This is a genomic window from Salmonella sp. 741265055_HSA (genome assembly GCF_046569525.1).
GTDB classification, from domain to species: domain Bacteria; phylum Pseudomonadota; class Gammaproteobacteria; order Enterobacterales; family Enterobacteriaceae; genus Salmonella; species Salmonella enterica.
In genome coordinates, this window is sequence record NZ_JBKFSQ010000020.1 from 1 (window position 1) to 90,320 (window position 90,320).

A 90,320-nucleotide genomic window follows, 5' to 3' on the forward strand; every position below is an offset into this window, starting at 1 on the left:
CGATGGTAGTGTGGGGTCTCCCCATGCGAGAGTAGGGAACTGCCAGGCATCAAATAAAACGAAGGGCCCTGTCGGAAGACAGGGCCTTTTGTTTTATCTGTAGTCTGTCGGTGAGCACTCGTTGCGCAGCAACGGCCCGTAGGGTGGCGGGCAGGACGCCCGCCATAAACTGCCAGGCATCATACAAGTGAAAAAGCCCGTCCGTCAGGACGGGCTTTTTTGCGTGTGTTGACCCGTCCTGAATAGCGTTGACACGTTCCAGACTTAAATCCGGAGAACGTGATGATGACTGAGTTCAAACGCACCCAACGCGATTATCCTCTATCCTTTAAAATAGCCGTCGTTGAGCAGGTCGAAAAAGGCGAGATGACCTATAAACAGGCCCAGCAGCGATATGGCATTCAGGGGCGCTCCACCGTACTTGTCTGGCTGCGTAAATATGGCCGGCTTGACTGGAGACCCGGACTTCCTGACCTGGTGAAGAGGAAACTGCCTGTGGCTCAGACAACTATCCCGCTGACACCCGAGCAAAGAATCAGGGAACTTGAAGAACAGCTTGAGCTGGCAAACCAGAAAGCTGAGTTTTTTGAGTCCGTTATCAACGTCCTGAAAAATGATTACGGGGTAAGTGTTGTAAAAAAGCGGCCCGGCAAGTCCTCACGCAAAGTCAGGCCCCCAAAATAACAGTTACGCGTGCATGTCAGTTCCTGGGGCACAGCAGACAGGCGTGGTACCAGTACAATACAAGATGTAATAAACGGCAGGAGCATCATGCTCAGGTTCTTGATTTTGTTGCCCGTACCCGGTGCCGTCAGCCGCGAATCGGTACGCGTAAACTGCACTATCTGCTGAACGTGCAGGCCGATAAAACGCTGAATATCGGACGGGACCGTCTGTTTAATCTGCTGGGTGAATACCGGCTCCTGGTACCCGTGAAACGGGCATATCACAAAACCACCAACAGCCATCATCGCTTTTACCGGCATCCTAATCTGCTGAAACCCGGCCCTGAACAGGTTACCGCCCTTGAGCCAGAGCAGGTCTGGGTTGCCGATATTACTTACCTTCCACTACGCAGCGGCACGGCCTATCTGAGTCTGGTCACCGATGCCTGCTCCAGAAAAATCGTGGGTTACCATGTCGGGGAAAACCTGCAGACAGAAAATGTGGTAAAGGCGTTCAGGCAGGCTCTGAGGCGGAGAAAAACGACAGGTCCGCTGGTACATCACTCTGACAGAGGACTGCAATACTGTTCGGTACTTTATCAGTCAGTTCATGAGCGAAACGGAATAACCTGTTCAATGACCGATGGTTACGACTGCTACCAGAATGCGCTGGCTGAGAGAATAAACGGGATACTGAAAAATGAGTTTTTACTCTCGCGTCCTGCAGACCTGGCGCAAGCGCGGGAAATAGTAAAAGAGTCCGTGGCAATTTATAACCATGAACGGCCACACCTGGCCCTGAAATACAAAACGCCCGATGATGTTCATCAGGCGTTTTACAGACAAAAAACTGTCAACCTATATCAGGACTAGTCATGTGGTAACTGTAAAAATGTAGGCCTGATAAGCGCAGCGCCATCAGGCAACCTGCACCGCCGGATGGCAGCTTCGCCTTATCCGGCCGGCATGCACTTATCAGACAGCGCTGCTACTCACGGATAAATTAAATTCAACAATGGATACGGTTTCCCAAGATCGTCGACCTCCGAACGTCCCGTCACCTTAAATCCCATTTTCTTATAAAATCCAACAGCTTGTGTATTCTGCTCGTTAACATTGGTTGTCAACCCCGGCGCCAGTGTTAACGCATGTTCAACCAGCATCTTACCGATACCCTGACCACGCACGTCCGGATCGACAAACAGCGCATCCATATGTTCGCCGGTAAGCAGCATAAATCCTACCGGCTCATCCTGATCGGTCACGGCAACCCATAGTGGCGCTTCTGGCAGAAAATCGCTCACCAGCTCTTCCAGTTCGGCCCGATAAGCGTTTGACAGAAAATCGTGCGTGGCATCGACTGAGCGACGCCAGATCGCAATCAGTTTTTCCCCTTCCTCATGCCTTGAACGGCGAATGTTAATCATCATCTTCACTCCTTTTTTGCTTACTTCTATTCTAATGCAAATGCTGTCGTGAAACTTTCTCACCTTGAACTTGCAGACTCGACATTCGCCTGATTTCTGAGTATATTCAGCTATCTGGATGTCTAAACGTTTAAACGTATGTCGTGAGGTTATCAGGTTATGCCGATTCGCGTGCTGGACGAGCTACCCGCCGTCAATTTTTTACGTGAGGAGAATGTCTTCGTCATGACGACTTCTCGCGCATCAGGTCAGGAAATTCGCCCGCTAAAGGTTCTTATCCTTAACCTGATGCCGAAGAAGATTGAAACGGAAAATCAGTTTCTGCGTTTGCTATCGAACTCGCCATTGCAGGTCGATATTCAACTACTGCGGATAGATGCCCGCGAGTCGAGGAACACGCCAGCCGAGCATCTGAACAACTTTTACTGTAACTTCGACGATATCTGCGATCAGAACTTTGATGGGCTTATCGTGACCGGAGCGCCGCTGGGTCTGGTGGAATTTAATGACGTGGCTTACTGGCCGCAGATTAGGCAGGTGCTGGAATGGGCGAAAGATCACGTTACTTCGACGCTATTTGTCTGTTGGGCCGTTCAGGCCGCACTCAATATTCTTTATGGTATCCCTAAGCAGACCCGTACAGATAAACTTTCCGGCGTCTATGAACATCACATCCTTCATCCTCATGCTCTGTTGACACGTGGTTTTGATGATTCGTTTCTGGCGCCACACTCACGCTATGCCGATTTCCCGGCGGCGCTGATACGGGATTATACGGATCTTGAAATTCTGGCCGAAACAGAAGAGGGGGATGCGTACCTGTTTGCCAGCAAAGATAAACGTATTGCGTTTGTCACCGGTCATCCTGAATATGACGCTCATACGTTAGCGGGTGAATATTTTCGTGACGTTGAGGCCGGGTTAAATCCGGAGATTCCGTACAACTATTTCCCGAAAAACGATCCGCAAAACATTCCGCGCGCAACCTGGCGCAGCCACGGTAATTTACTGTTTACTAACTGGCTCAACTATTATGTCTACCAGATTACGCCATATGATCTGCGTCACATGAATCCAACTCTGGATTAATCTTCTGCTCCTGACGATCCTAAAGCGTTTCAGCATGTTGAATCAGGCACCTTCGGGTGCTTTTTTTATTTCCGAAACGCACCTCATCATGTGATTAAATTTAATTTATATTGTTATCAATAAGTTAATTCACAATTAAATTAAAAATGGAAATTGTTTTTGATTTTGAAATTTAATTGAGTAGTCTTAGTTGTGTTGAACGAAAAGCGCACAGTGATCCTTCGTTCGCATTGGGGATGTATCTGGATCAACAACGAGGAGCTGCATGATGAATCCACAGGCAACCACAACTGATGAGTTAACCTTTACCAGGCCGCAAGGCGAGCTGGAAAAGCAAGTCCTGACCGCTGAGGCAGTCGAGTTTTTGACGGAGTTAGTCACCCGTTTTACGCCAAAACGCAATAAACTCCTGGCTGCACGTATCCAGCAACAGCAGGATATTGATAACGGTAAGTTGCCTGATTTTATTTCGGAAACCACTTCCATTAGAGAAAGTAATTGGCAGATTCGTGGTATTCCGGCGGATTTACAGGATCGCCGAGTAGAAATTACCGGGCCGGTTGAACGTAAAATGGTGATTAATGCCCTGAACGCAAATGTGAAAGTGTTTATGGCGGATTTTGAAGACTCGCTGGCGCCGGACTGGAATAAAGTTATTGATGGTCAAATCAACCTGCGTGATGCGGTGAACGGCACCATTAGCTATACCAACGAAGCCGGAAAAATCTATCAGCTCAAGCCCGATCCGGCCGTATTGATTTGTCGTGTACGTGGTCTACATCTGCCAGAAAAACATGTTACCTGGCGGGGGGAAGCCATTCCCGGCAGCCTGTTTGATTTTGCTCTGTACTTTTTCCACAACTATAAAGCGCTGCTCGCTAAAGGTAGCGGCCCGTATTTTTACCTGCCGAAAACGCAAGCCTGGCAGGAGGCAGCCTGGTGGAGTGAAGTTTTCAGCTACGCCGAAGACCGCTTTAACCTGCCGCGCGGAACGATCAAAGCGACCCTGTTGATTGAAACGCTGCCGGCTGTTTTCCAGATGGATGAGATTCTTCATGCGCTGCGTGATCATATCGTCGGTCTCAACTGTGGTCGCTGGGATTATATTTTCAGCTATATCAAAACGTTGAAAAATCACCCGGATCGCGTCTTGCCGGACAGGCAGGTGGTAACGATGGACAAACCGTTTCTGAGCGCCTACTCGCGCCTGCTGATCAAAACCTGTCACAAGCGCGGCGCGTTCGCGATGGGTGGTATGGCGGCGTTTATCCCGAGCAAAGACGTTGAACGCAACAATCAGGTCCTTGCCAAAGTGAAAGCGGATAAAGCGCTGGAAGCGAACAACGGCCACGACGGCACGTGGATTGCGCATCCTGGGTTGGCGGATACCGCAATGGCCGTCTTTAACGAGGTACTGGGCGAGCACAAAAATCAGCTGTTCATTACCCGTGATGAAGATGCGCCGATTACCGCTGAACAGTTACTGGAGCCATGTGAAGGCGAACGCACAGAAGCGGGAATGCGCGCCAATATTCGCGTGGCAGTGCAGTACATTGAAGCGTGGATCTCCGGCAATGGCTGTGTACCGATTTACGGTCTGATGGAGGATGCCGCGACGGCGGAAATCTCACGAACCTCTATCTGGCAGTGGATTCACCATGAGAAAACGCTGAGCAATGGAAAACCCGTAACGAAAGCGCTTTTCCGCGAAATGTTGGCGGAAGAGATGCGGGTAATCCAGGACGAACTGGGCGAGCACCGCTACAGCAGCGGGCGCTTCGACGATGCCGCACGTCTGATGGAGCAAATCACCACCTCAGATGACTTAATCGACTTCCTCACCCTGCCGGGCTATCGCTTACTGGCTTAATTCACCACATAACAATATGGAGCATCTGCACATGAAAACCCGTACTCAACAAATCGAAGAATTACAGAAAGAGTGGACACAACCGCGCTGGGAAGGCATCACCCGCCCGTACAGCGCGGAGGAGGTGGTGAAATTACGCGGCTCGGTTAACCCGGAATGCACGCTGGCGCAGCTCGGCGCCGCGAAAATGTGGCGGTTGTTGCACGGTGAAGCGAAAAAAGGCTATATCAACAGCCTTGGCGCGCTGACCGGCGGTCAGGCGTTGCAGCAGGCGAAAGCCGGTATTGAGGCGATTTATCTTTCAGGCTGGCAGGTGGCGGCAGATGCCAACCTGGCATCCAGCATGTATCCGGATCAATCGTTGTACCCGGCAAACTCTGTTCCGGCGGTGGTGGATCGGATCAACAACACTTTCCGTCGTGCAGATCAGATCCAGTGGGCATCCGGTATTGAACCCAACGATCCGCGCTATGTGGATTACTTCCTGCCGATCGTTGCTGATGCGGAAGCCGGTTTTGGCGGCGTTCTGAATGCCTTCGAACTGATGAAATCGATGATTGAAGCCGGTGCAGCGGCCGTTCACTTCGAAGATCAACTGGCGTCGGTGAAGAAATGCGGCCATATGGGCGGCAAGGTGCTGGTCCCCACGCAGGAGGCGATTCAGAAACTGGTTGCTGCGCGTCTGGCCGCTGATGTGATGGGCGTCCCGACGCTGGTGATTGCGCGTACCGATGCGGATGCGGCAGATCTGATCACCTCCGACTGCGATCCCTATGACAGCGGTTTTATTACCGGCGAACGCACCAGCGAAGGTTTTTACCGCACCCATGCGGGCATTGAGCAGGCGATCAGCCGCGGTCTGGCGTATGCCCCGTATGCCGATCTGGTATGGTGCGAAACCTCTACGCCGGATCTCGAACTGGCGCGTCGTTTTGCCGATGCTATCCACGCGAAGTATCCGGGCAAACTGCTGGCCTATAACTGTTCGCCGTCCTTCAACTGGCAGAAGAATCTGGACGACAAGACCATTGCCAGCTTCCAGCAGCAGTTGTCGGACATGGGTTACAAATACCAGTTTATTACCCTGGCGGGCATCCACAGCATGTGGTTCAACATGTTCGACCTGGCGCATGCATACGCTCAGGGCGAGGGCATGAAGCACTATGTTGAGAAGGTTCAACAACCCGAGTTCGCCGCGGCGAAAGATGGCTACACCTTTGTTTCCCACCAGCAGGAAGTGGGCACAGGTTACTTCGACAAAGTCACCACCATTATTCAGGGCGGCGCGTCATCCGTTACCGCGTTAACGGGTTCCACCGAAGAATCGCAGTTTTGATTGATGCCCGGTGGCGCTGTGCTTACCGGGCCTACAGATAGCGTAGGCCGGATAAGCGAACGCGCCATCCGGCATGACGTGGTGCCGGATGAGGGAAAAAAATGCCGCGTGGCCTGGAATTACTGATTGCTCAAACCATCCTGCAAGGCTTTGACGCGCAGTATGGTCGATTTCTGGAAGTGACTTCCGGCGCGCAGCAGCGTTTTGAACAGGCCGACTGGCACGCCGTCCAGCAGGCGATGAAAAGCCGTATCCACCTCTATGATCATCATGTGGGTCTGGTGGTGGAGCAACTGCGCTGTATTACCGATGGCAAAAGTACCGACGCGGATTTCCTTTTACGCGTTAAAGAGCATTACACCCGGCTGTTGCCGGATTACCCGCGCTTCGAGATTGCGGAGAGCTTTTTCAACTCCGTTTATTGCCGGTTATTTGACCACCGCTCGTTAACACCCGAGCGGTTGTTTATTTTCAGTTCGCAACCGGAGCGTCGCTTCCGTACTATCCCGCGCCCGCTGGCCAAAGACTTCTTTCCCGATCACGGTTGGGAGCCGCTGTTGATGCGCATACTCAGTGACTTACCGCTGCGTCTGCCCTGGCAGAATAAAAGCCGGGATATCCGCTATATTATCGCGCACCTGACTGAAACACTGGGCGAGGACGCGCTACCTCGCTGCCATGTCCAGGTGGCGAATGAGTTGTTTTACCGTAATAAAGCGGCCTGGCTGGTAGGTAAATTAACCACACCTGACGGTACGCTGCCGTTTTTATTGCCGATTCATCGCACTGATGAGGGGGAACTGTTTGTCGATACCTGCCTGACCACCACGGCAGAAGCGAGCATTGTGTTTGGTTTTGCCCGCTCTTATTTTATGGTGTATGCGCCGCTGCCTGCCGCGCTGGTTGAGTGGTTGCGTGAAATCCTGCCGGGTAAAACCACTGCCGAACTGTATATGGCGATTGGCTGCCAGAAACATGCGAAAACCGAAAGCTACCGCGAATATTTATGTTATCTGGCTGAAAGTGATGAGAAATTCATTGAGGCGCCTGGTATCCGCGGCATGGTGATGCTGGTGTTTACCCTGCCAGGTTTCGACCGGGTATTTAAAATCATTAAAGACAAATTCGCCCCGCAGAAAGAGATGTCTGCCGCCCATGTGCGTGCCTGTTATCAACTGGTAAAAGAGCATGATCGCGTCGGTCGTATGGCGGATACCCAGGAGTTTGAGAATTTCGTACTGGATAAACGGCAAATTGATCCGGCGCTGATGGCGCTGTTACGGCAAGAAGTGCCAGAGAAGATTACCGATCTTGGGGAACATATCGTCATTCGCCATCTCTACATTGAACGGCGCATGGTGCCGCTGAATATCTGGCTGGAACAGGTAGAAGGCCAGCAGTTGCGCGATGCGATAGAAGAATATGGTAATGCGATTCGCCAGCTTGCCGCCGCTAATATTTTCCCCGGCGATATGTTGTTTAAAAACTTTGGCGTTACCCGTCATGGCCGCGTGGTGTTCTACGACTACGATGAAATTTGCTACATGACGGAAGTGAATTTCCGCGATATTCCGCCAGCGCGTTATCCGGAAGACGAACTGGCCAGCGAACCCTGGTATAGCGTCTCGCCGGGTGATGTTTTCCCGGAGGAGTTTCGCCACTGGCTGTGTGCCGATCCGCGTATCGGGCCATTGTTTGAAGAGATGCATGCCGACCTGTTTCGCGCCGATTACTGGCGCGCGCTACAGACGCGTATTAAAGAAGGGCATGTAGAAGATGTGTATGCCTATCGTCGTCGCCAGCGCTTTAGCGTGCGTTATGAAACCGACCGTAGGCCGGATAAGGCCTTTGCGCCGCCATCCGGCAATGTACGCCGTGCCTGATGGCGCTGCGCTGATCAGGCCTACAAATCAGTCCCAACCCTTGCTTATCTAAACCCACCATAGGCCAGCGTCACCTCTTTCGCCGCTTTAATCACCATGGCGCCAAGTTCGGTGACGCGATCGTCAGTAATGCGTGAGCAGGGGCCGGAAATAGAGAGGGCCGCAAACGGTTCGCGGTGTTCGTCATAAATACACGAGGCCACGCAGCGCAGACCGAGCGCATGTTCTTCGTCGTCAAAGGAATAGCCGCGCTTGCGTGTTTGGGCGAGGTCATCTTTCAGATGCAGCGGCGACACCAGCGTCGCATGGGTATAAGCGTGCAACCCCTTGCGGTGCAGCAGACTGGTAACCTGTTCCTCACTGAGCTGTGATAAAAACGCCTTGCCCGCGCCAGAGGCGTGCATGGGCAGCTTGCCGCCAATAGGGGCGGACATGCGCATCAGCTGCGTACACTGCACCTGGTCGATAATAATGGCCTGATGGTCGCTCTGGTCGAGTACGGCAAGGTTTACCGTTTCGCCGGAGTCCTCCATCAGCTTGCGCAAAATCGGATGGACAATCGCCAGCAGATTACGGCTCTGTAAGAAGCTGCTGCCGACGATAAACGCGTGTGCGCCTACGGCCCAGTGGCCCAGCTCACCAACCTGGCGAACAAAACCCTGCTGCTGCATGGTGGTGAGTAGACGGTGAGTCGTGGAATTAGGCAAACCCGCCTGTTGCGCCAGTTCGGTCAGCGCGACGCTGCCGTTGGACTCGGCAATCCACTCCAGCAGCTTCAGACCGCGAGTTAAAGACTGAACCTGCCCGGTTACGGGTGCAGTGGTAGCGGCAGGTTTTCTCCCGCGTTTCGCGGGAACAGGGGCAACCATGGCAGACTCCTTTTTCTGTATCGTGGAAATCATTTTCGTTTTATTCAATTATAATGCAAGAGTTCCTGAACTGATCGGATGAGTGACATGACAGGATGCCCGATGGCGCTTCGCTTATCAGGCCTACGCTTTGGGAGCCGCCAAAGTAATTTGTAGGCTGGATAAGGCGCTTGCGCCGCCATCCGGCAAAGCGACAGAAGTGGGTGGCAAGCTGAACATGTCTCATGTTGCCCGTTGTTCTCTTTTCCGCCAGCACGCTTTGTGCCAGTATGGCTCGTTACGTGGAGCGTTGTCGGGAGCGAGTGTGAGCAGCAAAGTTGAACAACTGCGTGCGCAGTTAAATGAACGTATTCTGGTGCTGGACGGCGGTATGGGCACCATGATCCAGAGCTATCGTCTACATGAAGAAGATTTCCGCGGGGAGCGCTTTGCCGACTGGCCCTGCGACCTGAAAGGCAACAATGACCTGCTGGTCCTCAGCAAGCCGGAGGTGATCGCCGCTATCCACAACGCCTACTTTGAGACTGGCGCGGATATCATCGAAACCAACACCTTTAACTCGACAACCATTGCGATGGCGGATTACCGGATGGAATCCCTGTCGGCGGAAATTAACTATGCGGCGGCCAAACTGGCGCGTGCCTGCGCCGATGAATGGACGGCGCGAACACCAGAAAAACCACGCTTTGTTGCGGGCGTGCTTGGTCCAACTAACCGCACGGCCTCCATTTCGCCGGACGTCAACGACCCGGCGTTTCGTAATATCACCTTCGATCAGCTGGTGGCGGCCTACCGTGAATCCACTAAAGCGCTAGTGGAAGGTGGCGCAGATCTGATTCTGATTGAGACCGTCTTTGACACCCTGAATGCGAAAGCGGCGGTGTTTGCGGTGAAAGAAGAGTTTGAAGCGCTGGGCGTTGATCTGCCGATCATGATTTCCGGCACCATCACCGACGCCTCTGGCCGTACGCTTTCCGGCCAGACGACCGAAGCCTTTTATAACTCGCTGCGCCACGCCGAGGCGCTCACTTTTGGCCTTAACTGCGCGCTGGGGCCAGATGAACTGCGCCAGTACGTCCAGGAACTGTCGCGGATTGCCGAATGCTACGTCACCGCGCACCCGAACGCCGGCCTGCCGAACGCTTTCGGCGAGTACGACCTTGACGCCGACACCATGGCGAAACAGATTCGCGAATGGGCGGAAGCGGGCTTCCTGAATATCGTTGGCGGCTGCTGCGGCACCACGCCGGAGCATATTGCGGCGATGAGCCGCGCCGTTGCCGGTTTGCCGCCGCGCCAGCTGCCGGATATCCCGGTTGCCTGCCGCCTTTCCGGCCTGGAGCCGCTGAACATTGGCGACGACAGCCTGTTTGTCAACGTCGGCGAACGTACTAACGTCACCGGCTCGGCCAAATTTAAACGGCTGATCAAAGAAGAGAAATACAGCGAAGCGCTGGATGTCGCCCGTCAGCAGGTAGAAAGCGGCGCGCAGATTATCGATATCAACATGGATGAGGGGATGCTCGACGCTGAAGCGGCGATGGTGCGTTTCCTCAGCCTGATTGCCGGTGAGCCGGATATTGCCCGTGTACCAATCATGATCGACTCCTCCAAATGGGAGGTTATCGAAAAAGGGCTGAAGTGCATTCAGGGTAAAGGCATCGTCAACTCTATTTCGATGAAAGAGGGCGTGGAAGCTTTTATTCATCATGCGAAGTTGCTACGTCGCTATGGCGCGGCAGTGGTGGTGATGGCTTTTGATGAGCAGGGGCAGGCCGACACCCGCGAGCGTAAAATCGAAATTTGCCGCCGAGCCTACAAAATTCTCACCGAAGAGGTGGGCTTCCCGCCGGAAGACATCATCTTCGACCCGAATATTTTCGCCGTGGCGACCGGTATTGAAGAGCATAACAACTACGCGCAGGACTTTATCGGCGCTTGCGAAGATATTAAACGCGAGTTGCCCCATGCGCTGATCTCCGGCGGCGTCTCTAACGTGTCCTTCTCGTTCCGCGGCAACGACCCGGTACGTGAGGCTATCCACGCGGTATTCCTCTACTACGCCATCCGCAACGGCATGGACATGGGCATCGTCAACGCCGGGCAACTGGCGATTTATGACGATCTGCCTGCCGAACTGCGCGATGCGGTTGAAGATGTCATTCTTAACCGTCGCGATGACGGCACTGAGCGTTTGCTGGATTTGGCGGAGAAATACCGCGGCAGCAAAACCGACGAAGCTGCCAACGCCCAGCAAGCGGAATGGCGCTCCTGGGATGTCAAAAAACGCCTTGAATACTCGCTGGTGAAAGGCATTACCGAGTTTATCGAGCAGGATACCGAAGAAGCCCGTCAGCAGGCCGCCCGCCCGATTGAGGTGATCGAAGGGCCGCTGATGGACGGCATGAATGTGGTCGGCGACCTGTTTGGCGAAGGGAAAATGTTCCTGCCGCAGGTGGTGAAATCCGCTCGCGTGATGAAACAAGCGGTGGCCTACCTGGAGCCGTTTATTGAAGCCAGCAAAGAAAAAGGCTCCAGCAACGGCAAGATGGTGATTGCCACCGTGAAGGGCGATGTGCACGACATTGGCAAGAACATTGTTGGCGTGGTGCTGCAATGTAACAACTACGAAATCGTCGATCTTGGCGTGATGGTGCCTGCGGAGAAAATCCTCAGAACGGCGCGTGAAGTGAATGCCGATCTGATTGGCCTTTCCGGGCTGATTACCCCGTCGCTGGACGAAATGGTCAACGTGGCGAAAGAGATGGAGCGACAGGGCTTTACTATCCCGCTACTGATTGGCGGCGCAACCACTTCGAAAGCGCATACGGCGGTGAAAATCGAGCAGAACTACAGCGGTCCGACGGTCTACGTGCAGAATGCTTCGCGTACCGTGGGCGTGGTGGCGGCGCTACTCTCCGACAACCAGCGCGATGACTTTGTCGCCCGTACCCGCAAAGAGTACGAAACCGTGCGTATTCAGCACGCCCGCAAAAAACCGCGCACGCCGCCGGTCACGCTGGAAGCGGCGCGCGATAACGATCTGGCATTCGATTGGGAACGCTACACCCCGCCGGTAGCCCACCGTCTGGGCGTGCAGGAGGTGGAAGCCAGCATCGAAACTCTGCGCAACTACATCGACTGGACGCCGTTCTTTATGACCTGGTCGCTGGCCGGCAAATACCCGCGCATTCTGGAAGATGAGGTGGTGGGCGTTGAGGCGCAGCGTCTGTTTAAAGACGCCAATGATATGCTGGATAAACTCAGCGCCGAGAAACTGTTGAATCCGCGTGGCGTGGTGGGCCTGTTCCCGGCTAACCGTGTGGGTGACGACATCGAAATCTATCGTGACGAAACCCGTACTCATGTTCTGACGGTCAGCCACCACCTGCGCCAGCAGACCGAGAAAGTCGGTTTTGCCAACTACTGTCTGGCGGATTTTGTCGCGCCGAAACTGTCCGGAAAAGCGGACTACATCGGCGCGTTTGCCGTCACCGGCGGTCTTGAAGAAGACGCCCTGGCTGATGCTTACGAAGCGCAACACGACGACTATAACAAGATCATGGTGAAAGCGATTGCCGACCGTCTGGCGGAAGCGTTTGCCGAGTACCTGCATGAGCGTGTACGTAAGGTTTACTGGGGATATGCGCCGAACGAGAGCCTGAGTAACGACGAATTAATCCGCGAAAACTACCAAGGGATTCGCCCGGCGCCGGGTTATCCTGCCTGCCCGGAACATACCGAAAAAGGCACTATCTGGCAGCTACTGGATGTCGAAAAACACACCGGGATGAAGCTTACCGAATCTTTCGCCATGTGGCCTGGCGCGTCGGTTTCAGGCTGGTACTTCAGCCATCCTGAGAGCAAATACTTCGCGGTAGCGCAGATCCAACGCGATCAGGTGACAGATTATGCTTTCCGTAAAGGAATGAGCGTTGAGGACGTTGAGCGGTGGCTGGCGCCGAACCTGGGTTACGATGCGGACTGATTCATAAAATCGTCACTTTTCCTTACAACATACAAGGCGCTCATTGGGTGCCTTGTCTCTTTCTTACAATTAAACCCTTATACTGAAGGAAGGCTCTACGCTGAATTTGCCGGATGGCGGCGTAAACGCCTTATCCAGCATACCGTATTACGTATGGTAAGCCCGGTGGCGTGCAACGCCAGCAGGCCTTAACGCTGTGCGCCATCAGGCAATTTATCGCAAGTGAGCTTCAGGAAAACGTATAACGATAAGGAGAACCTGACGCCGTGTTAACTTTGCTCCATCTACTTTCTGCCGTTGCGCTGTTGGTATGGGGAACACATATCGTTCGTACTGGCGTAATGCGCGTGTTTGGCGCGCGTCTACGCACTGTCCTCAGCCGCAGCGTGGAAAAGAAACCGCTCGCCTTTTGTGCGGGTATCGGTGTTACCGCGCTGGTACAAAGCAGTAACGCCACCACTTTATTGGTAACGTCGTTTGTCGCCCAGGATCTTGTCGCCCTGACGCCAGCTCTGGTGATTGTGCTGGGCGCCGACGTGGGGACCGCGCTAATGGCGCGTATCCTGACCTTCGATCTCTCGTGGCTGTCGCCGCTGCTGATTTTTATCGGCGTGATTTTCTTTTTGGGACGTAAGCAGTCCCGCGCCGGGCAGCTGGGTCGCGTCGGTATCGGGCTTGGCCTGATTCTACTGGCGCTGGAGCTGATTGTGCAGGCGGTGACGCCGATCACTCAGGCTAATGGCGTGCAGGTCATTTTCGCGTCGCTGACGGGCGACATTATGCTGGATGCGCTGATTGGCGCGATGTTCGCTATCATCAGTTATTCCAGCCTGGCGGCGGTGTTGCTGACGGCAACCCTGACGGCGGCGGGGATTATATCGTTCCCGGTGGCGTTGTGCCTGGTCATCGGCGCCAATCTGGGATCGGGGCTGCTGGCGATGCTCAATAACAGCGCCGCCAATGCTGCCGCGCGTCGCGTAGCGCTCGGCAGCCTATTGTTCAAATTGATCGGCAGCCTGGTCATCCTGCCGTTTGTCCATCCGCTGGCGAATCTGATGGATGAGCTATCGCTACCGAAGTCAGAGCTGGTGATCTATTTCCACGTTTTCTATAACCTGGTGCGCTGCCTGGCGATGGTGCCATTTGCCGAGCTGATGGCGCGTTTTTGTAAACGAATTATTCGTGATGAGCCTGAACTGGATACCCATCTGAAGCCGAAACATCTGGATGTCAGCGCGCTGGATACGCCAACGCTGGCGCTGGCTAATGCTGCCCGCGAGGTGTTGCGCATTGGCGATGCGATGGAACAGATGATGGAAGGGCTAAAAAAGGTCATGCACGGAGAACCGCGTGAAGAGAAAGCGCTACGCAAGCTGGCGGATGACGTTAACGTGCTCTACACCGCGATTAAGCTTTATCTGGCGCGAATGCCAAAAGACGAGCTGGCGGCGGAGGAGTCCCGCCGGTGGGCGGAGATTATCGAAATGGCCCTGAACCTCGAACAGGCGTCGGATATTATCGAGCGAATGGGCAGTGAGATTGCCGACAAGTCGCTGGCGGCGCGTCGGGCATTTTCAGAAGAAGGATTGAAAGAGCTGGATGCGCTTTACGATCAACTGCTCAGTAATCTGCAACTGGCGATGTCGGTCTTTTTCTCCGGTGATGTCACCAGCGCCCGTCGGTTGCGCCGCAGTAAACATCGCTTCCGTATACTTAATCGCCGATACTCACATGCGCATGTCGACCGCCTGCACCAGCAGAACGTGCAAAGCATTGAAACCAGCTCGCTCCATTTAGGGCTGCTGGGCGATATGAAGCGTCTTAACTCACTGTTCTGTTCGGTCGCCTATAGCGTACTGGAACAGCCGGATCAGGACGAGGAACGGGGCGAGTATTAAGTGAAATGCCGGATGGTGGGGCCTACGGAGAACATGCGCGTAGGCCCGCCATTCGGCATTCAATGTGCCAGGGATTAAAAGCGATGACCCGCTTCCAGCGCCACGGCCTCTTCGCCCGCTTTAAACACCCAGGTGGTATTCGGGCCGCCGAGAACCGCCTGGCCGTTGCTCACCTGAATCCAGTTACCTTCCGGCAAACCAATCACTGTCAGTTCCGGCGCGACCACCAGCAGTTCGCGAATACGCTGCTCGCGGGTCTCGCCCTTATGACCTTCCGGCAAGGCGTTAGTGAAGTGAGGATTAATTTGCAGCGGGAACAGATCCAGCGCGTCGAAACCGTTTGGATCGACGATCGGCATATCGTTGGTCGTGCGGATAGTCGGGCAGGCAAGGTTAGCGCCCGCGCTCCAGCCGATATACAGTGCGCCGCGTTTTACCCTGTCCGCCATCGGCGCCAGCAGCCCGCGTTCACGCGATTCTTTCAGTAGCTGGAAGGTATTTCCGCCGCCGACAATAATGATTTCCGCTTTCTCAATCGCTGCAAGCGGATCGGCGACACGATGAATCCCTGTGACGTTTATCCCTAATGGCGCAAGTACCTCTGCGGTTTTATCCGTGTACTCGTCCCATGTTTGCGTGACGCCGGCAAACGGAATAAACACGGCTGAGCGTCGACCGTTCAATTGATTCGCTATCAGCGGCAGAGCGTGTTCCAGCCAGGCTTTACCCGGCAGCGTCGAGTTACTTAATAAAAGCAGTTCCATTACTTCTCCACCTCATCAGGAAATGTCAAAACGTAATAATGCTACCATTATCCATTTAATGTCTTGCTGATATGGCTCATGATGTTATGCGTGTCACAGGCAAAGCGCGGTCGCTAAAAGTGACGCCAGGCCAGATCTGCTATCTGGTATCGCCTGAAAAATTACAGGTATAATCCGCAAAATTATTTAACACGTTTAGAGACGAAAATGGCAAAACTGACCTTACAAGAGCAACTGCTACAAGCGGGATTAGTGACCAGCAAAAAAATGGCCAAAGTCCAGCGCACGGCTAAAAAATCACGCGTTCAGGCTCGTGAGGCCAGAGAGGCGGTGGAAGAAAATAAAAAGGCGCAACTTGAGCGTGATAAACAACTCAGTGAACAGCAAAAACAAGCGGTTTTAGCGAAAGAGTTTAAAGCTCAGGTTAAGCAACTTATTGAAATGAATAGAATCAATGTCTCTAAAGGCGATATTGGTTTTAACTTCACCGATAATAACGTCATCAAAAAAATAGACGTGGATAAGCTCACTCAGACGCAACTGATTAATGGGCGTCTCGCGATTGCGCGTCTGGCTATCAATAACAGCGGTGAATGTGAATATGCGATTATTCCCGCGAGCGTCGCCGATAAAATCGCACAACGAGATGCGGACAGTATTGTCGTAAACAGTGCGCTGAGTCAGGAAGAGCAGGACGAAGATGATCCGTATGCCGATTTTAAAGTTCCTGACGATTTGATGTGGTAAGTCACATTCCCGACGTTTATGTAGAAAAATTTCTCAGAGAGTAAATATGCTGACCGACACATCTACCCGGCTTAATAAATATATTAGTGAAAGCGGCATCTGTTCGCGTCGCGAGGCGGACCGTTTTATCGAACAGGGCAATGTTTTTATCAACGGCAAACGCGCCGCCATTGGCGATCAGGTGGTCGCCGGGGATGTTGTTAAAGTAAATGGTCGGTTGATTGAGCCGCGAGAAGCGGATGATTTAGTGCTGATTGCGCTGAATAAACCGGTTGGCATTGTGAGTACCACTGAAGACGGCGAACGCGACAATATTGTCGATTTTGTGAACCACAGCAAACGTATCTTCCCGATTGGTCGTCTTGATAAAGACTCACAGGGGCTGATATTTCTGACTAACCACGGCGATCTGGTCAATAAGATTCTGCGTGCCGGTAACGATCACGAAAAAGAGTATCTGGTGACGGTGGATAAACCGATTACCGACGAGTTTATTCGCGGTATGGGCGCTGGCGTGCCGATTCTGGGTACCGTCACCAAAAAATGTAAGGTGAAAAAAGAGGCGCCGTTTGTCTTTCGCATCACCCTGGTGCAGGGATTAAACCGTCAGATCCGCCGTATGTGTGAATACTTTGGTTATGAAGTGACGAAACTGGAGCGTACGCGCATTATGAACGTCAGCCTGAGCGGGATTCCGCTGGGCGAGTGGCGCGATCTGACGGACGATGAGCTGATCGATCTGTTTAAATTGATTGAGCGTTCCTCTTCCGAAGCCAAACCAAAGGCCAAAGCGAAGCCGAAGACCACGGGTATTAAGCGACCGGTCGTTGCGATCGAAAAAAGCAATGAGAAAGCGCGCCCGACATCAAGCGGTAAGCGCTTTACCTCGCCGGGACGAAAGAAGAAAGGACGTTAACGTCTGCCGCGCGTCGGCGTATTCGCCGACCAGGAGAATGACGCTTCCGTATCGGGTTTATACGCCTGCTTTTTCTTCAACTGGCGGGCTTTTTTCGCTTCAGCCTCACGCAGCGCCATCAGCTTATCGATGTACTCCTTTTTTACGCTGTTGGTCTCAGAATTGGTCAGCGGACGCCCGTGCGCAATACGGGCGCGGTCCAGCAACGTTTTCAGTTCGCGCTGTTCGCGCTCGGTCATCTCTTTTTGGGTAATGCGGGGGAGTGCCATACGGGTGCCCTCAGTTAGCCGATGCATTTAGAGCCTATCCCATTAGGGCTATTTTACTTGCCATTTTAGACCTGGGCAGTGCTCAAAATCCTCACGTACTACGTGTACGCTCCGGTTTTTGCGCGCTGTCCGTGTCCAAACTGGCTGCGCCAATAACGCCTGGTGGGATAGGCTCTTAGTCTACGGCAATACGCAACGGGCGGATAGCGCTCAGTCAGCAATCCGCAGCTTTCCGGCGAAATCCTGTGGCGTATAACCCGTTGACGTAAATCCTTTATCCGTGATGATGTTATCGATTTCTTTTACGCTTGCGATGCACATCACACCGTCCTGACCAAATTTGGTATGGTCGGCAAGAATCACTGATTTTTTGCTCATCGCAATCATGGCTTTGGCAACGTAGGCTTCTTCAAAGCTCTTCACCAACACGCCATGCTGGGGAGAAATGCCGCCAGCGCCAATAAAACAGATATCCGCGTGAATCGCGTTAATCTGCTGACACACCGAGACGCCGAGGTTGGCGCGAAAATGGTAATCATATTCGCCGCCTAATACATACACGCGGGCCTGCAGGTTATGCTCTTTAATTTTATCGGCAATCAGGGCTGAATTGGTAATCACGGAAAAAGCGAGAGGCGGTAATTGCTCGGCCAGAATAAGGTTAGTTGTGCAGGAATCAATAAACAATGTATCCCGTTCACTGACCATTTCGGCGGCAAGTTTGCCAATCGCTATTTTCTCTTCGCGATGCGCCTCTATTCTTGCGCTAAACGCATCCTCCTGGACAACTTGCTTTTTGACTGCGCCCCCATGAATCTTAGTGATTTTGCCTTCAGATTCCAGTAAGGAGAGATCGCGACGAATGGTTTCCGAGGTGACGTTGAGCATTTCCGATAATTTAATAACGGTGACTTCACCGAATTTGTTTAATTCATCAAGAATATGTTTTCGTCTTTTAATTGGATTCATTATCTTTCGCCGTCGTCAACCTTTGGCGCATGGTAACTGGATGCGTCAGGCAACGCAACCACTCCAATGCATGGACGATACCCTCCTCATCATTCGTGGCAGTCACATAGCCGGCCTGCCGCTTTACTGCATCCGGCGCGTTGCCCATTGCGATGCTGATTCCGGCGGCGGCAAACATGCTGACATCATTCTGCTGATCGCCAATCGCGACCACCTTGTCAGAAGATATATTTAAATAATGAATTAATTGTTCTATTATGCACCCTTTATTTATATCGGATCTTTGAATATCAATATAATTCTCTCCCGTGACAACCGCATAATATCCACAAGGCAGGTGATTATTCACTTCTGTACACAGATTATCTATCTCCGGAGATGCGGCAACAAGTGTAATTTTATATATGTTGCGACGATTAAAGATATTTTCTGCAGTTTCAGTTATAAGCGGTAATCCAAATAAGCGAGCCTCATATGTTGTCCAGTGCGCAATCAGTCTATCGTCACGATGGTGAATTGCTTCGGCACTAAAAAAATGGTGGTGATAGCGGGAAAGAGAAATATGCTGGTCAATATTCCACAGGTCTGTGGCGGTCAGAGGGGCAGCATGAATAATGCGCGGCCCCGCCATCTCCAACAGGTGTCCGCAGTTAAAACCGGCGCACCAGCTAAACAACCTATCAACCTGTTGTTGGCGTAGCAGGCGTACCATTGAGGAGACTGGTCTGGCGGAACATGCCGCCAGCAGACCACCGTCCTGGCGGAACGCAATCAGCGCCTGACGCGTGCGCGGGCTGATTGTTTTCTGCGAGGTGAGTAATGTTCCATCCAGATCGGTGATCAACAACATCTCTCGTTCCCTGATATCAATGAACAATAAACGGCGTAACGGCTTCTTTGGCGGCGTTGCACACCATGTTGTCGATAGCCGTACCGACCACCAGAATATTGACTCCGGTATCTTTAAACGCTTTCGCGTTGGCGAGGTTAATCCCGCCTTCCGCCAGCGTCGGAACATCCACCGCGCCGACCAACGCCCGCAGGCGATCTTTAATCATCTGCGGGATATCGCCTGCCGCTACGCCTTCATAGCTCATGCCTGTCATCAGACCAATCATATCCACGCCGATATCCTGCATTCGCTTCGCCACGCTGGCGACTTCTTCCGGCGTGCGTGCAGGAATACCGAAAGTATGCAGATCGTCAGGATGGCCAATGTAGGCATCGACAGTCAGACCATACTGATGGGCGAGATTAACGATGTCCTGCAGATCGTCCCAGTCGGATTTATGCGTATGTAAACCGTCGGCCCCAGCGCGGGCAATCTCCAGAATTTCCGTTTCGCTGAGCGGCACCGGTAAGGTTTCGGTAAAACCGCCGGCGATACCAACGGTGATAAAAATATCGTCCGGGACCACATTACGCACACCGTGTACGGCCTCAGCCATCTGGCTATTGGTGATTTCGTGACGAATCTGCTCCGCCGCGTGCATGTTGCTCACGCCTTTGTGTCCACGCGCCAGCGCCAACGCAGGGTGGTTCGGCTCCAGTAGCTTAACGCCAGCCTCACACACGGCTTTCGCCAGGCGCGCATCGTCGCCGGTTATTCCTGTGCTGAGGATGGTTTGCCCGCCGTGAAGCGTGATGGCTTCTTTCACTTTCTGTAACGCTTTGGCGCGTTTTTTATTCATATCGCCTTTAAACATGGTGTACCTCTGGTGTTGGTGCATTAATTAACGGCTGTCGTTGTTGATTCGCTCTGTACGACAGGTTTGAAACGGTTAGCAATAATGGTGGTAAGGCAGGTCATCGCCATTGTGGCAATCATTACGATGGCCATCTGGAGCGCATTGCTGGATAAGAACGGTGAGGCGAAAGCCGGAACATAGGCCACGCCTTTGACGTTAAAAAAGCCCAGCATCATGCCGCCCATCCCGGCCCAAAAAATGGCGGAGCCAAAAACAATTTTGTTGGCGAACATGAAGGGATAGGCGGATTCAACAAAGGTGCCAAAACCCAGGTTAATGAGCAGGCCCGGCGTAGCGACGGCAGCTTCGCTTTTTTCACGCGGGGCGATCACATTGGCAAGGTTAATACCTGCGGCCACCATCACCAGACCGACCATATCGACCGCGCCGAGGAAGCTGACGCCGGATTTTTCCATCTCCAGCAGCACCAACGGCAGGATCACCGCGTGATAGACGCCGCCGAGAATGGCAGGCCAGATAACCAGACCAGCCAGCAGCCCGGCAAGAATTGGGCTGAATGCCAGCGTGCTTTCGATAGCCAGTTTGATGTAATTACCCGCAGATAGCGCCAGCGGACTCAGCAGATAGTGCATGATTAACCCAGCGGCAAGGCCCGATATCCCACCGGCGACGATGTTGACGGTAGTCATTGGGAAGCGCCAGTTCAGGCACAGCTCGAACAGCCAACGGACGAAAATCCCCGCCATTACACCGCCGATAATGCCGCCGATCAGTCCGCCCTCTACGGAAAGCACGCCAGCGACGACCCCGGCCACAATTGAAACTTCATCCAGTTCGGAAATCTGTTTTGCCGCCAGTACCGCGACTAACACCGGCAGGCCTTTTAATAAGATTTCAAAGATATCGTTAAGTTTTTCCAGTCCTGGTATATGGCTCAGGGCGAGTACAATCGCCATGGCGATAAAGCCTGGTAGCGCAGGGATCATGATGCTACGAATGTTAAAACGTTTGAGCAGGCTTTTTCCGGAACCGCTCTGCGAGGGTGAAGCGCTACCCAACTGTGGTTTGTACTTGATTCCCCAATGTTTACACAGTGACGCCACGAAGGAGACGGCGCGGGTACGGCTGGTGGTGCCGGTTGTTCCCGAGGTCGCGACCACATTCGCCCCCTTTGCCGCCACCAGCGCCATGGAGGTTCCCCCGGTGCCGACAATCGGTGTTTTCATCTCAACGGCGGCGGCAAAAACGGCCTGGTTCGCCTTTACCGGATCGGCGCTCATTACCACGATCCCATCGATCTCACCGCAGCGGATCATCTCAGCGATTTGGCGATCGCTTTCTACTACCGAGGTGTTTACCTCCGAAAGTTTGCCCTGAAATATGCGCTGTGGTTTTTGTTGGTTTTCTGTGGTTAATGCATAAACCGATGCCGGGGTATCCGGTTTGGCGACGTCCATCGAGGCTTCTGCCGCGATAAACTGTACGGCGGCCACATTTACGCCCGCAGCCTCACACTGCTGATAAATCTCCTGGAGTAACTTCTCTGGCTCGGCGCCACCCAGGTTGTAGAGGTTGCCTCCACTGCTTCCAATAATCGCAATTTTTTTCATAGCGGCCTCAAATAGGGTAAGGGGGTTATCTGTGTTGTAGTGCAATCATAATTCCAACTAAAACAAAATAAAGCAACAATAGAAAAGTGGGCTTATACCAAAAGATATCAATTTTTAAATGTAACTCATTAAAATATAATGATTAATTTATGTTTTTGCTTTGTGTTGTTTTGTGTTGTTTTGTGACGGGGTTCAAAATGGGGAGTGCATAAATAGGGGAAAGTTGCCCATGTTGATGGGACGAGTAGGGTGTACAGATTCCTGAGCAGTATTCCGCCAGCAGCGCCTGGCGCGGAACCGCTGGATGACGCGCCTGCGTCGCCATCCGGCAACGTATCGCCCGATGGCGCTTACGCTACCGGGTATACTCACTTAAAGCGGCGATACGCCGGGCTTTATACCCGGCGAGAGATTCAACAATCGTATTGCCAGCTACTGGCTAAGGCATAAAGGTGGCTGGGGGAGTAGCGCCAGCTATCGTTTAGTCCGAGAAATTCAGCGCAAAACTCGCTGCAAAACAGTTTATCTTTGCGCTCCCGGTTATACAGCGCGATACCGAGCGCGCCCTGCCAGTCATAGCGTTTGCCGTTGTGTTTGCGGAAAAAGGCCTCCACTTCCGGCAACGTGGCCTTTAACGGTAGCTTATCCCACTTATCGTCCGGTAACAGTATTATCTTTCCCCGCACGCCGCGATCGCGAAACGACGCGGAGTAGCAGAGGTATTCATTACCGCCGTGTTCTACCGCCAGTTCACAGTGAGAGTAGATACCGCGCGTGACTTTGCGCGTGAGCCAGTCGGCAAACCTGGCGATGCCGCGATACGCCGATCGCCCCTTATAGCAGGCGAGCCAGACGGTGGTTTGATTCATGGCTGCCAGCCTGATGAATAGTCGTAGTCGAGCACAGCCTCGATATCCTCCAGCGCCTCTACCGCCGCAATATGCCGCTGCGCGTTGGCAAACAGGCGCATATCGTGATCCATAGTGACGGTTTCAAACTGCGCGGCGATGTCGTTGGTCAGTTCAATCAAACCGTTATTTTTGGTCTGCCACATTAACCCTGCCGGAATCTGCTTTGCCTGACCCATTCTGGTGAGTGACATTTGCTGAATACGGCTGTTAGCATCGCTATGGAAGTGGTTGCCGTCGATGACGATATAGTCGGCGGTAACGGTGTCGCGCCGGGTTTTGATTTGCTGAATTTTGGCTGCTTTTATATCGCTAAGAACCATACGCATCTGAGTTTCATCAAATACCCATTCGCCTTTTTCCAGCTTATAAAAGTTACCTGGTGGTGGAGCAGTGACAAATGATAATGTTTCACTATTAACCCAGGTACGATTATTCGTGTTTGCGTATTCTTGCCATTGTTGTTCAGTAACTTCAATCAAATATTTTCTTTCTGGATAATTGTAGAGTTCTGTATCCATCCAGTCCAGGACAATAAATGATTGTGGATCATAATATGCGTATTTTGCCATTTTAATTTACCATGAAATTTTCACGAAACCGGAGGAGCCTTTTGTGCCATCAGTATATGCAACAGTCTCATACTCGCTAAGATATTCATTACTGGAGTTTCCTCCTGCACCGCCTGAACCATAACCAGTTGCATTCGTTGGCGCTGTTATTATTACCTTACCGTCATTGTTTTTAGAGAATGTTCCAGATCTACCACCACAGCCAAGAGATGAGCTTTCACCATTTAGACCTAAGTAAACATCATATATATTCCCTCCACCAAGAGCCGAATAGGAACCTTTGCCCCCACCTCCTGACGAGGTATAACTATTGCCAGTACCGCCAGAAGCAATAATATCCATAAAAGATGATGAACCACCATCCCCTCCAGGGTCACCTCCCCTGAACTGTATTACACTGCCAGTTTTTGTTTCACTAAATCTTTGCCCACCGAATCCGCCGATGCCAACATTTACAGGAAGTTGTTCACCAGGATGAACAGATTTATAACCAATTTTTATTTCACCACATGCCCCCCCCATAGCTGTGTATGAGTAAGTTTTAAAACTATTACTTCCGCCGGTCCCACCGCCGCCACCGCCCATTACTTCGACAAATAGAGTCGTCACTCCATCTGGAACCGTAAATGTCCCATTTGTGGTAAAAAACTGCGTATGAGTATGGTTCGCCGGGGCCGCCGCACTCGCCTTATCCATCGCCGCCTTTACCGCGCTCGGTGTTGCCGCCTCCGTCGTACTGATGCTGTCCGTCGCGTTATTAAGCTTCACGATCCCTTTTTGCGTCAGCGTACCGTCCGGGACGCCGGTAATCTGGTTCCAGGCGTGAGTATGGCTGGCTGGAGCTGCCGCATTCGCCTTATCCATCGCCGCCTTGACCGCGCTCGGCGTTGCCGCTTCTGTTGTGCTGGTGCTGTCCGTCGCACTGTTAAGCTGAACGATCCCCTTTTGCGTCAGAGTGCCGTCCGGGACGCCAGTGATCTGGTTCCAGGTATGGGTATGATTACGCGCTTCCGCCATCGCCGCTTTCACCGCCTTTGGCGTGGCCGCTTTGGTTTCGTCATCGCTGTCGGTGGCATTACTGAGCTGCGTAAACCCTTTCTGCGTTAATGTCGCATCCGGGTGATTTGTCGAATGTTCATGCTCGTCCAGCCGGGCATCCACGTAATCGCGCGTCGCCAGCACAATGCTCGGATCGACAGTCAGCGTGACCGCCGTGGTGTTGGAGACTTCCATAATCAGGCGAATGCAGACCTGCTTGCCGCAGCCGCCCGGCAGCAGCGGTTTGTAGGATTCCGGGAATTTGCCGATGGCGATCAGTTCACCGTCGGCATCGAATACGCCCACTTCACGCACGTACCAGCCGCCAACCTCTTCCGGCAGCACCAGTTCGGCAATCAGCCAGTTGGGATTGTTCGGCGCAACGGTTAGCGTATTCATATCGCCGCGCCAGACTTCGTGGCGTAAAGTGGTCTGGCTGGTGGTCGGTTCATAATACTGTCCGCCGCCGTCGCCAACCGCCATCTTTTGCAGATGTATCTGTTTCTTATCCGCAAGGGCGCTGGCGATTTTCGCCATTCCCCTGTCGGTCAGGAGGGTATAAAACTCATTATCCATAATTACTCCGGGTAAATAGATGTAATTTCAAGGCTCCATTGCCCTGTACCGAAATAGATCGGTTTAGTTTGTTGAACTTCCAGAACCTGGAAGGGTAAGACGGTCGTTATTTCTCCACCGTAAAGCGCGCTGCCGATAACAGGAATAGCGCTTTGGTTAATTATCCAGACAATTAACGCTTCCAGCTTTGAGCGCACGTTCTTATACTCATGAATAAGAACGACCAGATTATTAAAAAGATTTTCATTCATGCCCTGGTTGATGAGCTCAATTTCAACCTTGAAGAAATAAGCCTTACCGCCATACTCAAACCATTCTGAAATCGTGCCGGGTAAGGATAATATTTCCAGTACACGGCGAACGGCCCAGGGAGTTCCTTTATATTTATGCAGTTCAATCGCCTGTTTAATTAACTCTCGTTTCTCCTGTTCATTGGCGGAAAATAGCCAGCCTTCGAGCCCCTGTACATGAAATTGTTCGGCCAACGAGGGCAGTGCCGAGGCATCAACGATATCCACCAGATAGACCAGCAACGCCGTCAGGTCGATTTGCGCAAAGCGTTCGGCGGCAATATTCGCCAGAATCGAAAAACGTTCGTCGCTGGCCAGCGGCGGCGGCAGAAGCAATTTATCCATCGCTGACTCCGGCAATCGTCACGTCAATAGCCGTACATTCCGCCCATTCGTGCGCCTGCAATACTTTTTTTGCGGGCATATCCAGCGCCACGTCGTACACGCCATCGACCTGCAATACTTTAATTATCTGGTTTGGCACAATGTCCTGGCCCAGTCGGGTCTGGCGCGAGCGCGTCCATGTATTAATCGCTTCACGCGCGGTGGCAAGCGTTGTCTCCTGGTCAGCGGTGTTAAACAGTGTTAGCCGGGCGCAGATCTGATAAGTCACGCGCGGCGCGCGCTTCGCGCTGACCTTATCGGTTAGCGGGCGCTTGTTCTCTTTGCTCACCTCCCGTTCGATCCGGGCGAGAAGTTCCGGCCCCGGCAGACCGTTCAGGGTCAGCGGATAGAGTTCCACGCAGCCTTCCGCCAGCCCTTCATCCGGCCCCAGCACCGCCACGTCGATAATCGACTGGCTGACCGAGAGCGTATGGAAGCGATAGGCGCCATAGCTGCCCGCGTTGCTGAAACTTTCCGGCGCTAGCTGGATGCGTTTACGTAGCGCGTTGTCGTTCTCTTCGCCGCAGCCGCCACTTGAGGCCGTCAGATTGGTGACGCTGAGATCGTAATTGCCTACCCGATCCACCAGCGCGCTAATTTGTGCAGGCTGCCAGTTGTTGCCGGATTCACCGGTTGCTACACAGGTTGCAGTTACCGCAACGCTCAGGCTGCCCGCAGGCAACAGAACATCTTCGTCGGTGGCGAACATCACGCTATCCGACGCGCTGGCGCGAGTACCCTGTGGAATCAACAGGTTACTTTTAGCCGCTTGAGTAACAGAAAACTGCAGCGTGGTTTTCGCCGCCTGAGCGGGCAGACGGTGAACGCCAACCAGCTCGCCTAAATAATCCAGCATCGGCGCGCGGGAATACGCGACCAGGTTTTGCTTCGCCGCCTCCTGAATGCCGATACGGACAAGGTTTTCACGATAAGCAAACAGGTCAATGAGCAGCCGCTCAGCCTGCGCCGGGTAGAGTTTTTTACCGCTGGCTTCTTCATATTGCGCAATCATCTCGCTGGTGATTTGCGCGGGGTCGCGGTCAATAAAGTCGGGTTCGGCTATCGCCATAACACCTCCGTTGAGTTGATTACGCCGTCTGCGGCACGCCATTGCACGCGTAACGTCAGGTGTTCGCCGTCAATCGTCGGCGTCACCTTCAGCAACCAGCAGCGGGGTTCCCACATGCGAATCGCTTCCACCGACTCCCGAACAACGTGCGGAATAGCCCGCTCGATCGGGTAATCGATATAGCGCCACAGATTGCTGCCAAAAAGCGGCCTGTGGGGATCGCTGCCGCGCGGCGTGCGCAGAAGGATGTGTATTGCCTGATGAATATCATCCAGCCCGCAGACGTATTCTTCAGGACGTTGCAAGGCAGGTTGCCAGTGCAGGGTCGAGGGTCGTGTTTTCGTGTTCATGAGGCTATTTTCGCCTCCTGGCGGGGGGAACGATATTAAAGCGCTTTAGGAAACGAATTGATTACACAAAGAAAACCCGCCGTGACGGCGGGGTTGGGTTAGTGAGAGTGATGGTTGGAGTTGCCGCCGCCGTCCATCAGCGTGCCGCTGGCGTTAACGTTGCCGAGGACATTCACGTTGCCCGTGATAACCGCGCTGTTTCCGACGCCGCCGCTACCTGCCATACCGCCAAGCCAGGTGAGTTTTTTCATCACGGTAACGTCGCCGGTAAAGGTGCTGAGCGGCGCATCGACGGTGACATTCAGCGCTTTAATACCCGTATGGGGCGCTTCCACGTTGACATTTACCGCCTTGACGCCCACGGAGGTGGCCGCCACGTCTACGGTTTCTGATATCACCGTGACGTGCTGCGCCCTGACCTCTACTTGCGGTGAAGTAAGCTGCGTACGTTCCTTCACTTCAATGACGATTTTTTCTATGCCGCCGTTGACGGTGAGCTGGTGTAACGCACGGTCATATTCAAAGGCCGCGCCGTCGGAAAACTGCACGTAGCGCTTGTCGCGCGAGGCCAGCGGCGCGGTATCCACGCTGGAGTAGACTGCGCCCAGCACCACGCCATCCTCGCCGTTGTCGTCGAGCAAAACTTCCACCTGTTCGCCAATATCCGGTAGCCAGTAATCTTTGTTGTCCTGCGTGTTGCGTTGCAGCACCGCAAGCCAGTTACTGCGCAGGTTATCGCACTCCGGTAGAGTGACTCTGACGCGCACGACCGCCTCATCAATATCGCTGATAATGCCTGTCTGGCGGGTAACGCCTTTCATATTGTCTCCTTACTGGCTGGTTGCCGGTCCGCGTGAAATGTCGATTTCGGTAGTGTAGCCGCCGCTGCGCGTGAGTTTGTGCATGGATTTATCAATCAGCCATTGCCCGGAAAGCACGCCAAAATCGCTCAGTTCTATCTTGTTGCCCGCCGTCAACTGCGGGCAGCCCATCATGCTGAGCGTGCCGGTTTGCTGGTATTCGTTGTGGCTGTCCAGCGCGGCATTGGCTTTAGCCTGCGCCGCGCCGGTATCCGGAGCGCGACTGTTAATCTTCAGGGTATCGGCGCTGGTCGCCGCACCGCGCGCCGGGGCTTTTTTCTGGCTGTCATGGGTGTAGATAACCAGTTCTTTTTGCTTGCTATTTTGATGCTGCACGGTGGCGTTTTTGTAGATCCGGTTGATGGTATCTTTGAACGTGTAGTGCGAAATATCCGTCCGCCTGAGCGTCTTCACCGGCGCCAGACAGCGTAGCGTCGGCAGATGCGAAAAGATAAGCTCCGTCGCCGTCACTTTCACGGTATAGCCATATTCACTCGCCAGCCGTTTGAGAAACGCCACGTCGGTTTCGGCATATTGCGTGACCCGATCAATCGTCAGCGGCGCAATCTTGCCCACCAGCGTTAAACCGTGTTTTTGCGCGATGCGACTGGCGATGGCGTAAAGCGTAGTCTCCTCAAAGCCCTGGCTGTTTTTGGTGCGTAGCGCTTTGCTGACCGAGGTGGCGATACCGTCGATATTGACCGTCGAAGGCGGCGCGCTGATATCAATTTTATCAATGATATAGGTTCCGCAATCGAGCAGATCTTCGCCCTGGTAGCCCAGGCGCAGCGCCAGCGTGTCGCCTTTTCCCGGATACCATTCGTTTACCCAGCGCCCGGCGCTATCTTCCAGCGCAATGGCAATAACATCCGACTCGTTTTTAATGCTGTCGCTGTAACTGATGCTGGTGACGTAAGGCACGATGTCGTAAGTGATCTCTTTATGTCCGTACCAAAGGGTAAAAATGGGCGTCAGGGTGGCGAACACCCCGCCGGATACCGTTATCTCAGCCATGGCGGTAGCTCCGGGGTCGTTTGCGTGACGCTGACAACCGGGATGACCAGCCGCACGCCTGACGGCAAAACCGGCATAATAGCGACGTGCGGATTGGCCGCGATGATGCGTTCGTAGGCCAGCGCATCGCCGTAATAGCGCCAGGCGAGATTATCCCAGCGTTCGCCGTCGGTGGTGATATGTTCAAGGTAGCGCATTACAGACTCCTCGTAATATCGGCGGCGGCAAGCTGGCTCACGTCAGGGGCGCTTGTTTGCAGCGTGCCGCGCGCCTGATTGACCAGCGTCGCGGCGCTGTCGTAAGCCGCTTCCGCGATGCTGCTGGTGATAGTGTCAAACAGCGATTCGGCGTGTTCGATAAGCGTGCCAGCGTCGCGCGCGCATTCGCGGATCCCCGGCAGGCTGTCGATCAGTTCCTGCATTTTCGCCGCCAGCGCTTTCGGCAGCCCGGCCAGCGTTTGCAAATCCAGCGGCTGCTGGAACAGCGCGTCTATCGAACTCATGGTTTTTTTCAGCGAATCGACGATATCGCCACATTTTTCTTTCAGCGCTTTGGCTTCCTTCACCAGCTCTTTCGCCTGGGCGATCGTTTTTTTGATGTCATCAATGGCGTCAGCCACCTCATCCATCATCTCTTTGGCTTCACGCATACCCTCTTCGACGGCGCTCATCAGTTCATCGAACCAGGAATCGCTAACGTCGGGAAGCTCATCCAACATCTCGTCAATGTTCGGTTCCTGGGTGGTGATGGCCGGAGGCAGTAACGGGCTCTTCGGATCGCCGGTGTACTCCTGTAGCGACAGACTGCCGCCCTGGGCAATGACGTTACCGTAAGGATCGGTGTGCTGGTGGGTAGCGGTCAGATCGGTAATCACGAACCAGCCGCGATAATCACCATTGCCGAACACCAGCGCCATCGCCTGGTGCGCGGTCATCGCTTCCCGCAGACGGTTCAGCTCGGTGGTCGGCTGGCAATACTGACTATGAAAGTTGAATTTCAGGGTGATTTTGTCCAGCTTATCGCCGATAAATTGCACGCCCGGTTTCCCTTCAATACGGGCATGGCTGGTATAATCCACGCCCATCGTGCTTTCAAATTCGTCCCAGTAAGCGACGACGTCAAATTCTATTTCGCCTAATACGGCATACATTATGCGTACTCCCGGCGCCGTTGTTGCGCCATGACATCGTTAATTATTCTCTCCAGCTCGCGTTTACTCAGCGACAGCACGTTGTTGATATCTTTGGCGGCATTCGCGCCGCTTCCCTGCACGGTAACCTGCGGGGAAAAGTGTACCTGCACGTTGCTTTGCGCGCGGGAGGGCAGCGTATAAGGTTTCCCGCCGGATTTGCCGGGAAGCGCGGCTGGCGTCGGCGGCGTGGCGGCGCTTTTCGTCTTCATAGGCTGCGGCGAGGCCATCGTTTTGGCCGTGGACGCCAGCGGCGTTGTCACCGCTTTCGCTCCCGATGCCAGCGGCGCGCTGGCCTGTTGCGCGACCATTGTTCCGGCAATACCGGGGACGGCGGCGGCGACAGACGGCATTTCAGCGTTGATGCCCAGCGCGCTTTTCGCCCAGTCGGGGATCAGCGATTTTATCTTCTCAATCGCCCCGTTCAGGAAAGGAAGCGCATTCAGAATGCCCTTGATCAGGCTATCCAGAATATTGCCGCCAAATTCGCTGAAGCTGGCGGGGAGTTCAATGCCAAACCAGTCCAGTACGCTGGCGAAGGCGCGGTAAAACAGCCCCAGCGGCGACCAGTCGAGAATCAAACGCGTGACGCCGGCAATGCCTCCGTCAAAGGCGGTTTTGATGCGCTCCCAGACTCCGGCAAAGAAACCGGAAATCGGTTCCCAGTAGCGATAAAGTAAATAGGCGGCGCCTGCGATAGCGGTGATAGTCAGGCCGACAGGGTTCATCAGCAGCGCCCGACCCAGCCAGATAAACGTCTGGCCGACCAGCCGTAGCCCTTTTATCAGGCCGTTTCCCAGCAGCATCGTCAGGCTTTTCGCACCGTTGCCAAACGATTTCAGAACCGACAACGCGCGACTGCCGCCGCCCAGCGCCAGACCGGCTTTGACCTTCAGGAAGATATCGATCAGGCGAATAAACGGTGACGCAATGAGGTTTGCTCCCAGCCTGAGAATATTCAGCGCCCCGTTGAACAGCCAGATAACGCCAACGACTTTGGCGACCCCTTGCACCAGCGCCGGATTTTCCCGCAGCCAGGCGCTGAACTGCCGCACCAGCGGCGTGACGCTTTGCGCCAGTTCGCCAATGGCGGGCATCAGTTCCAGGCCGACGGTCAACCACAGATCGTTAAGTGAAAGCTGTAGCGCTTTGGTCTGCTCTCCGGGCGATGTCATTTTCGCGGCGAAGTCATCATCAATAAAATTTTGCCCCGCCGCCTGCATTGCGGAGGCTTTTAGCTGGCGATATTCGTCCATATTCGCCAGCATCGGGGCGAGAAAATCCCGCGTTTGCGCATCGCCGAACATCGCGCCGAGGTTAAATTTCTCCGCCATGGCCTGTAGCGCGTCGCCGCGCGCGGAAAGATCCTCAATCTTCATGGTTTGCCTGAAGGTGTCGAGGATCTGCGGGTTCATTTTCTCCAGTTGCATCTGCACGATGTGGGCCATCGCTTCCGTCACGCCGATGCCGTTTTGCTGATGCTCCAGCAGCGATCCCTGAAGATCCACGCCATGGCGGGCAAACCAACTGTCCGTCTCTTTCGAGAAGGCGGATTTCAGGAAATGGTCGAAATTCGCTGCCGCCGCGCCTGCGTCAGGGGCGTTTTTCATGGCGATTTGCATCGTTGCGGTCAGTTCCGCAATGCCTTCTTTCCCCTGAGCGTCGGTTTTTCCGGCAAAGGCGTTAATCCACTGGGTTTGTTCTGCAACGGAGCCGCCGCCGCTTTTTGCCACGCTGTACAGCATATTTTGCGCAAAACGGAAGTCGTCAGGGGCGATGTTCAGTTTGTCGCGAGTGGCCAGAGCCGCCTGCGCCCAGCTTTGCGCGCTGTCGCGGGAGGCGGTTGCGGCTTTGGCGATATCGGGCATGTAGCGGCTAAGATCCTGCAATGCGCTGACGCCGCCTTCGATCATCGTGGCGGCGGCGCTTTGCAGATCTTTTTGCTCCTGATTGAAATCAAGACTCCAGTCGCGGAGATTCAGGCTCAGGGCGTCCCGCGCGGTGTTATCCATGCCGCCTTTCGCCGCCATATCGACCATGTTGCCCTGAAATTCGTAAGGCAGCTTCCAGTCGGGAGTCTCAACGTTCAGGAGCTTGCCGAACTGCCCGGCGAAAGTTTGTGTTTTTTCCAGCAACCCGGCGCGCTGTTTATCGTTCTCTTCCCGGCGAAGGGCAAAGTTAGCGAGCTGTTGCGTAAGCCGGGTGATTTTTGTTTGCTCAAAGCTGAGCGTGTATAGCGTGCTGGCGTTGAGTGAGCCGTAACGGGCTATTGCCTGCGTCAACGTCTCATTACGCGCCTGAAGCTGAGTAATAATGTCGTTGGCCAAAATAGTGTCTCGTATAAGTTGCCCGGTAACAGGCTGCTTGCCGGAAAAAGAACAGGGAAGGAGTGAACCGGGCTTGGGTCAGGAAACCCGCAGGCATTAAGTCTGCGAGTCGTATTCGTGTTTAATTTGCGCGCTGGCTTCATCCAGCCAGCAGGTAAAATCGTCAACCGACAGCGCGTCAATTTCACTGGGCGGAAAGCGAAACCACCTCGCCAGCAGCGCCATTGCCTGCCACAACTGCTGTGGGTTCTGTAGCCATGCTAAACATGGCCTGAAATCGTTTCTGCAATGCCTGATAGTCCAGCAGATCCATTTCCGCCAGATCTTCGGTTACCAGCCCGGTCATCGCCGCCATCAGCGGCTCATCCCACTCTTCCGGTTTATCGCTGGCGCGGCGCGCGGCGCGCATATCTTTTACCTTCAGGCGACGTAATTGCAGAACGTCGATACGTTCCCCGGCGGCGGAGGTAAACGGGAACTGCAGGGTATATTTTTCGTTCATGGTGTAGTCCTTATTCGTCGTGTTAAATTCGGGGCCGTAGCCCCGAAGTAATTAACCGCCAATATTATTGCGGTAGGCATTTAATTGATCCGCGCCATTTACGCGGAAAATATTCGCCAGATAATCCAGTTCAAGAAGCGTTTCACCGTCAACCACCTGTTTAATATAAGTGCAGCCGAAGGCGCTGCTAAACTCCGGGTTTTCATTCTGTTTAAACGTTCCCAGTGGGTTCTTTTTAAACATTACGGTCATATGCGTCACCAGCGCTAACTGATCCGCTTTACCCTGCGAGTTATAACAATCGATGCTGGAGCGGCACTGCAATGCCACCGCCTGCCACGGGTTTGCCGTTTTACGCATGACGTCGTGGTAAAACGAGTTCCATTTAATTTCGCCCTCCAGTTTGTCAAAGCCGGCAGGCAGCTCAATTTTACCTACCATCCCCAACGCTTTATGCTCCTGCATAATCATGCTGATATCAGGCAGTTTAATTTCACTCGCGCGACCTAAAAGATTATTACCATCGAGATAAATATTGGCGTTGGTAATACGGTTAATTTGAATTTTTCCAGCCATTAGCGATTGCTCTCCAGAGAAACTAAATATTCAGAGGTAATTTCGGTTTCAAACGTCAGACGTTCCAGCGGCGGCGGCGGGGTGAATTTGTAGCTCAGCAACAGATGCCCGGCTGCCAGTTCAGTCTGTTCGTTACGCGCCGGGTCGTACCAGCATTCAAAACCCAACAGCGCGCCGTCGGCAATCAGCTTACGACCCCAGGTGTTCACCGATTCGGTTAGCGCATCAATCAGTGCCTGATTAATCGGCATATCCATATACTGCTGGCTGAAATAACGAATCGATTCGTTAATCACATCACCAGTACGGCGCACGTTCTCAAAGTTACGCATATGGGTAACCGTCGGCCAGGCGGCGGTACGGTTGCCCCACAGGCGCAAACCGGAGCCATAGCTGTTGAAGATGGTGGTGATGCCGTTTTCATTCAGTTGATTCACCTCACTTTGCGGATCGTCGATCATCGCTGACAGTGAGCGCTCTACGCCGGTAATGCCCTGAATTTCCTGATTGGAGTTGCTCCACCAGAAGCCTTTTTCCAGGTCCACCTTGGCACGCAGACCTGCGGCGCGGGAGGAGAGCGGCTCCAGAACTTCGCTGTCCGTCGCGCTGTCGTACACTTTAACGTGCGGATAGCACAGACGAACGCGATCGGAGCTGGTGTTGAAGTTGATCGCGCCTTTTGCGCCGCGTCCTGTCAGCGCTTGCTGGAACGTGGTGCCGATTGGCGCATCGATGTAGGCGATGGCCCCCAGCTTTTCCGCCTGAGTGATAAGTTCAGTGGAGACGGATTTCTGGGTGCAGAAAATCGGCGCAAGCAGAATTTTTGGGTAGAAACCGTAAAGGTTCCAGGTATCCTGCAACAGCTTCATACCGGTACGGTCGCCCGCAGTGTTTACCGCGCCAATAATATCGGCAGCGGTCACTTTGGTGGGGTCCGCGTAAGTATAATTCACATAGGCCTGAACGCCGGGTTTCAGGTTGGTTCCCATACAGGTGATTTTACCGGTCAGCATATCAATGGTGTAATCGGTGCCTTTGAGATAAGCGTTTCCGGCGCTCGTGCTGCGGCCAATGCTCATCGTTTGCACGGCCCCGTGCTTGAGTTGAATCTGACCATTGTCATCAACCTTCACGACTTCACTGGAAATGGCGCTTTTGTGTACCGTCGGATTCAGCACGTTAATCACCACGACCGTCCCCGCGCCGTGATCGTAGATCGCCTTCAGCGCCTGCGGGATGGTGAAATTTGCCAGACCTGGACCAAATTGCGCCGCGTCGCTTTCAGAAAGGCACAGCGTCGGCTGGTTTACCGGGCCGCATGGCGCGGTGCCGATCAGACCAATAACCGCAGATTTCACCGCCTTAACCGGACGTGGGCCGGTTTCGATCTCAATGGTCTCTACACCGTGCAGGTAATTAGCTGCCATGGACAATTTCCTCTTCATTAGTTTCTACTTCTTGCGTAACCACTGGCGCCAGGTGACGGCGGGCAATCATGGTGATTACCCACTCGTTATCTTCCGGTAGCTCGATTTCGCTATTGGGCCACAGTAAGACTTCCTGACCGTCGGCGAGCGTGACGCCGCTTGCCGGGCCACTGTAGATATATTTCATTGAATTTCCTCATAATTAACAGATGTAAGCAGGGGAGAGTCCTTGCTTTCCCGATCGGCGATAAACAGGGCGTGAGCGGTCATTTTCAGAATGTAGCGGCAGAAGCCGGCGTTCTCGCCGAGAGACTTTTCTCGCTTCAGCCACAGTGGTCGATCGCAGTCAGGGAGCGTGATGCCGCCCAGTGAACTGCGTATACGATCCAGCGCGTTTATCGCGTCACTTGTTTGCGGAACAATAACGGCGGCGGAAATGCGCAGAGTTTGTTTTTGCACGGTGGTATCAGTACTTTCTGATGCGGCAAAAACCGATCCGCGGTAGTGGATTAATACCGTTATCTGCTGTACGTTTGGGATATACGCTTTCGGGTCTGCCGATGAAATAAGTACATCCATATCGGGATTTAATTCACGCAGTCGATTCGCGACGGCATTTACAACAGATAATGTTTCCATATACGCTTTCCTTAATTCGCCAGGAGAGGAGATATTCTCTCTCCGTCACAGTTCGGAGATATTTTGGCGTATCAGGCGCGAGGCGTCTTTTAATCTGCTTTAGAGAAAAAAGTTAAAACAAATAAAAAATCCCCGGCGTATAAACGACGGGGATTTATTTAAAGGTTACCTCGTTGAATCAGTTCTATTTTGCTATATAGCGCATCCAGTTTTGCTTCCAGAACGGCCTGGCCGCGAAGATAATCCTCGCGGCGGACATAATGCAGCGGTAAATCGGCGCGAAATTCCAGAAATTCTCTCTCCAGCCTGGACCAACCTATTTCTGATTCGCGCCGGGCAGCTTCCAGTGCTTCAAAACGTTCATTCAGCCGTTTTTCAATTTGCGCCAGCAGCAATTTACCGGCAGCAAACATGAGTCCAACAAACGAAAGTAAGAGGGAGATGACTTCCCAAAAATCGATACTGAGTTTCATTACTCCCTCTGATTAATGAATGCAGCTAGCCTGCCCCCATTGCAAATAACGGGGAGCATGTTGGTATAAAATCGCTTCAGGATAATGACGATTTTCGCGCCAGTTCGCGGCGCTGCGCCCGGCGTTAACGCGTTCTACATGTTCAAACCAGATGGACGCATCCAACCCCTTTGCAGCGGCCAGCTTTTTATCTCTGTTCACCCAGCCTTGCCCGCCGTTATAGGCGCTCAGAGTGAAAGCCATTCGCTGGCAGCTATCCTTCGCGACCAGGCCGTTCCAGAGTTGATAGTCATACTGCACCAGCGCGCGTATCGCCCAGGCGGGATTAAACGGCTTGTTCTCGCGAAGCGCCGGATACATCTGGCTTACCCATTTTGCCGTCGCAGGCATAAATTGCGCCATACCCTGCGCGCCAGCCGGAGAAAGCGCGTCAGGCGCCCAGCCGGATTCCTGATGTAGTTGCCCGGCAAAATCAGCAACGGGGGCGTTAAGCCCCCAGATTTCGCGCGCGGTACGAATCACTTCGTTGCGCCATTGCAGAGAAGTGCGCGGCGGTTCGGCAGCGTCGGCAGACAAGAAAGACATAGCGCAGACCAGGCATACGTATTGATAACGCATCGTTACAGCCCCAGCGCGACGGCAAGGCAAATTGCCGCAACGATGATCGCGCGACGAATCATCGCCGCGGCGCAGCACAGTGACTCTTCCCACGGACAGAAGGAGTCGGGACGCGCCCAGGGGAAAAGACTGCGGTCAAGCCAGTAACCCAGCACCGCTGATAACGAGACAAGGCTGAGTTTATAGATGACTACCGGAATTTGCGCTGATGATGTCCAGCCGATAAGCGCAAACAGTACGACAGAGGCAATCAGCCAGCCGGAAAGTCGGGGAACAATAATTTTTCGCATACTCTATCTCCTGATAATTGAGAGAGAAGTATCGCTTTTCCCCATAGCGGAAGAACGAAAAGGGCTTTAATAAATAACTTTAAAAAATGTTTAGCGCATGGTGTCAAATGCCAACAAATAAACGAATAAATAAAGGGTTCGGGGCCGGGGATAGAGGTTGCCTGCGGAGAGTCAGTATGTGTCTGTGGCAGGCTACGGTGGCGGTATTGCTGCGTCATAATAATTTTTGATTAAAATTATCTTATTGATTTTTAAAGTTAGTTTAAAAATTCACGCGATCGTGATGAAAGTGATCTTTTTGATCGAACGCAGAAAAAAATGCAAAAAATAAACTGTATATGCATACAGTATTGTGTAAAATGATGACATCAGTGAAGGCTTACTTCACCTATAAAATAAATACATATTATAAATTGAAAACGATATATACATTCTTTTAATTTATAATTAAATGCCGTTGATAGTAAATATTTATATATATTTTGAATATATTGATAGGTAGTTATTGCACCGTTTTTTACGCTTCCCTTTTTGGTGCCGTCACGGGGAGCATGGTGCTGGATATGGAGATAAAATATGATTCAGAAATCAAAAGAAATGGTTCGGCTTCCGGAGATTATTAACGATCTGGCGTTTCATGCGTCGCAGGTGCTTATTGAAAGCATGAATATTGATAGCGCGTCAGCCGAAAATGCCGGTCAGGCAATTGCTGACAGAATGATGCGCAACTGGGGCGGGCAAAGCATTTATTTCCCCAAAGGTATCTCTGGCCGGGCCTCGGAACGGGATTATCAGATTTACAGCGAGTGCGATGGGCGTAATTATGCGGAGCTGGCCAAAAAGTACAATTTGACACTGCAGTGGATCTATAAAATCGTTAAGCGGGTCCACACGGAAAAACAGCACCAGCGGCGTATGCTGTAAGTGATATCGGGTATGGCGTATAGCGACAAGCGCTATACGCCGGGAGCTGCGACAGGCCGGATAAGGCGCTTGCGTCGCCATCCGGCAACATATTGCCTGATAGTGCTCACCCGCTGTCGTGTCAGGGCGATTATTCAAATAAGTTCTGATGTAGCTTTTGCACCACTTTCTCGGCATCGTCTCCCGGCACGAGGAAGCACAGATTGTGGCTGGAGGCGCCGTAACAAATCATGCGAATGTTGAACGGTTCCAGGACGCCAAACACTTCTTTACCAACGCCGCAGGCTTTTGACAGGTTGTTGCCAATCAGCGCGACCAGCGCCAGTCCTTCTTCGACTTCTACCCGACACAGCGCGGAAAGCTCCATCAATAAGGATTGTGTCAGTAACGTATCGCCCGTGGAGGTGGAGCCGGTAGTATCCAGTGTCAGCGCGACGCTCACCTCCGAAGTGGTAATCAGATCTACCGAAATATTATGCCGCGCCAGAATGCCGAACACCTCTGCCAGGAAACCTCGCGAGTGCAGCATATTCAGGCTGTGCAGCGTCAATAGCGTTTGATTGCGGCGCAGCGCCAGCGCGCGGAATAGCGGCGGGTTTTGGGTTTTATTGCACACCAGCGTACCGCCCGCTTGCGGATCTTTGCTGGATCCAACGAAGACCGGGATATCGCTACGCACGGCCGGGAGTAAGGTGGCTGGATGCAGTACTTTTGCGCCGAAGGTTGCCATCTCCGCCGCTTCTTCAAAGTCGATTTCATCAATTCGCTGCGCGACGGGCACTACGCGCGGGTCGGTGGTGTAAATACCGGGCACATCTGTCCAGATATCAACCCGCGCGGCATGGAGCGCTTCAGCCAGCAATGCTGCCGTATAGTCGCTGCCGCCGCGGCCTAACGTCGTGGTGCGGCCTTTGCTTTCACTGCCGATAAAGCCCTGAGTAATGACCAAAGTTTCGCTCAGGCGCGGGAGCAACTGCTGCGCGGCCAGTTCCGCAAGCGCTGCGACGTCCGGTTCCGCACGACCAAAGCGATCGCTGGTACGCATCACTTTGCGCACGTCGAACCAGTGGGCCTGCACGTCGCGTTCACGCAGGATCTCAACAAATAGCAGGGTAGACATCAGCTCGCCGTGGCTGACCAGTTCATCGGTCAGGGCTGCCGATGTCGCCAGCGATGCCGCCTCCGCCAGAATAGTGATGTTTTCCAGCAGGCGTTCAATCTCTTCGCGAATGACATTCGGATGACGCAGACGATCAAGGATATCGAACTGGATTTTACGGATGGCGTCGAGCGTAGCGAAACGTTCGCCGGGCTCCATCCCTTCGGCCAGCGCCACCAGCAGATTAGTGATGCCGGCAGACGCGGAAAGCACGACTAAACGAACATTGGCGTCGGAAAGTACGATATCCGCGCTACGGTTCATGGCGTCAAAATCGGCGACGCTGGTACCGCCAAATTTGGAAACAACGATCTCTGTCATATCAACCTCGTGTCAGGAAATGAAAAACGCGACCATGGCACAAGGGCAGAACAGAAACCGGTGCAGGCGCAAATGCAAGTAACGTATTTATAAATAAAAGTTGTGGCCTGGACTGTCAACGTTGGGATTATGCGGATTTTTTATGCTGAGTTTAGGCTCAGTAACAGCGCTTATAACCCCGATACCCATTTGTAGTATGTTGGCTTATCTATGCGCCCGGCGACTCACCCACTTGCCGCCTTTCTGCACCTCGAATTATTTAGGGTATATACTTTTTATCCTCATTCGACAGTGCCTGGGGCAACGGCACTAAAACAATCACACTTTTCTGTGACTGGCGTTACAATCGATCCCAGTCACAATTCTCAAATCAGAAGAGTATTGCTAATGAAAAACATCAATCCAACGCAGACTTCTGCCTGGCAGGCGCTCCAGAAACACTACGACGAAATGAAAGACGTTACGATCGCTGAGCTTTTTGCGAACGATAGCGACCGTTTCGCTAAATTTTCCGCGACGTTTGACGATCTGATGCTGGTGGACTTCTCCAAAAACCGCATCACCGAAGAGACGCTGGCAAAATTACAGGATCTGGCGAAAGAGACCGATCTGGCCGGCGCGATTAAATCCATGTTCTCCGGCGAGAAGATCAACCGCACCGAAGACCGCGCCGTGCTGCACGTGGCGCTGCGTAACCGTAGCAATACGCCGATCATTGTGGACGGCAAAGATGTGATGCCGGAAGTGAACGCCGTGCTTGAGAAAATGAAAACTTTCTCGCAAGCGATTATCTCCGGTCAGTGGAAAGGCTACACCGGTAAGGCCATCACCGACGTGGTGAACATCGGTATCGGCGGTTCCGACCTCGGCCCGTTCATGGTGACCGAAGCGCTGCGTCCGTATAAAAACCATCTGAACATGCACTTCGTCTCTAACGTCGATGGCACCCACATCGCTGAAGTGCTGAAGAAAGTGAACCCTGAAACCACGCTGTTCCTGGTCGCTTCTAAAACTTTCACCACCCAGGAAACCATGACCAACGCCCACAGCGCGCGCGACTGGTTCCTGAAAACTGCAGGCGATGAAAAACACGTGGCGAAACACTTTGCTGCGCTCTCCACCAACGCCAAAGCGGTCGGCGAATTTGGTATCGACACGGCCAATATGTTCGAGTTCTGGGACTGGGTCGGCGGTCGTTACTCGCTGTGGTCTGCCATCGGGCTGTCCATTATTCTGTCCGTCGGTTTCGACAACTTTGTCGAGCTGCTTTCCGGCGCGCACGCGATGGACAAGCATTTCTCCACCACTCCGGCGGAGAAAAACCTACCCATTCTGCTGGCGTTGATTGGCATCTGGTACAACAATTTCTTCGGCGCGGAAACCGAAGCCATTCTGCCGTACGACCAGTATATGCACCGTTTCGCCGCCTACTTCCAGCAGGGTAACATGGAATCCAACGGTAAATACGTTGACCGTAACGGCAACGCCGTGGATTACCAGACAGGCCCAATTATCTGGGGCGAACCAGGCACCAACGGTCAGCACGCGTTTTATCAATTGATTCACCAGGGTACTAAAATGGTGCCGTGTGATTTTATCGCCCCGGCTATCACCCATAACCCGCTATCCGATCATCATCAGAAGCTGCTGTCTAACTTCTTCGCGCAGACCGAAGCGCTGGCGTTTGGTAAATCCCGCGAGGTGGTTGAGCAGGAATATCGCGATCAGGGTAAAGATCCGGCGCAGCTTGAACACGTTGTGCCATTCAAAGTGTTTGAAGGCAACCGCCCGACCAACTCTATCCTGCTGCGCGAAATTACGCCGTTCAGCCTGGGCGCACTGATTGCGTTGTATGAGCATAAAATCTTTACGCAGGGCGTCATCCTGAACATCTTTACTTTCGACCAGTGGGGCGTTGAGTTGGGTAAACAGTTGGCTAACCGTATTCTGCCGGAGTTGGGCGATGATAAAGCTATTTCGTCCCATGATAGCTCTACTAACGGTCTGATTAACCGTTATAAAGCCTGGCGCGCCTGATGGCGCTGCGCTTATCCGGTCTACGTAATGCATAGCGTCTGTAGGCCGGGTAAGGCGTTTCGCCGCCATCCGGCAAAAAGAGAATAAGATAATAAAAAGGCCGATATTCACATCGGCTTTTTTTATAAGATAATTCCGCTTGTCCGTCTTTATCCCCACAATTTTATATTGAGCTTAATCCTAAAATAAGCAATAACCAGAAAATCACTCTGCGTTATTTTCAGATTATACGGATGCCGATGTCTTTTATTTTAATTTTAACTTATTGATTTTATTTGTTTGTTAATTAAATAATGTAGACGTTACTTCTTTAAAGTTTAATTATCCTAAAACCTCGCTGTTATTTCTCCCGGACATAATCCGCCTGCTTTGGTTGTGTATACTCGGTAGCGCCCGAAATTCTTTTGGGTAAATCTCCATTCATTCAATGAAGGGAAATTATGATGAAAAAAGTACTGTATGGCATTTTTGCCATAACCGCGCTTGCGGCGACATCTGTCTCGGCAGCCCCCGTTCAGGTGGGTGAAGCGGCAGGGTCGGCAGCGACGTCGGTATCGGCGGGAAGCTCCTCCGCCACCAGCGTTAGCACCGTAAGTTCGGCGGTGGGCGTCGCGTTAGCGGCAACCGGCGGCGGCGATGGTTCCAATACCGGGACCACGACCACCACGACCACCAGTACCCAGTAGTATCGGTACGTTTAACCATAACCACACTCCGGTGTGGTTATTTTGCCCCTCTGGAGAAGCGTCGTGAAGCGACTCGCACTTATCCTGATTTGCCTGCTATTACAGGCGTGTTCGGCCACCACTAAAGGCCTGGGCGATTCACTGTGGGACAATTTGTTCGGTACGCCAGGCGTACAGCTAACGGATGACGATATTCAAAACATGCCTTATGCCAGCCAGTACATGCAGCTTAACGGCGGTCCTCAACTGTTTGTGGTGCTCGCTTTCTCGGAAAACGGGCAGCAGAAATGGGTGACGCAGGATGGCGCGACGATCGTGACGCAGCATGGCCGTCTGGTCAAAACGCTGCTCAGCGGTGACAACCTGATCGATGTGAATAATCTGGCGGCCGACCCGCTGGCGAAACCAGGACAGATTATCGATGGCGCGACCTGGACTCGCACCCTGGGCTGGACCGAACATCGCCAGGTGCGTTACGCCACCGCCCGTTCCGTTTTTACATGGCGAGGGACCGATAGCGTTAGCGTCGGCAGTGAAGAGACCGCCGTGCGGGTGCTGGATGAAGAAGTGACGACCGATCAAACGCGTTGGCGTAATCGCTACTGGGTTGATAGTGAAGGCCAAATTCGCCAGACGGAACAATATCTGGGCGCGAATTACTTTCCGGTGAAAACCACGCTGATTAAGGCGGCAAAATCATGATGAAAAGGACGATAAGCGTGCTGGCGCTGGCCTTTGTCGCGTCATCCGCCTTTGCCAGCGGCACTGTTACCGTTTTTACCCAAGGTAATAGCGAGCCTAAAACGCTGACAGACGCTGAGCGTCTGCTCGATTTAGTCGGACAGCCGCGCCTGGCAACGAGCTGGTGGCCTGCGGCGGTGATAGGCGAAGAACAGGCGACCGTGACGGCGCGTCAGCAACAGCAGGAGCTTCTTGGGCGGCTGGCGGCGCTCAGCGCTGAGGAAGACGGCGATGCGGCGGCGGCGATAAACACACTGCGCCGACAGATTCAGGCGGTGAAGGTGACGGGCAGACAATTCGTGAATCTTGATCCTGACGTGGTGCGGGTGAGCGAACGAGGTAACCCGCCGCTGCAAGGACACTACACGCTCTGGGTCGGGCCGCAACCCACGCAGGTGACGCTCTTTGGCTTGATTAGCCAGCCGGGCAGCCAGCCGTTCGTCCCTGGGCGGGACGTCGCCAGTTATCTTGAGGGTCAGCGCTTACTCAGCGGCGCGGATCGTAGCTATGCCTGGGTGGTTTACCCTGATGGACGTAGCCAAAAAGCGCCGGTGGCTTACTGGAATAAACGTCATATCGAGCCGATGCCCGGCAGCATTATTTTTGTCGGTTTTGCCGATTCCCTTTGGCGCGGCACGCCGGAGGCGATAAATGCCGACATTCTTCATACCCTGACGCAGCGGATACCGGAATAATGAAAAAAACACATCTGCTCAGCGTGCTGGCGCTGGGTATTAGCGCGGCCTGCCATGCCGAAACATATCCAGCCCCTGTTGGGCCTTCACAATCTGACTTTGGCGGCGTGGGCCTGCTGCAAACGCCGACAGCGCGTATGGCGCGTGAAGGGGAGATGAGCCTGAACTATCGCGATAACGATCAGTACCGCTACTACTCGGCTTCGGTTCAGCTTTTCCCGTGGCTGGAAACCACGTTGCGCTATACCGATGTCCGTACGAAAAAGTACAGCAGCGTGGAATCATTCTCCGGCGACCAGACTTACAAAGATAAAGCGTTTGATGTGAAACTGCGGTTGTGGGAAGAGAGTTACTGGATGCCGCAGGTGGCGGTTGGCGCGCGCGATATCGGCGGGACGGGGCTGTTTGATGCGGAATATATTGTAGCGAGTAAGGCCTGGGGGCCGTTTGATTTTTCATTAGGTCTCGGCTGGGGCTATCTTGGCACCAGCGGCAATGTGTCTAATCCTTTCTGTTCGTATAGTGATAAATTCTGTTCGCGTGATAACAGCTATAAAGAGGCCGGTTCCGTCGACGGTAGCGATATGTTTCACGGCCCGGCCTCGCTGTTTGGCGGCGTGGAATACCAGACCCCGTGGCAACCGCTACGCCTGAAGCTGGAGTATGAAGGCAATAACTATCAGCAGGATTTTGCGGGTAAACTGGAGCAGAAGAGCAAGTTTAACGTCGGCGCCATTTACCGCGTCACCGATTGGGCCGACGTTAACCTCAGCTACGAGCGCGGCAACACCTTTATGTTTGGCGTTACGCTGCGCACCAATTTCAACGATTTACGTCCCGCGTATCATGACAATTCACGCCCGCAATACCGTCCACAGCCGCAGGATGCCATCCTGCAACATTCGGTAGTGGCTAATCAATTAACGTTATTGAAATATAATGCCGGTCTGGCGGACCCGAAAATCCAGGTCAAAGGCGATACGCTGTACGTTACCGGCGAACAGGTGAAGTACCGCGACTCCCGTGAAGGGATCGTGCGTGCTAACCGGATCGTCATGAACGATCTGCCGGAGGGGATCCGCACGATCCGCGTGACGGAAAACCGCCTTAATCTGCCGCAGGTCACCACTGAAACCGATGTCGCCAGCCTGAAACGCCATCTGGAAGGCGAACCGCTGGGACATGAAACCCCGCTGGCGCAAAAACGCGTAGAGCCGATCGTGCCAGAGAGTACTGAACAGGGCTGGTATATCGACAAGTCGCGCATTGATTTTCATCTTGATCCCGTGCTGAATCAGTCGGTAGGCGGCCCGGAAAACTTCTATATGTATCAGTTGGGCGTAATGGGAACTGCGGATCTGTGGGTCACGGATCATCTGCTCACCACGGGCAGCGTGTTTGCCAATATCGCCAACAACTACGACAAATTTAACTACACCAATCCGCCGAAGGATTCGCATCTGCCGCGGGTGCGTACGCATGTCCGTGAGTATGTGCAGAATGATGTTTATGTGAATAACCTACAGGCCAACTACTTCCAGTATTTTGGCAATGGTTTCTATGGGCAGGTCTACGGTGGTTATCTGGAGACCATGTTTGGCGGTGCCGGGGCGGAAGTCCTGTATCGCCCGATAGACAGCAATTGGGCGTTTGGTCTGGATGCCAACTACGTGAAACAGCGTGACTGGCGTAGCGCGCAGGATATGATGAAGTTTACCGATTACAGCGTGAAGACCGGACATTTGACCGCATACTGGACGCCGTCGTTCGCCCAGGATGTGCTGGTGAAAGCCAGCGTTGGTCAGTATCTGGCGGGCGATAAAGGCGGTACGCTGGAGATCGCCAAACGCTTCGATAGCGGCGTCGTTGTCGGCGGTTACGCGACGATTACCGATGCGTCGCCGGATGAATATGGGGAAGGGGATTTTACCAAAGGCGTATATGTTTCCGTGCCGCTGGATCTCTTCTCGTCCGGCCCAACCCGAACTCGTGCGGCAATTGGCTGGACGCCGCTGACGCGTGACGGTGGTCAACAGCTTGGCCGTAAGTTTGGCCTGTATGATATGACCAGTGACAGGAGCATAAATTTCCGTTAATACTCAGGCCGGATAAGGCGTTCACGGCGCTATCCGGCAAATCATCTTATTGAACAAAATATAAACATAAATAAAAAATATAGATGCTCGTCACATTTGTGCGTTATACAGAAACCTCGCCACAGAGAAAGAGGGGGGCTGTTATGATGCCATTATCGCGCTCACGTCTTGAGTTTATCGCCACGATTTTACAAAACGTACTAAATTTGGGGCTACTTACCCTCGGTCTGATCCTGGTCGTTTTTCTCGGTAAAGAGACAGTGCATCTGGCGGACGCATTATTCGTGCCTGAGCAAGCCAGCAAATATGAACTGGTGGAAGGGCTGGTGATCTACTTTCTTTATTTCGAATTTATTGCGCTGATTGTGAAGTACTTTAAGTCTGGCCTTCACTTTCCGCTGCGCTATTTTGTGTACATTGGGATCACGGCGATTGTGCGCCTGATCATTGTCGATCATAAAACGCCAATGGATGTATTACTCTATTCGGCGGCGCTCCTCCTGTTGGTTATCACGTTGTGGTTATGTAATTCTAACCGACTACGGCGAGAATAGGCGTCGCCACACCGTAACGGACGTACGGCGTGGCGATAAATCAGCTTATTGTATGGCGGCTTTCGGCGTTTTCTCTTCTGCTGGCGTCCATAACTTCTCAAGTTCTTCCAGCGTTTTGCCTTTGGTTTCCGGCACGAACTTCCACATAAACAGCGCCGCCAGAATACCCATACAACCGTAAATCCAGTAGGAGAAACCGTTGTGGAAATGGGAAACCAGCCACGAATTTTTGTCCATCATCGGGAAGGTCCAGGAGACGAAGTAGTTCGCCAGCCACTGCGCGGCGACGGCAATGGCGAGCGCTTTGCCACGAATCGCGTTCGGGAAGATTTCTGCCAGCAGCACCCAACAAACCGGTCCCCAGGACATGGCAAATGCGGCGACGTAAAACAGCATCGACAGCAGCGCTATCAGCCCGGAAGCCTGGGTGTAAAACGCGGTACCAAGGCTGAACATCCCAAGAGCCATACCCAATGCGCCAATAATTTGCAGCGGTTTGCGACCAAATTTATCTACCGTCATGATGGCCAGCACGGTGAAGCTCAGGTTGATTACGCCGACAATAATGGTCTGCAAGAGCGCCACGTCGGTGCTGGCCCCTAACGTTTTAAACACTTCCGGCGCGTAGTAGAGCACGACGTTAATGCCGACAAACTGCTGGAAGACGGACAGCATCACGCCGATGACTATCACGCCCACGCCAAACATCAACAGGCGTCCGCCGGTTTTACGACCATGCTCCAGAGACTGGTTGATCTCCTGCATGGCCTGGGTGGTGAGGCTGCTACCCATAATTTTGCGCAGAATGCCCTCCGCCTGTTCGTGTTTGCCACGCGCCATCAGCCAGCGCGGGCTTTCCGGTACGGTGTACAGCAGCAGTAAAAACAGCAGAGCGGGAATACTTTCGGAAGCAAACATATATCGCCAGCCATCGGTATTCAGCCAGTTAGCGTCACCGGAACGGGCAATGAAATAGTTAACGCAATACACCAATAGCTGACCAAAAATAATGGCGAACTGGTTAAAGGAAACCAGTTTCCCACGAATATGCGCTGGAGCCAGTTCAGCAATATACATCGGTGAGAGCATTGAGGCTAAACCAACGCCAATACCACCGATGATGCGATAAATAACAAATTCGGGGACATATCCGGCCAAATAAACAGGTACGGCATTATCTGGGTTAATCGTGGTAAATCCTAATTCTGGCCATGCGGAGCCAATACCGGAAATAAAGAACAGCAGAGCGGCGATTTTCAGCGAGTCCCGACGACCAAAGCGGTTACTGCAATAACCGCCCAGCGCACCGCCGATGATGCAGCCAATCAACGCACTGGCGACACAGAAGCCCAATAGCGAGTTGGCGGCGGATTCACTTAAATGTTGCGGAGCGACAAACACGGTATTTAAGGATTCTACCGTTCCGGATATAACGGCAGTGTCATAGCCGAATAATAGCCCTCCTAACGTTGCGACTAAGGTAATGGAAAAAATATAGCGGGAATTATAGTGGGTGTTCATTCAGACCTGCCTTAGAGGATACAGCTCTTTTGATCAGTATCGTGATGGTGAATTTAACAGGCAGGGAAGACAATTATCATTTTTTACATTGCAATTATGTTTTGTCTTTTCTGTGATCTTAATTCTGTTTAATTTGTCTGTTTTCAGGCGGTAAATATAATTGCAGTGATGGGGGCCACGAAAGGAAATAATCGTAACAGCAATGTAAAATAACATAAAAAACGCGCTCCGAAGAGCGCCAAAATACGACCATAAGTGGGGATAACATAAGTTGAGGGCAGTGGCATTGCCCGTTGCCGGGCAGGTATAACGAAGATTAGCCTTTTACACCCCCTGCCGTCAGGCCGTTGACCAGCCAACGCTGCGCCAACAGGAACACCAGGGTGATAGGAATAGCGGAAAGGACGGCGGCGGCGGCAAAGTCGCCCCACAAATAGTTTTGCGGGTTGAGATATTGCTGCATACCCACGGCCAGCGTATAGCTGTCCACATCACGCAGTAACAACGAGGCGACCGGAACTTCGGTAATCGCCGCGATGAACGACAAAATAAACACCACCGCCAGAATCGGTACGGAAAGCGGCAGCAGCACCAGGCGAAACGCCTGCCACGGGGTTGCGCCATCCAGCGCGGCGGCCTCTTCCAGCGAACTGTCGATAGTTTCGAAGTAGCCTTTAATCGTCCAGACATGCAGCGCGATGCCGCCAAGATAGGCGAAGATCACGCCGCCATGCGTATTCAGACCGATAAATGGAATGTATTGTCCCAGGCGGTCAAATAACGCATACAGCGCCACCAGAGACAAAACCGCCGGAAACATCTGGAAAATCAGCATCCCTTTGAGCAGTGTTGCTTTACCTGGAAAACGCATTCGTGCGAAAGCGTAGGCGCAGGTGGTGGAGAGCGCCACGATGCCGATGGCGGTAATACCGGCGATTTTCACCGAGTTCCACAGCCACAGCAGGACCGGGAAGGGAGGCGGCGTTACCCGGCCATCCGCATGTTCCACGCTGAAACCCAGCGCCAACTGCCAGTGTTCCCAGGAGATTTTGTCCGGGATCAGGCTTCCGGTGGCGAAGTTCCCTTCACGTAGCGAGATAGCGATGACCATCAGCAGCGGGAACATGATCGCCGCGATGAAAATCAGCAGCCCCAGGTGCGTGATGAAGAGACGCAGTTTCTGAGATTTGGGTTGGACCATAGCCATTGTTATTATCTCCCTTAATCAAACTTCATACGCGTGGCTTTCAGGTTCACTATTGCCAGCGCGCCTACCAGCAGGAAGATCAGCGTGGCAATGGCCGCCGCCAGACCGAAGTCCTGACCGCCGCCGCCTTCAAAGGCGATACGGTAGGTGTAGCTGACGAGCAGATCGGTATAACCGGCTGGCGTGGTGGTGCCGAGACGGTCTGGCCCGCCGTTGGTCAATAACTGAATCAGGACAAAGTTATTAAAGTTAAAGGCGAAGCTGGCGATCATCAGCGGCGTTAGCGGCTTAATCAGCAGCGGTAAGGTGATCTTAAAGAAATTCTGAAATGGACCGGCGCCGTCCATTGCGGAGGCTTCGTACAGGTCATCCGGAATCGCTTTCAGCAGCCCCATACACAGGATCATCATGTAGGGATAGCCCAGCCAGGTATTCACGATAATCACCATTGCCCGCGCGGTGTTGGGGTCGCTGAACCAGGCAGGTTTAATGCCGAACAGCGCGCTCAGCATCATATTGATTTCACCAAAGCTTTGGTTGAATAACCCTTTGAAAATCAAAATTGAAATAAACGACGGTACGGCGTAGGGCAGAATCAGCAGGACGCGGTAGATAGCTTTACCTTTCAGCGCTTCCCACTGTACGAGGCAGGCCAATACCATCCCAACCGCCACGGTTAACACCACAGTGAGGACCGAAAAGACCACGGTCCAGACGAAGATAGCGAAAAAGGGCTTCTGAATCCCTTCGTCGGTAAAGACGCGCGTAAAGTTTTTCGCGCCGATAGTAACGGTATAACCAGGACTGAGTTTTTCATCACCCCAGCTTCCGTCGGCGTTGATCGACTGATAATAACCGCTATCGTTGTTTGGCCGGTATTTTACGCCGCTCTGGTTATTGGTCAGCAGGCCGTCATCAGCCAGTGTGTACAGCGGACGAGTACCGGAAAACTGACGTAGCGAGCTCATAATTACTTTACTTTCATCCGGCAGGACGGCGGTTATCTGGTTCAGCGCCAGACGGTTCTGGGTGATTATCCGCAGATTGGCGCGTTCGCCGCCCGGCAGGGCATCGGTCTCTTTCAGCTGTAATTTTTGTTCGCCGCCGAAGGAAAATGCGTCAGACAGGTAATGTTTGCCCGTTTCTCCGTCGGTGAGGGCCAGTTGCCACTCGTCGCCGGCCGGGTAAAGACCGAAGTTATAGGTTTTTCCTGCCTGATAAGAACGGTCCATCAGCACTTGCTGGGCGCGTTCAAAGGTGAGCTGGTTGGTGCTGCTGTAGTTAGTAAAGGCGATGGCGATGGTGCACACCAGCGGGAATAGCACAAACAGCCCCATGCCAGCGAGGCCAGGGTAAACGTAGCGCCAGGCATAGGTTTTACGATTTGCGAAAATATACAGGCCAGCAGAGCTTAAAATCAGCGTCATGATGGCGAACAGATACTCCCCTTGTACGTACATTAAAACTACAAGGTAACCCACCAGCAGGCCCAGCAGACCAATTACTGACCATTTAAGCTGGTCGCTTTGCCACCAGTGTTTCTTTTTAATGACATCCATGGGGGATTTCCTCTACAGCGTTGAAACTTCCTGGCCGGAGATGTGCCTGATGGCGCTGCGCTTATCAGGCCTACGGTGTGTTGTAGGCCGGATAAGGCATTTATGCCGCCATCCGGCACAGGCTCGCGGCATTACTTAGTGATACGGCTTTGTGCATCTTTCAGCGCGGCATCCACGGTTTGACGGCCGCTGGCGGCGTTGATCACAGCCGTACGTACCGCATACCAGAAGGCGGACATCTGCGGAATATTAGGCATGATCTCGCCTTTCTGGGCGTTATCCATGGTGGCGGCGATACGGGGGTCTTTCGCTAACTGCTCCTGGAAAGATTTCAGCGCCACGGCGCCCAGCGGTTTATCTTTGTTCACCGCTTCCAGACCCTGATCGGTCAGCAGGTAGTTTTCGAGGAACTCTTTCGCCAGCTCTTTATTCGGGCTGGCAGCGTTAATCCCCGCGCTCAGCACGCCGACGAACGGTTTCGAGGGTTTACCTTTGAAGGTCGGCAGCAGGGTGACACCGTAGTTGACTTTGCTCTTGTCGATGTTCGACCATGCCCACGGGCCGTTGATGGTCATTGCCGTTTCGCCTTTATTGAAGGCTGCTTCGGCGATGGAGTAATCGGTATCGGCGCTCATATTTTTGTTCTTGATCATATCGATCAGGAAAGTCAGGCCCGCTTTCGCGCCGGCGTTGTCGACGCCAACGTCTTTCACGTCATACTTACCGTTTTCAAATTTGAACGCGTAACCGCCGTCAGCGGCGATCAAAGGCCAGGTGAAATACGGTTCTTGCAGGTTGAACATTATCGCCGACTTCCCTTTCGCTTTTAGCTCTTTATCCAACGCCGGGATCTCTTCCCAGGTTTTCGGCGGGTTCGGGACGAGGTCTTTGTTATAAATCAGGGAGAGGGCTTCAACGGCGATGGGGTAGGCGATCAGCTTGCCGTTATAGCGTACCGCATCCCAGGTGAACGGATAGAGTTTGTCCTGAAACGCTTTATCCGGAGTGACCTCCGCCAGCAGACCAGACTGCGCGTAGCCGCCAAAACGGTCGTGCGCCCAGAAGATAATGTCAGGACCGTCGCCGGTGGCTGCCACCTGCGGGAATTTCTCTTCCAGCTTATCCGGGTGCTCAACGGTCACTTTAATGCCGGTGTCTTGCTCAAATTTTTTACCGACCTCGGCCAGACCGTTATAGCCCTTGTCGCCGTTGATCCAGATAACCAGTTTACCTTCTTCAATTTTGGCGAGAGCCGGGGCGGAAATCATCATCGTCGTAAGTGCGGATAATGCGAGGATGCCTACGCCAGTTTTAATCTTCATATCTCCCATCCTTTTTGGTGATGTACACAGAGGTGGTTTAACGGTCTCTAGTTTCTTTATACGACAACCTCTTTCCATCCTCCCCGCCCCTACGCCCCACCCCGGCTTTATGTGATCTGTGTTACATAAATGTGAGTAATGCGTGCTGGCGCACATAAAAACACGCCGATTTTTGCGGGCGGCATCACGAAATTCCTTTTCTGTCCGCGCCCGTGGTCTCAGGCGCTGTGTCCTCATCCTCCCGCCTCCTCCCCCATAAAAAAGCCGGGGGGTGGAGGATTTACCCCAGTCAGGGATCGCGCATAGTCAGGCCATCATGAATGTTGCTGTCAATGACAGGTTGTAACGAAGGGAGAAGGGCATGGCGAGCGTACAGCTACGAAATGTAACGAAAGCCTGGGGTGACGTGGTGGTATCGAAAGATATTAACCTCGATATCCATGACGGGGAGTTCGTGGTGTTTGTCGGACCGTCAGGCTGTGGTAAATCGACCTTGCTGCGTATGATCGCCGGGCTTGAAACCATCACCAGTGGCGACCTGTTTATTGGGGAAACCCGTATGAATGATATTCCGCCTGCCGAGCGCGGCGTGGGCATGGTATTCCAGTCTTATGCGCTCTATCCCCATCTCTCCGTTGCAGAAAACATGTCTTTCGGCCTCAAGCTGGCGGGCGCCAAAAAAGAAGTAATGAATCAACGCGTCAATCAGGTGGCGGAAGTGCTGCAACTGGCGCATCTGCTGGAACGTAAGCCAAAAGCGCTTTCCGGCGGTCAGCGTCAGCGCGTAGCGATTGGCCGCACGCTGGTGGCGGAGCCGCGTGTGTTTTTGCTGGATGAACCGCTCTCTAACCTGGACGCCGCGCTGCGCGTGCAGATGCGCATTGAAATTTCTCGCCTGCATAAACGTCTGGGCCGCACGATGATTTACGTCACCCACGATCAGGTCGAGGCGATGACCCTGGCCGACAAAATCGTGGTGCTGGACGCCGGTCGCGTCGCGCAGGTCGGTAAACCGCTGGAGCTGTACCACTATCCGGCGGACCGCTTTGTCGCGGGCTTCATCGGCTCGCCGAAGATGAACTTCCTGCCGGTGAAAGTGACCGCCACCGCGATTGAACAAGTCCAGGTCGAACTGCCGAATCGCCAGCAAATCTGGCTGCCGGTCGAAAGTCGCGGCGTGCAGGTCGGCGCCAATATGTCTTTAGGCATTCGGCCGGAACACCTGCTGCCGAGCGATATCGCCGATGTCACCCTGGAAGGTGAAGTCCAGGTTGTCGAGCAGTTAGGGCACGAAACACAAATTCATATCCAGATCCCCGCCATCCGTCAAAACCTGGTTTATCGCCAGAATGACGTGGTGTTGGTAGAAGAGGGCGCCACATTCGCTATCGGCCTGCCGCCAGAGCGCTGTCATCTGTTCCGCGAGGATGGCAGCGCATGTCGTCGTCTGCATCAAGAGCCGGGTGTTTAAGGCCTCCATAAAAAAACGAAACGCAAAACCATTCGCAGTTTTAGAAGGTGGCAGCGTTTAAAGAAAAGCAATGATCTCAGGAGATAGAATGATGATTACTCTGCGCAAACTCCCACTGGCGGTTGCTGTCGCAGCGGGCGTAATGTCCGCTCAGGCAATGGCTGTCGATTTCCACGGTTACGCCCGTTCCGGTATTGGCTGGACGGGAAGCGGCGGCGAACAACAGTGTTTCCAGGCAACGGGTGCCCAAAGTAAATACCGTCTTGGTAACGAATGTGAAACCTATGCGGAACTGAAACTGGGCCAGGAAGTGTGGAAAGAGGGCGATAAGAGCTTCTATTTCGACACCAACGTCGCCTATTCGGTTAACCAGCAGAACGACTGGGAATCGACCGATCCCGCCTTCCGCGAAGCGAACGTGCAGGGTAAAAACCTGATTGAATGGCTGCCGGGCTCTACCATCTGGGCCGGTAAGCGCTTCTATCAGCGTCATGACGTACACATGATCGACTTCTACTACTGGGATATTTCAGGTCCTGGCGCGGGTATCGAAAATATCGATCTGGGCTTCGGTAAGCTTTCGCTGGCGGCGACCCGGTCTACTGAAGCGGGCGGCTCTTACACCTTCAGCAGCCAGAATATTTATGATGAAGTAAAAGATACCGCTAACGACGTCTTTGACGTACGTCTGGCTGGTCTGCAAACGAACCCGGACGGCGTACTGGAGCTGGGCGTTGATTACGGCCGCGCCAATACGACCGATGGTTATAAGCTGGCTGATGGGGCATCGAAAGACGGCTGGATGTTCACCGCCGAACACACGCAAAGCATGTTGAAAGGCTATAACAAGTTTGTCGTGCAATATGCCACCGATGCCATGACCACGCAGGGTAAAGGCCAGGCGCGCGGTTCCGACGGTTCTTCATCTTTCACTGAAGAATTGCCTGATGGAACCAAAATTAATTATGCCAATAAGGTCATCAATAATAATGGCGATATGTGGCGTATTTTGGATCATGGCGCCATCTCGCTTGGTGATAAATGGGATTTGATGTACGTCGGTATGTACCAGAATATCGATTGGGATAATAACCTGGGTACTGAGTGGTGGACCGTGGGCGTACGTCCAATGTACAAGTGGACGCCAATCATGAGTACCCTGCTGGAAGTCGGCTACGACAACGTGAAATCTCAGCAGACCGGCGATCGTAACAATCAATATAAAATCACCCTGGCGCAACAGTGGCAGGCGGGCGACAGCATCTGGTCGCGTCCGGCTATCCGTATTTTTGCCACCTACGCGAAATGGGATGAGAAATGGGGCTATATCAAAGACGGCGATAACATTTCCCGTTATGCCGCAGCGACTAACTCCGGCATTTCCACCAACAGCCGTGGCGATAGCGATGAGTGGACCTTCGGCGCCCAGATGGAAATCTGGTGGTAATACGATGGTCATCTGACGTAACGAGGGGCGCAAGCCCCTCTGAAACATCAGGTCTGATGATGCTTGTAAGCCGAATAAGGCGCCAGCCGCCATTCGGCGATATGTTTGGGTTGGCGCGCTATTGCCTGGCTACCGCTGAACCCGCCTTATTGAGGTGAGAATAATGAAAATGAAGAAAAGTCTCGTCGCCCTCTGTTTAACCGCAGGGCTGTTCGCCAGCGTGCCGGGTATCAGCCTGGCGGAAGTGAACTATGTACCGCAAAATACCAGCGCCGCGCCCGCTATTCCTGCTGCCGCGCTACAGCAATTAACCTGGACGCCTGTAGATCAGTCAAAAACGCAGTCTACCCAACTGGCGACTGGCGGCCAGCGCCTTGACGTCGCCGGCATTACCGGCCCGGTCGCCGCTTATAGCGTTCCGGCGAATATCGGCGAGCTGACATTAACTCTGACCAGCGAGGTCAATAAGCAAGCCAGCGTTTTTGCGCCAAACGTGTTGATTCTTGACCAAAATATGACGCCTTCGGCGTTCTTCCCCAGCAGTTACTTTACTTATCAGCAGCCGGGCGTCATGAGCGCAGACCGGCTGGAAGGCGTGATGCGCCTGACGCCTGCGTTGGGGCAGCAGAAACTCTATGTTCTGGTGTTTACGACCGAAAAAGATCTTCAGCAAACTACTACGCTGCTCGATCCGGCAAAAGCCTATGCCAAAGGCGTCGGTAACTCTATCCCGGATATTCCCGATCCAGTTGCTCGCCATACCACTGACGGCGTGGTGACACTGAAGGTAAAAACCAACAGCAGCTCCAGCGTATTGGTCGGGCCGTTGTTTGGCTCGTCCGGTACCGGGCCGGTAACGGTAGGCAATACCGCCGCGCCGGTCGCTGCGCCAGCGCCAGTCGCGCCGAAGAAAAGCGAACCGATGTTGAACGATACGGAAAGCTACTTTAATAAAGCGATTAAGGATGCCGTAGCGAAAGGCGACGTCGATAAAGCGCTGAAACTGCTTGATGAGGCCGAACGTCTGGGATCGACATCTGCCCGTTCCACCTTTATCAGCAGTGTAAAAGGCAAGGGGTAATTGTTTCCCCACAGTGCTGATTTTGCAGCAACTGGTGCGTCTCCTGGCGCACCTTTTTTTATCATTTCATGCGAATTGTTATTTTTTTGTTGCGCAACAGATCACTTAATTGTGATTGCACCCCCCGTAATGTCTTTTCTGAGATACAATGACTTTAAGTTATGAATCGGAGAGTAAGGCATGTCACACCCTGCGTTAACGCAACTGCGTGCGCTGCGCTATTTTGATGCGATTCCTGCGCTTGAACCCCATTTGCTGGACTGGCTGTTGCTGGAAGATTCTATGACTAAACGTTTTGAGCAGCAGGGAAAGCGGGTAAGCGTGACGCTGATTCGGGAAGCGTTTGTCGGCCAAAGTGAGGTCGAGGAAGCATCAGGTTTACTGCCATCCGAATCCCGCTACTGGTTACGTGAGATACTGCTTTGCGCTGACGGCGAGCCCTGGCTTGCCGGACGTACCGTGGTACCGGAATCCACGCTGTGCGGACCTGAACAGGTCTTACAACATCTGGGTAAAACCCCGCTTGGACGTTATCTATTTACATCATCGACACTGACCCGCGATTTTATTGAAATTGGACGCGATGCAACGCTGTGGGGGCGCCGCTCTCGACTGCGGTTGAGCGGAAAACCGCTGTTGCTTACCGAGCTTTTTTTACCTGCATCGCCGCTGTACTGAGAGGAAGATAAAGATGGAGTGGAGTCTGACGCAGAGTAAGCTGCTGGCGTTTCACCGTTTGATGCGTACAGATAAGCCTATTGGCGCGTTGCTGCTGCTCTGGCCGACGCTTTGGGCGCTATGGGTGGCGACGCCGGGTATGCCTCAGCTGTGGATTTTGGCAGTTTTTGTCGCTGGCGTGTGGTTAATGCGCGCGGCGGGCTGCGTGGTAAATGATTATGCCGATCGTAAATTTGACGGACATGTAAAACGTACGGTCAACCGGCCTTTACCCAGCGGCGCCGTGACAGAGAAAGAAGCGCGCAACCTGTTTGTGGTACTGGTGCTGCTGGCGTTTCTGTTGGTGCTGACGCTGAACGCCATGACGATTCTGCTTTCCGTGGCGGCGTTGGCGTTGGCCTGGGTTTATCCCTTTATGAAACGCTACACCCACCTGCCGCAGGTCGTGTTGGGGGCCGCTTTCGGCTGGTCAATCCCCATGGCGTTCGCCGCGGTGAGCGAATCCCTGCCGTTGAGCTGCTGGCTGATGTTCCTCGCCAATATTCTCTGGGCAGTGGCTTACGATACGCAATATGCGATGGTCGACAGAGATGATGATATCAAGATAGGCATTAAATCGACGGCGATCCTGTTTGGTCGTTATGACACATTGATTATCGGGATTCTGCAGCTTGGTGTCATGGTGTTAATGGCGCTGATCGGCTGGTTGAATGGTCTGGGATGGGGATATTACTGGGCTGTGCTGGTGGCGGGCGCGCTGTTTGTCTACCAGCAAAAACTGATTGCGAACCGTGAACGTGAAGCCTGCTTTAAAGCCTTTATGAACAATAACTACGTTGGCCTGGTGCTATTTTTAGGGCTGGCGATGAGTTACTGGCACTTCTGATGTCATGCCGGGCGAACCCGGCCTGCAAAGCCAAAATTTTCAATACGTCATACCAGTTGCCCGATAAGCTTACGCCATCGGGCATTTCAGGCACTGGCTTACTCGCCCTGCGTCGCGCTTTCAATCGTCAGACGGACATCAGAGGTAATCAGATCGGCAAGCATCTGATATATCTTCATCGTTTCTGCCGGTTCGGCATCGCCCGTATCGCTGATATAACCCTCATCCCGTAGCGTCAACACGAGTGAACTGAACACCGCTTTGTCGAAAAACTCCGGCGCGTTAATACCGTGCAGGACAGACAGACGTTGCGCCACGGTACGGCTTTCTTTCTCCAGCGTACTGCGGTTGATGGACGGATTGGCGCTCAACAGCCAGAACGTAATGGCATAACGCTGTAGCGTTTCACGCGCGCCTGCCGCCAGCAGCTGCAGCGTACGGGAATGCGCCGGGTTGATATGCAGTTCATCATCCTGCAGGGTGATTAGCCCCTGACGCTGCATTTCACTGGCCAGAGCGTCAATGACCGAGGCTAACTCCTCGCGCTCCCAGCGCAGGAACAGCTCCGCTTTTAACATCGGATAGAGCGCTTCAACATGCTGCTGCAACGCATCACGCGAAATGCGACGATGCTGGGTGATAATCGCCGCCATCAGCGAAGGCATAATCAACATATGCGCGATATTGTTACGATAATAGGTCATCAACACCGCCTGCTCGCGCGGCAGAATGATGATATCGCCAATGGTGTCTTTCTCGACCTCAAACTTATTCATCTGCAGCGCGTGAGCGATGAGTTCGCCAGCGCTGGCGGCAGGAACGGTTGAGTCTGTGGAATAAGGGACATTGCGCATCAGATCGAGATAGCAGTCAAGCTGCTCGGTGAGCTGCTCGCGGGTGAGCGAGCGCTGACGCGACGCTAACAGCGCGGTACAACACAGGTTCATCGCGTTTGCCGCGCCAGCGTTGTTAATACGCACCATCAGATCGGCGGCGATACTATTTACCGTCGGCGTCAGCCAGGCTGGGCGTATGGCCTCTATAGGGTCGATAGATTCGCGCCACTCCGGCACATGCTGGTTCAGGTACGTCATGAGCGGCATCGGTTCGCCAAAGTTAACGTAGCCCTGACCCAGATTGCGCAGCTTGCTCAAGCCTTTCAGCATCTGCGGCAGACTCTCTTTCTCTTTTGTCGCGCCGCGCAGCTCTTTCGCATAGGTGCCCACTTCCATGACGTGCTCATAGCCGATGTAAATAGGCACTAACGTAATTGGACGGGTACCGCCGCGCAGCATCGCCTGGATAGTCATCGACAGGGTGCCGGTTTTCGGGTCTAACAAACGTCCGGTACGCGAACGTCCTCCTTCGACAAAATACTCAACCGAGTAACCGCGGCTGAACAGCTCGCCCAGGTATTCGCGAAAGACGGTGGAATAGAGTTTATTCCCCTTAAAGGTACGACGAATAAAGAACGCGCCCAGACGACGGAAAATTGGGCCAGCGGGCCAGAAATTAAGGTTAATACCGGCGGCAATATGCGGCGGAACCAGTCCCTGATGGTACAGCACATAAGAAAGGAGCAAGTAGTCCATATGGCTGCGGTGACAGGGTACATAGACGATTTCATGCCCGTCGTGCGCCAGTTGGCGTACGCGCTCGGCGTTATGCACGTTAATCCCCTGGTACAGTCGGTTCCAGGTAAACCCCAAAATCCTGTCGGTCAAACGAATCATCTCGTAAGAGAAGTTCGCCGCGATCTCTTCCATCAGCGCAATGGCGTTTTGCTGCGCTTTTTCATGAGAGATTTTCTTACTGCGCGCTTCGTCTTCTACCGCGCGGGCGATCGCTTTCGAGGCCAGCAGTTTGTTAAACAGATCCTGACGGGCGGGCAGGCGTGGGCCAACCGCCGCCAGGCGCTGGCGAGCAAAGTGCATACGCGCCACGCGAGCCAGCTTCTGCGCGATGATTTTATCGGTGCCGTGTTCATCAGCCATACGACGCAATGAGACGGACGGCGAGAATCGGACAAAGCTATCGCGACCCAGCCAGGAGATGGCAAAGAATTTCTGTACGCCGTTCAGCATACGTAAAGGCGGGTTATCTTCTCCCTTTTCACGACCCGGCGCGCGGCCAAACATCACGGAAACGGGCACCATCTGCACGTCCAAAGCCGGATTACTCCGATGCAGATCGAGATAATCGTGAAAAAGTTTCACCGACTCTTCTTTTGGCGTGTAATAGGTAAAGACACGCGGTCCGCCGTGAATAAATACATAGCGCGGCAACAGCGCGCCGTCGATCTCCAGCGGCTCCAGCGGATCCGGGAGATCGTGCGCCAGACATTGAGCCCGCAGCGTCAGTAAGTCCGCTTTTGAGTTGTATGGCAAGACATACATAATGGGGCGAGAAGTATCGAGCCCCAATTCCTGGGCGGGTTCCGCCGGAATAGACTTGCTTTTTACCAGTATGCTTAATGGTAAATTCAGTAATTTGTAGTAAATTCGTGGCCAGCCGGACATAAACGATGTAAAGCCTCTGGTTAATAATGCAAATGCGCTGCAAGGATATCAGAAAGTTTAGCGAATTTCTGTTGTATCCCGTCATACTTCGCGCTGCGTTACGGCAGTCCGAATCGTGTAGGGCAACCGTATAATGTCATTGACGTTAATAATGTAAAAAGGTTCTTTTGATGGCCAATAATACCACTGGATTCACCAGAATTATCAAAGCGGCAGGATATTCCTGGAAAGGATTTCGCGCCGCATGGACTCACGAAGCGGCGTTTCGCCAGGAAAGTATCGCGGTATTGCTGGGCGTCATCATCGCCTGCTGGCTGGATGTGGATGCGATTACCCGTGTGTTATTGATAGGTTCCGTTTTACTTATCATGATTGTTGAAATCCTCAACAGCGCTATTGAAGCGGTCGTGGACCGCATCGGTTCTGAATACCATGAGCTTTCCGGCCGTGCGAAAGATATGGGATCGGCTGCGGTGCTACTGTCTATTTTCGTTGCCCTGATGACCTGGGGCATCCTGTTATGGTCACATTTTCGATAAAGGTTCCAAATTTTATAAATCTCTTGTTTTTTGCGCCGTTTGTGGTTCCAAAATCACCTTTAACTGTATATACTCACAGCATGACTGTATATACACCCAGGGGGCGGAATGAAAGCGTTAACGGCCAGGCAACAAGAGGTGTTTGATCTCATCCGGGATCACATCAGCCAGACAGGTATGCCACCGACGCGTGCGGAAATCGCGCAGCGTTTGGGGTTCCGTTCCCCAAACGCGGCGGAAGAACACCTTAAAGCGCTGGCGCGCAAAGGGGTGCTTGAAATCGTTTCCGGCGCATCGCGAGGTATCCGTCTGTTACAGGAAGAAGAGGACGGATTACCGCTTGTCGGGCGTGTCGCGGCGGGTGAACCGCTTCTGGCGCAGCAGCATATTGAAGGCCATTACCAGGTCGATCCTTCACTGTTCAAACCCAGCGCCGATTTCCTGCTGCGCGTGAGCGGTATGTCGATGAAAGACATCGGTATTATGGATGGGGATTTGCTGGCGGTACATAAAACGCAGGACGTCCGTAATGGCCAGGTGGTTGTCGCTCGCATTGACGATGAAGTGACAGTAAAGCGCCTGAAAAAGCAGGGCAATAAAGTGGAGCTGCTGCCGGAAAACAGCGAGTTTACACCGATAGTGGTGGATCTGCGCGAACAAAGCTTTACGATTGAAGGGCTGGCGGTAGGCGTCATTCGCAACGGGGAATGGTTGTAATCTCTTTTTAATCTCCTTGTAAGCCGTCATCCGGCAATCGTGCAGCCTGATGGCGCTACGCTTATCAGGCCTACGGGAATGCAGTTCCTGAGATGATTAATTTGTAGGCCGGATAAGGCGTTACGTCGCCATCCGGCAATGCGCTCGTTTCGTTTAACTCCTTGTCAGGCTTTTCTCCATGCCGCTTTTTACCTCCTCTGATAAAGCTCTCTGGCGTCTCGCGCTGCCGATGATTTTTTCTAACATCACCGTCCCCTTACTGGGGCTGGTCGATACGGCGGTGATTGGTCATCTGGACAGCCCGGTTTTCCTGGGCGGCGTGGCGGTGGGCGCGACTGCCACCAGCTTTCTTTTCATGCTGCTGCTATTTCTACGTATGAGCACCACCGGACTAACGGCGCAGGCATTTGGCGCCAAAAATCCACAGGCGTTAGCCCGGGCGCTCATTCAACCGTTATTACTGGCGCTGGGCGCTGGCGTGATGATTGTGCTATTTCGCACGCCGCTTATCGAGCTGGCTTTACATATTGTCGGCGGGAACGACGCTGTCCTGGTGCAGGCGAGACGCTTCCTTGAAATTCGTTGGCTAAGCGCTCCCGCGTCACTGGCGAATCTGGTGCTGCTCGGTTGGCTGTTAGGCGTTCAGTATGCGCGGGCGCCGGTTATCTTGTTGGTCGTGGGCAATATCCTCAACATCGCGCTCGACCTGTGGCTGGTGATGGGACTTCATATGAACGTGCAGGGCGCCGCCCTGGCGACGGTCATCGCAGAATATGCCACGTTACTGATCGGCCTCATGATGGTACGTAAAGTTCTCCATCTCCGCGGTGTGTCGCTGGATATGCTAAAACAGGCCTGGCGCGGCAACGTGCGCCTCCTTTTGGCGCTCAATCGCGATATCATGCTGCGCTCATTGCTCCTTCAGCTTTGTTTTGGCGCAATCACGGTGTCAGGCGCGCGGCTGGGCAGCGATATTATCGCGGTAAATGCAGTCCTGATGACCTTACTCACCTTTACGGCCTATGCGCTGGACGGTTTTGCTTATGCGGTGGAGGCGCACTCCGGTCAGGCTTACGGCGCGCGTGACGGTAGCAAGCTACTGGACGTCTGGCGAGCGGCGTGTCGTCAGTCGGGAATTGTGGCCTTGTTGTTTTCCACAGTCTATGCCCTGGCAGGCGAACATATTGTCGCGTTACTGACCTCATTGCCGCAAATACAGCTACTGGCGGATCGGTATCTTATCTGGCAGGTGGTATTACCGCTGGTGGGCGTATGGTGCTATCTGCTCGACGGTATGTTTATTGGCGCGACGCGCGCTGCCGAAATGCGCAATAGCATGGCAGTCGCCGCGGGAGGATTCGCGCTGACGCTCTTCGCCCTGCCGGTATTAGGAAATCATGGTTTATGGCTGGCATTAACCGTGTTCCTGGCGCTTCGCGGTCTGTCGTTGAGCCTTATCTGGCGTCGTCACTGGCGCGAGGGTACATGGTTTGCCAGATCGTGACGGTTAAAAATTCTGAATATAAAACCGAAGGCCGAATTCCTGCCTACAATTATTATCACGTCCAGCAGAAATTGCAGTGCATTTGGGCGAATAACACCTGCTATTCCTAACCGAATGATGAGGACAAGATGATGAATAAAGACGAAGCCGGCGGTAACTGGAAACAGTTTAAAGGTAAAATGAAAGAACAATGGGGCAAACTGACCGATGACGATATGACCGTTATCGAAGGTAAACGCGACCAACTGGTAGGTAAAATCCAGGAGCGTTACGGTTACCAGAAAGATCAGGCGGAAAAAGAGGTTGTTGACTGGGAAACCCGTAACAACTATCGCTGGTAATACGTTTTCCCCTACCAGGAGTACATGGATGTGCTTCCCACTGTTTGCTTATGAATGCGGGCGTGCTCCTCTCTACTGCCGCCCGTTTTTCCGTTCAGGCTAACGCGGTTTTTTCTTCACCAGCACCGAGTGATCGTGACCACAGTCGCCCGGATGGCGACACGCTTCCACTTCTACGCACGCAGGGCACAGACCGTGCGCCTCAATAACGTTATGTCGTAGCGCAAAGCCCATTTTAGCCGCCAGCGTATGCATGATGTCTTCCACGCCCTCGGCACACTCTTCCTTCACCACGCCGCAACGATCGCAGATAAACATGGCCGAGCTGTGCGTTGGCTGGTCGAACAGGTGGCAAACCACGTAACTATTGGTGGATTCCACTTTATGGACAAAACCCTGTTCGAGCAAAAAATCCAGCGCGCGGTAGATGGTGGGCGGTTTGGCCTGTGGTTCCGTTTCGCGCAGCAAATCGAGCAAATCGTATGCGCTGATGGCACCCTGTTGCAGACTCATCAGGCGCAGCACTTCGAGGCGCTGAGGCGTCAGGCGCACGTTGCGCTGCGCGCAGAGTTTTTCAGCTTGCGCCAGTAACTCTTGCGTTGTGGTCTTTTCCATGTAGCACCTCGAATGGCATGAAAGTCTAATCCGTTACTTTACCACGAGCTGCTTAAAACTCTGAAATTACCCCGTGACAAGATATCGCCTGCTAAGCTTTTCCGCGCCAGTATTCTCATCTATACCTAATGAGGGTCGATATTATAACAACAGGATTTAACATCACTATTTCACAGCAATAGTTCGCCTCTGTCCGGTAAAGCGTGGCGGAGGGATTACTTCACCTGATAATAAGATGGGCTAACTGTGAACAAAAACGTCAAACTTTCACTGATTGCTATCGCGGTCTCGCTTTTTATGGCAAAGCAGGCGAGCGCCGCCAATACCTGGACGGAAGCGCGTAATGACGCAATGGGCGGGACGGGCGTTGCGTCCGCGAATTATGGCAGCGGAGTACTATTAAATCCGGCGTTACTGGCAAAAGCCAAACCGGAAGACAATATCACTGTTGTCCTTCCTGCGGTCGGCGTCCAGATTACGGATAAAGACAATCTCCAGGATGAAATTGACGATATCAGCGATAAAGTGGATTACTACGATGAGGTCGTCGATAACCTTACGCTGGGGCAAATTGTGCTCAATCCGCGAGGCGTGCTGAATCAATTTCAGGGCGCCGCGCGCGACCTGGCCGATGAGCTGGAATATCTCAACGGAAAAACCGCCCGCGCCAATGCCGGCGCCGGGTTGGCGGTAAGTATTCCAGGGCAAACGCTTTCCGTGGCGTTTATCGCCAAAGGTTATGCGCATGGGCGCGTGAGTTCGTCCATTGATCAGAACGATATTCAGTATCTGCGTGATATCCAGCATGATGAACGTGTCGCGCTTCGTGAAGCAGGACGCGCTGCTTTGCTGGGGTCTGACGAAATTACAAAGCATTTAAACTCTACCGCGTCGGGGCGGGTAGCGATTGTGTCTGACTACGGTATTGCGCTGGCGAAGCAGTTTGTGGTGGGCGAGGTGCCTGTTTCCATTGGCGTTACACCAAAACTGCAAAAAACCTGGCTCTATAACTACACCACCTCAATTTATAACTACGACAGTAGCGACTGGAATAGCAGCCGTTATCGCAATGATGATACGGGTTTTAACATTGATGCGGGGCTTGCTGCCGATATCGGTGAAAACTGGACGCTGGGGCTGAGCGGGCAAAATCTGGTATCTCGCGATATCGATACGAAAGATATTTACATCACTAATGGTATGACGGGAGAAACCACCAACTACAAAGATACATACCAAATCCGCCCCCTGGTTACCGCGGGCGTCGCATGGCATAACGATTTGCTGACCGTAAGTGCCGATGGCGATCTGACGGAAACGAAAGGCTTTAAGAGCGAAGACAATTCACAGTACGTGGGTGTCGGCGCTGAAGTTCGACCGTTGTCATGGCTGGCGGTGCGCGCAGGGTATCGTGCGGATGTGAAAAATAACGATAGCAATGTGGTTACCGGCGGTCTTGGCTTTGCGCCCTTTAACCGTGTGCATCTCGATTTAATGGGACTGTACGGCGAAGATGAAACCTGGGGGGCAGGCGCGCAGCTTACAATGACATTCTGAGGTGCTTTCACCGGAGGCGCTACGCCTCCGGTTTAGCGTTATGCTATAGTAACGCCCCTTTTTTAACCGGATGCTTATTTATTCGTCATGCAGCCTGAAACCCAGTCCTCCGCTTTTCCTGCTTATCGCTTCTCCATCGCGCCTATGCTCGACTGGACGGACAGACATTGCCGCTATTTCCTGCGTTTGCTGTCTCGCCAGACGCTGCTCTACACCGAAATGGTGACCACGGGCGCGATTATTCACGGTAAGGGTGACTATCTGGCTTACAGCGAAGAAGAGCATCCGGTCGCTCTACAGCTTGGTGGAAGCGATCCGGCTCAGCTTGCGCATTGTGCAAAGCTGGCGGAAGCGCGTGGCTACGATGAAATTAACCTCAACGTGGGGTGCCCTTCCGATCGCGTGCAAAATGGTATGTTTGGCGCCTGTTTGATGGGCAATGCGCAACTGGTCGCCGATTGTGTTAAAGCCATGCGTGATGTCGTCTCGATTCCGGTGACGGTAAAAACCCGCATTGGTATTGACGATCAGGACAGTTATGCGTTCCTGTGTGATTTCATTAATACGGTTTCCGGTCAGGGCGAATGCGAGATGTTTATTATCCATGCGCGCAAAGCCTGGCTTTCTGGCTTAAGCCCGAAAGAAAATCGTGAGATCCCGCCGCTGGATTACCCGCGCGTCTATCAGCTAAAGCGGGATTTTCCGCACCTGACCATGTCCATTAACGGCGGCATCAAATCTCTGGAAGAGGCGAAGGAGCACCTGCGCCATATGGATGGCGTCATGGTTGGCCGCGAAGCTTATCAGAATCCGGGTATACTGGCCGCGGTGGATCGGGAGATCTTTGGCGCCGATACCACCGATGCCGACCCGGTTGCGGTGGTTCGCGCAATGTATCCCTATATTGAGCGTGAATTGAGCCAGGGAGCGTATCTGGGGCATATCACTCGCCATATGCTGGGGTTGTTCCAGGGCATCCCCGGCGCGCGACAGTGGCGTCGCTATCTGAGCGAAAACGCCCATAAAGCTGGCGCGGATGTTGCTGTACTGGAGCAGGCGCTAAAACTGGTGGCAGACAAGCGTTAAAAGTTCGCCAAAAATTAGTCAATCTCACCACGCTCTGTGCAGTCTTGCAGGGCGTTTTCTTTATATATCAAAAACATAAATATTGGCATGATTTTTGTAATAGCTTACCTGACCAGACCCGGTAAGCGTCGTGCCGCCGGGCAATGCCATCTTTATGGGGAACGACTATGCTGGAACTACTTTTTGTGCTTGGCTTTTTTCTGATGTTAATGGTGACGGGCGTCTCCTTGCTGGGCATTCTGGCCGCGCTGGTTGTAGCGACTGCCGTCATGTTCCTGGGCGGAATGTTCGCCCTGATGATCAAACTGTTACCGTGGCTACTGCTGGCGGTGGCTGTGGTGTGGGTGATCAAAGCAGTAAAAACGCCAAAAATCCCACAGTATCAGCGCAATAACCGTCGGTTTTACTAAGGTATTGAGCGGTTCGTCACAACCTGGAACTTTGCCCTCACAGGCAAATAGGAATCGATTATTAAATCTGTCATGATTGCGCAGGTAACGAATTCATCGCGCTGTACCCTACATACAGCCGAACAAAAAAAGAAAGGGCTTCCCGGGTGGAAGCCCAATTTCTTTGCAGAGCTATTACGGAATCAGCAGGCTTGAGCCCTGTGTGGCCCGGCTTTCCAGCACCTCATGCGCGCGACGGACATCTTTTAACGCATAGCGTTGATTTTCAGCCACATCGACTTTAATCACGCCGCTGGCGATCAATGAGAACAATTCATTGCTGGCTTCGGTCAGTTCTTCACGCGTCGTAATATACCCCTGTAGTGAAGGTCGCGTGGCATACAGGGAACCTTTCTGATTCAGAATACCTAAATTCACGCCAGTGACGGGGCCGGACGCATTGCCGAAACTGACCATCAGTCCCCGACGTTGCAGGCAGTCCAGTGAGGCTTCCCAGGTATCTTTCCCCACGGAGTCATAGACCACGCGGACTTTTTTGCCGCCGGTGATCTCTTTTACCCGTTCGACAATGCTCTCCTCACGGTAATTAATTACCTGCCAGGCACCGGCGTCCAGCGCCCGCTGCGCTTTTTGCGCGCTACCGACGGTACCGATAAGCTTCGCGCCCAGCGCTTTCGCCCATTGGCAGGCGATCAGACCGACGCCGCCCGCAGCGGCATGAAACAGGAAGGGTTCGTCGGGTTTCACTTCATAGGTTTTGCGCAACAGGTAAAAAACGGTCAACCCCTTGAGAAAAGAGGCTGCCGCCTGTTCGAAGGAAATGGCGTCAGGTAAAATCGCGGCTTTATCTGCGGGGACGTTATGGACAGAACTGTAAGCGCCGAGCGTTGACTGCGCGTAGACGACGCGATCGCCCACGCGAATGTGCTCCACGCTGTTGCCGACTTTACTGACCACACCCGCAGCTTCGGTTCCCAGGCCCGCAGGCAACGACGGGGGCGGATAGAGTCCGCTACGGATATAGGTGTCGATGAAGTTGATACCAATGGCTTTGTTCTCAACCTGGATTTCGTGTTCCGCCGGTTCCGTTGGCGTAAACTCCACGGTCTGAAGCACTTCCGGACCACCATGCTTGTGAAATTCAATACGCGTTGCCATGCTTCCTCCAAAAGAAATGTGGTAATCTTTCGACCCAATCACTATCTCGGTAACTCCATTCACTATGGCAGGAAATAAACCCTTCAACAAACCACAGACTGATGCCCGCGACCGCGATCCGCAGGTTGCCGGGATAAAAGTGCCGCCGCACTCGATTGAAGCGGAACAGTCGGTGTTGGGCGGTTTAATGCTGGATAACGAGCGCTGGGACGATGTGGCCGAGCGCGTGGTGGCGGAAGATTTCTATACCCGCCCGCATCGCCATATCTTTACGGAGATGGGGCGCTTGCAGGAAAGCGGCAGTCCTATCGACTTGATTACGCTCGCGGAATCGCTGGAGCGGCAGGGCCAACTGGACAGCGTCGGCGGTTTCGCCTATCTGGCGGAGTTGTCTAAAAACACGCCAAGCGCGGCGAATATCAGTGCTTATGCGGACATTGTGCGCGAACGCGCCGTGGTCCGCGATATGATCGCGGTGGCGCATGAAATTGCGGACGCCGGTTACGATCCACAGGGGCGCAATAGCGACGAACTGCTGGATCTGGCGGAGTCGCGCGTCTTCCAGATCGCGGAAAACCGGGCCAACAAAGACGAAGGTCCGAAAAGCATCGACCAGATTCTCGACGCTACCGTGGCGCGTATTGAGCAGTTGTTCCAGCAACCGCACGATGGCGTTACAGGCGTGGATACCGGCTATCAGGATCTCAATAAAAAGACGGCAGGGTTACAGCGTTCGGATTTGATTATCGTCGCGGCGCGTCCCTCCATGGGTAAAACCACTTTTGCGATGAACCTCTGCGAAAATGCGGCGATGTTGCAGGATAAACCGGTACTGATCTTCAGCCTGGAGATGCCCGGCGAACAGATCATGATGCGTATGCTGGCCTCGCTGTCCCGCGTCGATCAGACACGTATTCGTACCGGTCAACTCGATGATGAGGACTGGGCGCGAATCTCCGGCACGATGGGCATTCTGCTGGAGAAACGCAATATGTATATTGACGACTCCTCAGGTCTTACGCCGACAGAAGTCCGTTCGCGCGCGCGGCGTATTTTCCGCGAACATGGCGGGTTAAGTCTGATTATGATCGACTACCTGCAATTGATGCGCGTGCCGTCGCTTTCTGATAACCGTACTCTGGAAATCGCCGAAATTTCTCGCTCGTTGAAAGCGCTGGCGAAGGAACTTCAGGTGCCGGTCGTGGCGTTATCGCAGCTTAACCGCTCTCTGGAACAACGCGCGGACAAACGTCCGGTGAACTCCGACCTGCGTGAATCCGGCTCTATTGAACAGGATGCCGACTTAATTATGTTTATCTACCGTGATGAGGTTTATCACGAGAACAGCGACTTAAAAGGCATTGCTGAAATTATTATTGGTAAGCAGCGTAACGGTCCTATCGGTACGGTTCGTCTGACGTTCAATGGTCAGTGGTCGCGCTTCGATAACTATGCGGGACCGCAATACGATGATGAGTAACTCTCCGTCATTCTTTTAACAAGGAATTCAAATGCAAGCGGCAACAGTCGTCATTAACCGCCGCGCTCTGCGACACAACCTGCAACGTCTGCGTGAACTGGCGCCTGCCAGTAAGCTGGTTGCGGTGGTGAAAGCGAACGCTTATGGACACGGTCTTCTGGAGACCGCGCGAACGCTCCCTGATGCTGACGCTTTTGGCGTGGCGCGTCTTGAAGAGGCTCTACGTCTGCGAGCGGGCGGGATCACGCAGCCTATCCTGCTGCTGGAGGGTTTTTTCGACGCCGCCGATCTGCCGACCATTTCCGCGCAATGTCTGCATACCGCCGTACATAATCAAGAGCAGCTTGCCGCCCTGGAGGCGGTGGAGCTGGCGGAGCCGGTAACGGTCTGGATGAAACTGGATACCGGTATGCATCGTCTCGGCGTGCGTCCCGAAGAGGCGGAGGCGTTCTACCAGCGTCTGACGCACTGTAAAAATGTACGCCAGCCGGTGAATATCGTCAGCCATTTTGCCCGTGCGGATGAGCCGGAATGCGGCGCTACCGAACATCAGCTCGACATTTTTAATGCCTTCTGTCAGGGTAAACCCGGTCAGCGCTCTATTGCCGCGTCTGGCGGTATTCTGCTGTGGCCGCAGTCTCACTTTGACTGGGCGCGTCCGGGCATCATTTTGTATGGCGTATCGCCGCTGGAGCACAAACCCTGGGGGCCGGATTTTGGTTTTCAGCCGGTGATGTCCTTAACCTCCAGTTTGATCGCGGTACGTGACCACAAAGCGGGCGAACCGGTGGGCTACGGCGGGACATGGGTGAGTGAGCGCGACACGCGCCTGGGCGTGGTGGCGATGGGGTATGGCGATGGCTACCCACGAGCGGCGCCTTCCGGTACGCCAGTACTGGTCAATGGTCGTGAAGTCCCGATTGTCGGGCGGGTGGCGATGGATATGATTTGCGTGGATTTGGGGCCAAACGCGCAGGATAACGCGGGCGATCCGGTGGTTTTATGGGGTGAAGGTCTGCCGGTTGAACGTATCGCTGAAATGACAAAAGTAAGTGCTTACGAACTTATCACGCGCCTGACCTCAAGGGTGGCGATGAAGTATATTGATTAAATACGCGGCGGGCCGGGTGGTGCTTGCGCTTATCCGGCTTGTATCGCGCATTGACTGTAGGCCGGATAAGACGTTCACGCCGCCATCCGGTAATATGCGCATCCACCACAACATCCTCTCGATCTTCTCGTCCTTCCGGTTTATTGTGTTATTTCCTGCCCTCTGTAAACCTGGAGAACCATCGCGTGTTTCAAAAAGTTGACGCCTATGCCGGCGATCCGATTCTTTCACTGATGGAGCGTTTTAAAGACGACTCCCGTCACGACAAAGTAAATCTGAGCATTGGCCTGTATTACAACGAAGACGGGATTATCCCACAGCTTAAAACGGTGGCCGAAGCCGAAGCCCGGCTTAACGCGCAGCCGCATGGCGCTTCGCTGTACCTGCCGATGGAAGGACTCAATACTTATCGCCATACTATCGCGCCTTTGCTCTTTGGCGCCGATCACCCGGTTCTTCAGCAACAGCGCGTGGCTACTATCCAGACATTAGGCGGTTCCGGCGCGCTGAAAGTGGGCGCGGATTTCCTGAAGCGTTATTTCCCCGACGCAGGCGTATGGGTGAGTGACCCTACCTGGGAAAACCATATTGCGATATTTGCCGGGGCAGGATTCGAAGTGAGTACTTACCCCTGGTATGACGACGCGACTAACGGCATCCGTTTTAACGATCTGCTGGCTACGCTGAATACGTTACCTGCGCGCAGTATCGTGCTGCTGCACCCCTGTTGTCACAACCCGACCGGGGCGGATTTAACGCCTTCGCAATGGGATGCGGTGATTGAGATAGTGAAAGCGCGCGATCTGATTCCGTTCCTTGATATTGCCTATCAGGGGTTTGGCGCAGGCATGGACGAGGATGCTTACGCTATTCGCGCCATTGCCAGCGCCGGGTTACCTGCGTTAGTCAGTAATTCTTTTTCGAAGATTTTCTCGCTGTACGGCGAGCGCGTCGGCGGCCTGTCCGTGGTGTGTGAAGATGCCGAAATCGCCGAGCGGGTTCTGGGACAGCTAAAAGCGACGGTGCGCCGAATTTACTCCAGTCCGCCGTGTTTCGGCGCTCAGGTGGTCGCTACGGTCCTGGGCGATGAGGCGTTAAAAGCGAGCTGGCTGGCGGAAGTCGACGCGATGCGTAACCGCATTATATCGATGCGGCAGACGCTGGTGAAGGAGCTGAAGGCGGAGATGCCTGACCGCAACTTCGATTACTTGTTACAGCAGCGCGGTATGTTCAGCTATACCGGGTTAAGCGAGGAGCAGGTCGAGCGGTTGCACGATGAGTTTGGCGTTTACCTGATTGCCAGTGGCCGCATGTGTGTCGCCGGGCTTAATGCTTCAAATGTACACCGCGTGGCGAAGGCATTTGCCGCTGTCATGTAATGTTCAGGCCGGACGGCGATAACAATGCTCTCCGGCCTGACAATAGCTGTTGTGATCATCCTCTTTTTTCGTAACAAAACCGCAGATAATCCTTCCTTTTGACCGTTACTGGCGTTATGGTCAGATAGTTTTTTGAGCAAAGACTCATCTTGATAATTATAATATTTTGAATTTTAAGGGAAAAGTATGAAAAAAATAACCCTGGCGCTGAGTGCCGTCTGTTTGTTGTTTACGCTAAACCATTCCGCGAATGCGTTAGTATCTTCCCCTTCGACGCTCAATCCGGGCACTAATGTTGCAAAACTCGCGGAACAAGCGCCTGTCCATTGGGTCTCTGTCGCCCAGATTGAAAACAGCCTCACCGGACGCCCGCCGATGGCGGTCGGCTTTGATATTGACGACACCGTGTTATTTTCCAGCCCCGGATTCTGGCGCGGAAAGAAAACCTACTCCCCGGACAGCGACGATTATCTGAAAAATCCGGCCTTTTGGGAAAAAATGAACAACGGCTGGGATGAGTTCAGTATTCCAAAAGAAGTGGCCCGACAGCTCATTGATATGCATGTTCGTCGTGGCGACAGTATTTACTTTGTCACTGGTCGTAGTCAGACGAAAACGGAAACCGTGTCGAAAACGCTGGCGGATAACTTCCATATTCCGGCGGCGAATATGAATCCGGTGATTTTCGCCGGCGATAAACCGGGACAAAATACGAAAGTTCAGTGGCTGCAGGAGAAGAACATGCGTATCTTCTACGGCGATTCGGATAACGATATTACCGCGGCCCGTGATTGTGGTATCCGCGGTATTCGCATCCTGCGCGCGGCTAACTCCACCTACAAACCGCTGCCGCAGGCAGGAGCGTTTGGCGAGGAAGTCATTGTCAACTCGGAGTACTAAAAATCAGGAGAGCGACAGGCTCTCCTTTTTTGCATGATTTTTGCACAAACTTGCCCCGCCAGCTTTTACCTTTTCCGGACTTGCTGCACACTATTCAGGAGACGTTTGTTTTTAGGAAGGAGCAGCCTATGTGGTATCAGCGCACCATTACACTGAGCGAGAAGCCGCGCGGGTTTCATCTGATAACAGATGAAATTATCGATAAATTGTCTGGCTTACCGCCTGTCGAAACGGGTTTGCTGCATCTGTTGTTGCTACACACCTCGGCCTCGCTGACGCTAAACGAAAACTGCGATCCCACCGTGCGCGCTGATATGGAGCGCCATTTCCTGAAAACCGTTCCCGATAATGCGGCGTATGAACATGATTACGAAGGCGCGGATGACATGCCTTCGCATATTAAGTCGTCAGTATTGGGCGTCTCGTTGCTGCTGCCTGTACGCCAGGGGCGTTTACAGTTAGGAACATGGCAAGGTATCTGGTTGGGAGAGCACCGTATTCAAGGCGGTCCACGTAAAATCATCGCGACACTACAAGGGGAATGATAATGACCATTTCGGAATTACTGCAATACTGCATGGCAAAACCTGGCGCAGAGCAGAGCGTCCACAGCGACTGGAAAGCGACGCAAATTAAAGTGGAAGATGTACTTTTCGCGATGGTAAAAGAAGTTGAAGGACGCCCGGCAGCCTCTCTCAAAACCAGCCCGGAACTGGCAGAATTGTTACGTCAGCAGCACAGCGATGTACGACCGAGTCGGCACCTTAATAAAGCGCACTGGAGCACGGTCTATCTGGACGGATCGCTGCCGGATTCACAACTCTATTATCTGGTCGATGCCTCTTATCAACAGGCGGTAAATGCGCTGTCGGAAGATAAACGCAAGCAGTTGCCGCAGTCCTGATTATAGCGCGCCGACCAACAACGCCAGGGCGATATCAATGAGGCGGATGACCGTAGACCGGATACGGCTGCCGAGGGCGATTTGCGCATTATTGGCGCGTAGCCTGGCGAGGTCCCGCTGTCCTTCCAGCAGAATAATCATATCGTCGTCGTCCAGCCAGCCGCGAGCATGTTCCTGAAGCGCGCGGGCGATAAACGCGGCGGACTCGCGGATACCGTCGTCGCTGTCTTCTCTTGCCTGCTTATACGCCTGGATAAACTCGGCAATCGCCGAGGAAACTACAGGATGTTCGGACCGGGTGGTGGTAAGCAGGTTATGTATTTCGTTAATAGACGCCATTTTCATCTCCCTGAGTGCAGCGAGCGCCCCAATGCAGACACTCACCCTGTATGGCTAATTTCCAGACCTGATTATTTTGCTGTTGGTATCTCTCAGCCTGGATGTAAGTAAGTGGTTGCTTACGTTGCATAACCCGCGCATAAAGACGCAAATAGTGATTTTTCAGCAGCGCCAGATTATCGAGTCGGTGTTTATCCCCACCTTGACGGGCGACCCGCTCAGCCTGAAAAAATGTCTGGCGGATATCGCGGTCATCCTTGAGCAGTGTCTCTTTTGGCCACGGTATTCGCGCCGCGTCCTGCAGGAAGTGGGTTGAGCGCGCTTGTAATAGCGTCAGTTGTTGAAAAGCCACGGCGCTAAAGTGGTCAGGCAGCGTACAGGCGGATAAAAACAGGCACAGCAGTAGTGTGATTGCGTAGGGCAACTTCATGGTGTTTTCCATAACAGACCGTTTGCGCTATCACATGTCAGAGCGAGGCGGCACGCAAATCACAAATGCTCAACACGGATATAATGAGGTGGGGTGAGGAAAAATGATGCCGCTTCCCGGCGAATCGGAAAGCGGCGTGAAGGTTATTTGAGCATAGGTTTAAGGAAGCGGGCGGTATGCGACGCCTCGCACTCCGCCACGGTTTCCGGCGTACCGGAGACGAGAATTTCGCCGCCGCCGCTGCCGCCTTCCGGGCCGAGGTCGACAATCCAGTCCGCCGTTTTAATGACGTCCAGGTTGTGTTCGATCACCACGATGGTGTTGCCCTGATCGCGCAACTGATGCAGAACGTCAAGCAACTGCTGAATATCGGCAAAGTGCAGGCCGGTGGTCGGCTCGTCGAGAATATACAGCGTCTGCCCGGTACCGCGCTTCGACAGTTCGCGCGCCAGCTTCACGCGCTGGGCCTCGCCGCCGGAAAGCGTCGTCGCCGACTGACCAAGACGAATATAGGTCAGCCCCACGTCCATCAGCGTCTGCAGCTTACGCGCCAGCGCCGGAACCGCATCAAAGAACTCACGCGCTTCTTCAATGGTCATATCCAGCACTTCGTGGATGGTCTTGCCTTTGTACTTAATCTCCAGCGTTTCCCGGTTATAGCGCTTGCCTTTGCACTGGTCGCACGGCACGTAAATATCCGGCAGAAAGTGCATTTCGACTTTAATGACGCCATCGCCCTGGCACGCTTCGCAGCGACCGCCGCGCACGTTGAAGCTGAATCGCCCTGGCGTATAGCCGCGCGAGCGAGACTCCGGCACGCCAGCAAAAAGCTCGCGAACCGGGGTAAAGACGCCCGTATAGGTCGCCGGGTTGGAGCGCGGGGTACGGCCGATCGGGCTCTGGTCGATATCGATCACTTTATCGAAATGTTCCAGCCCCTGAATATCCCGATACGGCGCCGGTTCGGCGATAGTCGCCCCGTTTAACTGACGCTGGGCGATGGGGAACAGTGTGTCGTTAATCAGCGTCGATTTACCGGAACCTGAGACGCCGGTGATACAGGTAAACAGCCCTACCGGTAGCGTAAGGGTCACATCTTTCAGGTTGTTGCCGCGCGCGCCGGTGAGTTTGAGCACTTTTTCTGGATTTGCCGGTACGCGTTGTTTCGGCACTTCAATTTTGCGTTTACCGCTCATGTACTGGCCGGTCAGCGATTCCGGTACCGCCATAATGGCTTCCAGCGGGCCTTCCGCCACCACCTCGCCGCCGTGAACGCCCGCGCCGGGGCCAATATCAATCACATGGTCGGCGGCGCGGATGGCGTCTTCATCGTGTTCCACCACAATCACGGTATTGCCAAGATTGCGCAGATGAATCAGCGTACCCAGCAGCCGTTCGTTATCGCGCTGGTGCAGACCGATGGACGGTTCATCCAGCACATACATCACGCCGACTAACCCGGCGCCTATCTGGCTCGCCAGACGAATACGCTGGGCTTCGCCGCCGGAAAGCGTTTCTGCCGAGCGGGAGAGCGTGAGATAGTTCAGGCCGACGTTCACCAGAAACTTGAGGCGATCGCCGATCTCTTTTAGCACTTTTTCGGCGATTTTCGCCCGTTGCCCGGAAAGCTTGAGATTAGTGAAAAAATCCATCGCATGGCCAATGCTCATATCGGAAATAGCAGGCAGCGGCGTATTTTCCACAAATACATGGCGCGCTTCGCGATTCAGTCGCGTTCCTTCACAGCTGGCGCAGGGGCGATTACTGATGAATTTCGCCAGCTCTTCGCGCACCGCGCTGGATTCCGTCTCTTTATAACGACGCTCCATATTATGCAGCACGCCTTCGAACGGATGGCGGCGCACGGAGGTATCGCCGCGATCGTTCATGTATTTAAATTCGATATTCTCTTTGCCGGAACCGTACAGCACGACTTTATGTACGTTGGCGCTGAGGCTTGCCCACGGCGCATCCACGTCGAACTTATAGTGTTCCGCCAGCGACTTGAGCATTTGAAAGTAGTAAAAATTGCGACGATCCCAACCACGAATCGCGCCGCCTGCCAGCGACAGGTCGGGATTCTGGATCACGCGGTCCGGATCGAAATATTGCTGAACGCCGAGCCCGTCACAGGTCGGGCAGGCGCCTGCCGGGTTGTTGAACGAGAACAGACGCGGTTCCAGCTCGCGCATACTGTAGCCGCAAATCGGACAGGCAAAATTGGCGGAGAACAGGAGTTCCTCCGCTTTCTCATCGTCCATATCGGCAACAACCGCCGTGCCGCCGGATAATTCCAGCGCTGTTTCGAACGACTCCGCCAGGCGTTGGGAAAGATCGTTGCGAACTTTGAAGCGATCGATCACCACCTCAATGGTATGTTTCTTTTGCAATTCCAGCTTCGGCGGATCGGAGAGATCGCAGACTTCGCCGTCAATACGGGCGCGAATGTAACCCTGGCTTGCCAGATTTTCCAGCGTTTTGGTGTGTTCGCCTTTACGCTCTTTAATAATCGGCGCCAGCAGCATCAGACGTTTGCCTTCCGGCTGTGACAGCACGTTATCGACCATCTGGCTAACGGTTTGCGCCGCCAGCGGCACGTCATGGTCCGGACAACGCGGCTCGCCCACGCGGGCAAACAGCAGGCGCAGGTAGTCGTGAATCTCGGTAATGGTACCCACCGTAGAGCGCGGGTTGTGAGATGTCGATTTCTGTTCAATTGAGATCGCGGGCGATAGCCCCTCAATATGGTCGACATCCGGTTTTTCCATGAGCGACAAAAACTGCCGCGCGTAAGCGGAGAGCGATTCAACGTAACGACGCTGCCCTTCGGCATACAGAGTGTCGAAAGCCAGTGAGGATTTGCCTGAACCCGAAAGCCCGGTCACGACAATCAGTTTGTCGCGGGGGATGACGAGGTTAATATTTTTGAGATTATGGGTGCGGGCGCCCCGAACTTCGATCTTATCCATTCACCTTTCCCGGTAGAGACTCGGATGCCTGGTTTGTTTGAAGGACAAACGGCAGAAACGGCTAATTATGACACAATTTAACCTGTTTGAATATACAGTATTGGAAGGCATCTTCAGCTAAAGTATGCAACAATATGAGGTTCGCGCGAGTGAACTGGAACCTGCATCGCAGCTATTAAAATGCTACGTGGAAATGGTACACTCACGCGTTTACACTATTTATGAAACGTATTCAGGAGACTCAATTATGGCCAGCAGAGGCGTAAACAAGGTGATTCTCGTTGGTAATCTGGGCCAGGACCCGGAAGTACGCTATATGCCGAGTGGCGGCGCTGTCGCCAACTTAACGCTGGCTACTTCTGAATCCTGGCGCGATAAGCAGACCGGCGAAATGAAAGAGCAGACTGAATGGCACCGGGTGGTGATGTTCGGCAAACTGGCGGAAGTGGCCGGCGAATATCTGCGTAAAGGTTCTCAGGTGTATATCGAAGGTCAATTGCGTACCCGCAAGTGGACCGATCAGAGTGGCCAGGAACGCTATACGACTGAAATTAACGTTCCGCAGATCGGCGGCGTGATGCAGATGCTGGGTGGTCGCCAGGGCGGCGGCGCACCGGCAGGTGGTCAGCAGCAGGGAGGTTGGGGTCAGCCGCAACAACCTCAGCAGCCGCAGGGCGGTAACCAGTTCAGCGGCGGTGCGCAGTCACGTCCACAGCAATCCGCGCCAGCGCCGTCTAACGAACCGCCAATGGATTTTGACGACGACATTCCGTTCTGATTTTTGGTAAAAAACTGAAAGAGTTATTTGCATTTTCGCTATAGCTCTCGTCTGCTGAAATGCCTGGTGTAAACCAGGCATTTTCTTACCTGGTATTATTGTCTTAGAGCCTATCCCACCAGGCGTTATTGGCGCAGCCAGTTTGGACACGGACAGCGCGCAAAAACCGGAGCGTACACGTAGTACGTGAGGATTTTGAGCACTGCCCAGGACCAAAATGGCAAGTAAAATAGCTCTAATGGGATAGGCTCTTAGTATCCCTTTCAAAAAAGAGAAGCGCATATCTCACGGAATGACTTACGGAAAAATGTCGCTTATCACCTCTGGCCGACTTGTCAGTCCAGGCCCCCCTCTGCACATCATTATCCAGCCGAATTTCATAAATGTACTGCAATAACCCGGATTATCTTAAATATGAAAGAGAAATCTCATCTGCAAAATATATAATTTATAGCCATTTTTTAACAACTAACAGGTATTATAAAATAACGGTAGAGAATGGTCGGTATCATCAATAGTTAATTAAATGTTTGTTTTAGCTTGTGATGAGGTCGAATATGATATGTTCACCTTGCTTTATTTTTAATCGCTGAAGATAAAATTGTTACTTATAGCTGATTTTATATAAAAAATGGTTTTATTTATGTGTTTTTTTACGCAATTCTGATTTTTTGCTCCCCACTTACTATATTTTCAACAACTTAAGTTATATTGAAGTCCCTGTGACCCTATGTTTTAATTGTGAAAATTCACTTTATTCTCTGGAGGCAAATTTATTAAATACTTATGTTTATAACGCGTATTAAAACGAAACATGGCCTTAAAATTATTTAATGTTTAAATGATTAGCTAACAAATCTATTTATTGGCGGGTGGTTTTAATTTGCTGATGGCTATCTTTTATTTATGAGCTGAGATCTTATGTAATACCTATTATTTGGAAAGATATAGTTAGCATAATAATTGATGTCTATCTAATCAAATAAATGAAGAGTGTTTTAATTAAATCGCTCATCTTTGTTGTAGGCGTATAAAAATAGCGTCGTTGTTTTTATTTTTATGATTACGAGATGTAAGAAAACCGAAATCTATACCCAAAATAATTCGAGTTGCTTAAAGGCGGCAAGGGAGTGAGTCCCCAGGAGCATAGATAACTATGTGACTGGGGTGAACGAGCGTAGCCAACACATAAGCAACTTGAAGTATGAAGGGTATATAAAGCGTATTGGTAGCAGGAAGCCAAGGGCGGTAGCGTTCACTTTCTGAATAACCTGAGCATCCTTTATCCTTTCTAATCCACAAAAACTTTTTATTCACAATGTAATATCAGGAGACAACATGGAAGACGAAAGTAATCCGTGGCCTAGTTTTGTTGATACATTTTCTACTGTATTGTGCATTTTTATATTTCTTATGTTGGTATTTGCACTTAATAATATGATTATCATGTATGATAACTCAATTAAAGTTTATACGGCAAATATAAAGAATAATACTAAATCTTCTGCTCAAAATAGCGGAACCAATGACAATTCAAATGCTAATGAAATAGTTAATAAGAAAGTGAATACACAAGATGTGTCGGACGGAATTACTGCAATGCCAGGTAAGGAGGTTGGAGTATACGATATCGCCGATGGTCAGAAAATTGATATAACGTCTACAAAAAATGAGCTTGTTATTACGTATCATGGCAGGCTGAGAAGCTTTTCAGCAGAGGACACTCATAAAATAGAGGCTTGGTTAGAAGACAAAATCAATAGTAATTTATTGATAGAAATGGTTATTCCTCAGGCAGACATCTCTTTCTCTGACTCTTTACGACTGGGATATGAACGGGGAATTATTTTGATGAAAGAGATTAAGAAAATATATCCTGATGTAGTTATTGACATGAGTGTTAACTCCGCAGCATCAAGTACAACGAGTAAAGCTATCATCACTACTATTAATAAAAAGGTGTCAGAGTGAAATATATAAACCATTACCGCTATTTTTTCATCTGTTTTTTACTTGCCATACTCCCTTTTTTAGCTTTATCTTTTCCCGGTATAAGAGAGTATATTTTTGATAACTTTATGGTTTCTGCAATTTACAATGGGGTCATTATTTCCATTTATATTACAGGTTCTTTGTGTGCATTATTCACTATTCTTAAAAATATTTCAGCAAAAGACATATTAATAGCTCAGGACGCCAGTAGAAAAAATAGTATTCTTTCTAACCTCAATCAGATTTTGTTTTCCGGGGAACCCAAACAGTGTGATTTTAATTTGCTGATGGAATTAGATGACAATGTGTCTACTGCCCGTAACCAACGATTGTCATTTATTATGAGCTGTAGCAATGTGTCGACGCTTGTTGGCCTGTTGGGGACGTTTGCGGGTCTGTCTATTACGATTGGTTCAATCGGGAACTTATTGAGCTCGCCATCAGATGTTGGCGGTGATAATGCAAGTAATACACTCAATATGATCGTGACAATGGTAGCGTCGCTTTCTGAACCATTGAAAGGGATGAATACCGCATTTGTATCTTCTATCTATGGTGTTGTTTGCGCCATACTCCTGACCTCACAAAGTGTTTTTGTTCGCAGCTCCTATTCCCTTGTTTCTACGGAAATTAAAAAATTAAAAATCATAAGTAACAGATCCAATAATAAACAACGAAGTCTGCGGGTTGAATCAGAGACGCTTGTGGAATTTAAAGAGTTGTTTAAAGCGTTTTTTGATAACTACCTGACAGTTGAAAATTTACGGACGCAGGATGAAGAAAAGAAACGAGTGATGCTATCAGATAGTTTTGTCACTTTGCAAAACCGGCTATTGGATAACTCAGCAAAACTGGAACAACTTTCTACGCTGATTGATGGTTATCTGGTAAGCAATAACGAAAATACCAAAAAATTAGTTGACGGTGTAATAACAATTACCTCTCGTTTATCTGAAGGGAATACCCTGCTTGCTGATAATAATGCACGACTGGAGGCAATGAGTACAATACAAAATATTATAGACAAAAAGAATGATTCAATAATGGCATCAGTTGATAAATGTTATCAGGAATCTCTTTCACATGGTAAGACCATAAGCGATATTGCCGCTGGCAGTGCCGATATTTCTCATACTCTCGATGGGCTTAGAAAAGAAATGGATGAGGATATGAACAGTGTTCATTTAGCACTATCCGATCTATCGGCTACTGATAAAAAGATTATTGCCAATACTAAAGAGATTAGTGCTGAAATGGTTAGCTACCGTGATACCTATATGCCATTAATGGAAAAAATAACATCTATGCATCAGGAAATAGTAAAGCAACGTTTGTTAAACAAGGAGGAAAAAAATGAAGATTAAGATGTTTTTTCTGACGACTGCTTTTATTACACAAAGCACATACGCCAGCGAGCTTCCGGTCATTCCTCTAAGAGATTTAGTTAATGCCGCATTAACGCATCAGCCCTCTGTTGCTGTTTCATATTATGAGACTGAAAAGAAAAACAGTGACTTAGATCTTTCACGGGCAGCACTTTATCCTACCCTGGATCTAACATCTGGCCTTAATAATAACAGAAAAGAGTCATCAGGTACCGAGAGAAACGTTGAAAATAAGGTGTCTTTATCATACCGAATAACGGATTTTGGAGTGAGTGGGGCTAATATCAGGAAATCTGAATACGAACGAGATAATAGTAAAACTGACTATGAAAAAACAAAGAATATAGTGTCTCAGGAGGTTGTGACAACCTATTATAACATCAGTAAATATCGTGAAATGATTGATGGCGTAAATCTGGAGAAAGAGTTTTATAAAAAGATGCTGGAAACTTTTTCGCTGCTGGTATCTTCCGGTGTCGCTATGCAATCTGATATGCGTAAAGTACAAGTATCTATCGATGCATTAAATACCAGAAGCATTATGTATCAGTCGATGTTGGATGATGAAATGTATAAAATGCAGAATATGACTGGTCTGAATTTATCACCAGTTCAGATTCAAAGCGATGAAAAATTCAATCTCTTCAAAAAATATATCTTTGTCGAAAGCCCTGAAAAACTTATGGACATGGTGATGAAATACAACGATGACTATAAGATGCTTGTCAATACCCGAAAAGCCGCGACCGAAGATATTAATGCCGCAAAATCATCCTATTTTCCGACTGTAGATCTCGTTTCCAGCTATGTACAGAATAATCCGAGCGGTAGTGCCAAAAAAAGTGATTATGAAGATGAATTTAAAACGGGTATCAATGTCAGTTTCAACATTTTTAATGGGTTCAGAAATTCAGCCCAGGAAAGAAAAATGGTGGCAAGTTACTCGCAGGCTAAGCTGCAAATTGACGATTTTTTGATTAAAACTCGTTATAACATTGATTCACAACTTTCAAAATATACCGCTGCAAAAGAGACTTACTCAGTGGCGGAACGTTCACATACAAACGCGTTACAGCTTACTGAATTATATGAGCAGGAGTTTCAGTTAGGGCAAAAAAGTTTGCTTGATTTAATTTCAAGCCGTAATGAAGCATTTCAGGCATATGTAAGCATGATCGACAGCAAATATAGCCTGTATATTTTAAAGTTACAACAACTCTCATTGATTTTCCATTTGATGGATTATTTAAAAGGAAATGCTGAAAGTGAGCTAAATGGAATGAAATGAATAGAAGACAAAGCGATCATCTCATGATGATAATTATTTCCTTGACGATCTTAATTATTATCCTTACCTACTTTATAGAAATTAATTCAGTGGTTCATGGTCAGGGTGTTATCACTACTAAAGATAATGCTCAGTTAATATCTCTTTCTAAAGGAGGGACGATACAAGATATTTATGTGGCTGAGGGTGATACTGTAAAAAAAGGAGAACTCCTTGCAAAGGTCGTTAACCTTGATCTACAAAAGGAATATCAAAGGTATAGAACTCAAAAAGGGTATCTGGATAAAGATGTTAACGAAATATCTTTCATTCTTGATAAAGAAAATGAGAGTGGATTGATTACCCTGGATGGCACCCGTTCTTTAAGCAACAAAGAGGTAAAAGCGAATATTGAATTAGTGCATAGTCAGATAAGAGCTAAAGAGTTAAAAAAAACCTCTCTTGATTCTGAGATTAGCGGATTACAAGAGAAGCTAAGTTCGAAAGAAAAAGAACTGGCATTGCTTGCCGAAGAAATAAATATTCTTTCCCCACTGGTAAAAAAAGGAATTAGCCCATATACCAATTTTCTTAACAAGAAACAGGCGTATATAAAAGTTAAGTCTGAAATTAATGATATTGAAAGTAGCATCACTTTAAAAAAAGATGATATTGAGCTGGTTGTTAATGATATTGAGGCGCTTAATAATGAATTGCGACTATCTTTATCTAAAATAATATCTAAAAATCTTCAGGAACTTGAGGTTGTTAACTCTACATTAAAAGTAATAGAGAAGCAGATAAATGAGGAGGATATCTATTCACCGGTTGACGGCGTAATTTATAAAATCAACAAAAGTGCCACTACTCATGGTGGTGTGATCCAGGCGGCGGATTTACTTTTTGAAATAAAACCAAAAGTAAGGACTATGCTGGCTGATGTGAAAATACTACCCAAATACCGTGACCAAATATATGTAGATGAAGCCGTTAAGCTGGATGTCCAGTCAATTATCCAACCAAAGATAAAATCGTATAATGCGACTATCGATAATATTAGCCCTGATTCCTATGAGGAAAATACCGGAGGAACAATTCAGCGTTATTATAAAGTAATTATTGCATTCGATGTTAATGAAGATGATTTACGGTGGTTAAAACCAGGTATGACTGTTGACGCCAGTGTAATTACCGGAAAACACAGCATTATGGAATACCTGTTATCTCCTTTGATGAAAGGCGTGGACAAAGCCTTTTCAGAACCAGTTAATACTAAACGATTAGATACACCTTGAGAGTGAATATAATATTATGGGAAATAAAAGCATACAAAAGTTTTTTGCCGATCAAAATTCTGTAATTGATTTATCTTCTTTGGGTAATGCCAAAGGCGCAAAAGTTTCTCTTTCTGGGCCAGACATGAACATTACCACGTCGCGTGGTTCAGTGATTATTGTCAATGGTGCTCTTTATTCAAGTATCAAAGGCAATAACCTCGCTGTTAAGTTTAAAGATAAGACTATTACCGGCGCTAAAATTCTGGGCAGCGTAGATTTAAAAGATATTCAACTAGAGAGAATTGACAGCTCATTGGTTGATACTGCTCAGGCAGAAAAAAAAGGTAATGGCAAACAACGAAATAAGAAGGAAGAAGAGGAATTAAAAAAGCAGTTTGATGATGCTGAAAATGCAAAGAAAGAAGCTGACAAGGCGAAGGAAGAAGCAGAGAAAGCTAAAGAGGCTGCAGAAAAAGCACTCAATGAAGCGTTTGAAGTACAGAACTCGTCAAAGCAAATTGAAGAAATGCTGCAGAACTTTTTGGCTGACAATGTAGCAAAAGACAATCTGGCTCAGCAAAGCGATGCTTCTCAGCAAAATACACAGGCTAAAGCAACGCAGGCTTATAAACAGAACGATGCTGAAAAAGTTCTTCCTCAACCTATTAATAAAAATACCAGCACTGGCAAAAGTAATAGCAGTAAAAATGAGGAAAATAAGCTCGATGCCGAGTCTGTTAAAGAGCCGCTTAAAGTCACATTAGCGCTTGCGGCTGAGAGTAACAGCGGTAGCAAAGATGATAGTATAACTAATTTTACCAAACCTCAGTTTGTCGGTAGCACTGCTCCCAATGCCACGGTCATTATTAAAATTAATGGTATTGCTGTCGGTCAGGCTGTAGCGGATAGTTTGGGTAACTTCACCTTCACAGCGCCTGAAACATTGACTGATGGAACATACAATCTGGAGGCAGAGGCCAAGACTGCTGATGGGAGCGGTAGCGCCAAACTTGTCATTACTATCGATTCCGTTACCGATAAGCCAACATTTGAACTTTCGCCTGAAAGCAGTGTGTCCGGTCATAAGGGCTTAACGCCGACCTTGACGCCTTCAATTGTTGGTACGGCGGAAGAGAATGCTAAGGTTGACATTTATGTAGATAATAAACTGGTTGCCAGCGTTGATGTCGATAAAGATGGAAACTGGAGTTATGAATTTAAAGATAATGAATTATCTGAGGGCGAAAATAGTATAAAAGTCGTTGCCGTGGATAAAGCAGGTAATAAAAACGAAACGACGGATAGTATCATAACCGACACCATTCCTCCGGAAAAGCCGACGATTGAGCTGGATGATAGTAGTGATTCCGGTATTAAAAATGACAACATTACTAATAGCACTCTGCCAACATTTATTGGTGTGGCGGAACCCGGTTCTACAGTCTCTATTTATCTTGGACTTAAACATCTTGGTGAGGTCATTGTTGCTAAAGATGGTACATGGAGCTATACGCTTACTACGCCGCTCAAGGATGGCGAATACAATATAACAGCAACAGCTACTGATATTGCCGGACATACCTCAGCGACGGCAAATCTGCCTTTTACTATTGATACACGTATCAGCTATTTCAGCGCTGAGATTGAAACGACTGATGATAGCGGTATTGTTGGAGATAACGTTACTAACAATACTCGTCCAACCTTTACAGGTAAAACTGAGCCAAATGCTATTATCAGTGTCATAAATAGTGAGACTGGCGAAGAGGTTATTTTTAAAGCGAATGACCAGGGCGAATGGACGTTCAATTTCACTTCAGACTCAGTGGAAGGGATTAACAATCTTACGTTCACTGTTGAAGATGTCGCTGGCAACAAAAAGAATTTTTCCTTTAGTTACGTTATCGATACTGTTGCCCCTGTACCTCCGACGGTTTCTTTGGATGATTTTGTTGTTTTACCGAATGGTATAATTTTATCAGGGAATGATTTACCGGCTTTAGTCGGTACGGCAGAGCCAAAGTCTACCATCTTATTGATGCGAGATGGCAAATTATATGACAGCATTGAGGTTGATTCAAACGGGACCTGGAATTATCAGTTTAGTAATAAATTTCTTCAGGGCGCCTATGATATTGAAATCATTTCTCAGGATGCCGCCGGTAACAAATCCTCTACTGTTAAATATTCTTTTACTATTCAAACTGAAGTTGTACTTCCAAAAGCGGAACTCGATGCCAGTGATGATTCCGGTGCAAAAGGCGACTGGATTACCAATAAACATAATGCTCTGACATTACTGGGAACAGCGGATAGGTTTGCTACCGTAAATATCCTTATCGATGGTAAAACGATAGGCGTGACGACTGCAGATGCAGACGGTAACTGGAGTTTTGATATTTCCCGAAATCTGTCTGACAATGTTTATAAGATTACGGTTGAAGCCATCGATCCTTTAGGAAGAACGTCATCTGTAGATTATCAGCTTACCATTGATAGCTTTACGCCGATCCCTACTGTTATGTTGCATGATAGCGCTGATTCTGGCGTTAAAGGCGATATGATTACTAAAATTAATACGCCGTTGTTTACCGGGATGGCTGAAGCTAATGCTAAGGTTTCCATCTATGTCGACGGTGTTTTAAGTGGCGAGGCTATTGCTGGCGATGATGGTGTATGGAATTTTCAATTTACCACAACGTTATCCGATGGCTCGCATAACGTAACGGTAAAGGTAGAAGATATTGCCGGTAATACTGCCTCCTCATCAGCGTATAATTTCCAAATCGTAACGCAAACGCAAAAACCAACAATAGAGTTGATCAACGATACGGGGGTTGATAATACAGACCATATTATTAATGAAAAGAGTCCGGCCCTGACAGGGACCGCTGCACCCTATTCAACGGTTAAACTTTATATTGATGGCGCACTGATCGCTGAGGTCAGAACAAATAAAGATGGCAGATGGGAGTATACCCTGAAAGCCGATCAAGGTTTGGTTGATGGCGATCATAAAATAACCGCTTCAGTTGAAGATGTCGCTGGCAACATTGCCCATTCGGATCCTTTCTTAATTAGCGTTGATACTACTATTTCAATACCGATAGTTTCATTGAGCCCGGATTCAGATTCGGGAATTTCAGATGATAATTTAACGAATATCGTTAAACCTACCTTGCACCTAAAAGATATTGATCCGGACATTATCAGTGTTCAGGTATGGGATGCCGCGTCTGATACGCAGATCGGTGTTGCCACGCAACAACCTGATGGTTCATGGGCCTATACCTTTACTTCAGATTTAACGGAAGGCTTGCATCAGGTTTATGTCAAGGTTGAGGATATCGCGGGTAATAAAGCGAACAGCGCGGTATTCGATTTTACTATCGATACCACAATATCAATGCCGGTGATTTCCCTGCTTTCTAAGGATGATACGGGGGTTACAGGCGATAACCTGACCAATATCAATAAGCCAGGTTTTGCTATTTCCGGTGTTGATGCCGATGTGCATCGGGTCGTCGTACAGGTGATGCACAATGGCGTGAGCGAAGAAATCGAACTTTCCCATCTCAACGGTAGTTGGTTATTTACACCAGGGAATACGTGGGTGGATGGCAGCTACACGTTAACGGTGAAAGTAGAAGATAAGGCAGGAAATACTAGCTACTCAGCGCCGCTGACGGTCGTTATCGATACCCAAATCGCCATTGATGGGGTGGAACTGGTCAACGATAGCGGCGTGAAAGGCGACAATATGACCAACGACGACCGTCCCCACTTTCGTGTGACGGTACCCACGGATGTCAATGAAGTCCGTCTGAGCATTGACGGTGGTAATTCGTGGGTTCAGGCAACTCCGGGCGTGGCAGGAAGCTGGGAGTATATCTGGCCGACAGACCTGGCAGATGGTCAATACACGCTAACGGTGGAAGCGACCGATAACGCAGGCAATACAGTGACGAAGACCATCGATTTCGCGGTGGATACCACGCTGTCAGTGCCGGTCATCGTACTGGATAGCGCGGACGACACCGGCATCCAGGGCGATAACATGACGAATAGCACCCAGCCGACATTTGCCCTGCAGCATATTGATGATGATGCCGTTCGCGTTACGGTCAGCGTAGAGCATGGCGGCGTCACCACCACATTTGACGCCACGAAAGGCACAGGCGGATGGAGCTTTACGCCGACAGGGGCGTGGGCGGATGGTGATTATACCCTGAGTGTGTCAGTCGAAGATAAAGCGGGGAACACCAGCCATTCTGCATCGCTGACGGTGACGGTGGACACGCAAATCGCCATTAATAACATTGAACTGGTCAATGACAGCGGTATTCCCAACGATAATCTGACTAATAACGTGCGTCCGCACTTCCAGGTGACGGTACCGACGGATGTCAACGTGGTGCGCCTGAGCATTGACGGCGGCAAGACGTGGTTCAACGCTACCCAGAGCGCGACGCCGGGCGCCTGGGATTATATCTGGCCGGATGATGTGCCCGATGGCTCCCATACCGTGACGGTGGAAGCAACCGATGAGGCGGGAAATAAGGCAACACAGACGCTCGATTTCACCATCGATACCACTCTGTCTGTGCCGACACTCTCGCTGGACAGCGCAGATGACAGCGGCATCGCGGGCGATAATATCACCAATGTTAAAACGCCGGGCTTTACCCTCAACAATATTGATACCGATGTCAGCCGGGTGATGGTGGAGGTAATGCATAATGGCATTAAACAGGAGGTGCAACTGGTTCAGACCGGCGGACAGTGGCGCTTTGCGCCGACCAGTGACTGGGCGGACGGCGACTATATTCTGACGGTGAAGGTAGAAGATAGGGCCGGAAATGTGAAGCAGTCCGCGCCGTTGACGGTGACAGTGGACACGCATATCGCCATTGACCGTATTGAACTGGTTAACGACAGCGGTATCCCGGACGATAATCTGACTAATGAAGCGCGCCCGCACTTTCAGGTGACAGTACCGGCGGATGTTAACGGCGTAAGACTGAGCATTGATGGCGGCAAAACGTGGTTTGACGCCACGCAGAGCGCGACGTCGGGCGTTTGGGATTATACCTGGCTGACGGATGTAGGAGAGGGGAAGCATACTCTGACAGTGGAGGCGACCGACAAGGCGGGAAACAAAACGACGCAGAAACTGGACTTCACCATCGATACCCTGCTGTCAGAACCGACGATTACCCTGGACAGCGCGGATGATAGCGCCGCTGGCGATAACATCACCAACGTTAAGATGCCAGGCTTTACCCTCGGTAATATCGACGCCGACGTGACCAAAGTGGTGGTGACGGTGGCGCATGATGGTAAGAACCAACAGATAGAGTTGATTAAGAACGGCGGTGTGTGGCGCTTTACGCCGGGCGCAGCCTGGACCGATGGCGACTATACGTTGACGGTAAAGGTAGAAGATAAGGCGGGTAATACAAATTATTCTGCGCCGCTGACGGTGACTATCGATACGCAAACGTCTATTGATCGCATTGAGCTTCTTAATGACACGGGTATTGTCGGGGATAACCTGACCAATGAAGCACGTCCACAGTTTCATATTACGGTACCGACGGACGTGAACTCTGTGCAACTGAGTCTTGATGGCGGCATCAACTGGGTTAACGCAACGCTGACGTCTGACGGCGTTTGGGAGTATATATGGCCGACAGATCTGGTCGAAAATACGTATACCCTGACAGTGAAAGCAACCGATGTTGCAGGCAACACGGCGACGGAAACGCTCAATTTTATCATTGATACCACATTGTCGACACCGACCATCACGCTGGATAGCGCAGATGATAGCGGCACCGCCAACGATAATAAGACTAACGTTAAAACGCCGGGTTTTATTATCGGCGGTATTGATTCTGACGTGACTCAGGTCGTCGTGCAGGTGATGCGCGATGGTCACAGCGAGGAGGTGGAGCTGACGCAGACTAACGGGCAGTGGCGTTTTGTACCCGGCAGCGCGTGGACTGATGGCGACTATACGCTGACGGTAACGGTGAAAGATGAGGCGGGTAATATTCGCCACTCAGCGCCGTTGACGGTCACCATCGATACGCAAATCACCATTGACCATATTGAACTGGTCAATGACAGCGGTATTCCCGACGATAATCTGACCAATGAAGCGC

The 90,320-nt window shown here is 51.8% G+C and carries 80 protein-coding genes and 2 pseudogenes; 43 read left to right on the plus strand and 39 right to left on the minus strand.

The features are described 5' to 3' along the window. Positions 1–282: 282 nt before the first annotated feature. A protein-coding gene (locus tag ACLD4K_RS12575) for an IS3-like element ISSen1 family transposase (RefSeq protein ID WP_183058932.1) occupies positions 283–1,538 on the plus strand; the annotation gives its coding sequence in 2 pieces (ribosomal slippage) (positions 283–634 and positions 634–1,538; 1,257 coding nt in all). Between the two features lie 119 nt (positions 1,539–1,657). Here ACLD4K_RS12575 and ACLD4K_RS12580 read toward each other — a convergent pair. Further along, entirely contained in the window at positions 1,658–2,095 is a 438-nt protein-coding gene (locus ACLD4K_RS12580; protein WP_000973244.1) for an acetyltransferase, read from the minus strand. A 156-nt stretch (positions 2,096–2,251) separates the two neighbouring features. On the opposite strand from ACLD4K_RS12580, the gene metA reads away from it, so the two are divergent. The 4 genes from metA to aceK all read left to right on the plus strand — a co-directional run bounded on the left by metA (position 2,252) and on the right by aceK (position 8,270). Further along, positions 2,252–3,181: a homoserine O-succinyltransferase MetA gene (gene metA, locus ACLD4K_RS12585; RefSeq protein WP_001122764.1), complete on the plus strand. Its 930-nt coding sequence runs from the start codon at positions 2,252–2,254 to the stop codon at positions 3,179–3,181. A gap of 268 nt (positions 3,182–3,449) precedes the next feature. Next, on the plus strand, positions 3,450–5,051 hold the full coding sequence (aceB, locus tag ACLD4K_RS12590) for a malate synthase A (protein ID WP_001069371.1): 1,602 nt from the start codon (positions 3,450–3,452) through the stop codon (positions 5,049–5,051). Between the two features lie 31 nt (positions 5,052–5,082). Next, a complete protein-coding gene (gene aceA / locus ACLD4K_RS12595) occupies positions 5,083–6,387 on the plus strand; it encodes an isocitrate lyase (RefSeq protein WP_000857882.1) in 1,305 nt (434 codons plus the stop codon). A 101-nt stretch (positions 6,388–6,488) separates the two neighbouring features. Next, positions 6,489–8,270, plus strand: a complete 1,782-nt coding sequence (gene aceK / locus ACLD4K_RS12600; RefSeq protein ID WP_339032066.1) for a bifunctional isocitrate dehydrogenase kinase/phosphatase — start codon at positions 6,489–6,491, stop codon at positions 8,268–8,270. Between the two features lie 44 nt (positions 8,271–8,314). On the opposite strand, the gene iclR is transcribed toward aceK, so the two are convergent. Next, positions 8,315–9,139 (minus strand): glyoxylate bypass operon transcriptional repressor IclR, encoded by an 825-nt coding sequence (gene iclR / locus ACLD4K_RS12605; protein WP_000226433.1) that lies wholly within the window; start codon positions 9,137–9,139, stop codon positions 8,315–8,317. Positions 9,140–9,443: 304 nt separating this feature from the next. Here iclR and metH point away from each other — a divergent pair, with 304 nt between their 5' ends. Further along, positions 9,444–13,127, plus strand: a complete 3,684-nt coding sequence (gene metH / locus ACLD4K_RS12610; protein ID WP_411011956.1) for a methionine synthase — start codon at positions 9,444–9,446, stop codon at positions 13,125–13,127. A gap of 266 nt (positions 13,128–13,393) precedes the next feature. Further along, positions 13,394–15,025 carry a Na/Pi cotransporter family protein gene (locus tag ACLD4K_RS12615; RefSeq protein WP_000956811.1) on the plus strand — a complete coding sequence of 544 codons (1,632 nt, stop codon included), beginning with the start codon at positions 13,394–13,396 and terminating at the stop codon, positions 15,023–15,025. Between the two features lie 74 nt (positions 15,026–15,099). Here the strand turns inward: ACLD4K_RS12615 and pepE are convergent, their stop codons facing one another. After that, positions 15,100–15,789: a dipeptidase PepE gene (pepE, locus tag ACLD4K_RS12620; protein ID WP_000421776.1), complete on the minus strand. Its 690-nt coding sequence runs from the start codon at positions 15,787–15,789 to the stop codon at positions 15,100–15,102. Between the two features lie 71 nt (positions 15,790–15,860). On the opposite strand from pepE, the gene ACLD4K_RS12625 reads away from it, so the two are divergent. From ACLD4K_RS12625 to rluF, 3 genes are read left to right on the plus strand one after another with little or no spacing between them, the layout of a single operon-like run. Further along, positions 15,861–15,962 (plus strand): hypothetical protein, encoded by a 102-nt coding sequence (locus tag ACLD4K_RS12625; protein ID WP_411011957.1) that lies wholly within the window; start codon positions 15,861–15,863, stop codon positions 15,960–15,962. Positions 15,963–15,996: 34 nt separating this feature from the next. Next, a complete protein-coding gene (locus ACLD4K_RS12630; RefSeq protein ID WP_411011958.1) occupies positions 15,997–16,536 on the plus strand; it encodes a DUF2058 domain-containing protein in 540 nt (179 codons plus the stop codon). Positions 16,537–16,582: 46 nt separating this feature from the next. Further along, the gene (gene rluF, locus ACLD4K_RS12635; protein ID WP_000954619.1) at positions 16,583–17,452 is read left to right on the plus strand and encodes a 23S rRNA pseudouridine(2604) synthase RluF; all 870 of its coding nucleotides are present in this window, start codon (positions 16,583–16,585) and stop codon (positions 17,450–17,452) included. Here rluF and ACLD4K_RS12640 read toward each other — a convergent pair. The 25 genes from ACLD4K_RS12640 to ACLD4K_RS12760 form a co-directional block, all read right to left on the minus strand. Continuing rightward, positions 17,449–17,721, minus strand: coding sequence for a DUF3811 domain-containing protein (locus ACLD4K_RS12640; protein WP_001207628.1), 273 nt, complete (start codon positions 17,719–17,721; stop codon positions 17,449–17,451). The genes rluF and ACLD4K_RS12640 overlap by 4 nt on opposite strands. Positions 17,722–17,931: 210 nt before the next feature. Continuing rightward, positions 17,932–18,690, minus strand: coding sequence for a DeoR/GlpR family DNA-binding transcription regulator (locus tag ACLD4K_RS12645; protein WP_001068171.1), 759 nt, complete (start codon positions 18,688–18,690; stop codon positions 17,932–17,934). Then, positions 18,677–19,540: a Cof-type HAD-IIB family hydrolase gene (locus ACLD4K_RS12650; protein ID WP_411011959.1), complete on the minus strand. Its 864-nt coding sequence runs from the start codon at positions 19,538–19,540 to the stop codon at positions 18,677–18,679. Before ACLD4K_RS12650 ends, ACLD4K_RS12645 begins: the two co-directional genes overlap by 14 nt. A 16-nt stretch (positions 19,541–19,556) precedes the next feature. After that, on the minus strand, positions 19,557–20,396 hold the full coding sequence (locus ACLD4K_RS12655; protein ID WP_000472332.1) for a hypothetical protein: 840 nt from the start codon (positions 20,394–20,396) through the stop codon (positions 19,557–19,559). Positions 20,397–20,419: 23 nt separating this feature from the next. Then, positions 20,420–22,009 (minus strand): PTS sugar transporter, encoded by a 1,590-nt coding sequence (locus ACLD4K_RS12660; RefSeq protein WP_000716847.1) that lies wholly within the window; start codon positions 22,007–22,009, stop codon positions 20,420–20,422. Between the two features lie 413 nt (positions 22,010–22,422). Next, a complete protein-coding gene (locus ACLD4K_RS12665; RefSeq protein WP_411011960.1) occupies positions 22,423–22,878 on the minus strand; it encodes a hypothetical protein in 456 nt (151 codons plus the stop codon). After that, complete coding sequence (locus ACLD4K_RS12670) at positions 22,875–23,489, minus strand: DUF4376 domain-containing protein (RefSeq protein ID WP_411011961.1); 615 nt, start codon at positions 23,487–23,489, stop codon at positions 22,875–22,877. Before ACLD4K_RS12670 ends, ACLD4K_RS12665 begins: the two co-directional genes overlap by 4 nt. A 6-nt stretch (positions 23,490–23,495) precedes the next feature. Beyond that, positions 23,496–25,103: a phage tail protein gene (locus tag ACLD4K_RS12675; RefSeq protein ID WP_411011962.1), complete on the minus strand. Its 1,608-nt coding sequence runs from the start codon at positions 25,101–25,103 to the stop codon at positions 23,496–23,498. Positions 25,104–25,105: 2 nt separating this feature from the next. Next, positions 25,106–25,738: a phage tail protein I gene (locus tag ACLD4K_RS12680; RefSeq protein ID WP_411011963.1), complete on the minus strand. Its 633-nt coding sequence runs from the start codon at positions 25,736–25,738 to the stop codon at positions 25,106–25,108. Beyond that, positions 25,731–26,846, minus strand: a complete 1,116-nt coding sequence (locus ACLD4K_RS12685) for a baseplate J/gp47 family protein (protein ID WP_411011964.1) — start codon at positions 26,844–26,846, stop codon at positions 25,731–25,733. The genes ACLD4K_RS12680 and ACLD4K_RS12685 overlap by 8 nt, the downstream gene beginning before the upstream one ends. After that, positions 26,837–27,196 (minus strand): GPW/gp25 family protein, encoded by a 360-nt coding sequence (locus ACLD4K_RS12690; protein ID WP_183060006.1) that lies wholly within the window; start codon positions 27,194–27,196, stop codon positions 26,837–26,839. Before ACLD4K_RS12690 ends, ACLD4K_RS12685 begins: the two co-directional genes overlap by 10 nt. Before the next feature lie 98 nt (positions 27,197–27,294). Then, entirely contained in the window at positions 27,295–28,017 is a 723-nt protein-coding gene (locus ACLD4K_RS12695) for a phage baseplate assembly protein V (protein ID WP_183060007.1), read from the minus strand. A 9-nt stretch (positions 28,018–28,026) separates the two neighbouring features. Beyond that, complete coding sequence (locus tag ACLD4K_RS12700) at positions 28,027–29,070, minus strand: phage late control D family protein (RefSeq protein WP_411011965.1); 1,044 nt, start codon at positions 29,068–29,070, stop codon at positions 28,027–28,029. Continuing rightward, positions 29,058–29,267, minus strand: coding sequence for a tail protein X (locus tag ACLD4K_RS12705; RefSeq protein WP_023201681.1), 210 nt, complete (start codon positions 29,265–29,267; stop codon positions 29,058–29,060). Before ACLD4K_RS12705 ends, ACLD4K_RS12700 begins: the two co-directional genes overlap by 13 nt. Continuing rightward, the gene (locus tag ACLD4K_RS12710; RefSeq protein WP_411011966.1) at positions 29,267–30,220 is read right to left on the minus strand and encodes a phage tail protein; all 954 of its coding nucleotides are present in this window, start codon (positions 30,218–30,220) and stop codon (positions 29,267–29,269) included. The genes ACLD4K_RS12705 and ACLD4K_RS12710 overlap by 1 nt, the downstream gene beginning before the upstream one ends. Further along, positions 30,220–32,586 (minus strand): phage tail tape measure protein, encoded by a 2,367-nt coding sequence (locus tag ACLD4K_RS12715; RefSeq protein WP_411011967.1) that lies wholly within the window; start codon positions 32,584–32,586, stop codon positions 30,220–30,222. Before ACLD4K_RS12715 ends, ACLD4K_RS12710 begins: the two co-directional genes overlap by 1 nt. A 96-nt stretch (positions 32,587–32,682) precedes the next feature. Beyond that, positions 32,683–32,811: a GpE family phage tail protein gene (locus tag ACLD4K_RS12720; RefSeq protein ID WP_001651222.1), complete on the minus strand. Its 129-nt coding sequence runs from the start codon at positions 32,809–32,811 to the stop codon at positions 32,683–32,685. Continuing rightward, a complete protein-coding gene (locus tag ACLD4K_RS12725) occupies positions 32,771–33,088 on the minus strand; it encodes a phage tail assembly protein (RefSeq protein ID WP_411011968.1) in 318 nt (105 codons plus the stop codon). The genes ACLD4K_RS12720 and ACLD4K_RS12725 overlap by 41 nt, the downstream gene beginning before the upstream one ends. 51 nt (positions 33,089–33,139) lie before the next feature. Then, entirely contained in the window at positions 33,140–33,664 is a 525-nt protein-coding gene (locus tag ACLD4K_RS12730) for a phage major tail tube protein (RefSeq protein ID WP_000907494.1), read from the minus strand. Beyond that, a complete protein-coding gene (locus ACLD4K_RS12735; RefSeq protein ID WP_411011969.1) occupies positions 33,664–35,091 on the minus strand; it encodes a phage tail sheath subtilisin-like domain-containing protein in 1,428 nt (475 codons plus the stop codon). Before ACLD4K_RS12735 ends, ACLD4K_RS12730 begins: the two co-directional genes overlap by 1 nt. Continuing rightward, entirely contained in the window at positions 35,081–35,278 is a 198-nt protein-coding gene (locus ACLD4K_RS12740; protein ID WP_023201676.1) for a hypothetical protein, read from the minus strand. The genes ACLD4K_RS12735 and ACLD4K_RS12740 overlap by 11 nt, the downstream gene beginning before the upstream one ends. Next, positions 35,275–35,730 carry a Gp37 family protein gene (locus ACLD4K_RS12745; RefSeq protein WP_023201675.1) on the minus strand — a complete coding sequence of 152 codons (456 nt, stop codon included), beginning with the start codon at positions 35,728–35,730 and terminating at the stop codon, positions 35,275–35,277. Before ACLD4K_RS12745 ends, ACLD4K_RS12740 begins: the two co-directional genes overlap by 4 nt. Positions 35,731–35,888: 158 nt before the next feature. Beyond that, positions 35,889–36,203, minus strand: a complete 315-nt coding sequence (locus ACLD4K_RS12750; RefSeq protein ID WP_000777269.1) for a hypothetical protein — start codon at positions 36,201–36,203, stop codon at positions 35,889–35,891. Between the two features lie 12 nt (positions 36,204–36,215). Beyond that, the gene (locus ACLD4K_RS12755) at positions 36,216–36,821 is read right to left on the minus strand and encodes a lytic transglycosylase domain-containing protein (RefSeq protein ID WP_023201674.1); all 606 of its coding nucleotides are present in this window, start codon (positions 36,819–36,821) and stop codon (positions 36,216–36,218) included. A 2-nt stretch (positions 36,822–36,823) separates the two neighbouring features. Next, positions 36,824–37,111 (minus strand): putative holin, encoded by a 288-nt coding sequence (locus tag ACLD4K_RS12760; protein ID WP_001226439.1) that lies wholly within the window; start codon positions 37,109–37,111, stop codon positions 36,824–36,826. A 576-nt stretch (positions 37,112–37,687) separates the two neighbouring features. Between ACLD4K_RS12760 and ACLD4K_RS12765 the strand changes: the two genes are divergently transcribed. Beyond that, positions 37,688–38,035, plus strand: coding sequence for a Mor transcription activator family protein (locus tag ACLD4K_RS12765; RefSeq protein WP_000615248.1), 348 nt, complete (start codon positions 37,688–37,690; stop codon positions 38,033–38,035). Between the two features lie 130 nt (positions 38,036–38,165). Here the strand turns inward: ACLD4K_RS12765 and lysC are convergent, their stop codons facing one another. After that, the gene (gene lysC / locus ACLD4K_RS12770; RefSeq protein ID WP_000136394.1) at positions 38,166–39,515 is read right to left on the minus strand and encodes a lysine-sensitive aspartokinase 3; all 1,350 of its coding nucleotides are present in this window, start codon (positions 39,513–39,515) and stop codon (positions 38,166–38,168) included. A 387-nt stretch (positions 39,516–39,902) separates the two neighbouring features. On the opposite strand from lysC, the gene pgi reads away from it, so the two are divergent. The 6 genes from pgi (at position 39,903) to psiE (ending at position 46,324) form a co-directional block, all read left to right on the plus strand. Further along, on the plus strand, positions 39,903–41,552 hold the full coding sequence (gene pgi, locus ACLD4K_RS12775; RefSeq protein WP_000790028.1) for a glucose-6-phosphate isomerase: 1,650 nt from the start codon (positions 39,903–39,905) through the stop codon (positions 41,550–41,552). Between the two features lie 443 nt (positions 41,553–41,995). After that, positions 41,996–42,238: an exopolysaccharide production protein YjbE gene (yjbE, locus tag ACLD4K_RS12780; RefSeq protein WP_001541297.1), complete on the plus strand. Its 243-nt coding sequence runs from the start codon at positions 41,996–41,998 to the stop codon at positions 42,236–42,238. Positions 42,239–42,301: 63 nt separating this feature from the next. Then, the gene (locus ACLD4K_RS12785) at positions 42,302–42,940 is read left to right on the plus strand and encodes a YjbF family lipoprotein (RefSeq protein WP_411011970.1); all 639 of its coding nucleotides are present in this window, start codon (positions 42,302–42,304) and stop codon (positions 42,938–42,940) included. Further along, complete coding sequence (locus tag ACLD4K_RS12790; RefSeq protein ID WP_411011971.1) at positions 42,937–43,674, plus strand: capsule biosynthesis GfcC D2 domain-containing protein; 738 nt, start codon at positions 42,937–42,939, stop codon at positions 43,672–43,674. Before ACLD4K_RS12785 ends, ACLD4K_RS12790 begins: the two co-directional genes overlap by 4 nt. Beyond that, positions 43,674–45,770, plus strand: coding sequence for a YjbH domain-containing protein (locus ACLD4K_RS12795; protein ID WP_411011972.1), 2,097 nt, complete (start codon positions 43,674–43,676; stop codon positions 45,768–45,770). The genes ACLD4K_RS12790 and ACLD4K_RS12795 overlap by 1 nt, the downstream gene beginning before the upstream one ends. A 143-nt stretch (positions 45,771–45,913) precedes the next feature. After that, positions 45,914–46,324: a phosphate-starvation-inducible protein PsiE gene (gene psiE / locus ACLD4K_RS12800; RefSeq protein ID WP_183060016.1), complete on the plus strand. Its 411-nt coding sequence runs from the start codon at positions 45,914–45,916 to the stop codon at positions 46,322–46,324. Between the two features lie 45 nt (positions 46,325–46,369). Here psiE and xylE read toward each other — a convergent pair whose 3' ends face one another. The 3 genes from xylE to malF form a co-directional block, all read right to left on the minus strand. Next, the gene (xylE, locus tag ACLD4K_RS12805) at positions 46,370–47,845 is read right to left on the minus strand and encodes a D-xylose transporter XylE (RefSeq protein WP_001091898.1); all 1,476 of its coding nucleotides are present in this window, start codon (positions 47,843–47,845) and stop codon (positions 46,370–46,372) included. 316 nt (positions 47,846–48,161) lie between these two features. Beyond that, a complete protein-coding gene (gene malG / locus ACLD4K_RS12810) occupies positions 48,162–49,052 on the minus strand; it encodes a maltose ABC transporter permease MalG (protein ID WP_220539702.1) in 891 nt (296 codons plus the stop codon). Between the two features lie 14 nt (positions 49,053–49,066). Further along, on the minus strand, positions 49,067–50,611 hold the full coding sequence (gene malF, locus ACLD4K_RS12815) for a maltose ABC transporter permease MalF (RefSeq protein ID WP_000382565.1): 1,545 nt from the start codon (positions 50,609–50,611) through the stop codon (positions 49,067–49,069). Between the two features lie 42 nt (positions 50,612–50,653). Between malF and ACLD4K_RS12820 the strand changes: the two are divergent. Beyond that, positions 50,654–50,794 (plus strand): annotated as a pseudogene (locus ACLD4K_RS12820) (hypothetical protein); the annotation flags it as partial. On the opposite strand, the gene malE reads toward ACLD4K_RS12820, so the two are convergent. Further along, positions 50,743–51,933 (minus strand): maltose/maltodextrin ABC transporter substrate-binding protein MalE, encoded by a 1,191-nt coding sequence (gene malE / locus ACLD4K_RS12825; RefSeq protein ID WP_000695415.1) that lies wholly within the window; start codon positions 51,931–51,933, stop codon positions 50,743–50,745. The pseudogene ACLD4K_RS12820 and the gene malE overlap by 52 nt on opposite strands. A 361-nt stretch (positions 51,934–52,294) precedes the next feature. Here malE and malK point away from each other — a divergent pair, with 361 nt between their 5' ends. From malK to ubiA, 5 genes are all read left to right on the plus strand, one after another. Beyond that, complete coding sequence (gene malK, locus ACLD4K_RS12830; protein WP_000179176.1) at positions 52,295–53,404, plus strand: maltose/maltodextrin ABC transporter ATP-binding protein MalK; 1,110 nt, start codon at positions 52,295–52,297, stop codon at positions 53,402–53,404. Positions 53,405–53,492: 88 nt separating this feature from the next. After that, positions 53,493–54,851: a maltoporin gene (locus tag ACLD4K_RS12835; protein WP_000973642.1), complete on the plus strand. Its 1,359-nt coding sequence runs from the start codon at positions 53,493–53,495 to the stop codon at positions 54,849–54,851. A 163-nt stretch (positions 54,852–55,014) separates the two neighbouring features. Continuing rightward, entirely contained in the window at positions 55,015–55,932 is a 918-nt protein-coding gene (malM, locus tag ACLD4K_RS12840) for a maltose operon protein MalM (RefSeq protein WP_156010328.1), read from the plus strand. A gap of 180 nt (positions 55,933–56,112) precedes the next feature. Then, a complete protein-coding gene (ubiC, locus tag ACLD4K_RS12845) occupies positions 56,113–56,610 on the plus strand; it encodes a chorismate lyase (RefSeq protein ID WP_000019219.1) in 498 nt (165 codons plus the stop codon). Between the two features lie 13 nt (positions 56,611–56,623). Continuing rightward, on the plus strand, positions 56,624–57,496 hold the full coding sequence (ubiA, locus tag ACLD4K_RS12850) for a 4-hydroxybenzoate octaprenyltransferase (protein WP_183060019.1): 873 nt from the start codon (positions 56,624–56,626) through the stop codon (positions 57,494–57,496). Positions 57,497–57,594: 98 nt separating this feature from the next. Here ubiA and plsB read toward each other — a convergent pair whose 3' ends face one another. Next, positions 57,595–60,015, minus strand: a complete 2,421-nt coding sequence (plsB, locus tag ACLD4K_RS12855; protein ID WP_000017357.1) for a glycerol-3-phosphate 1-O-acyltransferase PlsB — start codon at positions 60,013–60,015, stop codon at positions 57,595–57,597. A gap of 170 nt (positions 60,016–60,185) precedes the next feature. On the opposite strand from plsB, the gene ACLD4K_RS12860 reads away from it, so the two are divergent. From ACLD4K_RS12860 to ACLD4K_RS12880, 5 genes are all read left to right on the plus strand, one after another. Continuing rightward, positions 60,186–60,554: a diacylglycerol kinase gene (locus ACLD4K_RS12860; protein ID WP_000002900.1), complete on the plus strand. Its 369-nt coding sequence runs from the start codon at positions 60,186–60,188 to the stop codon at positions 60,552–60,554. Between the two features lie 108 nt (positions 60,555–60,662). After that, positions 60,663–61,271, plus strand: a complete 609-nt coding sequence (gene lexA, locus ACLD4K_RS12865) for a transcriptional repressor LexA (protein WP_000646079.1) — start codon at positions 60,663–60,665, stop codon at positions 61,269–61,271. A gap of 178 nt (positions 61,272–61,449) precedes the next feature. Beyond that, complete coding sequence (dinF, locus tag ACLD4K_RS12870; RefSeq protein ID WP_411011973.1) at positions 61,450–62,775, plus strand: MATE family efflux transporter DinF; 1,326 nt, start codon at positions 61,450–61,452, stop codon at positions 62,773–62,775. Further along, positions 62,772–62,885 carry a hypothetical protein gene (locus ACLD4K_RS12875; protein ID WP_001575282.1) on the plus strand — a complete coding sequence of 38 codons (114 nt, stop codon included), beginning with the start codon at positions 62,772–62,774 and terminating at the stop codon, positions 62,883–62,885. The genes dinF and ACLD4K_RS12875 overlap by 4 nt, the downstream gene beginning before the upstream one ends. A gap of 21 nt (positions 62,886–62,906) precedes the next feature. Continuing rightward, positions 62,907–63,116, plus strand: coding sequence for a CsbD family protein (locus tag ACLD4K_RS12880; protein WP_001030592.1), 210 nt, complete (start codon positions 62,907–62,909; stop codon positions 63,114–63,116). A gap of 99 nt (positions 63,117–63,215) precedes the next feature. Here the strand turns inward: ACLD4K_RS12880 and zur are convergent, their stop codons facing one another. Continuing rightward, on the minus strand, positions 63,216–63,731 hold the full coding sequence (zur, locus tag ACLD4K_RS12885; RefSeq protein WP_000416271.1) for a zinc uptake transcriptional repressor Zur: 516 nt from the start codon (positions 63,729–63,731) through the stop codon (positions 63,216–63,218). Positions 63,732–63,977: 246 nt separating this feature from the next. On the opposite strand from zur, the gene ACLD4K_RS12890 reads away from it, so the two are divergent. The 3 genes from ACLD4K_RS12890 to pspG all read left to right on the plus strand — a co-directional run bounded on the left by ACLD4K_RS12890 (position 63,978) and on the right by pspG (position 66,784). Beyond that, entirely contained in the window at positions 63,978–65,288 is a 1,311-nt protein-coding gene (locus tag ACLD4K_RS12890) for a conjugal transfer protein TraF (protein WP_411011974.1), read from the plus strand. Between the two features lie 87 nt (positions 65,289–65,375). Further along, the gene (gene dusA, locus ACLD4K_RS12895) at positions 65,376–66,374 is read left to right on the plus strand and encodes a tRNA dihydrouridine(20/20a) synthase DusA (RefSeq protein ID WP_001825318.1); all 999 of its coding nucleotides are present in this window, start codon (positions 65,376–65,378) and stop codon (positions 66,372–66,374) included. A 167-nt stretch (positions 66,375–66,541) separates the two neighbouring features. Further along, positions 66,542–66,784: an envelope stress response protein PspG gene (gene pspG / locus ACLD4K_RS12900; protein ID WP_000891414.1), complete on the plus strand. Its 243-nt coding sequence runs from the start codon at positions 66,542–66,544 to the stop codon at positions 66,782–66,784. A 174-nt stretch (positions 66,785–66,958) separates the two neighbouring features. Here the strand turns inward: pspG and ACLD4K_RS12905 are convergent, their stop codons facing one another. Beyond that, a complete protein-coding gene (locus ACLD4K_RS12905; protein ID WP_411011975.1) occupies positions 66,959–67,942 on the minus strand; it encodes a quinone oxidoreductase in 984 nt (327 codons plus the stop codon). A 64-nt stretch (positions 67,943–68,006) separates the two neighbouring features. Here ACLD4K_RS12905 and dnaB point away from each other — a divergent pair, with 64 nt between their 5' ends. The 6 genes from dnaB (at position 68,007) to ACLD4K_RS12935 (ending at position 73,716) form a co-directional block, all read left to right on the plus strand. Continuing rightward, entirely contained in the window at positions 68,007–69,422 is a 1,416-nt protein-coding gene (dnaB, locus tag ACLD4K_RS12910; protein ID WP_000918353.1) for a replicative DNA helicase, read from the plus strand. Between the two features lie 31 nt (positions 69,423–69,453). Continuing rightward, positions 69,454–70,533, plus strand: a complete 1,080-nt coding sequence (gene alr / locus ACLD4K_RS12915; protein WP_001147297.1) for an alanine racemase — start codon at positions 69,454–69,456, stop codon at positions 70,531–70,533. Positions 70,534–70,718: 185 nt separating this feature from the next. Continuing rightward, positions 70,719–71,912 (plus strand): aromatic amino acid transaminase, encoded by a 1,194-nt coding sequence (gene tyrB / locus ACLD4K_RS12920; RefSeq protein ID WP_411011976.1) that lies wholly within the window; start codon positions 70,719–70,721, stop codon positions 71,910–71,912. Positions 71,913–72,098: 186 nt separating this feature from the next. After that, positions 72,099–72,812: an acid phosphatase AphA gene (gene aphA / locus ACLD4K_RS12925; RefSeq protein ID WP_000724436.1), complete on the plus strand. Its 714-nt coding sequence runs from the start codon at positions 72,099–72,101 to the stop codon at positions 72,810–72,812. A 128-nt stretch (positions 72,813–72,940) separates the two neighbouring features. Further along, on the plus strand, positions 72,941–73,357 hold the full coding sequence (locus tag ACLD4K_RS12930) for a secondary thiamine-phosphate synthase enzyme YjbQ (protein ID WP_411011977.1): 417 nt from the start codon (positions 72,941–72,943) through the stop codon (positions 73,355–73,357). A gap of 2 nt (positions 73,358–73,359) precedes the next feature. Beyond that, the gene (locus ACLD4K_RS12935) at positions 73,360–73,716 is read left to right on the plus strand and encodes an MmcQ/YjbR family DNA-binding protein (protein ID WP_000155666.1); all 357 of its coding nucleotides are present in this window, start codon (positions 73,360–73,362) and stop codon (positions 73,714–73,716) included. Here ACLD4K_RS12935 and ACLD4K_RS12940 read toward each other — a convergent pair whose 3' ends face one another. The 3 genes from ACLD4K_RS12940 to uvrA all read right to left on the minus strand — a co-directional run bounded on the left by ACLD4K_RS12940 (position 73,717) and on the right by uvrA (position 77,454). Further along, positions 73,717–74,055, minus strand: coding sequence for a hypothetical protein (locus ACLD4K_RS12940; RefSeq protein WP_411011978.1), 339 nt, complete (start codon positions 74,053–74,055; stop codon positions 73,717–73,719). Next, on the minus strand, positions 74,042–74,497 hold the full coding sequence (locus tag ACLD4K_RS12945; protein WP_183053038.1) for a hypothetical protein: 456 nt from the start codon (positions 74,495–74,497) through the stop codon (positions 74,042–74,044). Before ACLD4K_RS12945 ends, ACLD4K_RS12940 begins: the two co-directional genes overlap by 14 nt. Positions 74,498–74,628: 131 nt before the next feature. Continuing rightward, positions 74,629–77,454 (minus strand): excinuclease ABC subunit UvrA, encoded by a 2,826-nt coding sequence (uvrA, locus tag ACLD4K_RS12950; protein WP_000357725.1) that lies wholly within the window; start codon positions 77,452–77,454, stop codon positions 74,629–74,631. Between the two features lie 247 nt (positions 77,455–77,701). Here uvrA and ssb1 point away from each other — a divergent pair, with 247 nt between their 5' ends. The 6 genes and pseudogenes from ssb1 to siiE all read left to right on the plus strand — a co-directional run. Next, entirely contained in the window at positions 77,702–78,232 is a 531-nt protein-coding gene (ssb1, locus tag ACLD4K_RS12955; RefSeq protein WP_000168322.1) for a single-stranded DNA-binding protein SSB1, read from the plus strand. A gap of 1,338 nt (positions 78,233–79,570) precedes the next feature. After that, positions 79,571–80,203, plus strand: coding sequence for a hypothetical protein (locus ACLD4K_RS12960; protein WP_183060026.1), 633 nt, complete (start codon positions 79,571–79,573; stop codon positions 80,201–80,203). Further along, positions 80,200–81,588: a hypothetical protein gene (locus ACLD4K_RS12965; RefSeq protein WP_411011979.1), complete on the plus strand. Its 1,389-nt coding sequence runs from the start codon at positions 80,200–80,202 to the stop codon at positions 81,586–81,588. Before ACLD4K_RS12960 ends, ACLD4K_RS12965 begins: the two co-directional genes overlap by 4 nt. After that, positions 81,578–82,897 (plus strand): SPI-4 type I secretion system protein SiiC, encoded by a 1,320-nt coding sequence (siiC, locus tag ACLD4K_RS12970; RefSeq protein ID WP_411011980.1) that lies wholly within the window; start codon positions 81,578–81,580, stop codon positions 82,895–82,897. The genes ACLD4K_RS12965 and siiC overlap by 11 nt, the downstream gene beginning before the upstream one ends. Then, positions 82,894–84,171 carry an SPI-4 type I secretion system protein SiiD gene (siiD, locus tag ACLD4K_RS12975; protein ID WP_001081935.1) on the plus strand — a complete coding sequence of 426 codons (1,278 nt, stop codon included), beginning with the start codon at positions 82,894–82,896 and terminating at the stop codon, positions 84,169–84,171. The genes siiC and siiD overlap by 4 nt, the downstream gene beginning before the upstream one ends. 16 nt (positions 84,172–84,187) lie before the next feature. After that, positions 84,188–90,320: pseudogene (siiE, locus tag ACLD4K_RS12980) on the plus strand (non-fimbrial adhesin SiiE); the annotation flags it as partial.

Coding starts and splice junctions, on each gene's coding strand:
- ACLD4K_RS12580 (WP_000973244.1), bottom strand. CDS start 2,095: ATGATGATTAACATTCGCCGTTCAAGGCATGAGGAAGGGGAAAAACTG.
- metA (WP_001122764.1), top strand. CDS start 2,252: ATGCCGATTCGCGTGCTGGACGAGCTACCCGCCGTCAATTTTTTACGT.
- aceB (WP_001069371.1), top strand. CDS start 3,450: ATGAATCCACAGGCAACCACAACTGATGAGTTAACCTTTACCAGGCCG.
- aceA (WP_000857882.1), top strand. CDS start 5,083: ATGAAAACCCGTACTCAACAAATCGAAGAATTACAGAAAGAGTGGACA.
- aceK (WP_339032066.1), top strand. CDS start 6,489: ATGCCGCGTGGCCTGGAATTACTGATTGCTCAAACCATCCTGCAAGGC.
- iclR (WP_000226433.1), bottom strand. CDS start 9,139: ATGGTTGCCCCTGTTCCCGCGAAACGCGGGAGAAAACCTGCCGCTACC.
- pepE (WP_000421776.1), bottom strand. CDS start 15,789: ATGGAACTGCTTTTATTAAGTAACTCGACGCTGCCGGGTAAAGCCTGG.
- ACLD4K_RS12625 (WP_411011957.1), top strand. CDS start 15,861: ATGGCTCATGATGTTATGCGTGTCACAGGCAAAGCGCGGTCGCTAAAA.
- ACLD4K_RS12630 (WP_411011958.1), top strand. CDS start 15,997: ATGGCAAAACTGACCTTACAAGAGCAACTGCTACAAGCGGGATTAGTG.
- rluF (WP_000954619.1), top strand. CDS start 16,583: ATGCTGACCGACACATCTACCCGGCTTAATAAATATATTAGTGAAAGC.
- ACLD4K_RS12640 (WP_001207628.1), bottom strand. CDS start 17,721: ATGGCACTCCCCCGCATTACCCAAAAAGAGATGACCGAGCGCGAACAG.
- ACLD4K_RS12645 (WP_001068171.1), bottom strand. CDS start 18,690: ATGAATCCAATTAAAAGACGAAAACATATTCTTGATGAATTAAACAAA.
- ACLD4K_RS12650 (WP_411011959.1), bottom strand. CDS start 19,540: ATGTTGTTGATCACCGATCTGGATGGAACATTACTCACCTCGCAGAAA.
- ACLD4K_RS12655 (WP_000472332.1), bottom strand. CDS start 20,396: ATGTTTAAAGGCGATATGAATAAAAAACGCGCCAAAGCGTTACAGAAA.
- ACLD4K_RS12660 (WP_000716847.1), bottom strand. CDS start 22,009: ATGAAAAAAATTGCGATTATTGGAAGCAGTGGAGGCAACCTCTACAAC.
- ACLD4K_RS12665 (WP_411011960.1), bottom strand. CDS start 22,878: ATGAATCAAACCACCGTCTGGCTCGCCTGCTATAAGGGGCGATCGGCG.
- ACLD4K_RS12670 (WP_411011961.1), bottom strand. CDS start 23,489: ATGGCAAAATACGCATATTATGATCCACAATCATTTATTGTCCTGGAC.
- ACLD4K_RS12675 (WP_411011962.1), bottom strand. CDS start 25,103: ATGGATAATGAGTTTTATACCCTCCTGACCGACAGGGGAATGGCGAAA.
- ACLD4K_RS12680 (WP_411011963.1), bottom strand. CDS start 25,738: ATGGATAAATTGCTTCTGCCGCCGCCGCTGGCCAGCGACGAACGTTTT.
- ACLD4K_RS12685 (WP_411011964.1), bottom strand. CDS start 26,846: ATGGCGATAGCCGAACCCGACTTTATTGACCGCGACCCCGCGCAAATC.
- ACLD4K_RS12690 (WP_183060006.1), bottom strand. CDS start 27,196: ATGAACACGAAAACACGACCCTCGACCCTGCACTGGCAACCTGCCTTG.
- ACLD4K_RS12695 (WP_183060007.1), bottom strand. CDS start 28,017: ATGAAAGGCGTTACCCGCCAGACAGGCATTATCAGCGATATTGATGAG.
- ACLD4K_RS12700 (WP_411011965.1), bottom strand. CDS start 29,070: ATGGCTGAGATAACGGTATCCGGCGGGGTGTTCGCCACCCTGACGCCC.
- ACLD4K_RS12705 (WP_023201681.1), bottom strand. CDS start 29,267: ATGCGCTACCTTGAACATATCACCACCGACGGCGAACGCTGGGATAAT.
- ACLD4K_RS12710 (WP_411011966.1), bottom strand. CDS start 30,220: ATGTATGCCGTATTAGGCGAAATAGAATTTGACGTCGTCGCTTACTGG.
- ACLD4K_RS12720 (WP_001651222.1), bottom strand. CDS start 32,811: ATGGCGCTGCTGGCGAGGTGGTTTCGCTTTCCGCCCAGTGAAATTGAC.
- ACLD4K_RS12725 (WP_411011968.1), bottom strand. CDS start 33,088: ATGAACGAAAAATATACCCTGCAGTTCCCGTTTACCTCCGCCGCCGGG.
- ACLD4K_RS12730 (WP_000907494.1), bottom strand. CDS start 33,664: ATGGCTGGAAAAATTCAAATTAACCGTATTACCAACGCCAATATTTAT.
- ACLD4K_RS12735 (WP_411011969.1), bottom strand. CDS start 35,091: ATGGCAGCTAATTACCTGCACGGTGTAGAGACCATTGAGATCGAAACC.
- ACLD4K_RS12740 (WP_023201676.1), bottom strand. CDS start 35,278: ATGAAATATATCTACAGTGGCCCGGCAAGCGGCGTCACGCTCGCCGAC.
- ACLD4K_RS12745 (WP_023201675.1), bottom strand. CDS start 35,730: ATGGAAACATTATCTGTTGTAAATGCCGTCGCGAATCGACTGCGTGAA.
- ACLD4K_RS12750 (WP_000777269.1), bottom strand. CDS start 36,203: ATGAAACTCAGTATCGATTTTTGGGAAGTCATCTCCCTCTTACTTTCG.
- ACLD4K_RS12755 (WP_023201674.1), bottom strand. CDS start 36,821: ATGCGTTATCAATACGTATGCCTGGTCTGCGCTATGTCTTTCTTGTCT.
- ACLD4K_RS12760 (WP_001226439.1), bottom strand. CDS start 37,111: ATGCGAAAAATTATTGTTCCCCGACTTTCCGGCTGGCTGATTGCCTCT.
- ACLD4K_RS12765 (WP_000615248.1), top strand. CDS start 37,688: ATGATTCAGAAATCAAAAGAAATGGTTCGGCTTCCGGAGATTATTAAC.
- lysC (WP_000136394.1), bottom strand. CDS start 39,515: ATGACAGAGATCGTTGTTTCCAAATTTGGCGGTACCAGCGTCGCCGAT.
- pgi (WP_000790028.1), top strand. CDS start 39,903: ATGAAAAACATCAATCCAACGCAGACTTCTGCCTGGCAGGCGCTCCAG.
- yjbE (WP_001541297.1), top strand. CDS start 41,996: ATGAAAAAAGTACTGTATGGCATTTTTGCCATAACCGCGCTTGCGGCG.
- ACLD4K_RS12790 (WP_411011971.1), top strand. CDS start 42,937: ATGATGAAAAGGACGATAAGCGTGCTGGCGCTGGCCTTTGTCGCGTCA.
- ACLD4K_RS12795 (WP_411011972.1), top strand. CDS start 43,674: ATGAAAAAAACACATCTGCTCAGCGTGCTGGCGCTGGGTATTAGCGCG.
- psiE (WP_183060016.1), top strand. CDS start 45,914: ATGATGCCATTATCGCGCTCACGTCTTGAGTTTATCGCCACGATTTTA.
- xylE (WP_001091898.1), bottom strand. CDS start 47,845: ATGAACACCCACTATAATTCCCGCTATATTTTTTCCATTACCTTAGTC.
- malG (WP_220539702.1), bottom strand. CDS start 49,052: ATGGCTATGGTCCAACCCAAATCTCAGAAACTGCGTCTCTTCATCACG.
- malF (WP_000382565.1), bottom strand. CDS start 50,611: ATGGATGTCATTAAAAAGAAACACTGGTGGCAAAGCGACCAGCTTAAA.
- malE (WP_000695415.1), bottom strand. CDS start 51,933: ATGAAGATTAAAACTGGCGTAGGCATCCTCGCATTATCCGCACTTACG.
- malK (WP_000179176.1), top strand. CDS start 52,295: ATGGCGAGCGTACAGCTACGAAATGTAACGAAAGCCTGGGGTGACGTG.
- ACLD4K_RS12835 (WP_000973642.1), top strand. CDS start 53,493: ATGATGATTACTCTGCGCAAACTCCCACTGGCGGTTGCTGTCGCAGCG.
- malM (WP_156010328.1), top strand. CDS start 55,015: ATGAAAATGAAGAAAAGTCTCGTCGCCCTCTGTTTAACCGCAGGGCTG.
- ubiC (WP_000019219.1), top strand. CDS start 56,113: ATGTCACACCCTGCGTTAACGCAACTGCGTGCGCTGCGCTATTTTGAT.
- ubiA (WP_183060019.1), top strand. CDS start 56,624: ATGGAGTGGAGTCTGACGCAGAGTAAGCTGCTGGCGTTTCACCGTTTG.
- plsB (WP_000017357.1), bottom strand. CDS start 60,015: ATGTCCGGCTGGCCACGAATTTACTACAAATTACTGAATTTACCATTA.
- ACLD4K_RS12860 (WP_000002900.1), top strand. CDS start 60,186: ATGGCCAATAATACCACTGGATTCACCAGAATTATCAAAGCGGCAGGA.
- lexA (WP_000646079.1), top strand. CDS start 60,663: ATGAAAGCGTTAACGGCCAGGCAACAAGAGGTGTTTGATCTCATCCGG.
- dinF (WP_411011973.1), top strand. CDS start 61,450: ATGCCGCTTTTTACCTCCTCTGATAAAGCTCTCTGGCGTCTCGCGCTG.
- ACLD4K_RS12880 (WP_001030592.1), top strand. CDS start 62,907: ATGAATAAAGACGAAGCCGGCGGTAACTGGAAACAGTTTAAAGGTAAA.
- zur (WP_000416271.1), bottom strand. CDS start 63,731: ATGGAAAAGACCACAACGCAAGAGTTACTGGCGCAAGCTGAAAAACTC.
- dusA (WP_001825318.1), top strand. CDS start 65,376: ATGCAGCCTGAAACCCAGTCCTCCGCTTTTCCTGCTTATCGCTTCTCC.
- pspG (WP_000891414.1), top strand. CDS start 66,542: ATGCTGGAACTACTTTTTGTGCTTGGCTTTTTTCTGATGTTAATGGTG.
- ACLD4K_RS12905 (WP_411011975.1), bottom strand. CDS start 67,942: ATGGCAACGCGTATTGAATTTCACAAGCATGGTGGTCCGGAAGTGCTT.
- dnaB (WP_000918353.1), top strand. CDS start 68,007: ATGGCAGGAAATAAACCCTTCAACAAACCACAGACTGATGCCCGCGAC.
- alr (WP_001147297.1), top strand. CDS start 69,454: ATGCAAGCGGCAACAGTCGTCATTAACCGCCGCGCTCTGCGACACAAC.
- aphA (WP_000724436.1), top strand. CDS start 72,099: ATGAAAAAAATAACCCTGGCGCTGAGTGCCGTCTGTTTGTTGTTTACG.
- ACLD4K_RS12930 (WP_411011977.1), top strand. CDS start 72,941: ATGTGGTATCAGCGCACCATTACACTGAGCGAGAAGCCGCGCGGGTTT.
- ACLD4K_RS12935 (WP_000155666.1), top strand. CDS start 73,360: ATGACCATTTCGGAATTACTGCAATACTGCATGGCAAAACCTGGCGCA.
- ACLD4K_RS12940 (WP_411011978.1), bottom strand. CDS start 74,055: ATGGCGTCTATTAACGAAATACATAACCTGCTTACCACCACCCGGTCC.
- ACLD4K_RS12945 (WP_183053038.1), bottom strand. CDS start 74,497: ATGGAAAACACCATGAAGTTGCCCTACGCAATCACACTACTGCTGTGC.
- uvrA (WP_000357725.1), bottom strand. CDS start 77,454: ATGGATAAGATCGAAGTTCGGGGCGCCCGCACCCATAATCTCAAAAAT.
- ssb1 (WP_000168322.1), top strand. CDS start 77,702: ATGGCCAGCAGAGGCGTAAACAAGGTGATTCTCGTTGGTAATCTGGGC.
- ACLD4K_RS12960 (WP_183060026.1), top strand. CDS start 79,571: ATGGAAGACGAAAGTAATCCGTGGCCTAGTTTTGTTGATACATTTTCT.
- siiC (WP_411011980.1), top strand. CDS start 81,578: ATGAAGATTAAGATGTTTTTTCTGACGACTGCTTTTATTACACAAAGC.
- siiD (WP_001081935.1), top strand. CDS start 82,894: ATGAATAGAAGACAAAGCGATCATCTCATGATGATAATTATTTCCTTG.